Raw genomic sequence first — 97,460 nt, forward strand, 5'->3', positions numbered from 1 at the left:
CCACGGTCTTCGGCACGCCGGCCGAGGTGACGCTCTCTGAACTCGCGATCGAGACCTTCTTTCCGGCCGATGCGGAGTCGGCGGAACGGCTGCGCGCGATCGCCTAGCGCAGCAGCCAGTGCGCCCCGCGCTGCCATTACGCCGCGCGCCCGTCCCGCGCCATCTCCCAGAGCGGGCTGTGCACGGCGAGGCGCTGCCCGCCGTCGCGCTGGACGGGACGGATGTTCACCGCGGCGCGGGAGCGGGACTTGGCACCGAACAGGTCGAAGGGGATGCGGACGAAGATACCCTTGTCGAAGCTGCCCTCCCCGAAATCGCGGAAACGCACGTTGGTAAAGGTAGCGAAGCCGCCCACCTCGATGCCGCTCGAGAAGCGGCGCGACACCCTTCCGTTCCCAACCGCCCGCTGCTGTTGATCCTTCTCGCCCTGGCCGCGTCGGGGATGGTGGTACTGGTCATGGCGGCGCGCCTGTTGCTGCGCATGGGGGCCGCCACGCTGCAATATGCGGGGCGCTGAAATCGGTGCCGCCCTTCGCGGCGCTGCCGCTGGACCTGGCGCTGCCCGCCGCCGCGGCGTCGCTCGGCCTGGCCCTGCTGCTGGCGGAGGGCGGGCGCTTCACCTTGCATGCCGCGCTGGCCCTGCCGCTCGCCGCTGCGGGGCGCTGTGATCCTGGTGGGTGCTGGCCGCCGCCTGGAGTTCCTGGCCGGATGGCGCGGGCGAAGGACTGGCCGCGATGGTGCTGATGGAGCCGCCTATGCTGGCGGCGGGCCTGCTGGTGGGTGCGGTGGAGCCGGCGCGGGGCGCCCTGGCCGATGCGACGCTGGCGGCCGGCGCCCTGGTCGGCGCCGGTATCGCCTTCGGGCTGCTGACGGACAGCATCGTGTTCGGCGACGCGGTGGGCCAGGATCCGGAGCGCGCCCGCATGCCGTATCAGGTCGCGGGCCTCGCCACCGCCACCGCGGCTTCCCTGGCGGCGCTGCGCATGGTCATGACGTCCGGCGCGGCGCGGCTTGCCTGGGACGCGGCGGCGTTGCTGCTGGGCGCGGCGGTGCTGCTGCCGGGTGGGCGCGCGGCGTTCCTGGCGGCGGGGGCCGGCGCTGCCTTTGCGCCCGCGCTGTGGTTGGGCCGGCGCGAGCGGCTGGGCGCCGCGCTGCTTTGGCCGCTCGGCGTCGCGGTCGCAGGGATGCTCGCCCTGGCCGTGCTGCTGGCCGACCCGGGCCGCGCCGCTGCGCTGCTGACGCTGGAACGGCTAACGCGCCCGGAGGGAGGGCTGGACGGGACGCGGTGGGCTGCTGCTTTGGCTCGGCGCCTTTGGCGGCGGGGTGGCCGCCTTTCTCCTGCGCCTGCGCGCGACGGCGCCGCGCAGCGCCGCCGAGATCGCGGCGCTGACCCTGCCCGTCGCGGCGACGGTGATGGTTTCCACCGATCTCGGCAACCGCATGGCGTGATTCGCCCTGGGACTCATGCTCTCCGTCGCGATCACGGAGCGGCGCGATGTATAGGCGTCGCGGCAAGCGCGCGCTGGACCTGGCCGGAGCGGCGCTGCTGCTGGCCCTGCTGGCGCCCTTCCTGGCTGCCGCTGGGCTGAGCATGCTGCTGACCTCGGGGAGGCCGGTGCTGTTCCGGCAGCGCCGCGCGGGGCAGGATGGCGCGCCCTTCACCTTGCTGAAGCTGCGCACCCTGCGCGAGGGGACCGGGTCCTGACGCGGCGCGCCTGACGCGCTTCGGCCGCTTCCTGCGTGCGACAGCGCTGGACGAGATGCCGCAACTCATCAACATCCTGCGCGGCGAGATGTCCTTGGTCGGGCCGCGCCCGCTGCCGCTCGACTACCTGCCCCGCTACTCGCCGCGCGAGGCGACGCGGCTGCGCGTGCGGCCCGGCCTGTGCGGGCTGGCGCAGGCGCAGGGCCGCGACGCCGTGCCCTGGGATGCGCGGCTGGAATAGGACGCGCTACGTGGAGCGCGTGACGCTGGCGGGCGATGTCGGCATCCTCGCGCGCTGCTTGGCCGTCCTGCTGCGCGGGGAGGGGACGGGGTTCACGGAGCAGCTGCGCGAGCCGCGCTGACGGCTCATACCAAGTCCTGTTGATCAGAACCCATGGGCCCAGTCGCGGAGGCCGATGGGTTCTGATCAACAGGACTCAGTATTACATCTCTAGGACACGTTCCGCTAAAAGAGCGGAAAGCTCTCAGAGGCAGTCGGATGTCGAAGGGTTCCCATGGCTTCCCAAGCTGGGCAGCCCTCTACGCCGTGGTGCTGGACTGGGCCAAGACGCAGGAGGACTACGACACCGACTCACCGGCTGGTTGACGACGGACGGCATGCACCAGGGCCGCAACAAGGTTTACCAGCTAACCGAGCTTGGCCGAAAGACGCCCGGCTCTCCTGGTCAGATCCTTCTCGACGACCTCAAGGTGGATCTGCAAGCCGGTCAGCTTGAGGGTTCGACCGTCGAGGTACAGGAAAGGCGTCTTCTTCGCGTCAAGGCACTGGCCGAGACGTTCTACGGACGTCGAGCCGCACTGAAGCAGTTGTTCTGCGATCAATGTGACTTCGACCCCTCGGCCAAGGCGGCCGAGGCCGGGATTGAGGTCCGAAGCTTGTTCGACGTTCACCACAAGGTCCCCCTCCACCTTGGAGAGCGGCGGTCGACAGAGGACGACTTCGAACTCCTGTGTCCCACCTGCCATCGCTTCACCCACGCCAGAATGCGGGTGGCGGCGCTGCAGGTCAGAGGTGAGGGTCACAGGCGCAGGTCCAAGGCCAAGAGTGCCTCAGGTATTCATACGAACTCCCGCTGTTCCAAACCCATGTAGTGAAGCACGCCGCCAAGGGCCGGTGCGGTCGTCATCGGACAGCTCCGGCCCTTCGTGGTGGCCAACGCGGAAGTGTGCTTCGAGACAAAGGAGTAGGCCATGGCTGTCGATCCCATTCTCCGTCCCTGGAAGGCGCTCGTTGCCCTTGGTCGGCAGCGAGGCTACGTGACCCGGGCCGAGCTGCGCGAAGTCATCCCAGTCGGGACCTGGGGCGAGCAGTTCGAGGAGATCGCCGTCGGACTGCACGAGCAGGGAATCCGGATCGTCCCTGACGACGAGGCTGGGGGCGCAATGCCAGCCGCTGCGGGTCCTCCGCCGGGCCCCATTCCGGCGCCTGAGGCGCCGCTGAGCGACCGACAAAAGACGCCGCGTTAGACTTCGGAGAATTTGCTGGAAGGGGGTGACCCTCAAGCGTTGGGGAGATCCGCACCGAATGATCGTACCCTTTCATAGGTCGGGATCAGAGAGATTTGGTATCAGCCGCGCAGCCAGATCGCGTCCTTGACGGCGGAGGCCAGGAAGGCGCGATGCGCCTCCTCCTGCTCCGACGTCGGGATGATGGGCAGGGGCGTGCGCGGCTGCCGCTCCTCCTGCACCAGCGCGGCGACCATCGGCGCCTCGTCCAGCGCGAGGCCGCCCTGCCGGCCGCCGCGCAGCTCCAGATAGGCGGAGGCCAACAGGCGCACGTCGAGCAGCGCGTTGTGGGTCGTGCGCTCCGACAGGTCGATGCCGAAGCGGCGGCACAGCGCGTCCAGGCTGTTGGGCGCACCCGGGAAGCGCTCGCGCGCCAGCACCAGGCTGTCCACCATGCGCGCGGGGTCGAGCGGCGGGAGGCCGGCCCGCACCAGCTCCGCATCCAGGTGCTTGAAGTCGAAGGGCGCGTTGTGCGCGACGATAGGCGCGTCGGCCAGGAAATCCAGCATCTCCTGCGCCACGGCGGCGAAGAGCGGCTTGCCCTGCAGGTCGGCGCGGGTGAAGCCGTGCACGCGCGTGCTTTCCGGCGGCACGTCGCGCTGCGGGTCCACCAGCGTGTGGAAGTAGCGGCCCGTCGGCAGGAGGTTCACGAGCTCGATCGCCGCGATCTCGATGACGCGGTGGCCTTCCTCCGGCTCGAAGCCGGTGGTCTCGGTGTCGAGCACGATCTCGCGGGTCATGGTGCTGCCCTCAGGCGCCGGCTCCGCCGGCTTGGCTTGCGCGCCTCAGAGATGGGGCGCGGGTTGTCGGGTTGCGAGGCGCGCGGCTCGCCCCTTGGGCGCTCAGGTTCGTCACAGCCCCTCCTCCCGCAACAGGCGGCGCAGTTGGGCGACCGTGTGGAAGCGCGACAGGCCGGTGCGGACGACGTAGGTGGCGCGGCGGCGCTTCTCGGCGTCCGGCATCTGGCGGGCGCGGATCGCCTCCAGCCGCGCTGGCGTCATGCCGGGGCGGCGCAGGACGCGCTGCGCCTGCACCTCTGCCGGTGCGGAAACGACGAAGATGGCGTCGAAGGGAAGCAGGCTTTCGCGCGTCTTTCGCGTCTCGAACAGCAGCGGGATGTCCAGCACCGCCGCCTTCGCCCTCTGCGCGCGCGCGCGAGCCAGGAAGCGCGCCTCGGCCCGGCGCACCAGCGGGTGGACGATGCGCTCCAGCCGGGTCAGAGCCGCCGGGTCGGGCAGCACGGCGCGGCGCAGCGCCTCGCGGTTCACCGCGCCGTCGCGCACCGTGCCGGGAAATTCGCGTTCGATGGGCCACACCGCCGCGCCGCCCTTGGCCTGCAGCGCATGCACCGCCTCGTCCGCGTCGAAGACCGGGATGCGGTGGGAGCGGAAGACGCGGGCGGCGGTGGACTTGCCCATGCCGATGCCGCCGGTGAGGCCCCACACCTTCATCGCGGCGGAATGTCGGCGGCGACGGCCTCGCGCAGCGCGTCGTCCACCACCGGGTCGGGGCCGAACCAGGCGCGGAAGCCCGGCCGCGCCTGATGCAGCAGCATTCCCAGCCCATCCACGCCGCGCAGGCCGCGCCCGCGCGCCGCGCGCAGCAGCGCCGTTTCCAGCGGCACGTAGACGATGTCCGCCACCACCGCATGGGCGGGCAGGTGGGAGAGGTCCAGCTCCAGCGGCGGCTGCCCCGTCATGCCGAGGCTGGTCGCGTTCACGAGCAGCGCCGTTGTCTCCAACCCTGGATGCTCCGCGACCTCCACTGGCCCGCCCAGTGCCTCCGCGAGCGCCTCGGCGCGCGCGCGGGAGCGGTTGACGAGGGTGAGGCGCGGGCACCCCGCATCGAGCAGCGCCGCCGCGATGGCCCGCGCTGCGCCGCCCGCCCCCAGCACCACGGCAGGGCCGAAAGCGGGGTCGTGGCCCCCGAGCGACTGGAGGAAGCCGTAGCCATCCGTGCAGTCGCCTTCGATCCCCTCCTCGCGGAAGATCAGCGTGTTCACCGCCCCGGCGCGGCGCGCGCGGGGGGTGAGCGCATCGGCCAGGGCGAATGCCGCCTCCTTGTGCGGAATGGTGACGTTGCAGCCACGGAACCCGGCGAGGCGCAGCCCGTGCATCGCCTCGGCGAAATGCTCCGGCCGCACCGGCAGCGGCACATAGGCCGCGTCCAGCCGGTGCCGCGCGATCCAGTGCCCATGGAGACGCGGCGATCGCGAATGCGCCACCGGCCAGCCCGTCACCCCGGCCAGCATTGCCTTGCCGGTCAGCGGCACAGCCGATCCCCGCCGCACGGCCAAGGCCGTCCGGCCGCAACGCGGTCGGCGCCGACAGACCAACTGATCAGCCGGCGCAGCAGGGGCGCGGCGAAGCCCGGCGGCCGGGGGCCGCGCCCGGCGCCTGAGGGCACAATCAAATGGCGACGCTCGGAACGAGCGTCGCCTGCATGGCGGCGCAGAGCACCTCTGCCCCATCCTCGCCGCGCATCCACACCTCGGCGCGGGCCACGGTGAGGGTGCGGCCGGGCTTCAGCACCTCGGCACGGGCGATGGCGAGCATGCCGCGCGCGGGGCGCAGGAAGTTCACCTTCAGCTCGGCCGTCAGCACTTCCTGCCCCGCGGGTAACAACGACAGGGTGGCGTAGCCGCAGGCATTGTCGGCCAGCGTCGTCAACACTCCGGCATGGAGGAAGCCGTGCTGCTGCGTCATCGTCTTGCGGAACGGCGCCTCGATCACGCAGCGTCCCGGCCGCACCTCGGCGATGCGCGCCTCGATCACGCGCATCAGCCCCTGCTGCGCAAAGCTCGCCTCGATGCGGCGCTGCAGTTCCTCATGGGCCATGCGTCAAAGCTTCCAGCCGGTGTGGAGGGCGACGATGCCGCCCGACAGGTTGCGATAGGCCACCCGCTCCAGCCCCGCCTCGCGCATCATCGCAGCCAGGGTCTCCTGGTCGGGGAAGGTGCGGATGCTTTCGGCGAGGTAGCGGTAGCTCTCGGCATCGCCGGCCAGGCGCTGGCCCATGCGCGGCAGCACCTTGAAGCTCCAGGCGTCGTAGAGCGGCTCCAGTGCCGAAACCTCCAGGCGGGAGAATTCCAGCACATGCGCCCGCCCGCCGGGCTTCAGCACGCGCCGCATCTCGCGAAGCACCGCGCCCTTGTTGGTGCAGTTCCGGAGTCCGAAGGCCATGGTGATCTTGTGGACGGAGGAATCGGGCAGCGGCAGCCGCTCCGCATCGGCGCACACGAAGTCGAGCCCGGCGACGAGGCCGCGCTCCGCCGCCCGGTCGCGCCCCACCCGCAGCATCTCGTCGTTGATGTCGGAGCAGAGGACACGCCCCGCCCCGCGCTGCAGCGCCAGGAAGGAGATGTCGCCCGTCCCGCCCGCGAGGTCGAGCAGGGTCTCGTTCGGGCGCGGCGCCACGGCGTTGATCAGGATGCGCTTCCACACGCGATGGATGCCGAGCGACATGGCATCGTTCATCAGGTCGTAGCGCGGGGCCACGCTGTCGAAGACGCGGCGGACCAGCCCCGCCTTTTCCCCGGCCGGGACCTCGCGGAAGCCGAAATCGGTGGTGCGGTCGTCGGATGTCATGCCCCGCCAGCATAGGGGGGACGGGACGCCCTTGCCACCCGCGCCGCCCCGCGCCAAACCGCCCCGATGCCCGAGCTCCCGGAGGTCGAGACGGTGATGCGCGGCCTCGACGCCGTGCTGACCGGAGAGGTGATCCGCACCGCCGAGACGCGGCGCGACGGGTTGCGCTGGCCCTTCCCGAACGGCATGGCCGCGGCGCTGCAAGGCGCGCGGGTGGAGGGGTTCCGGCGGCGCGGCAAGTACATGCTGATGCGGCTGGCGGACCGGCCCACCCTGCTGATCCACCTGGGCATGTCCGGGCGCATGGTGGCCCGTCGCCTGGGCGCGCCGCCCGTCCCGTCCCTGGGCAGGCAGGGTGCCGCCTCCGACGCGCGCGGCCACAACAACCCGCCCGAGGCGCACGAGCATGTCGTGCTGGAAACGGAAGGCGGCTGGCGCGTCGGCTTCGTGGACCCGCGCCGCTTCGGGTGCATGGACTTTGCCCCGCGCGAGGCGGAGGACAGCCACCCCCTCCTCGCCGGCATGGGGCCGGAGCCGCTGGAAGAGGCGTTCGACGTCGCGGTGCTGGAAGCGGCCCTGGCCGGGCGGCGCACCCCGATCAAGGCGGCGCTGCTGGACCAGCGCATCGTGGCCGGGCTGGGCAACATCTACGTGTGCGAGGCGCTGTTCCGCGCCGAGATCGCGCCCACGCGCCTCGCCACCACCGTGCCGGGCCCGGACGCCGCGCGGCTGGTGCCCGCGATCAAGGCGGTGCTGGCGGAGGCCATCGCGGCCGGCGGCTCCTCCCTGCGGGACTACGTGCGTGCGGATGGCGAGGTCGGCTTCTTCCAGGAGCGCTTCGACGTCTACGACCGCGAGGGGCAGCCCTGCCGCCTTTGCCCGGGGCCGGATGGCTGCCCCGGCATCGCCCGGCTTGTGCAGTCTGGCCGTTCGACCTTCTACTGCCCGCAAACCCAGAGATAAGGACGCCCATGGCCTTCGAGATGATCCTGACCGAGACGCATGGCCGCACGGCCCTGATCCGCCTCAACCGCCCGCAGGCGCTGAATGCCCTGTGCGACGGGCTGATGGCCGAGATGGCCGAGGCGCTGGCCGGGTTCGACCGGGACGACAACATCGCGGCCATCGTCATCACGGGCAGCGAGAAGGCCTTCGCTGCCGGCGCCGACATCAAGGAGATGAAGGACCGCACCTTCCCTGGCGTGCTGGCCGAGGACTTCATCGGCAAGTGGGAGGCGGTGACGACGATCCGCAAGCCGGTGATCGCGGCCGTGTCCGGCTTCGCCCTGGGGGGCGGCTGCGAGCTGGCGATGATGTGCGACATGATCATCGCGTCCGACACGGCGAAGTTCGGCCAGCCGGAGATCAACCTCGGCATCATCCCCGGCGCCGGCGGCACGCAGCGCCTGACCCGCGCCGTGGGCAAGAGCAAGGCGATGGACCTGGTGCTGACCGGCCGCATGATGGACGCGCAGGAGGCGGAGCGCGCCGGCCTTGTCGCCCGCATCGTCCCGGCGGCCGACCTCCTCGCCGAGGCGCTGAAGGTCGCGGAGAAGATCGGCCAGTTGTCCGGCCCCTCCGTCGCCACGGCCAAGCAGGCGGTCAACGTCGCCTTCGAGACGACGCTGCGCGAGGGGGTGCGCTTCGAGCGCGGCGTGTTCTACGCCCTCTTCGCCACGGAGGATCAGAAGGAGGGCATGGGCGCCTTCGCCGAGAAGCGGAAGCCGGCCTTCCGCAACCGCTAGGGCGCCGCGTGCTTGACGCGGCGGGGCAGGGGTCCTAGAACCCCGGCCTCCCGCGACGGGCACGCCCGCCGCCCCCGTACACCCGAGAAGCAAGTTCACCGATCGCCCATGGCCAACACCGCTTCCGCGCGCAAGCGCATCCGCCAGACCGAGAAGCGCACCGAGCGCAACCGCATGCGCCGCTCGCGCGTGCGGACCTTCCTGCGGAAGGTTGAGCTGGCCCTGGCCGGTGGCGACAAGGAAGGCGCGCAGACCGCCTTCCAGGCGGCGGCGCCGGAGATGCAGCGCGCCGTTTCCAAGGGTGTGCTGCACCGCAACACCGTGGCCCGCAAGCTGTCCCGCCTGTCCGCCCGTATCAAGGCGGCCGCGGTCAAGACGGCCTGATTCCAACCAACTAACCATCTGCGAAGCTGCAATCACCGGTAAGCCATCTGGCTTTCCGGTGCTTTCGCTTGCCTGCGCTGTAACCTTTCTGAAACGCGTCTTGTTTGCCACAGGTGTGGCCTCTCCCCGTTATCCACAGGGGGTAGGCGTTTTTTTCCGGGGCCGGACGCGTTAGCCTGACCAGGAGGGACCCTTGGCATGTTGCCGAAGGGTGGTGCTGTCGAAAGGGGCCGATGAGCGGAATGGAGACAGCGCCGGACGATTTTTCCCGTCCTGGGACCGAAGCGGTTTCCGTCGCGGCCGGTGACCTTGCCACCGCCTGGGCGCGCATCCGCGGCCGGCTGCGGCAGGAAGTGGGGGATGTCGAGTACCGGACCTGGCTGCGCCAGATGACGCTGGGTGGCATCGAGGACGGCACCGCCCTCGTTTCCCTGCCGACCCGCTTCCTGCGCGACTGGGTGCGCGACCATTACGGCGACCGTCTGCGCCTGCTGGTCCAGGCCGAGATGCCGGGGCTGCGCGGGGTCGAGCTTCGCGTCGCCTCTGCCCGCCCTGCCACGGCCGAGGCCGCCGCCCCCGCCGCCGAGATGCCGCTGGCCGAGAGCCTCCTGGCCCCGCCCGCGCCGCCTGTTCCTGCCATGCCGGCGGCCGCCGCCGGCAATGGGGCGGGGGGGAATGAGTGGGTCGCGCCGCTCGACCCGCGCTACACCTTCGACACCTTTGTGGTGGGCAAGCCCAACGAGTTCGCCCATGCCTGCGCCCGCCGCGTCGCCGAGGCGCCGGCCGTGGCCGGGTTCAACCCCCTCTTCCTGTATGGCGGGGTGGGGCTGGGCAAGACGCACCTGATGCACGCCATCGCCTGGGCGCTGCGCGAGGGAAACCCGCAACTTCCGGTCGCCTACATGTCGGCCGAGAAGTTCATGTATCGCTTCATCGCCGCGCTGCGCTCGCACAACACGACGGAGTTCAAGACCCAGCTCCGTTCCGTGCAGGTGCTGATGGTGGACGACCTGCAGTTCCTGATCGGCAAAGACAACACGCAGGAGGAATTCTTCCACACCTTCAACGCGCTGATCGACGCCGGCAAGCAGATCATCCTGTCCGCCGACAAGGCGCCGACCGACCTGTCGGGCATCGAGGACCGCCTGCGGACCCGGCTTTCCGCCGGCATCGTGGCCGACCTGCACGCCACCACCTACGAGTTGCGCCTGTCGATCCTCCAGGCCAAGGCGCATGATGCCGGGGTGGAAATCCCGCCGCGGGTGCTGGAATTGCTGGCCCGCAAGATCGCCTCCAACGTGCGCGACCTGGAGGGGGCGCTGAACCGCATCGTCGCCCATGCCCAGCTCTTCGGGCGGCCGATCACGCTGGAAACGGCGCCGGAGGTCCTGGCGGACATCCTGCGCTCCCACGACCGCAAGCTCTCCATCGACGACATCCAGCGCAAGGTGGCCGAGCATTACAACATGCGCCTGACGGAGATGGCCTCGGCCCGCCGCTCCCGCGCCGTGGCGCGGCCGCGCCAGGTGGCGATGTTCCTGTCCAAGCAGCTGACCCAGCGCTCCCTGCCCGAGATCGGCCGGAAATTCGGCAACCGGGACCACACGACGGTGCTGCACGCGGTGAACAAGGTGACCGAGCTCATGGAGGCGGATGCCGCCTTCGCCGAGGAGGTCACGCTGATCCGCAAGATGCTCGAGACCTGAAGCGGGGGGAGGGGGGCCGCGCGCCCCTTGGGGCCGCGGGGCCTCCCTGCTAAAGGGAATCCGGAAAATCAGCACGAGAAGCCTGGGGGACAGGGCACCATGAAGTTCAGCGTCGAGCGCGCCATCCTGCTCAAGGCCCTGGCCCACACGCAGTCGGTGGTGGAGAAGCGCAACACCATCCCCATCCTCGCCAATGTCCTGCTGGATGCGCGCGAAGGCGGGCTGAAGCTGACCGCGACCGACATGGAGATCGCCATCGTCGAGGAGGTGCCCGGCGTGCAGGTCAGCCGCCCCGGCCGCACCACCGCCCCGGCCGCGACGCTGTACGAGATCGTCCGCAAGCTGCCTGACGGCGCGACGATCGAGCTGGACCACAAGGGCGGCGACGCCCCCCTGGCCCTGCGCGCGGGCCGCTTCCAGACCAGCCTGTCCGTCCTCCCTGTCGAGGATTACCCGGCCATGACCGAGGGGGCGCTGCCCCACGGCTTCCGGCTGGAGGCGGCGCGGCTGCGCGGCCTGATCGATCGGACGCGCTTCGCCATCTCGACGGAGGAGACGCGCTACTACCTGAACGGCATCTACCTCCACGCCGCCGAGGTGGAGGGCCGCAAGGTCCTGCGCGCCGCCGCGACGGACGGGCACCGCCTCGCCCGCGTCGAGGAGGACCTGCCGGAGGGCGCGGGCGGGATGCCCGGCGTCATCGTCCCCCGCAAGACCGTGGCCGAGCTGCGCAAGCTGGCCGAGGAAACGCGCGACGAGATCGAGGTCCGCCTTTCCGAAACCAAGATCTCCTTCCGGATCGGCTCCGTCGTGCTCACCTCCAAGCTGATCGACGGCACCTTCCCGGATTACGAGCGCGTCATTCCCAAGGCGAATGACAAGGTGATGGAGGTGGACACCAAGGGCTTCGCCCAGGCGGTGGACCGCGTGGCCGCCATCTCCAGCGAGCGCTCCCGCCCGGTGAAGCTTTCCCTCGGCAAGGACTACCTGGAACTGACGGCCAACAGCGCCGAGGCCGGCAATGCGCGCGAGGAGCTGGACGGGGACCTCGTCCGCTACGATGCCACGCCGCTGGAGATCGGCTTCCAGGCCCGCTACCTCGCCGACATCACGGGCCAGGTCGGCGAAACGCTGGTCTTCCGCTTCTCCGACGGCTCCGCCCCCACGGTGGTGCAGGACAAGGCGGATGACGGCGCGCTCTATGTCCTGATGCCGATGCGGGTCTGACGCCGACGGCCTTGCTGCGAAACGAAGCGGGGATCCCCATATACGGGCCTTGATCCTCGCAACGGGCGCCACCCGGCGGAGCCACGCTTCGCCGGGCCGCCAAAGGCGTCTGGTTGGACATTTCCGCTGATCTTCCCGTTCCCCGCCTCACCCGGCTGCGGCTGACCCGGTTCCGCTCCTACCTCGCGGCGGAGTTCCGGCTGGGCGGACGCCTCGTGCTGCTCACCGGGCCGAACGGCGCCGGCAAGACCAACCTCCTGGAGGCGATCAGCCTGCTCGCCCCGGGGCGGGGGCTGCGGGGCGCGCGGCTGGCCGATGTCGCGATGCGCGGCGCCCCCTCCTGGGCCGTGTCCGGCCGCTTCGAGGACGGGTCCGGCGGGTTCGAGGTCGGCACCGGCGCGCTGGACGAGGCCACGGCGGAGCGCCGTGCCTTCCGGCTGGATGGCGAGAAGCTTCCGACCCAGGCCGAGCTGGCGGAACGCCTCGCCATGGTCTGGCTGACGCCGCAGCAGGACCGGCTGTTCGGCGACCCGGCCAGCGCGCGGCGCCGCTTCCTGGACCGCCTCGTCCTGGCCTTCGAGCCGCGCCACGCGCGCGAGGTCGGTGCCTATGAGCGCGCCATGGCCCATCGCAACCGCCTCCTCGCCGAAGGCGGGGCCGACCCGGCTTGGCTGGGCGGGCTGGAGGAGGCGCTGGCCCGGCACGGCACCGCCATCGCCGCGGCGCGGCGGGCGCTGGTGGGGCGGCTGGGCCAGGCGTTGGAAGGTGGGGTGGCCGGGGCCTTCCCGGCCGCGCGCCTCGCCCTGGAATGCCCGGCGGCCACCCTGCTGGACACCATGCCCGCGCTGGAGGCCGAGGAGGCGCTGCGGGAGGGCTTGCGCGACGGGCGGCGGCGCGACGCGGCGGCGGGGGCCACCCTCACAGGCCCGCACCGCGCCGACCTGCTCTTCACCCACGCGGAGAAGGACCTGCCCGCCTCCCTGTGCTCCACGGGGGAGCAGAAGGCGCTGCTGGTTTCCACCGTCCTGGCCCATGCCGGGCTGATGGCGGCGCTGCGCGGCACCGCCCCCCTCCTGCTGCTGGACGAGGCGGGGGCACATCTGGATGCGGGGCGCCGGCGGGCCCTGGTCGGGGCGCTCGCCGCCCTGCCTGTGCAGGCCTTCCTCACGGGGACAGAGGCCTCGGCCTTCGCGGGGACGGAAATCGAGCATTTCCTTGTCGAATCGGGGGAAATCCGACGGGCCCCCCTGCCGTAACGCCCCCTGCAATGCCATATATGGATTGGTTTTTTGGCAGGTTCCCCCTTCCTCGATGAGCGACATCTCCCCCATCCCGAACGGTGACGCCTATACCGGCGAGTCCATCCAGGTCCTGCGCGGCCTGGAGGCGGTGCGGAAGCGCCCCGGCATGTATATCGGCGACACGGATGACGGCTCGGGCCTGCACCACATGGCCTTCGAGATCATCGACAACTCGGTGGACGAGGCGCAGGCCGGCTATGCCAGCCGGGTGGACGTGGTGCTGAACGGCGATGGCAGCGTCACCGTGCGCGACGACGGGCGCGGCATTCCGGTAGACATCCACCACGAGGAGGGGGTGAGCGCGGCCGAGGTGGTGCTGACGCGCCTCCATGCCGGCGGCAAGTTCAACCAAAATTCCTACAAGGTCTCGGGCGGCCTGCACGGCGTCGGCGCCGCGGTGGTGAACGCCCTGTCCGAATGGATGGAGGTCCGCATCCGCCGCGAGGGCAAGGAGCACTTCATCCGCTTCGAGCACGGCGACACGGTGGAGCCGCTGCGCGTGGTGGGCGAGCAGGGCGACCGCTCCAACGGCACGGAAGTCACCTTCAAGCCCTCCGCCGGCACCTTCACCAAGACCGAGTACGACTTCGCGGTGCTGGAGCGGCGGTTGCGCGAACTCGCCTTCCTGAACAGCGGGCTGCGGATCTCCCTGCGCGACGACCGGCACGTCCCGGCGCAGGAGGCGGAGTTCTGCTTCGAGGGCGGTCTGCGCGCCTTCGTGGAGTGGCTGGACAAGGGCAAGGAGCCGCTGTTCAAGCCGCCCATCAGCGTGACCGCCAAGGAAGGCGAGGGGATCCGCGTCGAGCTGGCGATGTGGTGGACGAGCAGCCCGCGCGAGGTGATGCTCTGCTTCACCAACAACATCCCGCAGCGCGACGGCGGCACGCACCAGGCCGGATTCCGGCAGGCGCTGACCCGCGTCGTGGCGAAATACGCCGAGGACTACGCCAAGAAGGAGAAGGTGGACCTCGTCGGCGACGACATGCGCGAGGGCCTGACCTGCGTCCTGTCGGTGAAGGTGCCGGACCCGAAGTTCAGCTCCCAGACCAAGGACAAGCTCGTCTCCTCCGAGGTGCAGCCCGTGGTGCAGATGGCCGTCGCCGACGCGCTGTCCCACTGGTTCGAGACGCATCCCAAGGAGGCGAAGCACGTCCTCGACCAGGTCGTGCTGTCCGCCGTGGCGCGCAAGGCGGCGCAGCTGGCGCGGGAGAAGGTGGGGCGCAAGAACGCGCTCGACATCTCGACCCTGCCCGGCAAGCTGGCCGACTGCCAGGAGAAGGACCCGACGAGGAGCGAGATCTTCATCGTCGAGGGCGACTCGGCCGGTGGCTCCGCGAAGCAGGGGCGCAACCGCGCCAACCAGGCCATCCTGCCGCTGAAGGGCAAGATCCTGAACGTGGAGCGGGCGCGCATCGACAAGATGCTCAGCAGCGCCGAGATCGGCACGCTGATCACGGCGCTGGGCACGGGCATCGGCCCGGGCGACCCCAACAAGGGCGGGTTCTCGGCCGACAAGCTGCGCTACCACAAGATCGTCATCATGACGGACGCGGACGTGGACGGCTCCCACATCCGCACGCTGCTGCTGACCTTCTTCTTCCGCCAGATGCCCGAGCTGATCGAGCGCGGGCACCTGTTCATCGCGCAGCCGCCGCTCTACCGCGCCAAGCGCGGGCAGGAGGAGCGCTACCTGAAGGATGACCGCGCGCTGGAGGACTACCTGCTGGAGAAGGCGGGGCATGGCGCGCGGCTGATCCTGGGCGATGGGCGCGAGGCTTCGGGCGACGACCTCGCCGCCGAGGCGGAGCGCCTGCGCCAGGTCGCTTCCCGCATCCGCCGCCTCGCCGCCGAGGTGCCGACGGAGATCGTCGAGCAGGCGGCGCTGGCCGGGGTGCTGACGCCCGACGGGCAGCGTGCCCTGGAAGGTGCGCCCGACCTTGCGGCGCGGCTGGATGCCATGGCACCCGCGGCCGAGCGAGGCTGGAAGGTGACGGTGGACGAGGCCGGCATCCACATGCACCGCGTCGTGCGCGGCGTGGCGGAGCGCCACCACCTGACCGCCGCCGCCCTGCGCTCCGCCGAGGCACGCTGGCTGGACGAGCGGCGGGACGCGCTGCGGGCCGATTACGGGGTGGGCGCGAAGCTGGCGCTGGAGGCCAGCGAGACGCCGCTGCACGGCCCGCTGGCGGCGCTGGAGCGCCTCCTGGCCCAGGGCCGCAAGGGGCTGACCATCCAGCGCTTCAAGGGCCTGGGCGAGATGAACCCCGACCAGCTCTGGAAGACCACGCTGGACCCGGCGGTGCGGACGCTGCTCCAGGTGCGCGTGGACGACGCCGAGGATGCGGAAAGCGTCTTCTCGACCCTGATGGGCGACGTGGTGGAGCCGCGGCGCGAGTTCATCGTCGGCAACGCGCTGAAAGTGGCCAACCTCGACGTGTGAGGTCCCTCAAGGCGAAAGCCCCGCCCGAGGAAAACCTCGGGCGGGGCTTTTGGGGCGATCGACGGGACTCGAACCCGCGACATCCAAGACCACAACCTGGCGCTCTACCACCTGAGCTACGACCGCCGCAGTGGGGCGCTGGATAGTCCCCGCGCCCCCGAGCGTCAACTACTCCTCCCAGCGAACCTTCGTGAAGTCGGCGGGCATCAGCAGCTTGCTTTCCTGGGTGGCGATGAAGGGCCGCACCTTCGCCAGGTAGTCCAGCCAGTTCTGCTGCTGAAACAGCTTGGCGCGGCGCTCGGCGCGCTCCTCGAAGGATTCATAGGCCCACATGTGGATCACCTGGTTCAGCGGCCCGAACTCGGTAGTGTAGTAGCCGACGAGACGGCCCAGGATGGGCTTCTGGATGGCCAGCCCCTCGGCGGCGTAGGCCTTCACGTAGTTCCCGATCGTGCCGGGGTGCATGGTGTAGATGCGCTGCTCGACGATCATCGTCCTCTCCCTCGCTGGCCGGTGCTCCCGGCGCTTCCCGTTCTGGCAGGAAGCGCCCGCGTCGCGGAGAGGGGGGCAGCGCTATTTCGTGACGAAGGCCTTCTCCACCACGAAGGTGCCCGGCTCGCTGTTGTTGCCCTCGACGAAGCCGCGGGCTTCCAGCAGCGCCTTGCAGTCGGCGTTCATCGCCTCGCTGCCGCAGATCATCACCCGGTCCTTGGAGGGGTCGAGGGGCTCGACGCCCGCCTCGCGCTCCGCAGCGCCCGTCTCCAGGCGGGCGGTGATGCGGCCCTGCACCGGGAAGGGCTCGCGCGTCACGGCGGGCAGGTAGACCAGCTTCTCGCGCACGAACTCGCCCAGCAGCTCGTCGTCGCGCAGCGCGCCGATGATGTAGTCGCGATAGGCCAGTTCCTTCACCTCGCGCACCGTGTGCGCCAGGATGACGCGGTCGTAGCGCTCGTACACCTCCGGGTCGCGGATCAGCGACATGAAGGGGGCGATGCCGGTGCCCGTCGCCAGGAACCAGAGGTTCCGGCCGGGCAGGAGGTTGTCCGGGATCAGCGTGCCCACAGGCTTGCGGCCGATCAGCACCTTCTCGCCCACCTGGATGTGCTGGAGGCGGGAGGTGAGGGGACCGTCCTGCACCTTGATGGACAGGAACTCCAGCGTTTCCTCCCAGGCCGGGGACACCATGGAATAGGCCCGCACCAGCGGCTTGCCGTTCACCACCAGCCCGATCATCGCGAACTGGCCCGAGGTGAAGCGCAGGGCCGGGTCGCGCGTGCAGGTGAATGAGAACAGGCTGCCGGTCCAGTGATGGACGGACAGCACCTCCTCGGCGAAGAAGCCGGGGGGGGCGGCGGCGATCGGGTCGTAGGCGGTGTCCATGGCAACCGGGTTTTGCGGCCCGTGACGCCGGCGCGCAAGCGGGGCAACCTACCGCCATGGAATACCAGCCCCCCGCCGACCCGGCGACCGACCCGCCCGTGGGGCCGGTGGTGGACGCGACGCCCCGTCCCATCCCGGCCCGCATCCCGCATCATGGCCGTTCCGTCCAGCTGGAACCGCTGCATGTCCGCCACGCGGCGGAACTCTGGCAGGCGGCGCAGGCGGATCGTTCGGGGGGCGGCTGGGCCTATCTGGGCTACGGGCCCTTCGCCGACGCGGCTGCGATGCGCGCCCATGTCGCCGCCTTCGCCGCCCAGCACGACCCGATGGCCTGGGCGGTGCGCCCGCACGCGACGGGCACCGTGGATGGCTGGCTGACCCTGATGGAGATCCACCCCTCCCAGGCGCATATCGAGCTGGGCCATATCTGGTTCTCGCCGCGCATGCAGCGCACCCGCGCGGCGACGGAGGCGATGTTCCTGCTGATGCGCCACGCCATGGACGATCTCGGCTACCGGCGCCTCACCTGGAAATGCAACGCGCTGAACGCCCCCTCGCGCCGGGCCGCCGCGCGGCTGGGCTTCACCTATGAAGGGACGCTGCGCGCGCATCTTCAGGTGAAGGGGCGGCGCCGCGACACCGCTTGGTTCTCCATCCTGGAGGAGGAGTGGCCGTTGCGCCGCGCGGCCATCGAGGCCTGGTTGGACGACGCGAACTGGGATTCCGACGGGCGCCCGAGGGCCTCGCTGCGGCAGGTTTGACCGCGCTGACACGGCGGCGTCACGGCGCTGCAACAGGGAGGCGATAGGCGACGCCCGGTTTTCAACGAACCGGGAGAAGTTGATGCGCCGAATCCTCCTCGCCACCGTGGCGAGCCTTGCCCTTTCGCTGCCTGTCCTGGCCGACCAGCGCTTCGAGGCGACGCTGGCCGGGCAGGCCGTCCTGCCGGGCGCGACCTTCCTGCCGCCCCCCGCCGACGCGCCAGAATATTTCCACCTGTCCGGCCGCTTCACCGGCGCGGCGCGGAACGAGGCGGCGGGCAGCGTCCCCTCCGTGAGCCTGCCGGGCTATGGCGCGCGCGCGACCGGGCTGTCGCTGCCCTTCCGGGGCCAGCCGCTCCAGGGCTTCTCCGGCATCAAGCCGGCGGGTGACGGCGCCTACTGGGTGACGGGCGACAACGGCTTCGGCAACCGTCGCAACTCCCCCGACGCGATGCTGATGATCCATCGCGTCCGCCCCGACTTCCAGGCCGGCGGCGTGGCGGTGGAGCGCACGATCTTCCTGTCCGACCCGAACCGCGTCGCGCCCTTTCCCGTAGCGACGGAGGCGACCTCCAGCCGCTACCTGACCGGCGCCGATTTCGACCCCGAGAGCCTGCAGCCCCTGCCGGACGGCACCTTCTTCGTCGGCGAGGAATTCGGCCCCTACCTGCTGCATTTCGACGGCGAGGGCCGCCTGCTGCGTGTCGTCGAGACGCGGCTGGATGGCGAGGTTCTGCGCTCGCCGGACCACCACGCCCTGTCCATCCCGGCCCAGCCCGGTGCGGCCATTCCGTTCCGCGCCCGCCGCTCGGGCGGCTACGAGGGCCTCGCCCTGACGCCCGATGGCCGCACCGCCTGGGCGATGCTTGAGCAGCCGCTCTTCGCCGCCGGGGAGAACCGTCCGGAGGGCGCCTTCCTGCGCGTGCTGGAATTCGATGTGGGCCGCATGGAGTGGACGGGCCGCACCGCACGGTTCCGCCTTGCGGAGGGCGCGACGGCGATCGGCGACTTCAACTTCATCGACGAGCGCCGGGCCCTCGTGATCGAGCGCGACAATGGCGAGGGCGACCCTTCTCTGGCCTGCGCCGCGGGCGTGGAATCCACGCATGAGCGCCCCTGCTTCGCCAACCCGGCGCGGCTGAAGCGGATCACGCTGGTGGACATGGGCAGCACGGATGCGGAGGGCTTCGTCCGCAAGATCGGCCATGTGGACCTGATGGCGATCCGCGACCCCGAGCGCATCGCGCGCCAGCGCGGCGACCGCGCCCCCAGCGCCAGCGAGACGGTGCTGGGCTTCCCCTTCTTCACCATCGAGAATGTCGCGATGGTGGATGCGGATCACATCATCGTCGGCAACGACAACAACCTGCCCTTCAGCGCCGGCCGCCACCTTTCGCGGGTGGACGACAACGAGCTGGTGCTGCTGCGCGTGCCGGAACTGCTTCGCGCCCGCTGACTTGCGCCGCCTGCGGGGGGAAGACATAGACTGACCGAGGCCCTTCTCCCCCGCAGGATTCACGCAATGCCTCCCGAGGACACCGTTCAGGCCTTCATCCCCGGGCCGCGCGCCGTCCTGGGACCCGCCGGGCTCGGCGTGCTGAACGGGCTCGACTTCGCCGCGAAGGACCTGTTCGACATCGCCGGCTGGCCCACGAGCGGCGGCAACCCGGACTGGGAGCGGACCCACCCCGGCGCCGTCGCAACCGCCCCCGTCGTGATGGCGCTGCTGGAGGCCGGCGCGCGCCTCGCCGGCAAGACCCGGACGGTGGAGCTGGCCTACGGGCTGACCGGCGAGAATGTCTGGCACGGTACGCCGCTCAATCCCGCGGCGCCCGGCCGTTTTCCCGGCGGCTCCTCCTGCGGCTCGGCCTCTGCCGTGGCGGGGGGACTCGTCGATTTTGCGCTGGGCACCGACACGGCGGGCTCGGTCCGCATCCCGGCCTCCTATTGCGGGGTCTTCGGCATCCGGCCGAGCTGGGGCGCGGTAAGCCTCGCCGGGACGATGGCGCTGGCTCCGTCCTTCGATACCTGCGGCTGGTTCGCCCGCTCCGCCTCCGTGCTGCGCCGGGTGGGGGAGGCGCTGCTGCCGGAGGACGCGCCCTCCACCCCCCGCCGGCTGGGGCCGGCGATCAAGGTCCAATCCGCCTGGATGAACGCGGAGCCGGCGACTGCCGCCGCGCTGACCCCGGCGCTGGAAGCGGTGGAGCGGGTGCTGGGCCTCGGTGAGGCGATCCGTGCCGAGACCGGGCCGAACGGGCTGCGCCGCGCCTTCGAGGCGGCACGCACCGTCCAGGCGCAGGAGGCCTGGGTCACGCATGGCGCCTGGATCGAGGAAACGCAGCCGCGCTTCGGCCCCGGGGTTGCCGAGCGCTTCGCCGCCGCCAAGGCCACCGACCCCGAAAAGGCCGCGGCCGGGCGGCTGCACCGCCGGCGCTTCGCCGCCTCCATGCGCGCCCTGCTGCAAGGCGGCGCGGTGCTGGCGTTTCCGACCTCGCCCGGCCCTGCCCCCCTGTTGGGCGTCACCCTGGCCCAGCAGGATGCGGTGCGGGAGCGGACCATGGGCGTGACCGCCTATGCGGGGCTGGCCGGGCTGTGCGAGGTGACGCTGCCCGCCGCGCAGGTGGAAGGGGCGCCGGTGGGACTGTCCCTGGCGGCGGCGCCGGGGCATGACCGGGCGCTGCTGGAACTGGCCGAGCGACTGGCGGCCGAGCTTGGGATCGGGGAATGATCATTCGTGACGCGCGGCCAGGGGACCTCCCGGCCATCACCGCCATCTATGCGCACCACGTTCAGACCGGCACCGGCACCTTCGAGGAGGAGCCGCCCGACGAGGCCGAGGTGGCAGCACGCCTCGCCAAGGTGCAGGGGGCGGGCTGGGCGTGGCTGGTGGCGGAGCAGGACGGGCAGGTCACCGGCTATGGCTACTACTCCCAGTTCCGCGACCGCAGCGCCTATCGCTTCACGGCGGAGGACAGCATCTACGTGCGCGACGACGTGCGCGGCATGGGGGTGGGCAAGGCGCTGGTGCAGGCGCTGCTGGAGCGCGCCACGGCGCAGGGCTTCCGGCAGATGCTGGCGGTGATCGGCGACAGCGGCAATGCCGGCTCCATCGGCCTCCACTCCTCGCTCGGCTTCCGGCAGGTGGGGACGATGAAAGCGGTCGGGCTGAAATTCGGCCAGTGGGTGGACGTGGTGACGATGCAGCGCGCCCTCGGCGAGGGTGAACGGACCCTGCCCGACGCCTGATCAGGCGACGCGGCGCTTTCCCTTGCCGCCCAGCCGCTCGAGGTCGGCCTCCACCATTTCGGCCACCATCTCCTCCAGCGTGATGCGCGGCGCCCAGCGCAGGGCGCGCCGCGCCTTGCTTGCGTCGCCATGCAGCACGTCCACCTCGGCGGGGCGCAGATGCGCGGCATCCACGCGCACGTGGCGCTCCCAGTCCAGCCCGGCATGGGCGAAGGCGAGGCGGCAGAATTCCCGCACGCTGGTCGAGCGCCCGGTGGCGACGACGTAATCGTCCGCATGCTCCTGCTGCAGCATCAGCCACATCGCCTCCACGTAGTCGGCGGCGTGGCCCCAGTCGCGCCGCGCATCCAGATTGCCCAGCACGACATGATCCGCGAGGCCGAGGCGGATGCGGGCCACCGCGTCGGTGATCTTGCGCGTCACGAACTCGATGCCGCGCAGCGGGCTCTCGTGGTTGAACAGGATGCCGGAGGAGGCATGCAGGCCGAAGCTTTCCCGGTAATTCACCGTCATCCAGTGCGCGAAGGCCTTGGCGGCCGCGTAGGGGGAGCGCGGATAGAAGGGCGTGCGCTCATCCTGCACGGGCGCCTGAATCTTGCCGTACATCTCGCTGCTGCTGGCCTGGTAGAATCGCGCGCGCGGCGCGGCGATCCGCACCGCCTCCAGCATGTTCGCCGCGCCCATGCCGGTGACCTGGCCGGTGAGGAGGGGCTGCGTCCAAGAGGTCTTCACGAAGCTCTGCGCCGCGAGGTTGTACACCTCGTCCGGCCGCGACATCTCGACCGCGCGCAGGATGGAGGACAGGTCCATCAGGTCGGCGTCGAGCATCACGACATCGGCCTCGATGCCGAGCCAGCGCAGCCTTTCGCCGATCGCGTCGGAGGAGGCGGAACGGCGCAGCAGCCCGTGGACGCGATAGCCCTTGCCGAGCAGCATCCGTGCCAGATAGGCCCCGTCCTGGCCGGTGATGCCGGTGATGAGCGCACTCTTCATGGTTTCACGCTACCAGAAGCCGGACCGGCCGGTTAGCCTGCCCCAAACTGGGAGGAACATGACATGCGCCGCATCCTGGCCGCCCTCGCGGCCGGCTTCCTTGCCTTGCCAGCCTGGGCGCAAGGCTTCCCGGACCGCCCGATCCGACTCGTAGTGCCCTTCGCCGCGGGCGGCGCCACTGACGTGGGCGCTCGGGTGCTGGCCGAGGCCATGTCGCCGCATTTATCCCAGCCCATCGTCGTGGAGAACCGGACGGGCGCCGCGGGGCTGGTGGCGAGCGAGGCCGTGGCCCGCGCCCCGGCGGACGGGCACACGATCCTGATCAACAACACCAGCCATTCCGTCCTGCGCCTCGTCGTGCCCAACGCGCCGATCGACGTGACCCGGGCGCTGACGCCGCTAACGGTGCTCAGCGAGATGCCGATGGTGATGCTGGTGGCGAACAACCACCCGGCGCGCGACCTGCGCGAGTTCATCGCCCTGACGCGCACGAATCCCGGACGGTGGGATTACGGCAGCACCGGAGGCGGCGGGACGCTGCAGATGGCGGCGCTTCTCTTTCTCCGTGCCGCGGGGGTGGAGATGAACGAGATCCCGTATCGCGGCGGCGCGCCGGCCACGCTGGATCTTGCGGCGGGCCGCATTGCCATGGTGTTCGACGTGGCGCTGACCGGCGTGCAGACCGCGCGGGGCGGGCAGGCGCGGGCCTTCGCCGTCACCAGCGCCGCGCGTTCCCCCGCCTTGCCGGACGCCCCGACGCTGCGCGAGGCCGGGCTCGATGCGGAAATGAATGTCTGGCAGGCGCTGTTCGTCGCCAGCGGCACGCCCGTCCCTGTCCAGACGGCGTTGCACCGCGCCGTGGCTGCCGCCCTGTCGGGCGAGGCGGTGCAGCGGCGCTTCCGCGAGCTCGGCGTGGACCGCATCCTTGCCAACTCGCCGGAAGAGGCATCGCGCTATGTCGCGGCGGAAGTGGAGCGGTGGGAGAACCTGCTGCGCGGGCGGATCGCACCCGGCGGTTGAGCGGTGCCGTACGCCTCAGCCCTTTTCGGTCCTGCGGCGGGATTCGCGCAGCCAGATGACGCTGAGGCGCTTCGCCGAAGCGGTGGCGGGCTTGGCCGGCGGCGCTTCCGCGGGGTCGGGCCGCGCTGCCGCGCGGGCAGGCTGCGCGGGAGTGCCCGTCACGTTCCTGTCCTTCTCGCCACGCTTGCTCGCCATGCGTCTATTTTGGTGCGTTCGCCAAAGCCTGACATTCGGGGGGATTACTTAAGACGCGCGGAATGGGGCAGAATTGTTGAATATGGCCGCGTCTGAAACTCAGAAAACCCGAAGCCTCCGGCAACATCTACTCGCAGTCATGCTTGTGGCGTCGCTGCCCATGCTGACGCTTGGAGGCTTCACCGTCATCGAGCTCGCGGGGCGGCTGCGCGCCAGTCAGCAGGAGCGGCTGCACGTCGCTGCGGGCGCGGCGCGTCACGTGGTCGAGCGGGAGCTGGAGGGCGCGGTGCTCGTCCTCTTGACCCTCGCAGGCTCGCCACAGCTCGACGATCCGCGCACGGACCTGCAAGACTTCCACCCCCGTGCGGCCCTGGCAGCCGAACTGCTGGGCACCTGGGTCGTGCTGCATGACGAGGAACCCGGCCGACAGCTCCTCGACACGCGGTACCCCGCCAACGCCGCGATGCCGCCCGCGCCGCCGGACGAGCCGGCGAGGCAGGCCATGGCGACGGGGCGCCCGGCCATCGCACCCCTAGGGCAAGGACGGGAGACCGTGTCGGTCGCCGTTCCGATCCTGCGAGAAGGACGGGCCATCGGGGCCCTTTCCGCGCCGCTCGACATGTTGCGCCTCGTGCAGCTTCTGGAGGAACAGCAGAAGGCCAGCCCGGGTCTCACGCTCTTCGTGCTCGACAGCGCCATGCGTCAGATCGCCGCCACCTCAGCGGAGCCGCTGCTGGATGCGGCTGCGATGGGCGTCATTGCCGCGCAGGGCGACCGGATCGCGCGCGTGCCCGGCCCTGCTGGCACCGTCGTCGTTGCCTTCAACCACACGGAGGGTGGCGGCTGGATCGTGGGGGCCGCGGAGGTGGAGGCGCGCTTCGTCGCCTCGTGGCGCGAACCCGCGCTGCGGTTGCTGGTGACGGCCGGGCTCCTCCTGCTGGTCGGGTTCCTGATCGTCAGCTGGCAGGCGCGCCGCTTGGCCCGGCCCCTCGCGCGGCTTGCAGCGGGGGAAGAGTGGGAGCGTAGCGGCGCTCGGGTGCAGGAATTCGAGGAGCTGGAGGACGCGGTGCGCTCCATGCAGGAGGCGCTACGGCGAGAGGCTGCGAACGCCGATCGTGCCGCCGCGGCTAACCTGCAATTGGCACGAGACGCGGAGGATGACCGTCGCCTCCTGTCCTCCGTGATGCACAGCATGCCCGATTCCGTCTTCGTGAAGGATCTGGCGCTGCGCTACGTGCTGATCAACGAGGCGGGCGCGGCGATGATCGGCCGGCCGATCGAGGAGGTGATCGGCAGCTCCGACGCCGACTTGTTCGCGCCTGCCGTCGCGGCCGAGATGTCGCGCGTGGACCGGCTGGTCATGGATGCCGACCTGGCGCGTGAGCAGGAGGAGCGGATCGAGCGCCTCGACGGGGTCGAGACCTGGTTCATGTCGGTGAAGGCGCCCTGGCGCGACAGCAGCGGCGAGATGGCGGGGCTGATCGGCGTCGCGCGCGACGTGACGGAGCGCAAGGCGACGGAGCGGCGGCTGGCGAATGCGGAGGCGGCGATGCGGCGCATCGCGCGCGCCGACAGCATGGCGGCGATGAGCGTCGGCCTCGCGCATGAACTGAACCAGCCCCTCACCGCGGCCAGCAACTACCTTCGCGCCGCGCGCCGCCTCGCCGACGGGAATGCGCCGGACCCGGCCCGCCTGCAGATGGCGCGCGAGGCGATGGGCGAGGCGGCCGATCAGGTGATCCGTGCCGGCGCCATCATCCAGCGCCTGCGCGACTTCATCGGGCGCGGCGAGACGGAGCGGAGAAGGGTGGACATGAGCGGGATGGCGCTGGAATCCGTCACCCTTGCCCGCGCCGCGCGTGGACCCGGCTCGGCGCCGGTGCCCGTGGTGATGGACGGGCGCAACCACACCGTCATGGGCGACCCGGTCCAGCTGCAGCAGGTGACGGTGAACCTGCTCCGCAACGCACTGGAAGCGACGGAGGGCGAGCCGGAGCCCCGCGTCATCCTTCGCCTGTCGCGCGCCGAGGGAGAGGTGCGGCTGGAGGTGGAGGATAACGGCCCCGGCATCTCGCCCGAGGTGATGGAGCGCCTCTTCGAGCCGTTCCAATCCACCAAGGCGGACGGGATGGGTATCGGCCTGTCCATTTGCCGGGCCATCGTCGAGGCGCATCACGGGCGGCTGGAAGCGCTGCCCGCGGATGGGGGCGGGACGATCATGCGCGTTTCACTGGCGGAAGTGACTTGAGCCTCGCGCCAAACGAGTGTTCATATGATCTGCCATGCAAGGTGGGGACGATGGAACCGGTTCTGCACGTTGTGGATGACGAGGAGGCGGTGCGCCGCTCCCTGGCGATGCTGCTCATGGCTGCCGACTACAATGTCGAGACCTACGCGGATGCCGCGGCGCTGCTGGGTGCCGCGTCGCGCGGCACGGGGCTCGCGCCCGGCTGCCTGATCCTTGACGTGCGGATGCCCGGGATGGATGGGCTGTCGCTGATGGAGGAGCTGAGCAAGCGCGGCATCACCCATCCCGCGATCGTCGTGACGGGCCATGCCGACGTGCCGCTCGCCGTCCGGGCGATGCGCGTGGGCGCCATCGACTTCCTGGAGAAGCCCTACACGGAGGAGCGACTGCTGGAAGCGGTGAAGGCGGCGCTTGCTGCCGGGGACGAGGCGACTCGCCGCCGCTCCGCGGAAACGCGCGCCACGGCCCAGGTCACCGCGCTGTCCCCGCGCGAGAAGGAGGTGCTGGAATGTCTCGTGCAGGGGATGGCGAACAAGGTGGTCGCGCACAAGCTCGGCATCTCGCCCCGCACGGTGGAGGTGCACCGCGCGAACCTGATGGACAAGCTCAACGCCCGCTCCCTGCCCGAACTGGTGCGGATCGGCCTCGCCGCCGGGATGTAGCGCAGCAAAAAGGGGCCGGCGCGAGCCGGCCCCTTTCCGGAAACCCTTCCGCTCAGTAGCGGCGATAGCCGCGGCCATAGCCGTAGCTGGGCGGCGGCGTCGGGGTGCTGGCCGCACCGATCGCGGCGCCGCCGAGGCCGCCCGCCACCGCGCCGATCGCGGCACCGGTGCCGCCACCCGCGAGGCCGCCGATGGCCGCCCCGCCGCCGGCGCCGATCAGGCCGCCGCCGACCGCGCGCTGGGTTGGGTCATAGGGGTTGCTGCAGGCCGTCGCGCCGAGGGCCAGGACGCCGAGGGCAGCCATGCGAAGCTTGTTGGCGATCATTTCAATACCTCCTTCTATCAAGCCCGACGCCGCAACGCGCCAACGATGGCGAGCAGCAAGACAGCGCCGATGGTGGAAATGATGAGGCTCGGGAGCCAGCCGTCGTAGGCAAGCCCGAGCATTCCTGCCAGGAAACCACCCAGCAAGGCACCGACCAGGCCAACGATCAGGTTCGTTAGCAGGCCATGGCTGCGGTTCATGATCTTCTCGGCGATCCAGCCGGCCAACAGGCCGATGATGATCGCACCGATCAGTCCAACTCCGCTCATGTGATCAGGTCTCCTTTCTCGCGGGGCTGCGGGCAACGAAGCGGCGCAGGAGCGCGAGCGCGCCAGCGGCCGCCGCCGTCTTGACGAGGCTACCGGCCTCGAGGGGTTCGGGGCGCGGGGGCGGTGGCGGCGCGTGCTCCGCCTCCTGGCGTGCGCGGGCCGCCTCGGGCCGTGCTTCCTCCTTGCCGGAATAGGCTCGCGTGAACTCCGCGCCGAGCAGGAAGATCAGTGCCGAGTAGTAGATCCAGAGCAGCACCACAACGAGCGTGCCGGCGGCGCCGTAGCCCTGCGCCGCGCCGGATGCGCCGATATACAGGCCGATCAGCGTCTTGCCGGCGGTGAAGAACACCGCGGTGACGAAGGCGCCCACCAGCACGTCGTGCCAATGCAGGGAACGGTCGGGCAGCACCTTGTAGATCGCGGCGAAGAGCCCGGTGATCACGGCGAGCGACAGGACGAGGTTCGCCACCCACAGCACCGGCTCCAGCCAGGGGATGTGCGAGCCCACCCAATCGCCGAAGGCCGAGAGCGCGGCGGAAGCGGCAAGCGAGACGAGCAGCAGGAAGGCCGTCGTGGCGACGAGGCCCATCGCCGCTGCCTTGGCGCGCACGAAGGCGGTGATCGTTTCCGTCACCGTGTCGGCATCGGGCGCCTGAGTCTTCCAGATGGCGTTCAGCGCGCCCTGCAGCGCACCGAAGGCGCCCGACGCGGTGAGCAGCAAGGTGACGACGCCGATCAGCAGCGCCCATCCGCCGCGCGCGTCGCCCAGCGCGTTGTCGGCCATCTGCTCCACCGTGCCGGCGGCGTCCTGGCCCAGCATGTCCTGCATCTGCGAGGCGAGGGCGCGCTGCACCTGCTCCTCGCCGAAGATCATTCCGGCGATGCCGGTGGCGATGTAGAGCAGGGGGCCGAGCGAGAAGAGCGTGAAATACGCGATCCCCGCCCCACGCGTGAGGCAGTCATCGGCGAGGAAGCCGGTCACCGTGTCCTTGGCGATGGTGAATGCGCGGGAAAGCATGGGTGTCCTCGTTTCACCCCTGCGAACGACGGAACGTCGCCGCGAGTTTCCGATGCGCGCAAGCATCCGACCGACGACGACGACGGCAGGCAGCGCCGTGAGCCCGCTTTCGCGTTCCACGCTGAGCCGGAAAGGCACGTGCGCGATCTGCGGAGGATCGCGTGACCCGCCTCGCCCTGCTTCTCGCCGCCGTGCTGCGCCGGCCCGGCTACCGCACGCACGGCACGAGTGGCACCGCCCTCGATCCGGTCTGCTTCTGACGCCGCGCCTCAGTGCAGGCGCGGCGCCTTCAGGTGGCGCGAGCGGTCGCCGCTGGTGACGGTGATGTCCAGCCGCTCCGTCCCCCGCGCCAGGGACAGGCGCACCTTCGCCCCCGCCGATCCGGCCTGCCGAACCGCAGTCCAGAGCGAGGCGAGATCGTTCACCTCGCGCCCCTCGACGGCGAGGATGCGGTCATCGGGCTGCACCCCCGCCTGTTCCGCCGGCCCGCCCTTGGCGAGGGAGCCGACGCCCACTTGGTCGTCCTCCTCCGTCGCGTACAGGCCGAGCCAGGGCCGCACGGGGCGTCCGGTCACGCCGGTGTGCCGCATGGTTTCCAGCACGGGCAGGAGCGGCGCGACGGGCACGACCATGTTCAGGTCCACGCGGTTGCGTCCGCCGCCCTGCTGCAGGATCAGGGAACCGACGCCGACGAGGCGCCCATCCGGCCCGAACAATCCGGCCCCGCCCCAATGCGGATGGGCGGGGGCGGTGAAGATCGCGTTCTCCAGCAGGTATTCCCACTGGCCCGCGAAGGGCTGTCGTGCCGCGACGGCGCAGGCGACCGCATGCTCCGCCCCTCCCGAGGCGGCCAGGACGCATTGCGCGCCCTGCGTAAGCGTCTCGCTGTCGCCCAGCTCGGCCACCTCCGAATCAGGAGGCAGCGGGCCGAGCGCCTGCACAACGCCAAGCCCCGACTCGAAATCCGTGGCGAGCGGCGTGCCCTGCACCACGCGCCCCTGCGAATCGGTGATCCAGATGGTTTCCGCCTCGGTGATCAGGTAGCCGATGGTCAGCAGCAATCCCGAATGGTCGATCCACACGGCCGAGCCTTCGCGCTCCGTGCCCAGCGTGGCGGCGGAGGTCGCGTCGGGCGGCATGAGGGAGCGCAGCGAAACCACGGAGCGCAGGCGCTGCTCCAGGGGCCAGGAAAACTCGCTGGGCTCGGGGCGGAAGGCCTCGGGCACTTCCCAGTCATCATCGGACATGGCCCCTATATAACGCGCGTCGTCACAGCAGGGAGTGCGCGATCCGGAATGCCTCGCGCACGGTGGCCGCACGGATGGCGGCGCGGTCGCCCGGAAACAGGCAACGGCGGTGGACCGTGTGCCCCGCCACCGCGCCCGCGAGATGGACCAAGCCGACCGGCTTCTCCGCGCTGCCGCCGCCAGGCCCCGCGACGCCCGTGCAGGACAGGGCGATGGCCGCGCCCGACCGGAGCAGGGCGCCTTCCGCCATGAGGCGCGCCACCTCCTCCGACACCGCGCCGGCGCGGGCGATGATCTCAGAGGGAACGCCGAGCAGCGCGGATTTCGCCCCGTTGGAATAGGTGACGAAGCCGGCAAGCACCGTGTGGGAGGAGCCAGGGATGGCGGTGAGGGCGGCGGCGATCAGCCCGCCCGTGCAGCTTTCCGCCGTCGCCAGCGTCCTGCCGCGCGTCTGGCAGGCGGAAAGCAGCGCCTCGGCCTCGCGCAGCATCGCGTCTTCCATCATGGCAGGATCATCCTCAGCCCAAGCACCACCAGCCCGGCCAGCAATCCAGCCAGGAGGTCGTCCCCCATCACGCCCATCGTTCCGCCGCGCCGGTCCAGCCAGCCGACGGGGCCGGGCTTGGCAATGTCGAAGGCGCGGAACAGGGAAAAGGCGATGGCGGCGGCGAGGAGCCCATCGGCAAAGGCAAGGGCGAGCGACATGCCCGCCGCCTCGTCCACCACCACCCAGCCCGGATCGGCCTCGGCTTCCGGCAGGCGCGACACCGCCCAGAGCCCCGCCATGGTGAAGAGCGTGGCGGCCAGGAGCGGAACCCAGCCCGGCGCGGCGGCCAGGGGCAGCACGGCGACGGAGCCCCAGGTGCCCGGCCCCGGGCCGAGCCGCCCGATGCCCCCCAGCGAGGCGACCGCCCGCGCTAGACCGGCCATGCCGCCATCGGGTGCGGCTGGTTCCGCGTCGCGGGATCCTTGGCGCGGTAGATCGCCACGTTCTCGATCACGCGCTGCACGTAGTTGCGCGTCTCCCCGAAGGGAATCATCTCCATCCAGTCCAGCATGGGTCGGAAGCCCGAGCGCGGGTCGCCATAGGTGCCGAGCCACTCATCCACGCGGGCCGCGCCGGCATTGTAGGCGGCGAAGGCCAGCGGCATGGCGCCGCCATAGCGGTCCAGCCGGTCGGCGATGTAGGCCGAGCCGAGGCGCATGTTGTGCGAGGGGTCGTTCAGCATGCCGGGGCTGTGCGCGACCCCGACGCGCCGCGCCACCGCGGCGGCGGTGGCGGGCAGGAGCTGCATCACGCCGCGCGCGTTGGCGGAGCTGACCACGTCGGTCTCGAAATTGCTTTCCTGGCGGGAGATGGCGAAGACCACGGCGGGTTCCGCCCCGTCGGAGGGCGCGGGGTAGGGGGACGGCCAGCCATCCTCCACCAGCATCGCGCCCTGGGCCCCGCCACGCCGCGCCACCCACACCGCATGGTCGGGCCGACCGATCCCGGTGGCGAGGCGCGCGACAAGGAGCCGATCGGCATTGTCGGCCGAAAGCTCCTCCAGCCGCAGCAGGAAGGGACGGGCGCGCCTCGCCTCGCCGAGATCGGCCATCAGCAGGACGAGGCGAACCAGTTCGCGCTGGAGGAAGGCGCGCGCCTCCGGCTCGGCGGGGCGGGGGATGGCAAGCCCGGTGATGCGGCGGGACAGCGTCGCCGGATCCTCGCCCAGGGCGAGCGCGGCCATCTGGCCATAGAAGGTGACCGGGAAGCCCGCCGCCTGCTGCCAATGGGCGCGGGCGCGCGAGGCATCGCGCTCGGCACGGCCTTGCCAGTAGAGCGAGCGCGCCTGGGTGATGGCGGAGCGGCTGCCTTCGCCCACAGTGCGGAAATGCTGCAGGGCCCGTGCCGGGTCCTCCAGGAAGCGCAGGGCGATGAAGCCGGCCAGGAATTCGGCTTCCTGGCGCGGCTCGCCGGGGATGGCCTGGCCGTGCTGCGACGCCACCTGATAGGCGTTGCGGGGATCGCCGAGGCGAAGCAGCTTGCGCGACAGCACCTGCCGCTCCGTCCAGATGGCTCGCTGCGCGACCGGCGGCAGGTCGCGCTGCGCCGGCACGGCGGCGGCCCAGAGCGCGGCGGCCTCCGTGTCGCGATCCGCGCGTCGCAGAGCCTGCGCGAGGGTGAGGGTGGCACCCGCGTCGCGCGCGGCGGCCGGGGCATGCGCCGTGTCCGTCCCCGAGGCGAGGCGAAGCTCCGCCAGCCGCGCGCGCACCGGGTCGAGCAGGGGCGCCACGCGCTGCGCGCCGCCCAGGTCGCGCGCGAAGAACAAGCGGTTGAAGCGGCGCCAATGCGCGTCGGCGTCGAGCAGGTTGCCCACGCGCGCCAGGAAATCGGGCTCGGCCATGAGGTCGGAGCCGGCATCGTCGCCCCAGGCGCGCCGCGCCACCTCGCGCGCCGCGTCCAGCCGACCCGCATTGATCAGCGCGCCGGCATGGCGTGCCGCGCCCTCCAACGTGCGCGCCGGGCGTGGCGCGTGGAAGCGCAGCACCAGCGCGTCGTCGGGGTCGAGCGCCAGCAACTCCTCCGCCCGGGTCTGCAGCGCGTTCTGCTGCGGCCAGTCGGGCGCGGATTCGATGAAGCCGACGATCTCGGCCGCGCTGGCGGCGCCGCCGCGCTGCGTCAGCCGCATCCACGCGACGAGCTTCGCGAGCAGCGGGTCGGCGCTCGCGGCAAGGGCGCTGGCCTCCGCCCATCGCCCCGACTGGGCAGCGAGAAGGGCGGCACGCCCGGCATCCCGCCCGGTCTGGGCGAAGGCGGGCAGGGCGAGGCTGGAAAGGAGGAGCGAGCGGCGGAACATCCCGCGCTTGTAGAGCAAGCGGAGGCGCCGCGGCGAATCCGCCGCTTGTTGCGGGGGCGCCGCAAGCCTAGTTAGGGAAGCACAGGATCGCCGCGCACGGACAAGATACCCATGAAGTCCTCCACCCTCGCCCTGCGGGGCTCGCTCACTGCCCTCATCACGCCCATGCGGGAGGATGGCAGCGTGGATGAGCGCGCCTATGCCGAGTTCATCGAGTGGCAGATCACCGAGGGGACAGAAGGGCTGGTGCCGGTGGGCACGACGGGCGAAAGCCCGACCCTGAGCCACGACGAGCACAAGCGCGTCGTCGAGATCTGCGTCGAGGTGGCGCGCGGCCGCGTTCCGGTGGTGGCCGGCACGGGCAGCAACAGCACGGCCGAGGCGATCGAGCTGACCGCCCATGCGCGCGAGGCGGGGGCCGATGCCGCGCTGGTGGTGACGCCCTACTACAACAAGCCGACGCAGGAAGGCCTGTACCGGCACTTCATGGCCATCGCCGACGCGGTGGACCTGCCGGTGGTGATCTACAACATCCCCGGCCGCTCCGTGATCGACATGATGCCAGAGACGATGGGACGGCTGGCGAGGCACCCGAACATCATCGGCGTGAAGGACGCGACGGCGAAGCTGGACCGGCCGCTGGCGCAGCGCCGCGAATGCGGGCGCGACTTCGTGCAGCTTTCCGGCGAGGACCACACAGTCCTCGCCTTCATGGCGTCGGGCGGGCATGGCTGCATCAGCGTCACCAGCAACGTGGCGCCGCGGCTCTGCGCCGAGATGCACCGCGCCTGGCGCGAGGGCCGCGTGGCGGAGGCGATGGAGATCCAGGACAGTCTGGCCCCGCTGCATGACGCCCTTTTTGTCGAGACCTCGCCGGGGCCGGTGAAGCATGCCGCTTCGCTGCTCGGCCATGGCACGGCGCATTGCCGCCTGCCGCTAGCGCCCGTCGCCGAGTCGACGGCGCGGGGAGTGGAAGGGGCGATGCGGGGCGCCGGCCTGCTGAACTGATGGCCGAGAAGCGCAAGAAGCCGCTGATCAGCCACGGCACGGCGGCGCAGAACCGCCGCGCCCGGTTCGACTACAAGGTCGGCGACACGATCGAGGCGGGGATGGTCCTGTTGGGGCCCGAAGTGAAAAGCCTGCGCGCCGGCCGCGCCAGCCTGGGCGAGGCCTGGGCGGGGGAGCGCGATGGCGAGATCTGGCTGTTCGGCTGCCACATCAGCGAATGGCAGGCGGGCAGCGTGGTCGCGAAGTTCGATCCCGTCCGTCCGCGCAAGCTGTTGCTGCACAAGAAGCAGGTGCGAGAGCTGACCGGTGCCGTGACCCGCGAGGGCGCGACGCTGGTGCCGCTGGAAATCCGCTTCAACGACCAGGGTCGGGCCAAGTGCATCATCGCCCTGGCCACCGGCAAGAAGCAGCACGACAAGCGCGCTGACATCGCCAAACGAGACTGGCAGCGCGACAAGGCGCGTCTTCTGCGCGACAAGAGCTAGGGCGGGCGTTCCTACCGCCTTCGCTCTTTCCCTGTATTTCCCGAGAAAATGCAACTAAAAGTTGTGAAGCGCACGCATAATTTCAACTTATGGAATTTATTCTAAAAATGTGAAGGAAACATCGCGCGACTCCAGGTCTACGCAGATCTACGTGTTGACCAAACGTTAACCACCTCCGATAACCCCAGACGGGTGCAGTGCAACAGGCGAGGGTCTGAGAGACCTCGACTGCAAGTGAGAGGGTGGTACGATGGCGGATGTGACCCTTCCGGGCGCCGGGGGTGGAACGATCTCTGTCCCCGTGAACGAACAGTTTCAGGCAGAGATTCAGAACCAACTCAGCACGCGGCCGAGCGGGCAGGTGGTGGCAGGCGGTTCGCTTCCCACCGTCAGCAGCCCTACCTCGGTCGTGTTCACGGGAAGCGTGCCGTTTGACGGCCCGCTCAACCTGACCGCCGACATCAAGACGGTCATCATCGCGAACAACCAGCCGGCCACGGTGAATGGCGGCACGGTGGGCGATGCGCTGGTCGTGTCCGGCGAGGGCGGGCTGAATGCCAGCTTCATCAACGGCAGCGCGACGGTGTTCGCGGCGGGCGGCAACAACCAGGTCAACTCCTCCTGGGACGGTTCCCGCACCGAGGTTTCCACCGGCACGGGCGACGACACGATCCGCCTGCACAGCGGGTCGGGCGCCGTGGAGAGCCTGGGCGGCAACAACAGCATCATGGCCAAGGGTGACTTCCAGGTCACCACGGGCAGCGGCAACGACCGGTTCTGGGTTGCCAGCGGCACCAACACGATCGCCTCCAGCGGCGGCGACAACCGTCTGCACCTGCAGACCGGCGCCAACAAGGTGACGCTCGGCGACGGCAACGACACGCTCATCGCGAAGGATGGCAGCAGCACCATCTTCGCCGGTGCCGGCAACGACCAGATCTGGGTCGATGGCGGCAGCCACAGCATCGACATGGGCTCGGGCAAGGACACGGTCCAGCTGCGCGGCGGCACGGGCAGTGAAGTGCGCCTCGGCGAGAGCGGCACGGTTTCCGCCCTGCAGGGCAACAACACCATCCACGCCGGCAGCGGCAGCGCCTGGATCACAGGCGGCGCGGGCAACATGACGGTCTATGGCGGCGCCGGGAACACGACGGTGCACAGCAAGACGGGCCAGCTGAACTTCATCGGCGGCGCGGGCACCGACACGGTGATTGGCGGCGCCGGCAGCGCCACCATCACCGGTGGCGAGGGCGGCGGCTACTATGTCGGCGGCGCGTCGGGCAACAACAGCCTGACCGCCGGCTTCGGCAAGACCACGCTGATCGCGGGCGGCAATGGCGACACGCTGGTCGCGGCGGGCGCCGGTGGCGATGTGCTGAAGGCGGCGGCGGGCAACGTCACCCTGCTTGGTGGCACCTCGACCGGCCAGAACTGGTATGTCGGCAAGGACGGCGACGCGACGATGAGCATCGTCGGCGGCTCCGGCAACGAGTTCTTCGTCATGGGCCGCGGCAATGCCACGGTCACCGGCGGCGAGGGCCGCGATGTCTTCCAGTTCTTCAAGAACGCGGGTGGCATCAACACCAACACCGTCACCATCACCGACTTCACCATCGGCACGGACCGCCTGTCCTTCCAGGACTTCGGCAGCGCGGCGGATGCGGTGACGAGCAACATCTCCTTCGGCGGATCGACCACCCTCACGCTGTCCGACGGCACGACCCTCGTGCTGAGCGGCGTCGAGAACAACGACCTGTCCAAGCTGACCGCCTGACGGACGCCCGGCCACCCACTTCATGGCCGAGGCGAAGGTTCACATGCCCGGTTCGGAGGGTTCCCCCCTCCGGCCGGGCATCGTGCTTCTGATCACGCACGACGAGGGCGGCGGCGTCGAACGCTTCGTCGCGCGCCATGCCACCTCCCTCGCGGCCGAGGGCGAGACCTGCTGGTTCCTCCGCCCCGATTCCTTTGGCGGCCCGGCCCGGCTCGAACGCCCGGGCGAAGTTCCCCTGACCTTTGATCCGAAGCGAGGCCATGCGGCGCTCCTTTCCCTACTGCGCGGGGCGGTCGGACGGATCGAGGTCCATCACCTCCGCAGCCACGCGCCACGCTTCAAGCGGCTGCCGCTCGAACTCGGCGTACCCTTCCGCGTGGTCATGCATGACTGGTCGCTTCTTTGCCCCCGCGCCACGCTGACCCGCCCGGATGGCGGGTTCTGCGGCGAAGCGGGCCCCGAGGCCTGCGCAAGCTGCGTTTCCGGCTATGCCATGATGCCGGTCGCAGCGCCGCGCGGCGTTGCGGCGCTGCGCCGCGACTCGGCCGCGCTGCTGCGTCGGGCGGAGCGCGTGGTGGTGGCGTCGCGCGACGGCGCCCGTCGCATCCGGCGTCACTTCCCCGGCGTCGAGCCGGTCCTGGAACCCTGGGAGGAAGCGCCACCCCCACCGGCACCGCCAGGCCAGACGCCCTGGCCCCGGATCTGCGTCGCCGGACGGCTGACGCGCCACAAGGGGTTCGAGGTTCTGCGCGACTGTGCAGCCGACGCGGCCGCGCGCAAGCTGCCCATGGATTTCGTGCTGGTCGGGCGTTCGATGGACGACGCGGCGCTGCGGGCCACCGGCCGCTGCGCGGTGACAGGGGAATACGCGGAAGGGACCGGCGAGGCCTGGGTGCGGGCGCAGCGCGCCGCGATCGGCTTCATTCCGTCCATCTGGCCGGAAACCTGGTGCTACGCCCAATCCGTTCTGGTCGCGGCCGGGCTGCCCGTCGCCGCCTTCGCCCTGGGGGCCCAGGGCGAAAGGGTGGCGGCATCCGGAGGCATCGCCTTGCCCCTGGGCTTGCCGCCCGGGCGCATCAATGACTTGTTGCTGGCGCGCATGGCAGGCTTGGCCATGCCGAGCCAAAGTGAGAGACCGCCGCTCCATGCCTGACCAGAACCAAGACCGGGTCCGCGACGTGCGCGTCGCCGCGCACACCTTGGTCCTCCCCCGTGGCAAGTTCTGCATCTCGGTGGCCGAGGTTTCGCCCGGCATCCCCGCCGCGCGGCTCCCCGGCCTCGCCATCTCCACCATTCCCGGCGAGGGGTCGGAGGTGGAGATCGCGCAGTTCCCCGGCAATCCCTGGCTGCGGCATCCGGGCGATGCGCTGCTGGTGACGGTGGGCAGCGACGAGGCGCGCCTGCTCCTTACCAGCTACAACCTGCTGGAAGGAGAGGGGGCGAAGCCGCCGCGCATGCAGGTGCAGCGCCTGGACGTGCCGGGCCAAGCCAGCCTCGGCCCCGCGCCCGAGGCGGCGGGGACGGCCGAACCGCCCCCCGCCCCGCCGGCCGCTTCCGCTTCGTCCGGACCGCAGCCGGTGCTCGTGCACGTCGCCCGGGTGGGGGACCGATCCGGCGCCCTCGGCGAATGGCTGGGCATGCGGGAGCCGGGCTGCGTCATCGAGGGGGTGCAGGTCACCCCGCCCGAAGGCGTTCCGGCCGAGGAGCTGGAGTATCAGGTCGTGCTCGGCAAGGGCTGGACCTCGCCCTGGTCGCAGGGCGGCGAGTTCTGCGGCAGCCGCGGCATGACGCTGCCGGTCCAGGGCCTGCGCGTCGCCCTGCGCGGCGCGAGCGCGGAGCGCTACACGGTGAGCGTGGAGGGCGTGACCGCGGGCGGCGAGACGCTGGGCCCCGTCGGCAATGACGAGCTGTGCGGGCTGGACGATCCGGAGCCCCTGGTCCAGCTGCGGCTGCGCTTCGAGGCGCGCCAGAACGCTCCCTCCCGTAAGCGCCGCGTGGCCAAGGCAAAGCGCTGACGGGTTGACTCAAGGGGAAAGGGTGCTTATTCGCCCGCAGACCGGGGATGGCGCAGGCCATCCCCGAACCCGTTTTTGCCGCGAGTTTCCAATGAAGATCCGCAACAGCCTGAAGTCCGCGAAGACGCGGGACAAGAACTGCGTGGTGGTGCGCCGCCGTGGCCGCCTCTACGTCCTCAACAAGAAGAACCCGCGCATGAAGGTCCGCCAGGGCTGATGCCTTCCCGGCCTGGCTGGGCCGGGCCGAAGCGGAGCGGGGCTGCAACCCCGCTGGATGCATGTCGTTTCCCCTTCACTTCTCTTGGAAGGAGATGCGACATGAAATCGATTCTGCTCGCCGGTGCGGCGGCCCTGCTCCTCTCGGGCGCGGCCTCCGCGCAGAGCTACGGTTCCTCGCAATACAGCGCGTCGGGCAATGATGCCCGCAACACCAATTCCATGACTGCCCAGGCGGATACCATGTCCGGCCAGCGCAACATGCGTTCCGACTCCATGTCGGGTCAGCGCAACATGCGCTCCGAACGCCGGGCGGAGCAGCGCCGCGCGACCAACAGCAGCCGCCGGTCCACCCGCCCGGAAGACCAGGCCTACATGGGCGGCGGCATGATCCTCGAGAATGGCCAGCCGGTTGGCATGGGCGGCTCCTCGATGGGCGGCGGTGCTGGCATGGGTGGCAGCGCCGGGATGGGCGTCGGCGGCATGTCCGCGCCGGGCGGCTACATGCCGGGCTCGGGCATGGTGGGCCAGGGCCGCGGCGGTCCCGGTGGCTTTCGGCCGGACAACAGCCCCGGCGGGCATGATGGGCAGGTGACGCCCGGCCCGCGCCCCATGGGCTCCAGCATGATGCCGGGCGGTACGGGCACCGGCCGCGCCGCCGGCACCGCGCCGGGCGGCGGCAACTAAGACACCGACGGGCCGGGCCAGCCCCGGCTTCCGGAAAAGACCGGGCCGGCCTCCTCGTGGGGCCGGCCCTTTCGCGCGTGGCGCTTGCGGATGGCGAGGCGCAGGGACATTTTGACCCCATGATCCGCCTCCCGCCCCCGAAGCCCGAGATCCTCGCACGCCGGGATGGCATCCTGGCCGATCTGGGGCGCCTCCTGCCCGAGGATGCGGTGATCGGCGAGGCGATCCGGCTGCGTCCCTACGAGACGGACGGGCTTTCCGCCTACCGGCAGATGCCGCTGGCCGTGACGCTTCCCCGCACCACGGAGGAGGTCGCCGCGGTGCTGCGTTATTGCCATGCGAACGGTATCCGCGTGGTGCCGCGCGGCGCTGGCACCTCGCTCTCCGGCGGTGCGCTGCCGCTGGAGGATGCGGTGGTGATCGGGCTGATGCGGATGAACCGCATCCTGGAGGTGAACTACGACGACCGCTTCGCGGTGGTGGAGGCGGGCGTCACCAATATCGGCATCACCAAGGCGGTGGAGGGGGACGGGTTCTTCTACGCGCCCGACCCGTCCTCGCAGCTTGCCTGCATGATCGGCGGCAACGTGATGATGAACTCGGGCGGGGCGCATTGCCTGAAATACGGCGTCACCGCCAACAACCTGCTCGGCCTCACCTTCGTGACGATCGAGGGCGAGGTGGTGCGCATCGGCGGACAGCATCTCGACGCCGCCGGCTATGACTGGCTGGGCCTCATCACCGGTTCCGAGGGACAACTCGGCATGGTGACGGAGGTGACCGTCCGCATCCTGCGCTCGCCTGAGGGGGCGCGGGCCATGCTGGCCGCTTTTTCCTCCGTGGAGGTGGCAGGGCAGGCGGTGGACGCGATCATCGGTGCGGGCGTCATCCCGGTGGCGCTGGAGTTCATGGACAAGCCCTGCATCCATGCCTGCGAGGCCTTCGCCCATGCGGGCTACCCGCTCGATGCGGAGGCGGTGCTGATCATCGAGGTGGAAGGTAGCCTGGCCGAGCAGGACATGCTGCTGAACCGCATCAAGGAGATCTGCGACCGCTTCGAGCCCATCAGCATGAAGCTGGCCGAAAGCGCGGAGCAGTCCCTCGCCATCTGGAAGGGGCGCAAGGGCGCCTTCGGCGCGGTGGGCCGCATCTCGCCCGACTATCTCTGCATGGACGGCACCATCCCGACCGGCGAACTGCCGCATGTGCTGAAGCGCATCGGCGAGATGAGCGCGCATTACGGCCTGGGCGTCGCCAACGTGTTCCATGCGGGGGACGGCAATCTCCATCCCCTCATCATGTTCGACGCCAATGACGCGGAAAGCTTCCGCAAGGCCGAGGCCTTCGGCGCCGACATCCTGCGGCTGTGCGTCGAGGTGGGTGGCTGCCTGACCGGCGAGCACGGCGTGGGCGTGGAGAAGCGCGACCTGATGGTGGCGCAGTTCACCCCGCGCGAACTGGCGCTCCAGCGCGCGGTGAAGTCAGCCTTCGATCCCGGCTGGCTGCTGAACCCGGCCAAGGTCTTTCCCCTCGAAGGGAACGAGGCGCTGGCGGCATGAGCGCTGCGCTCGACAAGGTAACCGCCCCCGACACGGAGGAGGGCGTGGCCGAGGCCGTGCGCGCCGCGCTGGCCGCGCGCGAGCCTCTGGCGGTGGAGGGCCGCGGCACCAAGCGCGCCATGCTGCGCCCGGTCCAGGCGGCGCGCACCCTGTCCACGCGCGCATTGACGGGCATCACCCTCTACCGCCCGACGGAACTCGTGATCTCGGCCCGAGCCGGCACCCCGGTCGCGGAGATCGAGGCGGCGCTGGCCGAAAAGAACCAGATGCTGATCGCCGAGCCGCCCGATCTGCGCGCCCTGTTCGGCGCGGAGGAGGGTGCGACGCTGGGCGGCGTGGTGGGCGCCAACCTGTCAGGCCCGCGCCGCATCACCGGCGGCGCGATGCGCGACCACGTGCTGGGCATCCGCGCCGTTTCGGGCGAGGGCGAGGTGTTCCGCTCGGGCGGGCGGGTGCTGAAGAACGTCACCGGCCTCGACCTCTGCAAGCTGCTGACCGGCGCCTACGGCACGCTGGGCGTGCTGACCGAGGTGACGCTGAAGGTGCAGCCGGCCGGCGAGGCGACGGGCACGCTGGCTGTGCGCGTGCCGGACCTCGCGGAAGGCATCGCCGTCCTTTCCGCTGCGCTCAGCTCGCCTTTCGGCGTTTCGGGCGCTGCGCTGCTGCCCGAAGGGCACGCACCGCTCGGCCTCGACGGGCCGGTGGCGCTGGTGCGGATCGAGGATTTCGCCGAATCCGTCACCTATCGCCTCGGGCGGCTGCGCGCCGCCCTGTCCTGCTTCGGCGAGGTGTCGATGCTGGAGGGCGCGCCCTCCCGCGCCGCCTGGCGCGCGGTGCGCGACGCAGTGCCCCTCGGCGCCGCGCCGGAGGGGGCGGTGTGGCGCATCTCCGTCGCGCCGAGCCGCGCGCCGGGGGTCTGCGCCGCGTTGCGCGAGGCCTTCCCCGCGCGGCTGCTGCTGGACTGGGGCGGCGGGCTGGTCTGGGTGTCCGGCCCGGCGACCGCCGAGGCTCATGCGGCGGTGATGGCGGCAGCCGCCGTGGCTGGCGGCACCTTCACCCTGTTCCGCGCGCCCGAGGCGCTGAGTGCCGCCGTTGCCGTGCTACCGGAGGAGCCGGCGCCACTGGCTGCCATTGGCGGGCGCGTGAAATCGGTGCTCGACCCGGCCGGAATCCTGAACCCCGGCCGCATGCGCGCCGGGGCGTGAGAAGAACGAGACATGCAGACCACCTTCACCGCCGAGCAGCTCCGGGATCCGGACACTGCGGAGGCCAACAAGATCCTCCGCACCTGCGTGCATTGCGGCATGTGCACGGCGACCTGTCCGACCTTTCTCCTGCTGGGGGATGAGCTGGATTCGCCGCGTGGGCGCATCTACCTGATCAAGGACATGCTGGAGAACGGCCGGGCCGCCACGGAGCTTGAAGCGCGGCACGTGGATCGCTGCCTGTCCTGCCTGTCCTGCATGACCACTTGCCCCTCGGGCGTGCACTACATGCATCTCGTGGACCATGCGCGGCGCCACATCGAGGAAACCTATCGCCGCCCCTGGCCCGAGCGGGCGCTGCGTTCGGTGCTGGCGCGCGTCCTGCCGCGGCCCGGCCTGTTCCGCCTGTCGCTGCGCGCCGCCGCCCTGGCGCGGCCCCTGGCGCGGCTGATTCCCGGACGCGGCACCACGGCGCAGCGCCTGCGCGCGATGCTCACCCTGGCCCCCGCCGCCCTGCCGCCGCGCTCCCCGATGCAGGAGGCGCCGCTGCACCCGGCCGAGGGCACGCGGCGCGGCCGCGTGGCGCTGCTGACGGGCTGCGCGCAGAAGGTGCTGGACCCCACGATCAACGAGGCGACGATCCGCCTCCTCACCCGCATGGGGATTGAGGTGGTGGTGCCGCGCGGCCAGGGCTGCTGCGGCGCGCTGACGCACCACATGGGCCAGCACGACCCGGCCATGGCGGCGGCGCGCGCGAACCTCCAGGCTTGGGGCGCCGAGATCGAGGGACAGGGGCTGGACGCGATCGTCATCAACGCCTCGGGCTGCGGCACCACGGTGAAGGATTACGGCTTCATGTTCCGCGATGAGCCGGAGGCCGCGCTGGCGGCAAAAATCTCCGAGCTGGCCATGGATGTGACGGAGGTGTTGGACCGCTTCGGCTACCGTCCCTCGCGCGAGGCGCCGGGGCTGACCGTGGCCTATCATTCCGCCTGCTCGCTCCAGCACGGGCAGAAGATCACCGCCCTGCCGAAGGAGTTGCTGAAGCGCGCCGGCTTCGCGGTGAAGGAGCCGGCCGAGCCGCATATCTGCTGCGGCAGCGCCGGCACCTACAACCTGCTGCAGCCCGGCATCGCCCAGGCGCTGCGGGCGCGCAAGCTGGAGAACATGGCGCGGCTCGACGCCGACCTCGTCGCCGCCGGCAATATCGGCTGCATCACGCAGCTTTCCGGCGATGCGCTGCCGGTGGTGCACACGGTCGAACTGCTGGACTGGATGGCGGGCGGGCCGAAGCCGGCGAAGCTTTCGGCATGATCTTGGTCACGGGCGGGGCCGGCTTCATCGGCTCCCATGTCGTCGCCGCGCTGAACGATGCGGGCCGCACCGACGTCGTGGTGAGCGACCGGCTGCGCGACGGCGCCAAGTGGCGCAACCTCCGCAAGGCGGTGCTCGCCGACCTCGTCCCGCCCGAGGAGCTGCCTGCCTGGCTGGAGGGGCGGGAGCTGGAGGCGGTGGTGCATCTCGGCGCCAATTCCGCCACCACGGCCACGGATGGCGACGACGTGATGCGGCGCAATTTCCGCTTCTCGCTCATGCTGCTCGACTGGTGCACGGCCCAGCGCGTGCCCCTGGTCTATGCCAGCAGCGCCGCGACCTATGGCGATGGCGAGGCGGGGTTCGACGACGCCGACGACCTCCAGTCCCTGCGCGCGCTGCGGCCGCTGAACCTCTACGGCTGGTCCAAGCACCTGTTCGACCAGGCGGTCGCGGCGCGGCGCGAGGCGGGGGGCGCCCTGCCGCCCGCCTGCTGGGGGCTGAAGTTCTTCAACGTCTATGGCGCCAACGAGCATCACAAGGGCGAGATGCGCTCCGTGGTCCACAAGGTGTTCGAGACGCTCCGGCGCGCCGAGGAGGTGAGGCTCTTCCGCTCCCACCGCCCCGACTTCCGTGACGGCGAGCAGCTGCGCGACTTCGTCTTCGTGGAGGACGTGGTCGCCGTGATCCGCTTCCTGCTGGCGAAGGGGGAGGGGGCGGGGTTGCTCAATGTCGGCGCGGGGATCGCGCGCTCCTGGCTCGACCTCGCGCGGGCCGTGGGCATGGCCATGGGGGTGGAGCCCGAGATCCACTTCATCGACATGCCCGAGGCGCTGCGCGGCAAGTACCAGTATCGCACCGAGGCGGCGCTGGTCCGGCTGCGCGCCGCCGGCTTCAATGCCCCGATGACCTCGCTGGAGGAGGGGGTGGCACGCACCGTCTCCATCCTGGCGACCGAAGACGGCCATCGCTGAGCGAGCGATGCGGACCGCCCTCGTCACCGGGGCCACAGGCTTCATCGGCCGGCACCTCGTCCGGCGCCTGCGGGAAGGGGGCTGGCGCGTCGTCGCCGCCGGCGGGCCCGAAACGCCGCCCGGCGAGGGGCTCGCGCTCGACATCCGGGACTGCGCGGCGCTGCTGGCGCTGATCCGTGCGGAGCGGCCGGAAGTGATCCACCACCTCGCCGGGCAGAGCCTGCCGGCGCTGGCCTTTGCCGATTCGGGCCCGACCCTGGCGGCGAACGTGCTGGGCACCGCGGCGCTGCTGGAGGCGGCGCGCGATTCGGGCGTGGCGCCGCTCGTCGTGGTCGCCTGCTCCGGCACCGCCTATGGGGCGAGCCTCGGGCAGGAGGCGGTGCGCGAGGACGCGCCGCTGCTGCCGCTGACGCCCTACGCGGTCAGCAAGGCGGCGCAGGACATGCTGGCCTTCGCCGCCCATCGCACCGGCCCGGTGCGGACGGTGCGGGCGCGCATCTTCAACACCACCGGCCCCGGCAAGACGGGCGACGTGCTGAACGACCTCGCTGGACGGGTGGGGGCACTGGCGCGGAGCGGCGTGCGCGAGGGCGGGCTGCGCGTCGGCAACACGGCAAGCCGCCGTGCCATCCTGGACGTGAAGGATCTGGCCGAAGCCCTGTTCCTGCTGGGCGAGGCCGGCGAGGCCGCTGCGGGCGAGGCCTTCAACATCGGCGCGCCCGAGGCGGAAACGGTGGCGTCGCTGATCCATCGCCTGCAATCGGTCAGCGGAATCGCGTTGCGGCCCGAGCCGGACCCGGCGCTGTTCCGCCCGGCGGATGAGCCGTTGTTGCTGGGCGATACGGCGCGGATTTGCGCCCTGACCGGCTGGAAGCCGCGGATTTCGCTGGATTCCACGATCCGGCGCATTTACGAGACTGTCTTGCTCAATTAACACTCCTGCCAATCGGGAGAAGGAAGGCGCGGCTTGAGCCGTCTGGCCTGGATCGCATTGGCGGGCACTGGCGCGCTGACGGCTGCCTGGATGGGTGGCTTGCTGCCGCCGGGCGTGCCGCCCTCTCCCGCACGGCCTGCCCCTCCCATGGTCGCGGCGCCCGAGCCGCCGCGCGTCGGTGTCGAAGCGCTGCGCGAAGCGGCGAACCGGACCGAGCCGCGTCCCGCCGTGCCCGCGCCGCAGCCGCCCCTGGCCGCCGCGTCCCGCCCTGAGCCCCAGGGCCGGTCTGCCCCGCGGGCTGAGCCTGCCGAGGCCGCCCGGCCCGCGCCGCCGCGCTTCGACGTGGCCCGGCTGGGCCGCAACGGCATGCTGGTGGCTGCTGGCCGCGCCCAGCCCGGCTCCGAGGTCACGCTGCTGGACAATGGCCGCGAGATCGGCCGGGGCCGCGCCGATGCGCGCGGCGAATGGGTGATCCTGCCGGACGCGCCGCTCGGCCCTGGCGCGCGGGAACTGACCCTGATGATGCGCCCGCCGGGCGGCGAGCCGGTGCCCGGCGAGGCCAGCGTGGTCCTGCTACCGCCCGACCCCGCCCCGGCTCTGGCCACCGTGGCGCCAGGCCAGGCGGAAGCGACGCGCGAAGCCGCGGTGGGCGACGCGGCCTCCGCAGAGACCCACGCTGCGCGCGAGGAACGCGTGGCCGAGGCCACGCCGCGCCGGGAACGGCCCCAGGCCGAAGCCTCCGCCTCCCAGGCCGCGCCGGGGCCGCTGGCGCTGCTGGTACCGCAGGCCCAGGCCGCGCCGGTGGTGGCGCTGCAAGCCCCGTCCCGCGCCCGCTTGGCGCTCGACCTCGTGGATTACGGCATGGACGGCGACATCCGCTTCGCCGGCTCCGCCCCGCCGGGTTCCGTGGTCCGGCTCTACGTGAATGGCCGGCACCTGGGCGATGCCACTTCGGACGCCGCCGCGCGCTGGAGCTTCGCCGCTGGCGACCGGCTGCCGCCCGGGCGCTACACGCTGCGCGTAGACCAGCTGGACGCCCAGGGCCGCGTGGCGTCGCGGGTGGAGCAGCCCTTCCTGCGCGAGCCGCCGCCGGTCATCGCCGCCGCCGCGGCAGCGGCACCGGAATCCCGTCACATCGTCCAGCCGGGCCACACTCTCTGGCGCATCGCGCGCGAGAATTACGGGCGCGGCGCCCGCTTCACCCTGATCTACGCCGCCAATCGCGCGCAGATCCGCGACCCGCACCGCATCTTCCCGGGTCAGGTCTTCGCGTTGCCCACGCCGGCGGCTTCCAGCCGCTCCAGATAAGGGTCGAGGGACAGGGCGAAGCGCACCATCTCGCTCAACAGCCCGGGGGCGGTGTCGCGCGGCTCGGCCTCCGTTTCCAGCCGCAGCCGGTGGTTCGGGGTAACGCGCAGCGCCCAGCCGGGCGGCATCTCGGGCGGCAGGCGCCGCACCTCCTCCAGCGTCCAGACCCGGTCCGCGCCCGGTTCCGCCGTCGAGGGGATGCGCCCGGCCAGGGCAGAAAGCCACAGCCGGCCCCGTTCCAGCCGCGCCTCGCAGGGGCGGCCGCGCCACGCGAAGCGCAGGGCTGGCGGCTCATGCCCCTCCTGCGGGGCCAGCGTTCCGTTGCGCGCGACGAAGAAGGTGCGGAGGGTGAGCTAGGGTTCAGCTTGCCCCAGGCAGATGAACGGACCATAAACCGCGCCCATGTCGCTCCGAAACAGCATGAGCCTCGTCCTCGCGCCGCCGCACCCGGTGGGGCGTCCCTTTCTTTGGGGTGGCGCCGCCGTCGCCGTGCTGGGAGGGCTGATCCTGGGGGCCTGGCTGTTCTGGCTGGGTGCCGCCTTCACCGCCTTCTGCCTGTATTTCTTCCGCGACCCGCGCCGCGTCCCGCCGTCACGTCCTGGCCTCATTCTCGCCCCGGCGGATGGCAAGGTGGTGCTGGTCGGCCCCGCCGTGCCGCCGGCGGAGCTGGAGATGGGCAGCGCCCCGCGCCACCGCGTCGCCATCTTCCTGTCCGTGCTGGACGTGCACGTGAACCGCTCCCCGGTGCAGGGGCGGGTGGGCCGCATCGTCTACCGCGCCGGCGCCTTCTTCGACGCCTCGCTGGACAAGGCGAGCGAGCACAATGAGCGCAATGGGCTGCGCATCGACCTGCCGGATGGCGGCAATCTCGGCTGCGTGCAGATCGCGGGCCTCATCGCCCGGCGCATCGTCTGCACGGCGCGCGAGGGCGACCAGATCCTGGCCGGGGAGCGCTTCGGCATCATCCGCTTCGGCTCGCGCACCGATGTCTACCTGCCCGAGGGGGTGAAGCCCCTGGTGACGCTAGGCCAGACCATGATCGGCGGCGAGACGGTCCTGGCCGAACTCGGGACCCGGGGCTGATGGCGGAAGGGGCGCCGAGGGCCGGGCTTCGCCGACGCCTAGGCCGGTTCGGCGGTCAGGCTGGGCGCGCGCCGAGCCTGAACCGGCTGATCCCGAACATCCTCACCATGATGGGCCTCTGCGCCGGTCTGGTGGCGATCCGCTTCGCCTTCGACGGGCGCTTCGCCCAGGCGGCGGCCTTCATCGTCGCGGCCGGCGTCATCGACGGGCTGGACGGGCGCATCGCGCGGCTGCTGAAGGGCACGTCGCGCTTCGGGGCGGAGTTCGACAGCCTCGCCGACTTCCTGTCCTTCGGCGTTGCGCCCGCGCTGATCATGTATCTCTGGACCATGAACCAGGTCGGGCCGATGGGCTTCGTGCCCTGCGTGATGTTCGCCGTCTGCTCCTCGCTGCGCCTCGCGCGGTTCAACGCCGCCTCCATCGTCGAGCCGGGATCGGTGCCCGCGCCGCGCCCGGCCTTCGCGTCGAACTTCTTCACCGGTGTCCCGGCGCCGGCCGGCGCGGGTCTGGCGCTGTTTCCGCTCTTCGCCTCGCTGGCCTTCGGCGAATGGGGCTGGACGGCCACGGCCGATGCCTTCCGCCGGCCCCTTCTTTCCGCCGTGGTGCTGCTGGTGGTGGGGGCACTGATGGTCTCCACCCTGCCATCCTGGTCGTTCAAGAAGGTGAAGATCCCGCCGCGCCTCGTCCTGCCGCTCCTGCTCGGTGTCGGCGGCTTCGTGGCGGTGCTGGTGACGGAGCCCTGGGCGGCGCTGGCGGCGGCCGCGCTGATCTATGCGGGGATGCTGATCTTCTCCGCGCGGGCCTATGGGCGCCTTGCGCGGGAGCATGAGGCGACGCACCCGCCAGGCTGAAGCGGCCTCAAGCCAGACGGGATTGCTTGGCAGCCCGGAAAATGCGTCCCGAGCCACCTCACCGCATCCCGATGCGGTGAGGCGGCTCGGGGAGCGGCACTACCTGCGCCGCGCCTCCACCAGCACGCCAGCCTCGGCGAGGCGGGCGATCTCCTCCTCGCTGAAGCCCTTGGCGGTCAGCACCTCGCGCGTGTGCTCGCCGAAGCGGGGCGGCTTGGCGGAGGTGTCGCCCGGGGTGCGGGACAGCTTGATCGGCGTGCCGAGGCCGCGGAACCCGTCCTTCTCCGTCACCATGGCGCGGTGCGCGGTGTGGGCGGCGCGCATCGCCTCGTCCACGCCCAGCACCGGGCCGGCGGGCAGGCCGGCGGCCAGCATGCGCTGGCACAGCTCGTGCCCATCCTCGCCCGCGAAGCGCTCCTCCAGGATGGCCATCAGCGCCGGGCGGTTGGTGACGCGCCCGCCATTGGTGCGGAAGCGCTCGTCGCCCGGAAGCTCCTCCAGGCCGAGGAAGGCGCAGAACTTGCGGAAGGTCGGGTCGTTGCCGACGCCCACGAAGATCTCGCAGGTCTTCGTCTGGAACTTGGCGTAGGGGGCGAGGTTCGGATGCGGGTTGCCCGTCGCCACCGGCCGCTTGTTGTTCAGGAAGAAGTTGGCCGCGTGCGGGTGCAGCAGCGCCATACCGCAATCGTGCAGCGTCATGTCGCAATACTGGCCCTGGCCCGACTTCTCGCGGTCGTGCAGCGCCATCAGGATGGCGATGGCGCTGAACAGCCCGGTGGCGATGTCCACGATCGGCGTGCCGAGACGCGTCGGGCCGCTATCCTCCGTGCCATTGATGGACATCAGCCCGACCATGGCCTGCAGGATGGCGTCGTAGCCCGGGAAGCCGCCTAGCGGCCCGGTCGCGCCGAAGCCGGAAACGCGGCAATGGATCAGGCGCGGGAAGCGCTTGGCCAGCACCGCCTCGTAGCCCAGCCCCCACTTCTCCATGGAGCCGGGCTTGAAGTTCTCGATCAGCACGTCCGCGCCTTCGAGCAGGCGCAGCAGCACCTCGCGCCCCTCGGGCTTGGCGAGGTCGAGGCCGACCGACTTCTTGTTGCGGTTCACGCCGATGAAGTAGGAGGCGTCGCCATCCTCGTTGAAGGGCGGGCCCCAGTCGCGCACCTCGTCGCCCTGGGGCGGCTCCAGCTTGATCACCTCCGCGCCGTGGTCTGACAGGATCATGGTGCAGTACGGGCCGCCGAGGACGCGGGTGAGGTCCACCACGCGCAGCCCGGCCAGGGCGCCCGGCCCGGTGCGGAGGGCCTTGCCCTCGGTCACGGTCATGCCGTCGGTCATGCGGCCGCCTTCCTTTCGAACACGCGCGAACAGAACTCGGGATAGGTTTCCATCATCTCGTCGCAGACCGGGCCGCGCAGCAGCGCCAGCTCCTCCGCCGTGGGGGCGGGGGTCTCGCCGAGGGAGGGCGCCACGTCGAAATCGAAGCCGGTCTCGGCGCGGATGTTTTCCAGCGTCTCGCCGGGGTGCAGCGTCTCCAGCGTGAAGCGGCCGCGCGCTGGGTCGAAGCCGAAGACGCAGCGCCCGGTCACCAGCGCCTGGGCGTGGCCGCGGCGGAACACGCCGGGCTCGCTGACGCCGGGGGCGGAGATATGCGCCACCCGGTCCACCAGCACGCGGGACGAATGCTCCTCGCGGAACAGGATGGTGCGGCCGGCCATGAAATACATGAAGGCCGAGCCGAAGGAGCCGGGGAAGCGCACCTCGCGCCCCGGCCATTCGCCCGTGCCGATGAGGTTGAGGTTGGCCTGCCCGTCGATCTGCCCGCCGCCCAGGAAGAACAGGTCGATGCGGCCCTGGCCCGTGAGGTCGAACAGCTCGCGCGTCCCTTCGGTGAAGGGATTGCCACTGCGCTTGTGCAGCAGCGACAGCCGCACGGGCGAGCCCCCCTTTGACACCAGCCAGCACGCGGCGGCGGGGATGGGCGAGGCCGCACCCACCGCGATGTGCCGCGTCGGCCGAGCGCGGATCAGTCGCGCGAGGGTGACGGCGAGAAGCTCCTCCGGCTTGTGGCTCATGCCGCCGCCCTCTGGGTGAAGACGTGCTCCGCCAGCCATTCGTTGAACCCCGCCTCGGTCCGCGCGGCGCGGGCATAGGCGGCGACGTGGTTGGCGTCGAAGCCGTACTCGTCCAGCAGCGCGACCGGGTGCGCTCCGCGCTCCGCCACGGCCACCGCCTCGATGTAGGTGCCGCTGATCGTGCCGGGGGCGAGGCGCTCATCCTCCAGGAAGTTGCCTTCCATCACGCGCTCCACCGTCACCAGCACGCGCCGGCTCGAATGGGCCAGGGTGGCGCATTCGCGGCGGCGGCCGACCCAGACGTTGCCCAGGCTGTCGGCCATCACGCCATGGAAGGCCGCGACGTCGGGCGACAGGGCGGGCAGGGCGACGATGCGCTCGCCATCGCCGAAGGGGCTGTCCATCACCACCCAGTCCGGGCGGTTGGCCAGGATGTCGGAGCCGATGAGGCCACGCAGCGGCATGAAGGGCACACCCTTCTCGGCGGCCTGGAGCATGGTGTGGATGGCGGGGCAGGTGGCGTCCACCACCTTCAGCGTCCCGGCCCGGACCGCGGCGGAGAAGCGCGGCGCGAATCCCGCCTCGCCCAGCGACACCGCGCTGGTCTGCACCTCCGCGACGCAGCCCGCGCCGATCAGGAGGTCGGTCGCGAAGCCGGAAACCGGCACGCCCAGCAGGCGCAGCCCCTTCGCGCCGCGACGGATCAGCGCCTTGGCGAGCGCGACGCTCGGCAGGGAGTTGTCGGGGGGCAAAGCGAGCAGCGCCCCGTCCGGTACGCTGGCCGCCATTTCCTCAAGGGTTGTCATCGCCCGCTTCCTCCTGCGCTCGCCAACCGTTTCCTTGGCTTAGGCCCGCGTCGCCCCCGGTGCAACCGCGCCCTGACCGCCCCGTTCGCGCCCCATGAAGATTCACGCGATCAACTGCGGCTGGATGCGCCCCTGGGGTGGCCTGCTGTGGGACCGTCACAGCACCGGCGTCGGTCCGGCCAGCCTCGCCTGCCGCTGCGTGGTGGTGGAAGGCCCCGAGGGGCCCATCCTGGTGGATACCGGCTTCGGCCCCACCGACGAGGCCGAGCCGGAGCGCATTCCCGCGCCGTTTCGGCTGATGAACCGACCGGACATCCAGCCGCACCGCTCCGCCCTCGCGCGCGTGCGTGCCCTGGGCTTCGCGCCGGAAGACGTGCGCCACATCGTCATGACCCACCTCGATTTCGACCATGCGGGCGGGTTGACCGACTTTCCCTGGGCCAAGGTGCACGTCACGGCGAAGGAGCTGAGCGCCGCGCAGGCAAGGGACGGCGTGAAGGCGCGGCTGCGTTGGAGCCCAGGTCAGCTCCGCGCCGACTTCGTCGGGCACGAAGCCCCGGGCGAGCCCTTCTTCGGCATGGAGACCGTGGACGGATTGCCCGCGGGGCTTCGCCTCGTCCCGCTGCCCGGCCATTCGCCGGGCCATGCCGGCGTCGCCATCCCGGCCGAGAAGGGCTGGGTGGTGCATGCCGGCGACGCGATCTTCGATGCCCGCGAACTGGAAGGGCCGGGCAAGGCACCGCCCCTGGCCCTGGCCTACGAGAGCGCGATGCAGTCCGACCCCACCGCGCGCCACGCCAGCGCCGAGGCGCTGCGCCTTCTCCGCCGGCAGGCGCCGGAGGACATCACCATCCTCTGCACCCATGACCCGGTGCTGCACCCCAGCGTGCGGATGGCGGCAGAGCCCGGGCTGAACGACTGAGCTTGGCCCGGGCTAGAAATCCTGTCCCGCATCCGGGCTGCGGGCGAAATCGGCGAGGCGCGCCGCTGCCTCGTCGTGCCGATCCGGCGGCAGGCAGGCATGGGCGAGGCGCAGGTGCCGCTCATTGCCGGGGCCGAAGAAGCAGCCAGGCAGGGTGACGAGGCCGTGGCGCGCCGCCAGGACCTCGGCCGCCGCGCGCCCGTCCAACGCCCCCTCGGGGATGCGGAGCCACGCGAAGAACCCGCCCGCCGCGTCCACCTGGAAACCGGGCACCCGGTCCAGCGCCGCCAGGAAGGATCGGCCCGCCTCGCGCATCGCCTGCGCCCGTTCCTCGCGCCATCCCCCGAGCGCGGGGATGGCCCAGGCCAACGCCGCCTGGGGCGGGCGCGGCGGGCAAAGCTGGATGTTGTCCACCGCCTTCATGAAGGCCGCGCGGACCACCGGGCCCGCCAGCACCGCGCCCATGCGGTGGCCCGGCACGCCATAGGCCTTGGAGAAGGAATAGATCTGCACCACGAAGTCGCGCCAATCCGCGCGGCCGAACAGCGCGTGCGGCGCGCCGTGCCCCTCGGGCAGGAAGTCGCGATAGGTCTCGTCCAGCACCAGCCACAGGCCGCGCTCGCGGCACAGTTCCGCGAAGCGGGCGATGTGCCCGGCAGGGATGGGGGCGCCGGTCGGGTTGCTCGGCGAGACGAGCACGATGGCACGGGTGTTGGGACCGATCAGTGCCGCCGCCGCGTCGGGGTCGGGTAGGAAATCCGGCCCCGCGGGAAGCGGGCGCGCCGACACGCCGCGCAGGGCGAGCGCCATCTGGTGGTTGAAGAACCAGGGCAGGGGAAGGATCACCTCGTCCCCCGGCGCGACGAGGGCCATCATCGCCAGGGTGAAGCCGAGATTGGCGCCGGCGGTGATCCGCACGTCGTCCGGCCGGGCGTCGCTGCCGTAGATCCGGTTGGTTTCCGCGGCCACCGCCTCGCGCAGCGCCGCCTCGCCTTCCAGCGGGCCATAGCTGCTCAGGGCCGGATCGGCGCTGGCCGCGCCGAGCCTGGCGAGGAGGTCGGGATGCGGCGGGCCGGCCGGGACGGCCTGGGTGAGGTCCAGCAGCGGGCCGTGGCGCCCGTCATAGCGTCCGGCCCAGTCCCGGCAGGCGGGGATGGGCGGCGTCCCGACACGCTCCGCCGTGGCGGCAAGGCGGGGGACGCGGTACACGAGATTGTCGAGCGGCATGGTGCCGCAACGCCTGGGGGCGCTTCGCGCTGCATCATGACCGTGCTCGGAACCCCGCGCCTCGTGCTGCGGCCGCTGGAGGCCGCGGATGACGGGGAGTTCGCCGCGCTGAACGGCGATGCCGAGGTGATGCGCCATTTCTCGGCGCCGCTCACCCGTATCGAGAGCGACACTATGCGGGCAAGGCTGCAAGCGCGCTGGCGCGAGGAGGGTTTCGCCTTCGCCGGGGCCTTTCTGCCGGAGGGCGGCCTTGCCGGGATGGTGGGGCTGATGCGCGTGCGGCCCGACATGCCCTTCGCCCCAGCAGTGGAGATCGGCTGGCGCATCGCCGTCGCGCATCAACGGCGCGGCTTCGCAGAGGAGGCGGCGCGTGCCTGGATCGCCCATGGCTTCGGCGCGCTGGGGCTCGGCGAGATCGTCGCCTTCACCGTTCCGGCGAACGAACCCTCCTGGCGGCTGATGGAGAAGCTGGGGATGCGGCGTGCCGGCGAGTTCGAGCACCCCGCCCTGCCGGAGGGCCACGCGCTGCGTCGGCACCTCCTGTATCGGCTGGCTCGCCCTGGCTAGGCGGCGACGCACCCCGCCGGGCGGCGAACATCCGCCCCCGCCGCCACCAGCCCTTCGCCGGGCAGGCTCAGCACCGCCTCGACGCATCCCGCGAGCCAGCTCGTGTCCGGCCAGTCCTGCATGCGGTGCCCGCGCGCGGCCAGCGCGTCGCGCACCGCCTGGGGGATGCGCGCTTCCGCCGCCAGCAGCCCCGGATGCGCCTCGAAGGGGGCGAAGCTGCTCGGCGCGGCGTAGGACGCCACGCGCGGCGCCTCGATCGCCTCCTGCAGCTCCATGCCGAAGGCGAAGACGTTGTAGGCGACCTGCATCATCGCCTGGATCTGCACGTCACCGCCCGGCGTCCCGAAGGGCATCACCCCGCCCTCTCGGGTGACGATCATGGCTGGGTTGGGCGTCAGGCGCGGCCGCTTGCCGGGTGCCATGCCGGATTTGTGGCGCGGGTCCGGCCGCGACTGGCAGCCGCGGTTGGAGGGGATGAGGCCCAGCCCCGGCACCACCGGCGAATCCCACGACCCGTCCGAGGGCGTGGCGGAGAAGGCATTGCCCCAGCGATCCACCACCGCGACGTAGGAGGTGTCCGCTTCCAGCTTCGGCGCCTCCTGCGCCACCGGGCCGGGCTCGACTTCGCCGGGCAGGGAAGGGTGGGCGCGGTCCATGCGGATCTCGCGCGCCCGCGCCGCCGCGTGCTCGCGCGACAGCAGGCGCTCCAGCGGCACCTCCACGAAATCCGGATCGCCGAAATGCATGTCGCGGTCGGCCAGCGCCGCCTTCACGCTTTCCGCGACGATGTGCAGGTAGTCGGCCGAGTTGTGCGCGTGCTCGGCCAGCCCCGCCGCTTCCGCGACGGTCATCGCCTCGATCAGCGCGGGGCCCTGGCACCAGGGGCCGCAGGCCAGCACCTCGTGCCCGCGCCAGGGGCGGCGCACCGCCGGCAGGACCGGCGCGCGGTGCGCCGCCATGTCCTCCATGGACAGCCAGCCGCCTTCCTCCCCGACGAAGCGCGTGATCGCCCGCGCGATGTCGCCGCGGTAAAAGGCATCGCGCGCGGCGGCGAGGCCGCGCAGCCGGTCGGTGTGGCGCGACGCCTCGTCGGCCAGGAAGCGCAGCGTGCGCGCGAGGTCGGTCTGCACGAAGCGCGAGCCCAGGCGCGGCGGCTCGCCGCCCGGCAGGAAGATGGCCGCGTTGCTCGGCCAGCGCGCATATTCGTCGCGATGCGCCTCGACGGTCTGGCGCAGGATGGCTGGGGTGGCGAAGCCCTCCTCGGCCCAGCGGATCGCGAAGGACACCGCCTCCTCGAAGCGGATCGTGCCATGGCGCTCCAGCGCGGTGATCCAGGCATCGGGCGCAGCGGGCACCACGGTGCGGCGCACGCCCGGCGGGATCTGGCCGCCATGCTCGCGAAGGAACACGTCGGGCGGCGTCGTCGCCGGCCAGCGCCCCAGCCCCGCGATCGTCTCCACCCGCCCATCGGCGAGGCGGATCATGATGGGTGCGACCCCGGCCACGTTCACGAGGTCCGGCACCAGCACGCCCAGCGCGATGCCGGCCGCCACCCCCGCATCCACCGCGTTGCCGCCGCCTTCCAGGACGGTGAGGGCTGCGGCGGCGGCGAGGTGATGCCCGGCGGAGGCGGCGTGGCGGGAGCCGTAAAGGGTCGGTCGCATGGATCGAGGCTAGCCCATCCCGCGATGATCGGCGATGTTGCGCCTCCATGGACGAGTCGCCCCTTCTGCTCGCGGTGGATCGCCGCGGCATCGCCACCGCCACGCTGAACCGCCCCGCCCTGGGCAACGCCTACAACGGCGCAATGCTGGAAGCCCTGATCGGCGGGCTGGAGACCCTGGCGAAGGACGACGCGATCCGCGCCCTGGTGATCCGCGGCGCGGGCCGGCACTTCCAGGCCGGGGCCGACATCCATTGGCTCCGCGCCGCCGCGGGCGCCCCGCCGGAGGAGGCACTGGCCGCCTCGATGCTCACCACGCGCGCGATGCAGCGGCTGAACGAGCTCCCCAAGCCCACATTCGCCGTCATTCACGGCGCCTGCTTCGGCGGCGGCACCGGCATCGCCTGCTGCGTGGACGTGGCGCTGGCGACCACGGAAGCCAGCTTCGGCATCACCGAGGTGCGCGTCGGCGTCGCGCCCACCCCCATCTCCACCCACATGGCCCACGCCATGGGGCTGCGCCACGCCCGCCGCTACGCCATCACCGGCGAGCGATTCGGGCCGGAGGAGGCGATGCGGATCGGCCTGGTGCACGAGGTGCTGCCGCCCGACCAGGTCGAGGCGCGGCTGGAGCGCATCCTGGCCGACACGCTGCTTTCTGCCCCCACGGCCATCGCCGCCACCAAGCGCTCCCTGCTGGAGTCCAACGGGCTTGCGCTGTCCGAGCGCGAGGTGGTGGTCCTTTCGCAGGAAAGCTGGATGCAGCGGAGCGGCGCGGAGGGGCGCGAGGGCCTTGCCGCCTTCCGGGAAAAGCGGCGTCCACGCTGGGCGCCGTCCGAGTGACGCAGCGCTGAACCGCGAGCGCCCGCGCGCGTTCCGCTCTCGTGAAGGCATTGGAAGCGCACGCGGCATGACGGAGTACGACACGGAGACGGGCTCCGTCGGCGGCTTGTCCCCCGTCATCGAGGACACGAGCCCCCCTGAAGGGAACAAGGCGCACAACGACATCTTCTTCGCGGCGGTCGAGACGACGCGGATGCCGATGATCGTCACAGACCCAAGCCAGCCGGACAACCCGGTCGTGTTCTGCAACCCGGCCTTCATCCAGATGACCGGCTACACGCTGGAGGAGATCCACGGACGCAACTGCCGCTTCCTCCAGGGGCCCGACACCGACCGTTCCGTGGTCGCAGAGGTGCGCCAGGCCATCGAAGCGCGGCGCGAGGTTTCGGTCGAGGTCCTGAACTACCGCAAGGACGGCTCGGCCTTCTGGAACGCGCTCTTCATCTCGCCGGTCTTCGACCCGCAGGGACAGCTGATCTACTTCTTCGCCTCCCAGCTCGACATCTCGCGGCGCCGCGACGCGGAGGAGGCGCTGCGCCAGGCGCAGAAGATGGAGGCGCTGGGCCAGCTGACCGGCGGCATCGCGCACGATTTCAACAACCTTCTCCAAGTCATCATCGGCTACGCGGACGCGCTGCGCGACGCCGGGACCCGGACGAACCCGGCGCGGGTGGACAAGGCGGTGGAGGCCATCTCCCAGGCCGCCGCGCGCGGGGCGACGCTGACGCAGCAGCTCCTCGCCTTCGCCCGCAAGCAGCGGCTGGAGGGCCGCCCGGCCAGCCTGAACACGCTGGTCGAGGGGATGGCGCCGCTGATCGAGCGCACGGTGGGCGGCACCATCCAGGTGAAGCGCAGCCTCGCGGCCGGGCTGCCGAACGTGCGGGTGGATTCCACCCAGGCGGAGTTGGCGCTGCTGAACATCCTGCTCAATTCGCGCGACGCCATGCCCGATGGCGGGCGGATCGAACTGAAAACCAGCCAGCGCCACATCGACGCCGAGGATGCCGCGCTGTTCGGCGAGCTCCAGCCCGGCGACTACGTGGTGCTTTCCGTCACCGACACCGGCACCGGCATGCCGCCCGAGATCCTGAGCCGCGTCACCGAGCCCTTCTTCACCACGAAGGACCAGGGCAAGGGCACCGGGCTCGGCCTGTCCATGGTCTATGGCTTCGCCAAGCAATCCGGGGGCACGTTGCGCCTGCATTCGGATCCGGGGATCGGCACCACGGTGCAGCTGTTCTTCCCGTCCATCAAGGCTGACGCATCGCGCAGCGCCGGGCAGGCCCGCCCGCTCGACCCGCGCCCGGGGCGCGAGACGGTGCTCCTCGTGGAGGACCAGCAGGATGTCGGCGACCTCGCCGAAACGGTGTTGGAGGATTTCGGCTACCAGGTGCTGCGCGCCGCCAATGCGCAGGAGGCGCTGGCGGTGATCGAGGGCGGGAAGCGCGTGGACCTGCTCTTCACCGACCTCATCATGCCGGGCGGCATGAATGGCGTGGTGCTGGCGCGGCTCGCGCGGCGCTCGCGCCCACGGCTCAAGGTGCTGCTCACCACCGGCTACGCGGAGATGAGCCTGGAGCGGATCGAGGCCGGAGGCTCGGAGTTCGACGTGATCCAGAAGCCCTATCGCCGCTCCGAACTGGCGGCGAAGGTGCGGCTGGTCATCGACGGTCCGACCGGCGTGGGCTGAGGCGGCGCAGCGCCTCCTCGAAGGGGGCCAGGTCGCGCCACGGATCGGCGGCTGCCATGCGCACCATCATCCCGCCGGACTCCGCGATCGCGCCTTCCAGCATCAGGTTCTCGCCGAGGCCGAAATCCTCGACGGTCAGCCCTTCCGCGTCGCGCCACGCGCCCCCGTCCTCGCGGCACGCGATGCGTTCGCGCAGCGTGGCCTCCGTCGCCATGTATCCATGCACCGGCCGGCCCAGGCCGCGCATCAGCCCCATCTCGAACACCGTGCCCGGATCGGCCCCCGCGCCACGAAAGGGCGAGAGATTGGCGAGCAGCGCGTCGCAGCCCCGCAGCATCTCCTCGCAGCGCGCGTGGATGGCGCGCCAGTCGGACGGATCGGCGAGGGGAGGATCCAGGGGGAACGCCCCCTCGATGCCATGGGCGGCGCAGAGCGCCTTCTTCGCGGCGCCGATGGCGTCCGCGTCGGGCAGGAAGACCTCGGGGCCGGCGAGGTAGAGGCGCATGGATGCCTTGTATCACGGAACCGGCCTTGCCGGCGCGCCCTCGCCGCGCAAGGCTGCGCCCATGGATGCCGAGGCGGAGTACAACAACCGCGCCCGCGTGGGGGAAAGCGGCGCGATCATCGCCGGCTGGGCCGAATCCGCCGCCCGATTCCGCGCCGCCCACCCACCCGAGACGCTGCGCTACGGACCGGGCCCGCGCGAGGCGATGGACTTGTTCCTGCCCACCGGCACGCCACGCGGCGCGGCGCTGCTGATCCATGGCGGCTACTGGCAGGCGCTGGGGCGGGAGTGGGGCAGCCACTGGGCGGCGGGCCTGCTCGCGCAGGGCGTCGCGGTGGCGCTGCCATCCTATGATTTGTGCCCCTCCGTGCCGCTTGCTCGCATCTGTGCGCAGATGGAGGCGGCATCCGCCACGCTGCATGCGCGCCTCGGGATGAAGCTGCTCGCGATAGGGCATTCGGCGGGCGGGCACCTCGCGGCTTGGCTTCTGGCACGCGCGCCGCATGTCACGGCGGCGTTGCCCATCTCCGGCCTGTTCTGGCTGGAGCCGCTGCTGCCCACCAGCCTCAACGCAGCGCTTCGGCTGGATGCGGAAACGGCGCGCGAGCTGTCGCCCGGGCTCCGGCCGGCGCCCGGCAAGCCGCTCCACCTCGTCGTCGGCGGCGCGGAAAGCGCGGAGTTCCTGCGCCAGAGCCGCGACTTCGCGCAGGGCTGGGGCGGCAGCTTCGAGGCGCCAGAGGGGCTGAACCACTTCACCGTGCTCGACCCGCTTTCCGACCCGTCACAGCCCATGACGCGCCGCGCCGCGATGCTTGCGGGGCAGGCATGCGGCTTGGTAATGGATGCTTGAACCTTGAAACATCAACGAACCGGGGAGTTCTCCATGGCGTCCCTGCCGCTTCTGACCCGCCGCGCCACGCTCGGCACGGGCGCCGCCCTCCTCGCCACGCCGGCGCTCGCCCAGGGCGGCGCGCCGATCAAGGTGGGGCTCGTCGCCGTGCAGACCGGCCCGCAGGCCGCGCTCGGCACCCAGCTTCGCGACGGCTGGACGCTGGGGCTGCGCCAGCTGAATAACCAGCTCGGTGGTCGCCCGGTCGAGACGCTGGTGATCGACGACGAGCTTCGCCCAGACGTCGCCGTCACCAAGGTGCGCGCGGCGCTGGAGCGCGACCGGGTGGATTTCGTGGTCGGCGTGGTGTTCTCCAACATCCTGCAGGCGATCATGCGGCCGGTGACGGAGGCGAATACCTTCCTCATCTCCACCAATGCCGGGCCGTCCACCTTCGCCGGGCGCGGCTGCAACCCGTATTTCTTCACCACCTCCTACAACAACGACCAGGTCCATTCCGTGATGGGACAGGCGGCGCAGGACGAGGGCTATCGCCGCGTCTTCCTCATGACGCCGAACTACCAGGCCGGGCGCGACGCCATGGCCGGCTTCAAGTCGCGCTTCCGGGGCGAGGTGGTGGACGAGATCTACGTGCCGCTCAACCAGCTCGACTTCTCGGCGGAGCTGGCGCGCATCGCCTCAGCGCGGCCGGATGCGGTCTTCACCTTCATGCCGGGCGGGCTGGGCGTGAACTTGGTGCGGCAGTACCGGCAGGCGGGGCTGGCCAACATCCCCTTCCTGTCCACCTTCACCGTGGACGAGGCGACGCTGCCCGCGCAGGGCGAGGCGGCGCTGGGCTTCTTCGCCGGCGCCAACTGGGCGCCGAACATGGACAACGAGCCGAACAAGCGCTTCGTGCGCGAGTTCGAGGCGGCGTTCAACTACGTCCCCGCCACCTATGCCGCACAGAGCTACGACGCGGCCAACCTGCTCAACAGCGCGGTGCGGCGCGTGAACGGCAACCTGTCCGACAAGAACGCGCTGCGCCAGGCCATTGAGGCGGCGGATTTCCAGTCGGTGCGTGGCCCGTTCCGCTTCGGCACGAACCACTACCCGGTGCAGGATTTCTGGCTGTGCCGCGTGGCGCGCCGTCCGGACGGCAAGTTCCAGACCGAGACGGTGCGCCGCGTGCTGGAAGCCAACGTGGACCCCTGGGCGGGCGAGTGCCGGATGCCCGCGCGGCTCTGACCGCCCGGGCATGAACACGACGCTGCTGCTGGTGCAGGCCCTCAACGGCCTGCAATTCGGCGTCCTGCTGTTCCTGGTCGCAGCGGGGCTGACCCTGGTCTTCGGCGTCATGGACTTCATCAACCTCGCCCACGGCGTGCAGTACATGGTCGGCGCCTATCTGGGCGCGGCGCTGGCCGCGATGACCGGCTCCTTCTGGCTCGGGCTGCTGCTGGCGCTGCCGGCGGCGTTAGTCTTCGGGCTCCTGCTCGAATGGCTGGTGTTCCGGCACCTCTACGCGCGCGACCACCTGTCGCAGGTGCTGGCGACCTTTGGCGTCATCCTGTTCCTGAACGAAGGGGTGAAGGCGGTGTTCGGCGCCGCTCCGCTGCAGATGCCGGTGCCGGAGGCGCTGTCCGGCGGCGTGCCGATCATGGAGGGGCTGCTCTACCCCACCTACCGCCTCGCCATCCTTGCGGCGGGGCTGCTTTCGGCCGGGCTGCTCTGGTTCCTCGTGGAGCGGACGCGCGCGGGAATGCTGGTGCGCGCGGGGGCCAGCAACGCGCCCATGCTGGGAGCGCTGGGCGTGGATGTGAACCGCCTCTTCATGCTGGTCTTCGGCTTCGGCGCCATGCTGGCCGGCTTCGCGGGCGTCATGGCCGCGCCCATCCTGTCGGTGGAGCCGGGGATGGGCGACAACCTCCTCATCCTCGCTTTCGTGGTAATCGTGATCGGTGGCATCGGCTCCGTGCGCGGCGCATTCATCGCCGCGCTGCTGGTCGGGCTGGTGGAAACGATCGGTCGCGCCATGCTGCCGGACCTCATGCGCCTTATGCTTGACCCCTCGGCGGCGCGGCAGACCGGCGCGGCCCTCGCCTCCATGCTGGTCTATGTGGTGATGGCGGTGATCCTGGCCGTGCGCCCCGCCGGCCTGTTCCCGGTTCGCCGATGAGGTGGCGCAACGCGGCGCTCCCGCTGCTGATCTTCGCCGCGCTGGCCCTGGCGCCCTTCGTGGGCTTCGGCCAAGGCCATTCGCTGACGCTGCTGGCGCGGGCGATGATCTTCGGCATGGCTGCGATCTCGCTTTCGCTGCTGGTGGGGGGCGCAGGGCTGGTCAGCCTGGGCCATGCCGCGCTGCTGGGCGTCGGCGCCTATGCCGTGGTGGTGCTGGACCATGCGCGCGTGACGGAGGCGCTGGTCGTCATGCCCGTCGCCATCGGGGTCGCCGCGCTCTTCGCCCTGCTCACCGGGGCGGTGGCGATCCGCACCTCCGGCGTGCATTTCATCATGATCACCCTGGCCTTCGGGCAGATGGCCTTCTTTACCGCCTCGTCCCTCGCGATCTTTGGCGGCGACGACGGCTACACCCTCTATGGCCGCCTGGAATTGGGCGGGTCGCGGCTGCTGGAGAACCGCCTCTTCTTCCACTTCGCCTGCCTCGCCCTGCTGGCCGGGACCTGGCTGCTGGTGGAGGCGCTGCTGCGCAGCCGGTTCGGCCGCGTGCTGCGCGCCGCGCGGGAGAACGAGACGCGCGCCCGTGCCGTCGGCTTCGCGCCCTATCCCTTCCGCCTCGCCGCCTATGTCATAGCCGGCGCCATCGCCGGGCTGGCTGGCGTGATGCTGGCCAACTCGGCAGAGTTCGTGGCGCCCGCCTATCTCACCTGGCAGCGCTCGGGCGACCTCCTGTTCATGGTGATCCTGGGCGGGCTGGCCGGGCCGCATGGCGCGCTGATGGGCGCGCTCGCCTTTGTCCTGATCGAGGAGTGGCTGTCCCACCTGACGGAGCATTGGCGTCTGATCTTCGGCCCGCTCCTCATCCTGTGCGTGTTCTTCATGCGCGACGGCATCGCAGGGCTGCTGCGCCGTGGCTGAATCGCTGCTGGAGCTTCGGTCGCTGCGCAAATCCTTCGGCGGGCTCGCGGTCACGCGCGACGTGTCGCTTTCCCTCTCGACCGGGGAGATCCACGCGCTGATCGGCCCCAACGGAGCCGGCAAGACCACGCTGGTCCACCAGGTCAGCGGCACGCTGCGCCCCGATTCCGGGCAGGTCCGCTTCGAGGGCGAGGACGTGACGCGGCTGGGCCTTGCCGCCCGGGCGCGGCGTGGCCTCGCGCGCTCCTTCCAGATCACCTGCATCATCCCCGGCTTTTCCGCGCTGGAGAACGTGGCCCTGGCGGTGCAGGCGCGCGCCGGTTCCTCCTTCCGCTTCTTCCGGCCCGCCGGGCGCGAGGCGGCACTGAACGGCGAGGCGATGGAGGCGCTGCGCGAGGTCGGGCTGCATGGCCGCGCCGATCTGCCGGCCGGCGCCCTGTCGCATGGCGAGAAGCGGCAGCTGGAACTGGCCATCGCCCTCGCCATGCGCCCGCGCGCCCTGTTGCTCGACGAACCCCTGGCCGGAACCGGGCCAGAGGAGGCGGAGCGGCTGATCCGCATCCTGTCCGCGCTGAAGCCGCGCTACGGCATCCTGCTGATCGAGCACGACATGCCGGCTGTCTTCGCCCTGGCCGACCGCATCTCCGTCCTCGCCGAGGGGCGCGTGATCGCCAGCGGCATTCCGGCCGAGATTCGTGCCGACGCGGCGGTGCGCGCCGCCTATCTGGGCGAGGAGGAGGGCTGATGCTGGAGGTGGAGGGCCTCGCCGCCAGCTACGGCCCCGCGCGCATCCTGCACGACGTGGCCTTCACCGTGGGCGCGGGCGAGGTGGTGACGCTGCTGGGCCGCAACGGCATGGGCAAGACCAGTACGGTGCGCGCCGTCATGGGGCTGCTGCCCGCCCTGGGCGGACGTGCGACGGAGGGGCGCATCCGCTTCGACGGGGCAGATCTGCTCGGCCTGCCGGCGCACGCGGTGGCGCGCAAGGGGCTGGGGCTGGTGCCCGAGGGGCGGCAGGTCTTCCCCACCCTGACCGTGCGCGAGAACCTGGTGGCGACCGCGCGGCCGGGACGCTGGGACCTCGCCTCCGTCCACGCGCTGTTTCCCCGCCTGCGCGAGCGCGAGGCCAATATGGGCCGCGACCTGTCAGGCGGCGAGCAGCAGATGCTCGCCATCGGCCGCGCGCTGATGACCAACCCGCGCCTCCTCGTCCTCGACGAGGCGACGGAGGGTCTGGCGCCGCTGATCCGTGCGGAGATCTGGGCGGTGCTGGCGCGGCTGAAAGGGGAAGGGCAGTCCATCCTCCTGATCGACAAGAACCTCGTCCAGGTGCTGCGTCTCGCCGACCGGCATGTCATCATCGAGCGCGGGCGCACGGTCTGGAGCGGCGACAGCGCGGCGTTGGAAGCGGCGCCCGGGCTGCGCGAGCAGTATCTGCACGTCTGAGAAAAGGGAGAGAAAATCATGATGATGACACCGGGAATCACCCCCGCGGGTGAGGGTGACGGGGGCGTGGTCTGGAACATCCTGGGACAGACCTACAAGCCGAAGCAGCTTTCCGAGGCCTGCTTCACCTTCGAGACGCTGTTTCCCGACGGCACCTTCGTGCCCCCGCACATCCACACCACGCAGGACGAGTTCATCTACCTGCTGGAGGGGAAGTTCGAGTTCCTGCTGGACGGGCAGACCGTGCACGCGAAGCCGGGCGACCTGATCCGCCTGCCGATGGGCATGCCGCACGGCATCTTCAACAAGAGCGGCGCCGACGTGAAGGCGCTGTTCTATGTCAGCCCCTCGCGCAAGCTCTACGAGCTGTTCTCGCGCATCCACAACCTGTCCGACCCGAACGAGGTGGTCCGCATCTCCGCCGAGTGCGAGGTGGAGTTCCTGCCGCCGCCGGGCTGAGCGCGCACGCATGGCGCCACCCTGCCATGCGCGCGGGCGGCGTCCTTCCGGGGCGGGGCAGGGGTATCACGGGGCATGGCGCGCTTTGCTCTCCTCCTCGGCCTACTGGCGGCGTTCGGGCCGCTTTCCATCGACATGTACCTGCCGGCCCTGCCCGCCATCGGCGTGGAGCTGGGCGGGGGCATAGCCGGGGCGCAGCTCACCCTTGCGGCTTTCTTCGCCGGTATGGCGGCGGGGCAGCTCCTGCACGGGCCGCTGGCCGACCGGTTCGGCCGGCGGCCGCCGCTCTTCGCCGGGCTTGTCGGCTTCATCCTGGCTTCGCTGGGCTGCGCGCTAGCGCCGGACAACGGCGCGCTGACCGCGGCGCGCTTCCTCCAGGCCTTCGCGGGCTGCGCCGGCATGGTGATCTCCCGCGCCGTGGTGCGCGACCTGTCGGACCGCATGGACCCGGTGCGGATGATGGGCCGGCTGATGCTGGTGATGGGCGTCGCGCCCATCCTGGCACCGCTGCTCGGCGGCTGGGTGCAGGCGGCGCTGGGCTGGCGCGCCATCTTCTTCTTTCTCGCCGGCGTGGGTGCGCTGGCGCTGGTTCTCTGCGCGCTCTTTCTGCCGGAGACGCTGCCAGGGGCGCAGCGGCGCGCGGAGGGCGTGGCGGGGGCGCTGCGCAGCTACGGGCGTCTCCTGCGCGACAGGCGCTTCCAGGCGGCCGCGCTTCCGGGCGCCCTCGCGATCATGGGGATGTTCGCCTACATCGCCGGCTCACCCTTCGTGTTCATCGAACTGCACGGCGTGCCCGCCGAGCGTTATGGCCTGCTGTTTGGCGGCGCGGCGGCCGGGATCATCGGCGCCTCGCAGCTTGCTGGGCGCCTGGCCGCGCTGTGGGGCAGGGAGGCGCTGATGACGCGCGCGCTCGGCGTGCTCGCGGTCGTGGCGCTGCTGCTGCTGGCAGCGACGGCGCTGGGGGGCGCGCTGCCGCTGATCTACGCGCCGGTCTGGCTCTATGTCGCGCTGATGGGGCTGGTGCTCCCCATGGCCGGGGTGCTGTCCATCCAGCCCTTCCCGCAGATGGCCGGCACCGCCTCGGCCCTCATGGGCACGATGCAATTCGCTCTGGGGGCGGTGGCTGGCACCGCCATCTCCGCCCTGCATGACGGGACGGGCTTTCCCATGGCTGGGATGATCGCGCTGGCCGCTGTTCTGGCCTTGCTCGCGCGCCTTGCCTTGCGGCCGCGCGAGGCATGAGGGCGGGTTGCGCTGTTTGGGAGATGCGGCTAAACGGCGCTCTCCCGGGCGCGTAGCTCAGCGGGAGAGCACTACCTTGACACGGTAGGGGTCACAGGTTCAATCCCTGTCGCGCCCACCATGAATTCCTTGAAAATCAGGCGCTTCTGGCCACCGCGGAGTTCGCGCAGGTTCGCTTTGGCCTGCGAAAGTTCGCGGAATCGCGGAGATATCCGTGCAGTAAACGTGCAGAATGTTTTTTGTTTGTTCTAGTTTGGGCTTCGTTCGCTGCCACGGCAGCCCAGAGCCAGACCGCGAGTTCTACGCCGACGGCCAAGCTCTGGAGTGGTTGCGCGACGCAGCACTCTATGTCTCGCTCCTTGAGCGCTCTAAAAAAAGAGAGGACTGCTAGGATACTTGTTCTACCCGTCGCCTCAGCGTCGTATAGCCGAGGCGAGAAAAGGTCACACAGTACTCCAAGTTGCCGCCTCTTGGAAGGTATTTTGGATACTTGCGGTCTTCACCGCGTTCTTGCAGCTAGTTTACTTGGAAAATTCATTGTCCGATTTTGAAGGGCTTTACATAACTGCCTCTTCCGCCGTTGCTGCAACATTTTTCTTAATGGAAGTATTTCGTGCGCCCTTGCTGAAGGCTTCGCCTAACTCCTTTGTGATAAGATCTACTAATCTTTTAGTTTCCGGGCGTGCGCTGAAAGTTCTTTTCCTCCTTGCCGGACTGATGTGTGTTCTTTACTTAAGTATTGAATGGGCGGGAGAATGGTCGATTGTGATTTCTGCAATGGGGAGTGCCGTCGTTTATTTTGCGTTTCGTGCTATTTGGCCGGCGCCCGCAATTGAGTATCAGAAGATTACAGTAGAGCCAGCCACAGCGCTCGCAGATATCCCAGCGGTGGCAGTACCAGATCTGAAATTACATCCTGCCCCAAGAAACTCAGATCCTGAGCGCGGCACCAACACCGCGTCGTTGGATCTGTCGCGCGGTGCTAAAAATCAACATCAGGCATCATCTGATCCAATAAACATGACCGTATCTGCCCAGCCGCCACAAAGGCCCAGCGTATTTCGGAAGGCTTTCAAATCGACGTTAATTGCGGCCGTCGTTTGCTTTGTTTGGAGCCTGTTTAATCCCGATCCTTATCTTGACCCACTGGGGCAAAAAATTGTGCCTCTCATTTCAACACTTGTGACGGCATTTATATTTTTCTTTATTGCTTTGGTGTTTCACGGTGTAATCCAATCTAAAGCCCGCTAGAGCTTAAAACCCGGACTGTTTGATCTTGTGCCAAGCTTTGACTCGGAGTCCAGAGAAGTCCCCGGGCGGAGGGCGAACTCTGGTTCGGGTTCTACAAGTGTCCTTGGGCTGGTTGAGCTTGTTTGGCGAAGGCTGCCGAGGTCAAGTTTCCTTACACCGATTGCGGTTGCTCCTCGTTCTGGTGCCGCCTCCATTCCGCAATGCGCTGCTGGGTGTCGGCGAACCATGAGAACCACAAGGCGTCCAGGGACTCGGCCGACAGTCGAACATTGAGCGCCTCAATAATCGCTTTTTTCCTTGGCTTTCCAAGGCCAGAGAAGTCGATTGAGACACCGTACCCAATGGCAGCCTGGATGCTGTCACCTGCTCCTTTGGCCTCATGCACATGGAACGACCCGAACGGGTGCTGGCCGAGATCGCGCGCGTGCTCCGGCCCGGCACCGGCCGCTTCGCCATGACGGCCTGGGCCCCCGAGGGCGATCTCTTCACGCTGGTCGGACAGGCGGTCCAGGCCCATGCCAACATGGCGGTGCCGCTGCCAGCTGCCCCATCCTTCTTCCGCTCGCTGACAAGGACACGTGCCGGTCCTCCCTCCGCGCAGCTGGCTTCGCGGAGGTCGACTTCCAAAGCATCCCGCTGATCTGGACCGGCAGCGGGCCGGAGTCGGTGCTGGACCTCCTCTACCGGGGCACCGTGCGCACGCCCATGCTGATCGAGGCGCAAGCGCCCGCGGCGGGGGCCGCCATCGAGCAGGCCATCATCCGAGGTGCCGAGCGCTACATGGGCGGTAGCGGGGTCGTGCTGCAATGGCTGGTCCTGCTCACCGTGGCCCGCCGGGATTGAGGAAGCGAGGAGGATCGATCATGACTGAATCCCGGGCCGAGGAGCTTCGCCACCTCGCGCGCAGGGTCCTGGGCCGCGACCTTTCGGCCGAAGAGGCGCTGCAGGCGGAACCCCGCCTGATGATCCTGGCGCAAACCATCGAGCGGCTGGAGGCCTGGCAGGCCGAACTCGGCGACACGCCGCCCGCCACCACCTTCCACCTGCCGGGGGAGCCGTCCGATGGATAACGAAACGCTGGCCTACCTCCCCATCTCCTCGCTCGCATCCCGGATGGCGCGCGGGGAGCTTTGCCCGGTCGCGGTGACCGAGGCCCTCCTCGCCCGCATCGGCGAGCGGGATGGCGTGCTCAACAGCTACATCACCATCATGGCCGAGCCCGCGCTTGCCGCATCCCGCGCCGCCGCCGACGCCCTGCGCTCGGACCGCCCGCGCGGCCCGCTGCACGGCGTGCCCATCGCGCTGAAGGACCTCCTCGCAACCAGGGGCGTGCGCACGACATCCGCCTGCGCCGCCTTTGCCGACTGGGCTCCCGACCATGACGCGATCGTCGTGGAACGCCTCGCCGCAGCCGGAGCGGTCATCATCGGCAAGAACAACATGCACGAGGCGGCGGCAGGCTCCAGCGGGCTCGTGTCCCATTCCGGCCCCATGCGGAACCCGTGGGACACGCGCTTCGTCACCGGCGGCTCCAGCGGCGGCTCGGCGGCGGCCGTCGCAGCGGGGCTCGCCTTCGGCGCCGTGGGCAGCGACACCGCAATGTCCATCCGGCACCCGGCTGCCTATTGCGGCGTGGTCGGCCTCAAGCCGAGCTTTGGCCGGGTCAGCAAGCACGGCGCCTTGCCCCTTGCCTGGTCGCTCGACCACGTCGGCCCGATCACGCGCACGGTGCGCGATGCCGCGCTGATGCTCGGCGTGCTCGCAGGCTTTGACCCGCGCGACCCTGCATCGCTGGACCGGCCGGTTCCCGATTACGCCGCCGCCCTGGATGGCGACATTCGCGGCCTGCGGGTCGGCGTGCCCCGGCGGCATTTCTTTGAGGGCTGCGAGGTCTCGACCCTCGCGGCGGTGGAGGCGGCGATCGGCACGCTGCGCGATCTCGGAGCGACACTGGAGGAGTGCGAGCTGCCGCATGCCGCCGATGCGCCGCTCCTCGTGCGGACCATCCTGCTGGCTGAGGCCGCCACTTATCACGCCGAGCGGCTCCGCCAGACCCCCGAACTCCTCAGCCCCAGCCTCAAGGGCGCGCTCGGAACGGGCTCGCTGGTGAGCGCGGTGCATTACGTGCAGGCGCAGCGTGCGCGCCGGGTCGTGGGGGAGGGCTTCGCCCGGGTGATGGCCAAGTTCGACGTGCTGGTGATGCCGACCACGCCGCTGCCAGCCTGCCGGGCGGAAGCGGACGAGGCGGCGCTGACGGGGCCGCGGATGCGCAACACGGCCCCCTTCAACTTAACCGGGCTGCCCGCCCTTTCCCTGCCCTGCGGCTTCACGGGGGAGGGAATGCCGGTCGGCCTGCAGATCGTGGGCCGCGCCTGGGACGAGGCCACCGTCCTGCGCGTCGCCGATGTCTTCGAGCGCGCGACGGAGTGGCACAAGAGGCGCCCTGGGGGTCCGGCCCTCGCCATGGGGGAGCCTCCATTATCTGGTGGACAAGCCTGAGAGCAGCGACGATCTTGTCGGTACCGCGCAACGGCCATCGCGGCGACAGACACCGTGCGCTTCATGATGCTGAGTGCGTCACGTGACCCCGGGAGCACGAGTTTCTGTTGGCTCGGCAAATCCGAACTCCCAGGAGGGCGGCCCGAAATCACTAGTCTTCGGGCGGGATTCGCCACTGCTAGTTTTCCGGGATGTCTCGCCACCTGAAAGCTTCTGCCCGAAAAGCGTCCGCCCAAACCGTCTGCGCGGAGACGGTCACCCCCGTTCTCTTCGACGACCTGCCCGAGGGGCCGCGTCTCATTGGCTACGCCCGCGTGTCCACGCCGAGCAGACGGTCGAGCCGCAGCGTCAAGCGCTGGCCGCTGCCGGCGCGGCGGTGGTCCATGTGGATGACAGCATCGGCCGCTCGGTCACACGGCAACCCGGCCTGGAGGCAGCGATGAGCGCGCTCCGGCCTGGCGACACGCGCCGGCACGTCGGCCTGCCGCACATCTATGGCGAGGCGCCGGCCGCAGTCGACGCAGCGAAGAGCTACTTCCTGCGGCAGGCGCAGGTCGTGTCCGACCTCCTGGACGACGGCCGGCCCTGGCTGATGGGCGAAGCCTTCACCGGCGCCGACATCCTGCTGACCTCGTGCTTCGGGATGGCCTTGCCCTACGGGTTGCAGCTCACCGAGACCCTCACCGCCTACCGTGCGCGCCATCGCGCGTCCGGCCTACGTCGCGGCGATGCAGGCTAACCAACCGCCGTAACGGTAGTGTCCTTTGTTGCTAGAGGTGAGGGTTGCCCGGTGGTGTGCCACCGGGAGCAGGTTCTCCTGGCCGGCGTAGTTGAGCGCTTTGGCCTCGGCGGGCGGGATGTGACCGATGAGGTTCAGCTGACGCCGAGGGTGAACCAGTCGACCTATTCGAGGGTGGCGAATTTCACGGCATCGCGCGACCGCTAGGGGCTGCGCCGGTGAATGACCTTGGCTTGTTGATGCCGTTGATACACTCAGCCAAGACGTTGTCGTAGCTGTCGCCGAACTCCACCGACGGAGGGTTCGGCGCCAGCCTCGGCCATGCGCTCGGTGTTAAGCCCCATCGTATCGGGTCTAGCGCGCGGCGGGCAGACTTGCTTCCTCGGCGCCCTCTTCCACGGCCCCGACCAGTTCCGCATAGGCATGCCAGGTGGCATGGCCGATCACGGGCACGACCAGGACCAGCCCGAACAGCCCGGCACCAATCCCGATCAGCGTCAGGATCGCGATGAGCGAGGCCCACAGTGCCATGGTGAGGGGACTGGCGAGGCAGGCGCGAAGGCTCGTCATGGCGGCGGTCATCGCGTCCACCCGCCGGTCCACCAGCATCGGCAGGCTGACGGCGCTGAGCGCGAAGACGAGCGCGGACAGCACGGCACCAATCCCGAACGAGGCGACGACAAAGCCGTAATCCGCCAGGGCCGTGGCGAGGAAGGTGTCGATCGGCGGCAGGTCGAGCCCGAAGAACAGGAACCAGATCATGGTCGCCACGCGCATCCAGCCATAGAAGAACAGCATGAGCAGCGCGCTCATCAGGCCAATGCCCCAGCGGTTGCGCGAAAAGCCGGCGAAAAGCGCTCCGCCGCCCGGCGACTGGCCGCGCATCTGGCGCCGGCTGGCCTCGTAGAGCGGCACGGCCAGGACCGGCGCCGCCAGCATGAAGCCGGTGATCAGCGGCAGGATCAGCACCGCGCTCTGGGCATTCCACATCGCGGCGACGATGGCCCAGCCGACCAGCGCGCAGAACAGTCCGACGGCGAGGCCGATCGCGGGCTTCCGCTGGAAATCGCGCCAGCCGGCACCCATCCATCGCGCCACGGCCTCGGGCGGCGCGCGCCGCACCGGGATGCCCGCCGCCACCAGCTCGCCGCTAGCGCTGACGGGATCGACCGCGGCGCCGACGGGCGGGTCCTCGAAGCGGCCGGGAACGGGGGCGTTCATGGCAGCGACCGGTGCAGCAGCCGGTAGCCGAGGAACATCCCGAACCCCGCGAAAAGCAGGCCGCTCGCCGCCATGTAGTCATCCCCCGCGCGGGCCGACAGCAGGAGCCCGCCGAACACCAGCAGGGCGACAAGGAGCGCCCATCCGCCGGTGGCTAGCCCGTAACCGCTTGCGCCCGGGGAACCACGCCGCTCCGAGTTCTCGTCCATCGCGAAATCCTTCCACATCCGCCACGCGATTGGAAAGCGCAAAACTTGCAGTTGCATGCAAGCCCGGCTTGCACTTCACTGCAAGCGTGAGGTTTCATCCTATGACTATTGTGCGGAGGAACCGCGAATGAGCGAGGCTGTGGCAGTCGTGGCCAAGCGCGCGGCGGTGGATGAGGTTCCCGATTACGACGACCACGTCGTTCGCCTCTTCATCATCGCCTCCGTCTTCTGGGCCCTTGTCGGCATGACAATGGGCGTGCTCATCGCCGCGCAGATGGTCTGGCCGCAGCTGAACGTCGAACCCTGGTTCACCTTCGGCCGCCTGCGCCCCGTCCATACGAGCGGCGTGGTCTTCGCCTTTGGCGGCAATGCCGTGATCGGCACCAGCCTCTATTGCGTGCAGCGGACCTGCCGCGCCCGGCTTCCTGGGCGCTTCGCGGCGGAATTCGTCTTCTGGGGCTACCAGCTCTTCATCGTGCTCGCCGCGCTCGGCTACGTCATGGGCGTGACGCAAAGCCGCGAATACGCGGAGCCGGAGTGGCTCACCGACCTTTGGCTCGCGATCGTGTGGCTGACCTATCTCGGCCTGTTCATCGGGACGCTGCTGAAGCGGCGCGAGGCCCATATCTACGTGGCGAACTGGTACTACCTGGCCTTCATCGTCGCGGTGACCGTGCTCCACGTGGTCAACAACCTCGCTGTGCCGGTGGCGTGGAACGAGGCAGACAGCGTGTCCCTGTTCAGCGGCGTGCAGGATGCGATGACGCAGTGGTGGTACGGCCACAACGCGGTGGGATTCTTTCTGACCGCGGGCTTCCTCGGCATCATGTACTACTACCTTCCCAAGCAAGCCGACGCGCCGATCTGGTCCTACCGGCTTTCCATCATCTCCTTCTGGTCGCTGGTCTTCATGTACATGTGGGCCGGGCCGCACCACCTGCACTACACCAGCCTGCCCGACTGGGTGCAGACGCTGGGCATGACCTTCACCATCATGCTTTGGATGCCCTCCTGGGCCTCGGCGCTGAACGGCTTCATGACCGCCTCCGGCCGGTGGGACAGGCTGCGCACCGACCCGGTGTTGCGCTTCATGATCGTAGCCGTCGTGTTCTACGCGGTCGCGACCTTCGAGGGGCCGTTCATGGGCGTGCGCACGGTGAACGGCCTGTCGCACTACACCGAATGGACCATCAGCCACGTGCATTCCGGCGCGCTCGGCTGGAACGGCTTCATCGTCTTCGGCGCCATCTACTACCTCGTCCCGCGCATCTGGGGCCGCGAGGCCATGCACTCCCGCGCCGCGCTGGAATGGCATTTCTGGCTCGGGCTGACGGGCATCATGCTTTACGTCACCGCCATGTGGGGCGCGGGGGTCATGCAGGGGCTGATGTGGCGCGCCTACACCTCGCTCGGCTTCCTGCAATACTCCTTCCTCGACACCGTGATCGCCGCGAAGCCCTACTACGCCATGCGGCTGCTGGGCGGCGTGCTCTACCTCGCCGGGGCGGGCGTCATGGCGTGGAACGTGTGGCGCACCATCCAGGAGCCGCGTCCGGCACCGGCGCCGGCGCCGGTGCCGGCGGAGTAACGCGGCCATGGCCACGGACGAGAAATCCCCCCGTTTCGCGCGGTTGCACGGTCGCTTCGAGCGACGCGCGGTGCGCTTCGCCCTCGCTATTCTGGTCGTGCTCTCGGTGGGCGGCATCGTCGAGGTCGCGCCCCTCTTCGCCCTGGAGAACACGGTGGAGAAGGTGGAGGGGATACGGCCCTACACACCGCTCGAATTGGCCGGCCGCGCCGTCTACATCCGGGAGGGCTGCTATGTCTGCCACAGCCAGCAGATCCGCCCCTTCCGCGACGAGGTGGAGCGCTACGGCCCCTATTCGCTGGCCGCCGAGAGCATGTACGACCATCCCTTCCAATGGGGCTCGAAGCGGACCGGACCGGATCTCGCCCGGGTTGGCAACAAGTACTCCGATGACTGGCATGTGCGGCACCTGATCAACCCGCGCGAGGTCGTGCCGGCCTCCATCATGCCGTCATACGCCTTCCTCGCGACGACACCGCTGCGGGTGGAGCGCATCGACCGCCTGATGCGCGCACACCTGCGCGTCGGCGTCCCCTACAGCGAGGAGCAACTTGCGAATGCGCGAGCCGACCTTCTCGCCCAGGCAGGCGCGGCGGACGATGCGACGGAGATGCTTGGGCGCTACCCCAAGTCGCAGGCGCGCAACTTCGACGGCCAGCCCGGCGTGACGGAGATGGACGCGCTCGTCGCCTATCTTCAGATGCTCGGCACGCTGGTGGAGTTCGACTGGCGCAGGCCGCGTCCGGACATGATCCGATGACTGCGCTGGCCGCGCCTCGCCCGGCCTGGTCCGACGCGGAGCTTCGCGCATGAGCCTGCCGCCCGACCGTGAGGAACGCAGGGGCGACTGGGTGCCGCCGAGGCCGCAGGTGGCCCCTGGCGCGCCGGACCCGGAGCGGGACCCGAACTCGCCGCTGCGCCACACCCTGCCGACCTTCGACGGCATCCGCGAGCTGGACAGCAGCCCGCCCAAGGTGTGGACCTACATCTACCTCCTCACCTTCTTCGCCGCGATCTGGATCTGGGTCGCCTACCCGGCCTGGCCCTGGTTCGGGGGCGCCACGCCGGGCATCCTGGGCTGGAACTCGCGCGGCGACCTGCCGCGCGCTGCCGCCATCGCCGAGGCCAATGCACCTCCCGTCGCCCGCCACTTCGCCGCCGCAAGCTGGGAGGAAATCGAGGCCAGCCCTGAGCTGCGTGCCTATGGCGCCGCCGCGGGGCGCGGCTTGTTCGGCGAGAATTGCGCGCCGTGCCACGGCGGCAACGGACGCGGGGCCCGCGGCTTCCCCAACCTCGCCGACGGCGACTGGCTTTGGGGCGGCGACGTGGAGGCGATCGAGCAGACGCTGCGCGTCGGCATACGCTGGCACAGCTCCGACGAGACCCGCACAAGCCAGATGCCGGGTTTTGGCGCGCAGGGCATGATGGACCGGCGGCAGGTGCTCGACATGGTCGAGTGGCTGCGCGGCTCGGGCGGGCTCGAGCACGACGCGGCGGCGGCGCAGCGCGCCGGGCCGGTCTTTGCGGAGAATTGCGCCTCCTGCCACGGCGAAGATGCGAAGGGGAACCAAGACCTCGGCGCGCCGAATCTGACCGACGCGATCTCGCTCTACGGCAATGAGCGGGCCTCCCTGTTCCAGACACTCTGGCATGGGCGTGGAGGCGTCATGCCCGCCTTTGGCGGCCGGCTTTCGGACGACATGATCCGCAAGCTGGTCTTGCATGTCCGGGGTCTCGGTGAATAGGCGCGCCGCCCCGCGTTGGATCCCGCTGCTCGCGCTGCTGCCGCTGCTGGCCCTCATGGCGGCCGACGCGGTCATGGCGGTGCTGGCCGCGCGGACCGATCCGGGAATGGTGGCCGATGCGCCGCGGCGCTTGGGCATGGCGCGGCTCAGCCCGACGGCGGAACTCCGGCTGGATGCGTCCGTGGCGCAGGGGCGTGGGGATGGCTACGAACTGGTTCTGCGGCTGCGGGATGCGACAGGTGCCCCGGTGCCCGCTTCCCTCGTCGAGGCGCGGCTCGAGCGCACGACTCATGCCGCATCCGACCTCCCCCTCCAAGCCGTCCCGCGTGCCGATGGAAGCTGGTCGGCCCAGGTCGCGCTGCCGGATGCGGGCAACTGGCAGGTGACGGCGGTGGCACGGGACGTGGAGGGCCGCTCAGCCCTCGTGGTGGTCCGCCTCGCGCCGTGAGGGGCGAGGCTTCTCATCATCCTGCAGGATACGCCATGCTGCCCCCTCGAGGTCCTCGAACTGGCCCGAGCGCGTGCACCACAGGAAGAGCGCCAACCCGCCCCCGGCCATGGCAAGAGTAATCGGCAGAAGCCACACCAAAGCGTACATTGCAGGTTCCAACCGCCCTTTGTCGCGGCAGGATTGTGCGCCCTCCCGCCGAGGGGGCCAAGGACCGGGGGTCCCCTCGCGGAGAGGCGGGAATGTCGCCGCTGCATTAGCCCGAGGCTCAGCTGGAGAGCACCTGCGCGGGGGCCAGCTCACTCCAGCGCGGCGAAGGCGCATCTTCAGTTGCGCCGGTGAGACCTTGTGCCGCGCCATGTATATTTCCGGGGCACTATCGGACGGACTGCCTGTCTCTCGATTTCCCCGAAAGGGGTTGCCTGGGCCTCATCCCGTCGCTTCCGAGGCGGCAGGGTGGGGCCTTCAACATGAAAGACATCTCGTTCTAAAGCCGGTGCGACTGACGCACGCTTGGCCGGCTCTCGCAAGCGCAAAGCGAGGAGACGACGGGGCGACGCAGACCCCCTGCGCGTCAGGCCGAGGCCGGCGCCACCATCGCCGCCACCCTCGCGAGGAGGACGTCAAGGGAAAAGGGTTTGGCGAGGACGGCCATGCCGGATGGCAGCGCGTCGTCGAGTGCCGTGCCCGCGTAGCCGGTGATGAAGAGCACCGGCAGCGCCAGCCTCCGCTCCCGCGCGGCGTCGGCGAGTTGGCGACCGTTCAATCCAGGAAGTCCGACATCCGTGACGAGGAGGTCCACGCGACCGGCGCCTGCGAGGGTGGCAAGCGCAGAAGGTCCGTCCTTCGCCTCGAGCACCACGTAGCCGCGCTCGCGCAGAGCCTCCGCGGCCAGGGTCCGCACCGTATGCTCGTCCTCGGCCAGGAGGACAATGCGACCGACCGTTTCCCCCGCGGTCGTCTCGAGGCTGGGTGAGGCCGGTGCAACGGCCTCCGCCGCGGTGACGCGCGGGAAGTAGAGATGGACAGTGGTGCCCCGGCCAACCTCGCTGGCCATGCGGACGAAGCCGCCGGACTGCCGCACGAAGCCGTAGATCTGTGACAGGCCGAGACCGGTTCCCTGGCCGATGGGCTTCGTCGTGAAGAACGGCTCAAAGGCGCGGCCGAGGACATCCGGCGGCATCCCCTCTCCCGTGTCCGTGACCGAGACGAGGACGAAATCGCCTGGCCCGACCGTCGCCGCGTCAGCTCCTAGGTCCGCCGCCCCGAGGCTGGCCTCGCGCGTCGAGAAAGCGAGCTGGCCTCCCTCCGGCATTGCGTCGCGGGCGTTGATCGCGAGGTTCAGGAGCGCGCTTTCAAGCCTGTTCTGATCAAGGCACACGGTCCAATTGCCGTCGGCCAGACACAGCTGCATCTCAATGGCCGGACCGACGGTGCGGCGCACGAGGTCGGCCATGCCGTGCACCACGTCGTCGACCACAATCGGCTTCGCATCCAGGTGGCCACGGCGCGCAAAGGCCAGCAGCCCTTGGGTGAGGGCAGCCGCGCGCTCGACGCCGTCACGTCCAGCCTTGAGCAGCAATGGGACATCGGCAAGCCGCCCGTCTTCGACCCGCTTCCCTACCATCTCCAGGGCTCCGCCGATGCCCTGAAGCATGTTGTTCACATCGTGCGCCAGCCCGCCCGTGAGCTGGCCGATGGCTTCCATCTTCTGTGCCTGCTGGAGCTGCGCCTCCCGCTCACGAAGTTCGGCCGTGCGTTCCTCGATGCGGCGTTCCCGGCTGGCCTCGCGGCCGAGGCGCTGTCGCACGACGGAAAGGAACCGTGCGAGGGTGGCGAAGAGGTTCAGCTCCTCCGCCGTGAAGGCCGGGCGGGCAGCGGCGCCAAAGGCGATCACCGCGGCGACGCGGCCGTCAGCGAGAACAGGATAGCCGGCATAGGTGTCCAGGCCGGCATCCCTGCCAGGGGCGTAGCGCGGCTCCGTGGTCGCGAGGAGGTGCGAAAGGATCAGCGGTCGGCCAGTCTCCGCCACGACGCCGCAGAGAGGGCCGGAGAAGGGAACAGAGGCGAGGGCTGCGCGCGCATCCTCATCCACGCCGACGGAGTGCGTCAGGGAGAGGCACGCGCCGTCGGAGGCTTCGCCGGGAGTGATGGAATAGACGTAGGCTTGGTCGTAGCCGAGAAGGTCAGCGCCCTCCTCCAGCAGCGGGCCGAGGACTGTGTCCGGGTCGGGTGCCTCCAGCAGGCCCGCCGAGGCGCGGGCCAGGAGGGCGAGGCGCCCCTCCCGTCGCCGCTCCTCCGTGCGATCCTGGAGCACCTTCACGAAGCCGACAGGCTTGCCTTCGTCGTTGCGAAGCAGGGTGAGGGCGCAGCTCGCCGGGAAGCGCGCCCCCGAGCGGCGCAGCTGGAGCATTTCGGCCGCAACCCGCCCCGTGGTGAGCGCGTCACGCATCTCAGCGTCGACCCGGCGGGCCGTCACGTCTTCGGGCGTGAAGATGCGGTGAAGGGTCGCGCCCAGCATCTCTTTCTCGTCCCAGCCGAGGATGCGGCGGGCCCCTTCATTCCAGCGCGTCACCCGGCCGCCGAGGTCCGTCGAGATGATTGCGTAGTCTGTGGCGCTGTCGAGGGTCTGGCGGCCACGAGCCTCGCTTTCCCGAAGCGCGGCCATGGCGCGCACCCCTTCCGTCACATCGGCACCCTCGACGAAGATCCCGATGACCGCACCCTCCGCGTCGCGGATGGGCTGGAAGACGAAGTCGAGGCGGCGCTCCTCGGCTGGCACGTCGGGGTTTGCTTGCAGAAGGACGCGGCCTCCCTCGGCGGCATAGGGCTCGCCCGTTTGGTAGACGCGATCAAGGATCCCAACAAAGCCCTGCTCCACGACCTCGGGCAGTGCCTCCGCGACTGTCAGGCCCAGGACAGGACGCCCGCCCACGAGGCGCAGATAGCCAGGGTTGGCGCGAAGGAAGCGGTGCTCAGGCCCGTGGAGAAGGGCGAGAAAGGTCGGAGCCTGCTCGAACATGCCGGAGAGCCATGCTTCGCTCTCGCGAAGTGCGCGCTCGGCGCGGGCACGCTCGACGGCAATCCAGGCGCGGGCCGCGACCGCCTCGGCGAGTTCGATATCCTCTGCCAGCCAGGACCTCGGCGCGGCAGTGTGAACGTAGAGGGCCGCTGCCGTCCGGCCGCCCCGCACCACCGGGGCTACGAGGAGCGAGGCGATCCCGAGCGCTTGGTAGGCTGGAGCCCCTGGAGCCGTGCGGGGGTCGACGCGGATGTCGGCCACCGCGCATGTTCGTCCCGCCGCGAGGTGGGCCGCGAAGCCGCCTCCAAACCGGGTGAGGGCATGCTCGCCTGCCGTTCCCGCAGCTCCAGGTGCCAGCCACTCCCCCGCGTTCCGCGCGACGGCGCCGTCAGGAGAAAGGTCCGCGAAGCCGACGCGCGTGGCACGGAGGTGCTCGCCGAGAAGACGCGTGGCTTCCGCCATGATGGTCTCCGCATCGACGAGGTCGACGAGGCGTTCGCCCAGCTCAAGGAGAAGCGCGTTGCGCCGCTCAGCCAAGACACGGTCTGTAATTTCGGCGCAGCCGCAATAGACACCGGCGACTGCCCCGCCCTCATCACGGAGCGGGGCGTAGAAGAAGGAAAAGTGAGCTTCTTCCGGATAGCCGTGCCGGACCATGACGAGCGCGATGTCATCCATCGCTGTCGGCTCGCCCGCGTAAGCCCGCTCCACGATGGGTCCCACGCTCTCGCGCAGCTCGTGCCAGACTTCGAAGAAGGGACGTCCGAGGGCCGCAGGGTGTTTGGCACCGAGAATTTCCGCATAGGGGTCGTTGTAGAGCACTGCCCGCTCCGGACCCCACGCCGCGAACATGGGCTGGCTTGCCGCAAGCATCACGCCGACGATCGTAAGAAGCGGCGTGGGCCACGTCTCGGGTGGCCCGAGTGGGGAGAGCGACCAATCGTGTGCGCGGATGTGGGCACCCATCTCGCCTCCTCCGGCGAGGAAGGCTCGAAAGGGCATCAGCGTTCTGTTCGGCGACGGAGGGGCGAGGCTTCTGGCGGCGATGACGAGGCGTCCTGCTGTTCAGTTCGCTGCAGCAGGCGCAGCCCGGCGCGGGCAACCTCGCTCGCGGTGCAATAGCGGCCCGAAATGACGCGGTCGTCCACGAAGCGGGCAAGGTCTGGGGTGAGGGAGATATTGCGGGACTGGCGCTGTATGGGCATCGCGGTTCGGAACCTACGCCCTGTGTCCGTGTGCCACAATGCGGCCACGACGATTATGGCCGTTAGCCTTCGAGCCTGGAACTGGCGTTTGATCCTCCCCCTCTGAAGTGGTCTGCCTTGAGGTATGGGTTTGAACTGGAGGAGGACCGAGATGGCGAGGGTGAAGCACTGGCCTGATGATGCGCTGGCCAAGCTAAGGCAGGTGGATGTCCTAATCTCGCAGGGGCAGTCCTTGGCGGAGGCGATCCGGGCGATTGGGGTGACGGAGGTCAAGTACTACCGCTGGCGGCGCGAGTTCGGCGGGCTGAAGTCGGACCAGGTGAGGCGGCTGAAGGAGCTGGAGGCGGAGAATGGCCGGCTGCGCAAGTCGGTCGCCGACCTGACGCTCGACAAGCAGATCCTGGCGGAGGCGGCACGGGGAAACTACTGAGCCCCGCGCGCCGGCGCGCCTGTGTCGAGCATGTTTGCCGTGTGCTGTCCGCTTCCGAGCGCTGCACCTGTGCGGTGCTTGGTCAGCATCGCTCGACTCAGCGCAAGGTGCCGCGGGGCTGTGACGACGAGGAGCGGCTGACCGCCGACATCATCGAGTTGGCCCGGCAGTATGGCCGCTACGGCTACCGCAAGGTCACGGTCCTTCTGCGGGACGCCGGTTGGTGGGTGAATGCCAAGCGGGTGGAGCGGCTCTGGCGGCGGGAGGGGCTGAAGGTGCCGCGGCGGCGGCAGAAGCACGGGTGGCCGTGGCTGGCGGATGGCTCGTGCATTCGGCGGCGGCCGGAGCGGCCGAACTACGTTTGGAGCTACGACTTCGTGGAGAACCGCACTTATGACGGGCGCCGGTTCAGGCTGCTGAACGTCATCGACGAGTTCACCCACGAATGCTTGGCCATCCGGGTGGAGCACAAGCTCAAGGCGGCCGACGTGATCGACGTGCTGTCCGACCTGTTCATTCTGCACGGCGTGCCGGCTCACATCCGCTCCGACAGCGGTCCTGAGTTCGTCGCCAAGGCGGTGCGGGGCTGGACCGCAGCGGTCGGCGAAGACGGCCTACATCACGCCTGGCAGTCCGCGGGAGAATGGGTGCGCGGAGTCGTTCAATGCCCGTCTGCGCGACGAACTGCTGGACAGGGAGATCTTCTATAGCCTGCGCGAGGCCGAGGTGGTGACCGAGAGCTGGCGGCGTCACTACAACACCATACGCCCGCACGCGTCCCTCGGCTTCCGGCCGCCCGCGCCAGAGGTGGTGCTGCCGGGCTTCACCGCGTGGCCTGCGGCGCTACGCCGACCGGCCCCGCCCACCACACAAGTCGTGGCGCCAAGGCCAATGCTGAACTAACATTCGCAGCAGACCACCCAATGGGGGCCGATCAATGGGTGTGAGCGGATTATTCTCGCTCGTCACCGCCGCGCAGCTGATGTGGTATATCCACCTCGCGGGGCGCGACGAGGCACATTGCGGTGTCCGGCGCCCGGGGCCTCTGCGCTTCGCGGCCATCGTGGCGTATGCCCTCAATCTTGGGCTGTTCCTGGGCCACTTCGTTGGCTGGCCCCTGGTCCCTGCCTAAAGGCTCCTATTCGGCACTCACTCGTCTGCGCCGCATCCGCAAATACCCTCTGCCCGAAAACTTATGGTTTCGGGCACTGCAAGCAGACGGACCCGCCAAGTTGGGTGGAAACCGGACGTCATCGTTCGCGCCGGATGCCCGCGATGCGGATGATGTCGGCGTATCGCGCGGTCTCAGCGGCAACGAACCTGCGAGACTCGGCCGCGGATCCGGGCATCGCCGCTGCACCGAGCCCGGCGAGCCGACCCTGGATTGCATCCTCCGCCAGCGCCTCGTTCACCGCAGTGTTGAGCCGGGCGGCAAGCTCGCCCGGGATGCCGCGTGGCGAGCAGATCCCGAACCCGGCTCCGCCCTCAAGGCCCGGGAGGGCCTCGGTCGCGGCTGGCACCTCCGGCAGCGCCTCCGACCGGGTCGGGCCTGTTGTCGCGAGCGCCACCAGCCGCCCAGCCCGGACATGGGGCATGGAGGAAGGCGCGGGGTCGAACATCACGTCCGCCTCCCCGCGCAGCAGGCTGGCCACCGCCTGTGCCGAGCCTGGATAGGCAACCAGGGTAAACCGAACGCCCGCCATATGCTGGAACAACTCAATGGCCAGGTGCTGCGGCGTGCCGGTGCCGGCATAGGCCACTCGCAGGCGCCCCGCGCGCCTCATCAGCCCGAAGCCACGCCGAGGGAATGATGCCGCATAGACAGGAAGAACGTGCGTGCCAACGCAAAAGGCCCCGGCGCGCCCATAAGGGTGGCCGGGGAGTTTGCATTCTGGGAGGAAACGCCATGACAAGACGAAGTCACGACATCCGGCACTAGTGCGGCGCCGGCCGCATCGTCAGCCCGGGTCAAGCGATCCGGGCTGAGGAACTTCTTACAAGCGTTCATGGGCCGCGCGCCATTCGTATGACCCCGGTTCGTATGACCACGGATGGGCCCGTGCGCGGTCGATGGCGCGTTGGCTGGCAGATCGCTCGGCAGCCACGCTCCGCGCCCCCGCTCGCGTGGCCACAACGGAGGGCCGCAGCGAACCATGCGCGGCTACTTGGATGAAGAAGCAGGGCGGGGAAGTTGGTTTCAACAAAGGTCACCCACTTCCGTAAGGGCCGCTTTCTTTTAAGTAATACTACTTATTTCCTGTGGACCGCTTGTCGAGGCCCGCGGTATGGACCGCCGAGGAACGCCGAGATTTCTCAATGACCCTGAACAGGACCACCTCCAGCCCCAAGGTGCTGGCGGTTGAGGACGACTACACGCTCGCCAGTGCCCTCGCGCGATCGCTCGAAGCGGCTGGGGCGAGGGTCGCGGGTCCCGTGGGGACTCTCTCCGCTGCTCTGCGGATGCTGGAGCGCGAGGGTGGCATTGCGGCCGCGATCTTGGATGTGGATCTCCACGGCGAGTTGGTGTTTCCGTTGGCCTCCGTCCTTTGGAAGCGTGACATTCCCTTTGTTTTTGCCGGCGCCTTCCCGCGCGGCGGCATCCCTCTGGCCTTCCGGCCAGTGCCATGGCTGCAGAAGCCAGTGCCTGTGGATCAGGCCCTGCGCCTTCTGAAGCTGAGCGAACACCTTGCCGTGCCGGCACAGGCCGTGGTCGAGGAAGAGCTTCTCGCAGCCTGAACGGCGACGCTCTTTGCAGCGGTAGACGGATCGCGACCTGTCTTTCTTGGACGCAACGCCGTCGAGAAGGGAGGCCGTGTGCTCGATTCCATGACTTCCCTGGCGCAGGTGCTGCAGGAGGCCTCCGGCTGGCTCCCCGGATTGGAGCGCAGCATCGAGCACTTCAATTCGGGAAAGATGGTGCTCCGGGCCACTTTGATCTGCGGCCTCGCCCTGCTGCTGATCCGCATCGCCAGCAAGCACTTTCCCAGCGAGGCGACGGATTTCGACATGATCTTCGCCATCATGCTGGGCTCGACCCTTAGTCGCGGCATCAACGGATCGGCTCCGTTCCTGCCAGCGGTCCGGGCCACCGCGGCGACCGTGCCGGCCCCTTTCGCGCACAGCGCCCCGCCGCCGTGGCATTCGGGTGCGGTACGGCGCTCCGGCAACAGGACGTTCGGCGGCGTCCTCCTCGGGGACTGAGCGCGGTTCGCCGCCGCAAGGCGTTGGTGATCGGAGGTCCGTGGGCCGAAGACATCCACTCCGGCCCGGCAAGAAGGAACGGGAGGATACGGAGATGTCGGAGCAGTTGCGTCAGCAGGGTGAATACGAGGAGTACACCGAGGCTGCGGCGCCCGGCGGGCGTTCAGCCACGCTGATCTGGAGCCTGCGTGCTTTCGGGCTCGCCGCGGCACTCCTGGTTTGGCTCGCGATGGGCAGCGCGGAGGGTCTTTCGTCCGACGCGCGGTGGGTCGCGGCGGTCGCGACGCTGATGGCGGTGTGGTGGATGACCGAGGCCGTTCCGCTTTCTGCGACCTCACTCCTGCCGATCGTCTTGCTCCCGATGCTGACGCAGCGGACCGTCGCCCAGGCCACCGCGCCTTACGCCAGCTCCATCGTGTTTCTCTTCCTTGGCGGTTTCCTGATCGCCATCGCGATGGAAAAATGGAACCTGCACCGGCGTATCGCACTCCTCACCCTGCGCCGTGTCGGGGTCGAGCCGAAGCGGATCGTGCTCGGGCTGATGCTGTCGACCGGCTTCCTTTCCATGTGGGTTTCCAACACGGCGACGACTCTGATGATGCTGCCGATCGGCCTATCCGTTCTTGCCCTGGTCACCGAGCGCAGCAGCGAAACAACGGATGTCGCTGGCCACGAACCTCACCGGCCTGGCCACGTCGACTTCATCGCCGACAAGAACATCAGGCGCTTCGGCACCTGCCTCCTCCTGGCGATTGCCTGGTCGGCGACCATGGGTGGTCTCGGCACCCTGCTCGGCAGCCCACCCATGCCATCGTCGCTGGCTATGCTGCCACCGAACTCGGCCGCAGGATCGGTTTTTTCGACTGAATGATGGTTGGCCTGCCGCTCGCCTTCACGTTCATCCTGATTGGCTGGGTGCTGATGACCCGTGTGCTCTACAGGTTCGACGTGGCCGAGATTCCCGGCGGGCGCCAGATGATCGAGCACGAGATCCGAAAGCTCGGCCCGCTCAGCCAGGGTGAGAAGATGGTGCTGGCCGTCTTCGGCTCGGCGGCGTTCCTGTGGGTCGTGCCCGGGGTCGTCGCCAACATCCCAGGCATGGGCGGGCAGTTGGGGCCGTTTGGTCAGCTCAACGACACCGCCATCGCCGTCGCCGCCGGCATAGCGCTGTTCATTCTGCCAGGGCGCGGACGTACCGAGATGGTCCTCACCTGGAAGGATGCCGAGGACGGGCTGCCCTGGGGCGTGCTGCTGCTCTTTGGCGGCGGCCTCAGCCTTGCTGGCGCCGTTGCCGCGTCAGGCCTCGACAACTGGTTCGGCCAGCAGGTCACCGGCCTCGGGACGTTGCCGATCGTGCTCCTGGTCGCTGCCGTCTGCGCGATCGTACTCTTCCTCACCGAGGTGACGAGTAATACCGCGACCGCTGCGACGTTCATCCCCGTGCTCGGCGGTGTAGCTGTCGGCATTGGCGCTGATCCTATGACGCTGCTCATTCCGGCAGCTTTCGCGGCAACCTGCGCCTTCATGCTGCCGGTCGGCACACCGCCGAACGCCATCGTCTTTGGAACGGGTGCGGTCAGCATCGCGCAGATGGCGCGTGGCGGCTTCGTGCTGAACCTCATCGGCATCGTGCTGATCACCGGGGCCTGCTACCTCCTCGGGGGTCTCGCGCTGGGGTTGCAGTTCTGAGGACGGCGCAGCAGTTCCGTATGTTCTGGTCGACGGAAATGCCCGAAATTCCGGGAAAACGATGTTGGTCCTGCCTCGGACTCCGGCCCGGGGCCGATGCAAGCCCTCGGGCGGTGTAAGCCTCGTTGGCGAAGGCTGCCGGGGCCAATTTGCTCAGCGCTGAGCGCCGTCGTTTCTCGTTGGGGTGGTACCTCCACTCCTCGATGGGCTGCCTGGCATCGGCCAGGGACAGGAACCAGGAGGCGTTCAGGCGCGTGGCGGATGAGGTCCTCGTCCACCGCGCATCCCGAGCAGAGGCCGTGGTGGACTGGTCAGCCCACTTCAGTGTGGCGGCCTCGACTTTCCCGGTGACGATCAACGCAACGAGGAACAACCGATGGATGCTCGGACCGCTTGGCAGTGCGGCTCATCGCGTCGATCCGGTGCGGTCACTGCCAGCCAAAGATGTCGCGGGCCATGCTGGCGTACCAGCCATCGGCATGCCGGGCCTCCAGCCGCCGCTGCTCTGGTAGGTCGCCGCGAGGGGAGGTGCCGCCCGAGCCCGGAACCTCCTTGAAGCTGCCGCTTCCCGCGTCCGCGCGGAAGACGTTCGCCACCGAGATCGCGTAGTCCGGCCCGACATGCGAGTAGCAGGTGTTGACGAAGATCGGCTCCGGCGGAGCCTCTCCGCGGAGCAGGGCAGCGGCCGCAGCCACCGCGGCCTTGCCTTCGGAGTTGGCCAGGAAGCCGGACTTCGGCATGGGGCCGGGGAACATCGCATCCCCCACCACATGGATGCCGGGCGCGATGCGTGACTCCAGCGTCTGCGGGTTCACGGGCACCCAGCCCGTGCGGTCGGCCAGCCCGGCGTCGGCCGCGACCGAAGCGGCCGACTGCGGAGGGATGACGTTTGCCACGTCTACCCGGTGGCGGGTGCCGAACTCGGTTTCCAGCACCATGGCTCCGGGATCCACGCGGACCACGCGCCCGTCATCCGTGGCGGAGACCCACTCGATCATGCCGGGATAGAGGGCCCGCCAGGCGTCCTGGAACAGCGCCTGCTTGGAAAAGGCATCCTTCGCGTCGAGGGCAAGGATCTTGGAACGCGGCTTGTGCCTGGAGAGATAGCTGGCGATCAGGCTGATCCGCTCATAGGGCCCGGGCGGGCAACGGTAAGGGTTCGCGGGAATGACGAGGCCGACGACGCCGCCATCGGGCATGGCTTCCAGCTGCCGCCGCAGCAGCGCGATCTGCGCGCCGTCGGCGGCGATCCAGGCGTGGGGCATCCGCTCCTCCGCAGCCTCGTCATAGCCCTCGATCGCGTCGTGACGCAGGGCGATGCCGGGGGAAAGGATCAGGCGGTCATAGGAGAGGATCTCCCCGCCGCGGAGGCGCACGCTGCGCGCCACGGGGTCATGGAGAATGGCGCGATCGTGGATCGCCCGCACGCCACGCGCGCGCAATCCCTCGTATCCATGGGTGATGTCGGCAAGGCCGAGATCACCGGCCAGGACGCGGTTGGAGTAGGGACAGGTGATGTAGCGCGTCCGCTGCTCCACCAGCGTCACGTCGAGCCATGGGTATTCGCGTCGCGCGTAGGAGGCCGCCGTCGCGCCACCGAAGCCGCCGCCGACCACCAGCAAGCGGGCCCCGCCCTGGGCGCGAGACAGCGCCGGCGCAGCCAAGGTGGCCCCGAGGAAGGCGCGGCGGGGCAGGGGGATGGTCATCGCAGCCCCGCGAAATAGGCAATGGCGGCAGCGATCTCCGCCTCGGTGTAGCCCCGTGCGATCCGGTTCATGATGGTCGCGGGCCGCTCATCCGCGCGAAAGGCGGCCATGGCGGCGGCAAGCTCCGCCGCGTCCCGGCCGGCGAGGGGCGGCACGGATCCGGACCCCGCGCCGCGTGGGCCGTGGCAGGCGACGCAGCCCTCGGCCACGCGGCTTACAGGCTGCGCCGCAGCGGCGGTGGCGAGGAGAAGAAGAGGCAGGGCCGCGCGGATCATCGCCGCAGTCCCGGCGCCTCGACGGGGAGCCCGTTCGCGCGGCTGGCGAGGAAAAGTTCCAGCGCAAGATACTCCCGCGAGCCCAGGGGGAGCTGTTCCGCTCGCACCCCGAGCGAGCACGCCCTGAGGCGGCGGTGCAGCGAGCCCATCGTGTTCCACTCCAGCCGATAGGCCGGGTAGCCGGTGCCGAGGCCGTTGGAGATCACATCGCCCCGCAGTCGTCGGCCCGCATTGTCGTCGTGGCACTGGCCGCAGGAAAGGTTCAACTGCCCTTGCCGCGTCTCGTAGAAGCGGCGCCCTTCCTCCAGGAAGGAGGCAGCCGGCCCATCGGTCGCCACGGCGACGGGCATTCCGCGGGATTGCAGCGCGACCGCCGCCGTCAGGGCCAGCAATGCGTCGCTTTCCCGGCCAAAGGCAGGCTCCCCCTGGTGCTGCGTGCGGCATCGCTCGATCCGCCCCTCGAGGTCCAGCAGCGTGCCATCCGCCGCGACCATCGGATAGCGCGCGGCCACCCCCGCCATGCCGGCGATGTTGCCGTGGCAGGTGGCGCAAGATGGCTCTCCCCTGCGCCACAATGCCTCGCCCTCCTCCACCCAGAGCCAGCCGGGGTGGCGCGAGGGGTCCTCCTGCGCCGCGCGGATCTCGGGCGAGAGATACTCCGAGGTCGGACGGATCTCCGCGGCCCCGAGGAGAAGGGCGAGGAGCGGCAGCAGTGCCCACCCGCCGCGGGTCATGTCACCACCAGCCGCGCCTCGCGCCGGTAGATCGTCCCGCCATCCTCCTCCCAGGTGAAGACGAGATCGCCCGTTTCCACGGCGATCGTCGTGAACTCCAGATAGGGGTTCGCGGCGATGCCGGGAGAAAGCGCCATTCGGAACACCTCCTCCCCGGAATAGGTGACGCGCAGCGTGTGGAGGATCCTCCGCGGGACCGGCGTCAGCCCCGGTGCGTCCACCGCGCGCTCCATCGGGTGGCGGACCAGGACGCGCACCGTCACCACCTCTCCTCGCCGTGCGGAGGGCGGAAGCGTGATCCGCGCGGTGATGGGAAGCGCCCGCATGTTCATCCCGTCTCCACGCAGGCGCCGAGCACGACGATCACCTCGCGCGCGGTTCGGTGGACCGCGCCCTGGCTCGTTTCGGCAATTGCGACGATCGTCTGGGTGGTGGCCAGGCGGATGCGGGTGGCGACCTCCGCCCGCCCCGCCCGCGGCGTGAGCGAGAAGGTAGCGACAAGGGGAAAAGGATTCTTCTCGGCCAGGATGTGGATGGCGGTCACGTGGTCCTCGGCCGTCATGGGGCTGTCCACCCGGACCGAAAGGTCCACCGAGTTCCCGTTCTCCGACAGGGGCGGAATCTCGAGGGCGATCCCCTCCGCAGCCGGAACGCGGCCGCGGAGGATGGCGCCGGTCGCCGCGGCGAAGTCATCCGCCGCCGCGCCAGGGCCGGCGGCGGCCGCGAGGGGAACCGCCAGCACCACGCGGCGGGACAGCATCATCATCGCCTCGGCGCCTCCAGCGCGCTCAGATAGGCCACCACGTCTTCCACCTCCTGGGCTGAGAGGACCGGGTGGTCGCGGTATCGCGGGTCCACCCGCACCAGTCCCTCCGTGCGGTGATAGGCCGGCATGATCGCCTGCGGATTCCACAAGGTCGGGTCCACCACCCGAAGCCGGATCTGCCCCGGGCTCAGGCGCGAACCCACGCCCGCGAGCGGGGGGCCGATCTCCCCCATGAAGCGTTCGGCCGTGTCGGGGATGGCATGGCAGATCAGGCAATTCGCGGTCTCCCGGTTCCGAACCACCGCCTCGCCCCGCACCGGGTCGCCCTGCAGCCCATCCAGCGGCGCCTCGATGGCGTCCCCTGTCACCGTGAAGGACGCCACTTGTCCCGCCACCGGAGCAGCGAGAAGGGTCAGGGCCAGCACGTGCGCGGCCCCCCGCACCCTAGCCCCGCTGTCGAAGCTGATCCCCCAGCGGCATGTCGCGGATGCGCCGGCCGGTCGCGGCGAAGATCGCGTTCAGCACCGCCGGCGCCGCCACCATGATCGTCGGCTCGCCCACACCGCCCCAGAAACCTCCGGACGGCAGGATGGTGGTCTCGACCTTCGGCATCTCGCTCATGCGCATCACGTTGTAGGTGTCGAAGTTCGTCTGCTCGATCGCGCCGTCCTTCACCGTGCAGGCGCCATGCAGCATGGCGGAAAGGCCGTAGACGAAGGATCCCTCCACCTGCATCTCGATCTGCCGTGGGTTGACCGCATGGCCGCAATCCGTTGCCGCGACGATGCGATGCATCTTCAACTCTCCGCGCTCGACCGAAACTTCGGCTGCTGCGGCGACAAAGCTGCCGAAGCCCATCTGCTGCGCGATGCCGCGATGGACCCCGGCCGGTGCCGGCGTCCCCCAGCCGATCCGCTCCGCCACCGCGTTCAGAACGGCCAGGTGCTTCGGGTGGTTCGCCATCAGCGAACGGCGCAGCGCCAGCGGGTCCTGGTTGGTCGCATGCGCCACCTCGTCGAGGAAGCATTCGAGGTAGATGGCGTTCTGGTTGTGGTTCACGCCCCGCCAGAATTGGGCGGGCACATGCGGGTTCCGCATCGCGTGGTCGATCAGTAGGTTGGGAAAGGTGTAGCCGAGGGCGCTTTCCGTTCCAGTGGCGTTCAGCCCCTGGAACTGCACCGGGTCGCGCCCGTTCTGCAGGCCGCCCGGGAAGGCGGTGGCCAGGATGGACTGACCGGAAATGCGCATGTGCAGCCCGACGATCCGGTTCTCCGCATCGAGACCCGCCACGAGTCGGCACTTGGTGACGGGGTGGTAGCGCCCCTGCACCATGTCCTCCTCGCGCGTCCACATGGTCTTGATCGGGATGCCTGGCACTTGCCGCGCGATCAGGACCGCGTCCACCAGCCAGTCATGCACCGCGCGCCGGCCGAAGCCGCCGCCGAGGTCCACGCGATGGATGTCGCAAGCGGTCTGCGGCAGGCCCGCAGCCTGGGCGGCGGTGGCCAGCGCCGCCTCGCCGTTCTGGGTTGGGCACCAAACGTCGCAGCGCGAGGGCGTCCACACCACCGTCGCGTTCATCGTCTCCATCGGAGCGTGATTCTGGTAGGGGTAGGAGTAGGTCGCCTCGATCTGACGGGCCGCGCCGGCGATGGCCGCGCGCGCGTCGCCCTGCTGGTTGCCGATGAAGGCCTCGCGCGCCGTCAACCCCTCGTCCAGCATGGTGGAGATCGCTTCGGAGGAGACGCGGCCATTCTCGCCAGTGTCCCACTCCACCGGCAGGGCATCGAGCGCCGTCTTGGCTTGCCAGAAGGTGTCGGCGACCACCGCGACGGCGGACTCGCCCACCTTCAGGACGTGACGCACGCCGTGCCGGCCAGACACTGCCGCAACGTCGAACGACCTCACCGTGCCGCCGAAGACGGGGCAGCGCCGTGGCACCGCGACGAGCATGCCGGGCATCCGCAAATCCTGGCCATAGACCAGCTTGCCCGTGGTCTTGTCCGCAGTGTCCAGGCGCGCGGTCGGCTTGCCGATCACCGTCCACTGCGCAGGATCCTTCAGCGGCACGTCGGAAGGCGGCGTGAGCCGCGCGGCCTCCGTCACCACCTCGGCGTAGCGCAGCGTGCGCCCGCTGCCCGCATGGGTGATCACGCTGTCCCTTGCCGAGCACTCGGCGGCGGGCACGTCCCAGCGCGCGGCGGCGGCCTGGATCAGCATCATCCGCGCCGCGGCGCCGCCCTTGCGGACGATCTCCTGGCTCGAGCGGATGCCCTGGCTGCCCGCGGTCAGGAAGTTGCCCCAGACCCGGCTCCGGACAAGGCTCTGTCCCGGCGTGACGTATTCGGTGGAGAGCTTCGACCAGTCGCAGTGCATCTCCTCCGCGAACATCTGCGCGAGGCCCGTCCGGACGCCCTGGCCCATCTCGGTCTTGGCCATGCGAAGGACCACGCGGTCATCCGGGTGAACCACCACCCAGGCATTCAGCTCGGGCGGGGATGCGGTGGATGCGCCCTGGGCCACGGCCTGCCGCGACGGCAGGTGGAACCCAAGCAGCACCGCGCTCACGGCGCCCTTCAGAATCCCCCGGCGGGAGGGGCGCAAGGCGTTCAGCGTCGTCATGGCGTGCCGCTCCCTCAGCCTGAGATGCCGCGTTCCGCGGCCTGGTGGATGCCGGCGCGCACCTGGTTGTAGGTGCCGCAGCGGCAGATGTTGGTGATGGCGTCGTTGATCTCCTCATCCGTCGGACGCGGCTTCTCGGCCAGCAGCGCGGCGGCGGCCATGAGCATGCCCGACTGGCAGAACCCGCACTGTGGTACGTCCAGCGCGCGCCAGGCGACCTGGAGCGGATGGTTGCCGTCGGGCGAAAGCCCCTCGATCGTCACGATCCTCTGACTTTCCTGAACCGCGGAAAGCGGGAGGGCACAGGACCGGACGGCTTGACCGTCCAGATGGACGGTACAGGCGCCGCACTGCGCAATGCCGCAGCCATACTTCGTGCCGGTCAGTCCAACATGGTCCCGGATGGCCCAGAGCAGGGGGGTGTCCGGATCGGCATCCACCTGCACGCTTCGCCCGTTGACGTTCAGCGTCACCATCGTGAATTCCTTTCTCGTGCAGGCCCAAGCCGCGCCGTGGCCGCAGTATCGCCAGGGCCCAGCCCAGATCGCAACGACGAAGTGCTCCCTCGCCGCGTACCACTGGGAAGGAGATCGCCAGACAAGGCACACTGTCGGCCGCACCACGGAGCGATATGACATTCCGGACTGCGGAACGCGGCCCCGCATCGTCCGCGTCGGCTGGCGCGCCTGCGGGCAAGTGTCCGGTCTGCTGGTCGCCCCGCTCGCCGCGTCCGCCGAATCGTCAGCCTATCCGCAGGCCCGTGGCTGCAATGATCCGCCGCACCGTTTCCCTTTCGCGCCGGACCAACTCGGCGAAAGAGGCCGGATCGGACTCGACCGGATCGGACCCGCTCGCCTCGAGGCGGCGCCTCAGCTCCGGGTCCGCCAGCGCGCCCCGCATGGCCTGGGTGAAGCGCTCCATCGCCGTCCGCGGCGTCCCTGCGGGCGCGAAGATGCCGATCCAGGAGGTCATGTCGTAGCCGGGCAGGGTCTCGGCGACCGAAGGGATGTCGGGGAGCGATGCTTGGCGCCGCCCGCCCGTGCTGCCGACGAGCATCGCGCCGCGCTCCACGGCCGGGCGCAGGCTGGAGAAGGAAATGAGCCCGGCGTCGATCCTCCCCGCGGCCAATTCCCGCGCCACGTCGGCGCCACCGCGGAAGGGCACATGCTCCAGCTTGATGCCGGCCATCATCTGCAGCTGCTCGCCCATGAGGTGGCCGGTGTGCGCGATGCCGGGCGTGCCGTAGGTGACCTCCCCCGGGCGGCGCTTCGCCTCCGCCACGAAGCCGGCTAGGTCCCGGGCCGGGAAGCCCGGGCGGAGGCCAAGGATGTAGGGCATCTCCGTCACCTGCACGACCGGCACGAAGGCAGTCGTGTAATCCAGCGGCAGGTCGCGCCGCACCTCCGGCAGTACCGCGAAGGTCGGCCCTTCGAAGAGGAGGGTGTACCCGTCCGCGGGGGACTGCGCGACGGCCTGCGCCGCGATCGCGCCCGAGGCGCCGGTCCGGTTCTCGATGATGAAAGCCTGGCCGAGTTGCTCCGCGACGTTCGCCTGCAGGATGCGCGCGACGGTGTCCGCCACGCCACCGGCGCTGTAGGGCACCACGAGGCGCACCGGACGCGCCGGCCAGGCGGGCTGTGCGTGGACATGGGGGGCCGCGCCGGCCGCGAGGGCCGAGGCGAGAGCGGTGCGGCGGCTGATGATCGTCATGGCGCGTCTCCCGGCTTCGTCAGGGGGGTTGGGGATGCCGCATGGCGGAACAGCCAGGGCCGTCTCGCACGGTCCTTCCCTGCGGCCGCCCTGATCGCAGCGTCATGACGGAGCGTCAGGCCGATGTCGTCCAAGCCGAGGAGCAGGCGGCGCTTGCGTGCAGGCTCGATCTCGAATGGCAGGATCGTCCCGTCGGGCGCCACGACCTCCTGTCGCTCCAGATCCACGGACATGGTCGCGCCCGGCCGGGCATGAAGCTGGCTTCGCCACGCTGCGGCCGCCGCCTCGTCCACCCGGATGAGCAGCAGGCCGCTGCCGGTCGCGTTCTCCCAGAAGATGTCGCCGAAGCTGACGGCGATCACGCAGCGTATGCCGTAATCGACGAGTGACCAGACGGCTGCCTCGCGGCTGGAGCCGCCGGCGAAGTTCCGGTCCGCGACCAGGATGCGCGCGCCGCGGAACGGCGGCCGGTTCAGGACGAAACCTGGGTCCTCCTGCTCAGGCGCCACGAAGCGCAGGTCGTGGAACAGGATCCCGGCATAGCCCTCGTCCTTTGGACGGCGAAGGAAGCGGGCGGGTACGATCTGGTCGGTGTCGAGGTTGGGACGGTCAATCGGCGCCGCGACCGCGGTGAGGGTCGTGAAGGGCTCCATCTCAGGCTCCCCCCGCCACCAGCTCGCGCACATCCGTGATGCGTCCGTGCAATGCAGCCGCCGCCGCCATCGCCGGGCTCATCAGGTGGGTGCGGCTGCCACGGCCCTGGCGCCCGCGGAAATTGCGGTTGGAGGTGGAGGCGCAGCGCTTGCCGGCATCCACTAGGTCGCCATTCATGCCGACGCACATGGAGCAACCGGATTCCCGCCACTCGAAGCCGGCCTCGCGGAACACGCGGTCGAGCCCCTCGGCTTCCGCCTGGTGCTTCACGAGGGTGGAGCCGGGCGAAACCATTGCTGGCACCCGGGCGCGTCCAAGCCGCGCAACCGCGGCCGCCTCGCGGAGGTCGGACAGGCGGGCATTGGTGCAGGAGCCGATGAAGACCTGGTCCACCGCGATGTCCGTCACGGCCTGGCCCGGCACCAATCCCATGTAGGCGAGGGTCTCGGCGACGGCGTCGCGTTGGGCTCCGCTGGTGGAATGGCCCGGGTCTGGGACGCGGCCCGTGACCGGCAGCGCATCTTCGGGACTGTTGCCCCAGGTGACCATGGGCGCCAGCAGGGCGGCGTCCAGGGTGATCTCCGCGTCGAAGCGTGCCCCGGGGTCGCTCGGCAGGCCGCGCCAATGGGCGACCGCGGCCTCCCAGTCGCGCTCCAGGGGTGCGAAGGGCCTGCCCTTGAGATAGGCGAAGGCCGTCTCGTCCGGCGCGACCATGCCGGCTCGGGCGCCGGCCTCGATCGACATGTTGCAGACCGTCAGCCGCTCCTCGACCGACATGGCGCGGATGGTCGAGCCCGCGTACTCGATGACGTGCTGCGCGGCACCGTTGGCCCCGATCCGGGCGATGATGGCGAGGATCACGTCCTTGGCGGTGACGCCCGCCGGCCTCTCGCCCTCGACGATGACGCGCATGGATTTCGGGCGCCTTCGCCAGATGGTCTGCGTGGCAAGGACGTGGGCGACCTCGGATGTGCCGATCCCGAAGGCCAATGCGCCGAGGGCCCCGTGCGTCGAGGTGTGGCTGTCGCCGCAGACCATCAGCAGGCCAGGCTGCGTGATGCCCTGCTCGGGCCCCACCACGTGGATGATGCCCTGCCGGTCATCCTCCAGGCCGAAGACCGTGAAGCCGTGCCGCTCCGCATTCCGGTGCAGCGCATCCACCACCCGCCGCTGCTGGGCATCCTCGATGTCGTCCAGGCGATGGCTGAGCGTCGGCACGCCGTGGTCGGGCGTGGCGAAGGTCCGGTACGGGCAGCGGAGCGTCAGGCCACGCTTCTCCAGCATCCCGAAGGCCTGGAATGACCCGTCATGGGCGAGGTGGCGGGCGACGAGCAGCAGGCTCCTTCCGTCTTCCTCAAGGACAAGATGGTCATCCCAGATCTTCTGGAGCATCGTCCGGGGTTCGGTCATGACGGCTGGTCGCCCCGCTACTCGGCGGCCGCCGAGGTGGGGGGCACGCTGAAGCGCTCACGCAGCGCTTCCCATTCCTTTCGCCCGAGGCGGTCGAACAGCTCCGGCGTGGTGAAGTCCCGAACCGTCAGCGGATGGCGGTTCGTTTCCTTCAGCTCCGCCAGCATCTGGTCGCAGATCGCGACTACGGAGCGGAGCAGCACGCCCGGGACGATGGCGAGTTTGTAACCAACGCCTTCGGCCCATTTCAGGTCCAGGCTCGGTGTCTTGCCGCCGCGGTGGAAATTCAGGAGGCAGGGGCCACGGACTAGGCTGGGGATGGCTGCGGCTTCGTCCTGCGACTGCGGGGCTTCCACGAAGGCCATGTCGGCACCCGCCTCCAGCGCCGCGTTGGCGCGATGGATCGCCTCGTCCATGCCGGCGACGGCGCGCGCGTCGGTGCGCGCGATGATCAGGAAGTCGGGCGAGATCCGCGCCGCCACCGCCGCGCGGATCTTCGCCAGGAACTCCTCGCGCGGCACGATTGCCTTGCCGTCGAGATGGCCGCAGCGTTTGGGGAAGACTTGGTCCTCGACATGGAGGCCGGCGACGCCGCGTCGCTCGTACTCGCGGACGGTGCGGTACGCATGCAGCTCAGTCCCGAAGCCGGTGTCGGCGTCGGCGATCACGGGGACGGGCACCGCTGCCGCGATCCGCCCGGCATTCTCGGCCATCTCGGTCATGGTCGTCAGGCCAAGGTCGGGGAATCCGGCGGCAGCGGCCGTTCCGGCGCCGGTCATGTAGACGGCGGGGAAGCCGGCCTGGTGGATGAGGCGGGCGGTGATGCAGTCATAGGCGCCGGGCGCCACGATCATCCCGTCTTCGCGCATCTTAGCGCGGAGCTGGCTGGCCTGGGTCATCGTGTTTCCTCCCATCCCTGGACCGCGCCGCATGACTTGCCGCAGCGTTCAAGGAGCACGGTGTGGCGCTTGCCGCCGCCCGTCAACGGATGTTAGACAAGATTGTCAAACAATCGTGCCGGATGATGTCGAGCAGCAAATCGCCGGCGCGCCCGCGTGCCCCACGATCCCCTGCCTCGGCGCCCTCAGCCGCCGTGGCAGAGCGACGGAGCGGCGGGACCGTGAGCTACATCGTGAAGGACGTGGAGGAGGCGATCCGGTCCGGCCGCCTCGTCCTCGGCCAGAGATTGGTCGAGGCCGACTTGGCCCGCGAGCTTCGTGTGAGCCGCGGTTCGCTTCGCGAGGCGCTGAACCGGCTGGCAACTGCGGGCCTCGTCGAGATCGTGCCGAACCGCGGCGCCGTCGTGCGGCGCCTCACCCGCAAGGAGGTCGCGGACCGATACCAGATCCGCGCGCAGCTCGAGGGCCTGGCCGCTTCCCTCGCGGCACAGCGCCTTCACGAAGCGGACCACCGAGAGCGGCTGCTGTCTGTTGCGCCCCCGGATGCGGCCCAGATTTCATCGGTCGAGGAATACCGGCGCGAGAATTACCGCCTGCACGAGATGATCGCCGATCTGTCGGGCAACCCGCAACTCGCCGCTCTGATCCGCCAGCTCTGGTTGCCTGCGCACATGGTGGAGTTGCGCGGATCGCTCGATGCCACGTTCCACCGGGATTCAGCCGAGGACCACCGTCGCATCGTCGATGCGATCCTGTCGCAGGATGCCGCCGCTGCAGAGGCAGCGATGCAAGCTCACCTGGAGGCGCGCTGCCGGGTCATCCTCTCGCTCCCGTCGCGGGTCTTTGGCGAGTGAGCATCAGGGCCGGCTGGCAGTGCTGGTCGTGCGAGGCATGATGATCGAGCCTTGGGGCCGGGATTGAGATCGGTGGCTGCTGGCCGTGGTGCGTGACCGGGAAGGTGACGGCTTTCCTCCTGTGCCACCTGTTTCCTGCTCGGGCTGTTGTGATGCAGCGCCCCAGTTGCTCGGGGACGTTTACCCATGTCCACTGACCCAACGGTGACGGAATTCTTTACATATCTGGAAATGTCAAGCTTGGCTCGCCGGCAAGGTGCTGTTTTTGCTCAAGATGTGATTATGGCGCGAAATTTGCTGAGCGCTGGGCATCAGGGCAGCTCAGGGAATCTCAGCACGGTGAACATCGGTGAAGCCGCCCGGCGCAGCGGAGTGAACGCCAAGCTGATCCGACACTACGAGTTGATCGGCTTGGTGCGATCCGAGCGACGCGCCAACAACTACCGGGCCTACACGGAGCAGACGGTGGCCATGCTGCGCTTCATCCATCACGCCCGCGAACTTGCGCTGCCGCTCGAGGAGGTAAAGGCGCTGCTCGGCCTCTGGAGCAGCGGCACGCCCTTGGAAGTGGTGCAGGCCCGGGCGGAGGCCGAGGTGAAGCGGCTCGAGAGCAAGGCGGCGTCGGTCGCGGCCTTGGCGGCGTCGCTTCGCGATCTCGCCAGGACGACGGAAAAGGATCGGCCCCGCGCGCCTCGCTTTGACGACGTGCAGCCTCCTCGTATCGACTAGCGGCGCTGCGAGAGGTTCACGCGCGGTGTTTCAGAGATGGAGCGAAGGGGCGACTCCAGCGGCGGAATCCTGAGGCTCCGCCCCGGCACGCTGTCCGCCGACTCAATAGGGCGGTGGCCGACCACGCAGGAGACTTGACCCAGGACAAAAGAAATGCGCTCCGGCCTTGGGGGAGGCCGGAGCGCGAGCACCTGAACCCCTACAGGGGGGAAAAGAGGGTTCAGGCGGTCTTGCGACGCACGAGGCCAAGACCCAGCAGGCCGGCGCCGAGCAGGGCGAGACCCGCGGGGGCGGGCACCGGAACCGGCGGCACCGTCGGAGACGTCAGGGAAAGCGCGAAGAAGGCCTCTGCGCCGGAGGCGGCATTGCTCAGCGAAGCGGAAAGGCCGATGCGGTTGCTGCCGTTGGCGAAGAAGGGCTGGGCGGCGAGGGCCTGCGCCGCGTCGAGCTTGTAGGCGTAGCCGAAGGCGCTGCCTTCCTGCGTGTGCTCGCTGAAGGTTTGCTGCGCGAAGGCGCCGGTGGAGTTCCACAGCAGGTTGCCGGCGGCGCTGTAGATGCTCAGCACCAGGTTGGTCAGGGTGATGCTGCGGCCGGCAGCGCTTTGCGGCTCATTGGGCGTGAAGATGACGCGCAGATCGGCGGCGGTGACCGGCGCGAGGCTGCTGATGGCGGCGGTGTGGGACTGGTTCGTGGCGTGGCCGGTGCGAATGTCGGTGGCGCCGTTCCAGCTCACCGAGCCGGTCTCGGTGCCGTTGTTCTGCACGGCCAGGATGGTCGGTGTGGCGCCATGGCCAGTGCCGCTCACCGGAACGATGCTGTCGTAGATGAGTGCGGCCTGGGCGGGCAGGGCCGCGGAGCAGGCGAGAAGGGCAGCGCAGGCGGCGGACTTCAGGACATTCATGACAAGTCTCCCAAGGATCTCTAGCAGGCCCTGAAAGCCGGGCTGCAAGGCGTGGACCGATCCACACCCAGGGAGAAGCAACGAACGTGCCAGTTCTAAGAATGTAAGACAACCAGTGACTTACCAAGACTTGTAGGCTTTAGGCGGCCGAATTGTAAAGAAAACTTACACATATCTTAGAATGTAAGTTGGCAGCGAGCGCTTCCGTGAAGGGTGCGCCTGCACTAGAGCACGTTCCGCCCGAGCTGATTCGCGAAAGCGCTTCCCCGACGCGGGGGTGATCTGATTCACCCTTCCTGCTGAGTGGAGACAGAAAGGCATGGCGAAAACCTTGTCGGAGG

109 protein-coding genes, 2 tRNA genes and 2 pseudogenes (1 of these 113 cut by a window edge) are annotated in these 97,460 nt (G+C 70.0%); 67 read left to right on the forward strand and 46 right to left on the reverse strand.

Annotation, left to right across the window (positions count from 1 at the left end; translation table 11 throughout):
- A protein-coding gene (locus OF850_RS12695) for a helix-turn-helix transcriptional regulator (protein WP_301590558.1) crosses the window boundary here: on the forward strand, positions 1 to 107 show its 3' portion. 694 nt of this gene lie to the left of the window's left edge; 107 of the gene's 801 nt are visible here — the last part of the coding sequence; its start codon lies off the left edge, out of view; it ends in the stop codon at positions 105 to 107.
- Positions 108 to 136: 29 nt separating this feature from the next.
- Here OF850_RS12695 and OF850_RS12700 read toward each other — a convergent pair whose 3' ends face one another.
- Positions 137 to 385 carry a YjbH domain-containing protein gene (locus tag OF850_RS12700; protein ID WP_301590560.1) on the reverse strand — a complete coding sequence of 83 codons (249 nt, stop codon included), beginning with the start codon at positions 383 to 385 and terminating at the stop codon, positions 137 to 139.
- Positions 386 to 522: 137 nt separating this feature from the next.
- Here OF850_RS12700 and OF850_RS12705 point away from each other — a divergent pair, with 137 nt between their 5' ends.
- The 6 genes from OF850_RS12705 to OF850_RS12730 all read left to right on the forward strand — a co-directional run bounded on the left by OF850_RS12705 (position 523) and on the right by OF850_RS12730 (position 3,193).
- Positions 523 to 744 carry a hypothetical protein gene (locus OF850_RS12705; protein WP_301590561.1) on the forward strand — a complete coding sequence of 74 codons (222 nt, stop codon included), beginning with the start codon at positions 523 to 525 and terminating at the stop codon, positions 742 to 744.
- Positions 678 to 1,589: a hypothetical protein gene (locus OF850_RS12710; protein WP_301590562.1), complete on the forward strand. Its 912-nt coding sequence runs from the start codon at positions 678 to 680 to the stop codon at positions 1,587 to 1,589. Before OF850_RS12705 ends, OF850_RS12710 begins: the two co-directional genes overlap by 67 nt.
- Positions 1,496 to 1,705, forward strand: coding sequence for a sugar transferase (locus tag OF850_RS12715; RefSeq protein ID WP_301590564.1), 210 nt, complete (start codon positions 1,496 to 1,498; stop codon positions 1,703 to 1,705). The genes OF850_RS12710 and OF850_RS12715 overlap by 94 nt, the downstream gene beginning before the upstream one ends.
- Before the next feature lie 55 nt (positions 1,706 to 1,760).
- Positions 1,761 to 1,946, forward strand: coding sequence for a sugar transferase (locus OF850_RS12720; protein ID WP_301590566.1), 186 nt, complete (start codon positions 1,761 to 1,763; stop codon positions 1,944 to 1,946).
- 377 nt (positions 1,947 to 2,323) lie between these two features.
- Complete coding sequence (locus OF850_RS23690; RefSeq protein WP_368044689.1) at positions 2,324 to 2,818, forward strand: HNH endonuclease; 495 nt, start codon at positions 2,324 to 2,326, stop codon at positions 2,816 to 2,818.
- A 99-nt stretch (positions 2,819 to 2,917) separates the two neighbouring features.
- On the forward strand, positions 2,918 to 3,193 hold the full coding sequence (locus tag OF850_RS12730; RefSeq protein ID WP_301590568.1) for an RNA polymerase sigma factor region1.1 domain-containing protein: 276 nt from the start codon (positions 2,918 to 2,920) through the stop codon (positions 3,191 to 3,193).
- A gap of 101 nt (positions 3,194 to 3,294) precedes the next feature.
- Here OF850_RS12730 and dnaQ read toward each other — a convergent pair whose 3' ends face one another.
- The 5 genes from dnaQ to OF850_RS12755 form a co-directional block, all read right to left on the reverse strand.
- Positions 3,295 to 3,972, reverse strand: coding sequence for a DNA polymerase III subunit epsilon (gene dnaQ / locus OF850_RS12735; RefSeq protein ID WP_301590569.1), 678 nt, complete (start codon positions 3,970 to 3,972; stop codon positions 3,295 to 3,297).
- A 111-nt stretch (positions 3,973 to 4,083) separates the two neighbouring features.
- On the reverse strand, positions 4,084 to 4,683 hold the full coding sequence (gene coaE / locus OF850_RS12740) for a dephospho-CoA kinase (RefSeq protein ID WP_301590570.1): 600 nt from the start codon (positions 4,681 to 4,683) through the stop codon (positions 4,084 to 4,086).
- Positions 4,680 to 5,483: a shikimate dehydrogenase gene (locus tag OF850_RS12745; protein WP_301590680.1), complete on the reverse strand. Its 804-nt coding sequence runs from the start codon at positions 5,481 to 5,483 to the stop codon at positions 4,680 to 4,682. The genes coaE and OF850_RS12745 overlap by 4 nt, the downstream gene beginning before the upstream one ends.
- A 157-nt stretch (positions 5,484 to 5,640) precedes the next feature.
- A complete protein-coding gene (locus OF850_RS12750) occupies positions 5,641 to 6,069 on the reverse strand; it encodes a PaaI family thioesterase (protein WP_301590572.1) in 429 nt (142 codons plus the stop codon).
- Positions 6,070 to 6,072: 3 nt separating this feature from the next.
- Positions 6,073 to 6,819, reverse strand: a complete 747-nt coding sequence (locus OF850_RS12755) for a class I SAM-dependent methyltransferase (RefSeq protein ID WP_301590573.1) — start codon at positions 6,817 to 6,819, stop codon at positions 6,073 to 6,075.
- 66 nt (positions 6,820 to 6,885) lie between these two features.
- Here OF850_RS12755 and mutM point away from each other — a divergent pair, with 66 nt between their 5' ends.
- The 7 genes from mutM to gyrB all read left to right on the forward strand — a co-directional run bounded on the left by mutM (position 6,886) and on the right by gyrB (position 15,622).
- Positions 6,886 to 7,782, forward strand: coding sequence for a bifunctional DNA-formamidopyrimidine glycosylase/DNA-(apurinic or apyrimidinic site) lyase (gene mutM / locus OF850_RS12760; RefSeq protein ID WP_301590574.1), 897 nt, complete (start codon positions 6,886 to 6,888; stop codon positions 7,780 to 7,782).
- An 8-nt stretch (positions 7,783 to 7,790) separates the two neighbouring features.
- On the forward strand, positions 7,791 to 8,564 hold the full coding sequence (locus OF850_RS12765) for an enoyl-CoA hydratase (RefSeq protein WP_301590575.1): 774 nt from the start codon (positions 7,791 to 7,793) through the stop codon (positions 8,562 to 8,564).
- A 108-nt stretch (positions 8,565 to 8,672) separates the two neighbouring features.
- Positions 8,673 to 8,948: a 30S ribosomal protein S20 gene (gene rpsT, locus OF850_RS12770; protein WP_301590576.1), complete on the forward strand. Its 276-nt coding sequence runs from the start codon at positions 8,673 to 8,675 to the stop codon at positions 8,946 to 8,948.
- A 242-nt stretch (positions 8,949 to 9,190) separates the two neighbouring features.
- On the forward strand, positions 9,191 to 10,654 hold the full coding sequence (dnaA, locus tag OF850_RS12775) for a chromosomal replication initiator protein DnaA (protein ID WP_301590681.1): 1,464 nt from the start codon (positions 9,191 to 9,193) through the stop codon (positions 10,652 to 10,654).
- Positions 10,655 to 10,753: 99 nt separating this feature from the next.
- Positions 10,754 to 11,881, forward strand: a complete 1,128-nt coding sequence (gene dnaN / locus OF850_RS12780; protein WP_301590577.1) for a DNA polymerase III subunit beta — start codon at positions 10,754 to 10,756, stop codon at positions 11,879 to 11,881.
- Between the two features lie 113 nt (positions 11,882 to 11,994).
- Positions 11,995 to 13,137: a DNA replication/repair protein RecF gene (recF, locus tag OF850_RS12785; RefSeq protein ID WP_301590578.1), complete on the forward strand. Its 1,143-nt coding sequence runs from the start codon at positions 11,995 to 11,997 to the stop codon at positions 13,135 to 13,137.
- A 55-nt stretch (positions 13,138 to 13,192) separates the two neighbouring features.
- Positions 13,193 to 15,622: a DNA topoisomerase (ATP-hydrolyzing) subunit B gene (gene gyrB / locus OF850_RS12790; protein ID WP_301590579.1), complete on the forward strand. Its 2,430-nt coding sequence runs from the start codon at positions 13,193 to 13,195 to the stop codon at positions 15,620 to 15,622.
- 50 nt (positions 15,623 to 15,672) lie between these two features.
- Here the strand turns inward: gyrB and OF850_RS12795 are convergent.
- From OF850_RS12795 to OF850_RS12805, 3 genes are all read right to left on the reverse strand, one after another.
- A tRNA-His gene (locus OF850_RS12795) sits at positions 15,673 to 15,748 on the reverse strand.
- A 42-nt stretch (positions 15,749 to 15,790) separates the two neighbouring features.
- Positions 15,791 to 16,114 carry an NIPSNAP family protein gene (locus tag OF850_RS12800; protein WP_301590580.1) on the reverse strand — a complete coding sequence of 108 codons (324 nt, stop codon included), beginning with the start codon at positions 16,112 to 16,114 and terminating at the stop codon, positions 15,791 to 15,793.
- Between the two features lie 81 nt (positions 16,115 to 16,195).
- Positions 16,196 to 17,002, reverse strand: coding sequence for a ferredoxin--NADP reductase (locus OF850_RS12805; protein ID WP_301590581.1), 807 nt, complete (start codon positions 17,000 to 17,002; stop codon positions 16,196 to 16,198).
- Between the two features lie 56 nt (positions 17,003 to 17,058).
- On the opposite strand from OF850_RS12805, the gene OF850_RS12810 reads away from it, so the two are divergent.
- From OF850_RS12810 to OF850_RS12825, 4 genes are all read left to right on the forward strand, one after another.
- The gene (locus tag OF850_RS12810) at positions 17,059 to 17,763 is read left to right on the forward strand and encodes a GNAT family N-acetyltransferase (protein WP_301590582.1); all 705 of its coding nucleotides are present in this window, start codon (positions 17,059 to 17,061) and stop codon (positions 17,761 to 17,763) included.
- Between the two features lie 82 nt (positions 17,764 to 17,845).
- A complete protein-coding gene (locus tag OF850_RS12815) occupies positions 17,846 to 19,219 on the forward strand; it encodes an esterase-like activity of phytase family protein (RefSeq protein ID WP_301590583.1) in 1,374 nt (457 codons plus the stop codon).
- 66 nt (positions 19,220 to 19,285) lie between these two features.
- Complete coding sequence (locus OF850_RS12820; RefSeq protein WP_301590584.1) at positions 19,286 to 20,491, forward strand: amidase; 1,206 nt, start codon at positions 19,286 to 19,288, stop codon at positions 20,489 to 20,491.
- Complete coding sequence (locus OF850_RS12825; protein ID WP_301590585.1) at positions 20,488 to 21,009, forward strand: GNAT family N-acetyltransferase; 522 nt, start codon at positions 20,488 to 20,490, stop codon at positions 21,007 to 21,009. Before OF850_RS12820 ends, OF850_RS12825 begins: the two co-directional genes overlap by 4 nt.
- On the opposite strand, the gene OF850_RS12830 is transcribed toward OF850_RS12825, so the two are convergent.
- Complete coding sequence (locus tag OF850_RS12830; RefSeq protein ID WP_301590586.1) at positions 21,010 to 22,002, reverse strand: GDP-mannose 4,6-dehydratase; 993 nt, start codon at positions 22,000 to 22,002, stop codon at positions 21,010 to 21,012.
- A gap of 63 nt (positions 22,003 to 22,065) precedes the next feature.
- Between OF850_RS12830 and OF850_RS12835 the strand changes: the two genes are divergently transcribed.
- Positions 22,066 to 23,022, forward strand: a complete 957-nt coding sequence (locus OF850_RS12835) for a Bug family tripartite tricarboxylate transporter substrate binding protein (RefSeq protein ID WP_301590587.1) — start codon at positions 22,066 to 22,068, stop codon at positions 23,020 to 23,022.
- Between the two features lie 15 nt (positions 23,023 to 23,037).
- Here OF850_RS12835 and OF850_RS12840 read toward each other — a convergent pair whose 3' ends face one another.
- Positions 23,038 to 23,217, reverse strand: coding sequence for a hypothetical protein (locus tag OF850_RS12840; protein ID WP_301590588.1), 180 nt, complete (start codon positions 23,215 to 23,217; stop codon positions 23,038 to 23,040).
- A gap of 160 nt (positions 23,218 to 23,377) precedes the next feature.
- Between OF850_RS12840 and OF850_RS12845 the strand changes: the two genes are divergently transcribed.
- Complete coding sequence (locus OF850_RS12845) at positions 23,378 to 25,465, forward strand: PAS domain-containing sensor histidine kinase (protein WP_301590589.1); 2,088 nt, start codon at positions 23,378 to 23,380, stop codon at positions 25,463 to 25,465.
- A gap of 50 nt (positions 25,466 to 25,515) precedes the next feature.
- A complete protein-coding gene (locus tag OF850_RS12850; protein WP_301590590.1) occupies positions 25,516 to 26,127 on the forward strand; it encodes a response regulator transcription factor in 612 nt (203 codons plus the stop codon).
- A gap of 52 nt (positions 26,128 to 26,179) precedes the next feature.
- Here OF850_RS12850 and OF850_RS12855 read toward each other — a convergent pair whose 3' ends face one another.
- The 7 genes from OF850_RS12855 to OF850_RS12885 all read right to left on the reverse strand — a co-directional run bounded on the left by OF850_RS12855 (position 26,180) and on the right by OF850_RS12885 (position 31,844).
- Positions 26,180 to 26,452 carry a YMGG-like glycine zipper-containing protein gene (locus OF850_RS12855; RefSeq protein WP_301590591.1) on the reverse strand — a complete coding sequence of 91 codons (273 nt, stop codon included), beginning with the start codon at positions 26,450 to 26,452 and terminating at the stop codon, positions 26,180 to 26,182.
- Between the two features lie 17 nt (positions 26,453 to 26,469).
- On the reverse strand, positions 26,470 to 26,721 hold the full coding sequence (locus OF850_RS12860) for a GlsB/YeaQ/YmgE family stress response membrane protein (protein WP_301590592.1): 252 nt from the start codon (positions 26,719 to 26,721) through the stop codon (positions 26,470 to 26,472).
- 4 nt (positions 26,722 to 26,725) lie between these two features.
- Positions 26,726 to 27,739, reverse strand: a complete 1,014-nt coding sequence (locus OF850_RS12865; protein WP_301590593.1) for a YihY/virulence factor BrkB family protein — start codon at positions 27,737 to 27,739, stop codon at positions 26,726 to 26,728.
- Positions 27,740 to 28,008: 269 nt separating this feature from the next.
- Entirely contained in the window at positions 28,009 to 28,986 is a 978-nt protein-coding gene (locus OF850_RS12870) for a S1C family serine protease (RefSeq protein WP_301590594.1), read from the reverse strand.
- Between the two features lie 22 nt (positions 28,987 to 29,008).
- Positions 29,009 to 29,491: a CinA family protein gene (locus OF850_RS12875; protein ID WP_301590595.1), complete on the reverse strand. Its 483-nt coding sequence runs from the start codon at positions 29,489 to 29,491 to the stop codon at positions 29,009 to 29,011.
- A complete protein-coding gene (locus OF850_RS12880; RefSeq protein ID WP_301590596.1) occupies positions 29,488 to 29,916 on the reverse strand; it encodes a phosphatidylglycerophosphatase A family protein in 429 nt (142 codons plus the stop codon). Before OF850_RS12880 ends, OF850_RS12875 begins: the two co-directional genes overlap by 4 nt.
- Positions 29,904 to 31,844: a lytic transglycosylase domain-containing protein gene (locus OF850_RS12885; protein WP_301590597.1), complete on the reverse strand. Its 1,941-nt coding sequence runs from the start codon at positions 31,842 to 31,844 to the stop codon at positions 29,904 to 29,906. The genes OF850_RS12880 and OF850_RS12885 overlap by 13 nt, the downstream gene beginning before the upstream one ends.
- Positions 31,845 to 31,937: 93 nt before the next feature.
- Between OF850_RS12885 and dapA the strand changes: the two genes are divergently transcribed.
- The 13 genes from dapA (at position 31,938) to OF850_RS12950 (ending at position 45,305) form a co-directional block, all read left to right on the forward strand.
- On the forward strand, positions 31,938 to 32,834 hold the full coding sequence (gene dapA, locus OF850_RS12890) for a 4-hydroxy-tetrahydrodipicolinate synthase (protein ID WP_301590598.1): 897 nt from the start codon (positions 31,938 to 31,940) through the stop codon (positions 32,832 to 32,834).
- Positions 32,834 to 33,319, forward strand: a complete 486-nt coding sequence (smpB, locus tag OF850_RS12895; RefSeq protein ID WP_301590599.1) for an SsrA-binding protein SmpB — start codon at positions 32,834 to 32,836, stop codon at positions 33,317 to 33,319. The genes dapA and smpB overlap by 1 nt, the downstream gene beginning before the upstream one ends.
- Before the next feature lie 301 nt (positions 33,320 to 33,620).
- The gene (locus OF850_RS12900; RefSeq protein WP_301590600.1) at positions 33,621 to 35,093 is read left to right on the forward strand and encodes a calcium-binding protein; all 1,473 of its coding nucleotides are present in this window, start codon (positions 33,621 to 33,623) and stop codon (positions 35,091 to 35,093) included.
- A gap of 43 nt (positions 35,094 to 35,136) precedes the next feature.
- Positions 35,137 to 36,246 (forward strand): glycosyltransferase family protein, encoded by a 1,110-nt coding sequence (locus OF850_RS12905; RefSeq protein ID WP_301590601.1) that lies wholly within the window; start codon positions 35,137 to 35,139, stop codon positions 36,244 to 36,246.
- The gene (locus tag OF850_RS12910) at positions 36,239 to 37,108 is read left to right on the forward strand and encodes a hypothetical protein (protein WP_301590602.1); all 870 of its coding nucleotides are present in this window, start codon (positions 36,239 to 36,241) and stop codon (positions 37,106 to 37,108) included. Before OF850_RS12905 ends, OF850_RS12910 begins: the two co-directional genes overlap by 8 nt.
- Before the next feature lie 91 nt (positions 37,109 to 37,199).
- Positions 37,200 to 37,325, forward strand: a complete 126-nt coding sequence (gene ykgO, locus OF850_RS12915; RefSeq protein WP_120639961.1) for a type B 50S ribosomal protein L36 — start codon at positions 37,200 to 37,202, stop codon at positions 37,323 to 37,325.
- Positions 37,326 to 37,426: 101 nt separating this feature from the next.
- On the forward strand, positions 37,427 to 38,011 hold the full coding sequence (locus OF850_RS12920) for a hypothetical protein (protein WP_301590603.1): 585 nt from the start codon (positions 37,427 to 37,429) through the stop codon (positions 38,009 to 38,011).
- A gap of 119 nt (positions 38,012 to 38,130) precedes the next feature.
- Complete coding sequence (locus OF850_RS12925; RefSeq protein WP_301590604.1) at positions 38,131 to 39,570, forward strand: FAD-linked oxidase C-terminal domain-containing protein; 1,440 nt, start codon at positions 38,131 to 38,133, stop codon at positions 39,568 to 39,570.
- Positions 39,567 to 40,775, forward strand: a complete 1,209-nt coding sequence (locus OF850_RS12930; protein WP_301590605.1) for an FAD-binding protein — start codon at positions 39,567 to 39,569, stop codon at positions 40,773 to 40,775. The genes OF850_RS12925 and OF850_RS12930 overlap by 4 nt, the downstream gene beginning before the upstream one ends.
- A 12-nt stretch (positions 40,776 to 40,787) precedes the next feature.
- Complete coding sequence (glcF, locus tag OF850_RS12935) at positions 40,788 to 42,089, forward strand: glycolate oxidase subunit GlcF (RefSeq protein ID WP_301590606.1); 1,302 nt, start codon at positions 40,788 to 40,790, stop codon at positions 42,087 to 42,089.
- Positions 42,086 to 43,063: an ADP-glyceromanno-heptose 6-epimerase gene (rfaD, locus tag OF850_RS12940; RefSeq protein WP_301590607.1), complete on the forward strand. Its 978-nt coding sequence runs from the start codon at positions 42,086 to 42,088 to the stop codon at positions 43,061 to 43,063. Before glcF ends, rfaD begins: the two co-directional genes overlap by 4 nt.
- 7 nt (positions 43,064 to 43,070) lie before the next feature.
- Positions 43,071 to 43,997, forward strand: a complete 927-nt coding sequence (locus OF850_RS12945) for a GDP-mannose 4,6-dehydratase (protein WP_301590608.1) — start codon at positions 43,071 to 43,073, stop codon at positions 43,995 to 43,997.
- Between the two features lie 33 nt (positions 43,998 to 44,030).
- A complete protein-coding gene (locus tag OF850_RS12950; RefSeq protein ID WP_301590609.1) occupies positions 44,031 to 45,305 on the forward strand; it encodes a LysM peptidoglycan-binding domain-containing protein in 1,275 nt (424 codons plus the stop codon).
- Here the strand turns inward: OF850_RS12950 and OF850_RS12955 are convergent.
- A complete protein-coding gene (locus tag OF850_RS12955) occupies positions 45,257 to 45,454 on the reverse strand; it encodes a hypothetical protein (protein ID WP_301590610.1) in 198 nt (65 codons plus the stop codon). The two genes, OF850_RS12950 and OF850_RS12955, sit on opposite strands and share 49 nt — an antisense overlap.
- 253 nt (positions 45,455 to 45,707) lie before the next feature.
- On the opposite strand from OF850_RS12955, the gene OF850_RS12960 reads away from it, so the two are divergent.
- Together OF850_RS12960 and OF850_RS12965 are read left to right on the forward strand one after the other, a co-directional pair.
- Positions 45,708 to 46,388 carry a phosphatidylserine decarboxylase gene (locus tag OF850_RS12960; protein ID WP_301590611.1) on the forward strand — a complete coding sequence of 227 codons (681 nt, stop codon included), beginning with the start codon at positions 45,708 to 45,710 and terminating at the stop codon, positions 46,386 to 46,388.
- The gene (locus tag OF850_RS12965) at positions 46,388 to 47,239 is read left to right on the forward strand and encodes a CDP-alcohol phosphatidyltransferase family protein (RefSeq protein ID WP_301590612.1); all 852 of its coding nucleotides are present in this window, start codon (positions 46,388 to 46,390) and stop codon (positions 47,237 to 47,239) included. The genes OF850_RS12960 and OF850_RS12965 overlap by 1 nt, the downstream gene beginning before the upstream one ends.
- A gap of 99 nt (positions 47,240 to 47,338) precedes the next feature.
- On the opposite strand, the gene OF850_RS12970 is transcribed toward OF850_RS12965, so the two are convergent.
- The 3 genes from OF850_RS12970 to OF850_RS12980 are packed head-to-tail and all read right to left on the reverse strand — an operon-like array spanning position 47,339 to position 50,120.
- The gene (locus OF850_RS12970) at positions 47,339 to 48,577 is read right to left on the reverse strand and encodes a CaiB/BaiF CoA transferase family protein (protein WP_301590613.1); all 1,239 of its coding nucleotides are present in this window, start codon (positions 48,575 to 48,577) and stop codon (positions 47,339 to 47,341) included.
- Positions 48,574 to 49,314: a CoA-transferase gene (locus OF850_RS12975; protein ID WP_301590614.1), complete on the reverse strand. Its 741-nt coding sequence runs from the start codon at positions 49,312 to 49,314 to the stop codon at positions 48,574 to 48,576. The genes OF850_RS12970 and OF850_RS12975 overlap by 4 nt, the downstream gene beginning before the upstream one ends.
- Positions 49,311 to 50,120, reverse strand: coding sequence for a CoA transferase subunit A (locus OF850_RS12980; protein WP_301590615.1), 810 nt, complete (start codon positions 50,118 to 50,120; stop codon positions 49,311 to 49,313). The genes OF850_RS12975 and OF850_RS12980 overlap by 4 nt, the downstream gene beginning before the upstream one ends.
- A gap of 94 nt (positions 50,121 to 50,214) precedes the next feature.
- On the opposite strand from OF850_RS12980, the gene OF850_RS12985 reads away from it, so the two are divergent.
- The gene (locus OF850_RS12985; protein ID WP_301590616.1) at positions 50,215 to 51,042 is read left to right on the forward strand and encodes an MBL fold metallo-hydrolase; all 828 of its coding nucleotides are present in this window, start codon (positions 50,215 to 50,217) and stop codon (positions 51,040 to 51,042) included.
- A gap of 12 nt (positions 51,043 to 51,054) precedes the next feature.
- On the opposite strand, the gene OF850_RS12990 is transcribed toward OF850_RS12985, so the two are convergent.
- The gene (locus tag OF850_RS12990) at positions 51,055 to 52,269 is read right to left on the reverse strand and encodes an aminotransferase (RefSeq protein ID WP_301590617.1); all 1,215 of its coding nucleotides are present in this window, start codon (positions 52,267 to 52,269) and stop codon (positions 51,055 to 51,057) included.
- Between the two features lie 36 nt (positions 52,270 to 52,305).
- On the opposite strand from OF850_RS12990, the gene OF850_RS12995 reads away from it, so the two are divergent.
- Positions 52,306 to 52,836, forward strand: coding sequence for a GNAT family N-acetyltransferase (locus tag OF850_RS12995; RefSeq protein WP_301590618.1), 531 nt, complete (start codon positions 52,306 to 52,308; stop codon positions 52,834 to 52,836).
- Here OF850_RS12995 and OF850_RS13000 read toward each other — a convergent pair.
- Positions 52,833 to 54,500, reverse strand: a complete 1,668-nt coding sequence (locus tag OF850_RS13000) for a gamma-glutamyltransferase family protein (RefSeq protein WP_301590619.1) — start codon at positions 54,498 to 54,500, stop codon at positions 52,833 to 52,835. The genes OF850_RS12995 and OF850_RS13000 overlap by 4 nt on opposite strands.
- Positions 54,501 to 54,547: 47 nt before the next feature.
- On the opposite strand from OF850_RS13000, the gene OF850_RS13005 reads away from it, so the two are divergent.
- Positions 54,548 to 55,342 (forward strand): enoyl-CoA hydratase-related protein, encoded by a 795-nt coding sequence (locus OF850_RS13005; protein WP_301590620.1) that lies wholly within the window; start codon positions 54,548 to 54,550, stop codon positions 55,340 to 55,342.
- A 67-nt stretch (positions 55,343 to 55,409) separates the two neighbouring features.
- Positions 55,410 to 57,032 (forward strand): histidine kinase famiy protein, encoded by a 1,623-nt coding sequence (locus tag OF850_RS13010; protein WP_301590621.1) that lies wholly within the window; start codon positions 55,410 to 55,412, stop codon positions 57,030 to 57,032.
- Here the strand turns inward: OF850_RS13010 and OF850_RS13015 are convergent.
- Positions 57,004 to 57,537, reverse strand: a complete 534-nt coding sequence (locus OF850_RS13015; protein WP_301590623.1) for a nucleoside 2-deoxyribosyltransferase — start codon at positions 57,535 to 57,537, stop codon at positions 57,004 to 57,006. The two genes, OF850_RS13010 and OF850_RS13015, sit on opposite strands and share 29 nt — an antisense overlap.
- On the opposite strand from OF850_RS13015, the gene OF850_RS13020 reads away from it, so the two are divergent.
- From OF850_RS13020 to OF850_RS13065, 10 genes are all read left to right on the forward strand, one after another.
- Entirely contained in the window at positions 57,536 to 58,387 is an 852-nt protein-coding gene (locus OF850_RS13020; protein ID WP_301590624.1) for an alpha/beta hydrolase, read from the forward strand. The two genes, OF850_RS13015 and OF850_RS13020, sit on opposite strands and share 2 nt — an antisense overlap.
- A 33-nt stretch (positions 58,388 to 58,420) precedes the next feature.
- Entirely contained in the window at positions 58,421 to 59,614 is a 1,194-nt protein-coding gene (locus OF850_RS13025; RefSeq protein ID WP_301590625.1) for an ABC transporter substrate-binding protein, read from the forward strand.
- A 10-nt stretch (positions 59,615 to 59,624) separates the two neighbouring features.
- Positions 59,625 to 60,545 carry a branched-chain amino acid ABC transporter permease gene (locus tag OF850_RS13030; protein WP_301590626.1) on the forward strand — a complete coding sequence of 307 codons (921 nt, stop codon included), beginning with the start codon at positions 59,625 to 59,627 and terminating at the stop codon, positions 60,543 to 60,545.
- Positions 60,542 to 61,465: a branched-chain amino acid ABC transporter permease gene (locus OF850_RS13035; RefSeq protein WP_301590627.1), complete on the forward strand. Its 924-nt coding sequence runs from the start codon at positions 60,542 to 60,544 to the stop codon at positions 61,463 to 61,465. The genes OF850_RS13030 and OF850_RS13035 overlap by 4 nt, the downstream gene beginning before the upstream one ends.
- Positions 61,458 to 62,210, forward strand: a complete 753-nt coding sequence (locus tag OF850_RS13040) for an ABC transporter ATP-binding protein (RefSeq protein WP_301590628.1) — start codon at positions 61,458 to 61,460, stop codon at positions 62,208 to 62,210. The genes OF850_RS13035 and OF850_RS13040 overlap by 8 nt, the downstream gene beginning before the upstream one ends.
- Positions 62,210 to 62,911 (forward strand): ABC transporter ATP-binding protein, encoded by a 702-nt coding sequence (locus OF850_RS13045; RefSeq protein ID WP_301590629.1) that lies wholly within the window; start codon positions 62,210 to 62,212, stop codon positions 62,909 to 62,911. Before OF850_RS13040 ends, OF850_RS13045 begins: the two co-directional genes overlap by 1 nt.
- Positions 62,912 to 62,929: 18 nt before the next feature.
- On the forward strand, positions 62,930 to 63,370 hold the full coding sequence (locus OF850_RS13050) for a cupin domain-containing protein (RefSeq protein ID WP_301590630.1): 441 nt from the start codon (positions 62,930 to 62,932) through the stop codon (positions 63,368 to 63,370).
- A gap of 75 nt (positions 63,371 to 63,445) precedes the next feature.
- Complete coding sequence (locus tag OF850_RS13055) at positions 63,446 to 64,612, forward strand: multidrug effflux MFS transporter (RefSeq protein ID WP_301590632.1); 1,167 nt, start codon at positions 63,446 to 63,448, stop codon at positions 64,610 to 64,612.
- 46 nt (positions 64,613 to 64,658) lie between these two features.
- A tRNA-Val gene (locus tag OF850_RS13060) sits at positions 64,659 to 64,733 on the forward strand.
- A gap of 416 nt (positions 64,734 to 65,149) precedes the next feature.
- Positions 65,150 to 65,863 (forward strand): hypothetical protein, encoded by a 714-nt coding sequence (locus tag OF850_RS13065; RefSeq protein WP_301590633.1) that lies wholly within the window; start codon positions 65,150 to 65,152, stop codon positions 65,861 to 65,863.
- Positions 65,864 to 66,014: 151 nt separating this feature from the next.
- Here the strand turns inward: OF850_RS13065 and OF850_RS13070 are convergent, their stop codons facing one another.
- Entirely contained in the window at positions 66,015 to 66,248 is a 234-nt protein-coding gene (locus OF850_RS13070) for an integrase core domain-containing protein (protein WP_301590635.1), read from the reverse strand.
- Here OF850_RS13070 and OF850_RS13075 point away from each other — a divergent pair.
- From OF850_RS13075 to OF850_RS13095, 5 genes are all read left to right on the forward strand, one after another.
- Complete coding sequence (locus OF850_RS13075) at positions 66,243 to 66,503, forward strand: class I SAM-dependent methyltransferase (protein ID WP_368044690.1); 261 nt, start codon at positions 66,243 to 66,245, stop codon at positions 66,501 to 66,503. The two genes, OF850_RS13070 and OF850_RS13075, sit on opposite strands and share 6 nt — an antisense overlap.
- A gap of 26 nt (positions 66,504 to 66,529) precedes the next feature.
- Positions 66,530 to 66,706, forward strand: coding sequence for a hypothetical protein (locus OF850_RS13080; protein WP_301590638.1), 177 nt, complete (start codon positions 66,530 to 66,532; stop codon positions 66,704 to 66,706).
- Positions 66,707 to 66,726: 20 nt separating this feature from the next.
- Positions 66,727 to 66,933 (forward strand): hypothetical protein, encoded by a 207-nt coding sequence (locus OF850_RS13085; RefSeq protein ID WP_301590639.1) that lies wholly within the window; start codon positions 66,727 to 66,729, stop codon positions 66,931 to 66,933.
- Entirely contained in the window at positions 66,926 to 68,362 is a 1,437-nt protein-coding gene (locus tag OF850_RS13090) for an amidase (RefSeq protein ID WP_301590641.1), read from the forward strand. The genes OF850_RS13085 and OF850_RS13090 overlap by 8 nt, the downstream gene beginning before the upstream one ends.
- 385 nt (positions 68,363 to 68,747) lie before the next feature.
- A complete protein-coding gene (locus OF850_RS13095; protein ID WP_301590642.1) occupies positions 68,748 to 69,101 on the forward strand; it encodes a glutathione S-transferase family protein in 354 nt (117 codons plus the stop codon).
- 354 nt (positions 69,102 to 69,455) lie between these two features.
- Here OF850_RS13095 and OF850_RS13100 read toward each other — a convergent pair whose 3' ends face one another.
- Both OF850_RS13100 and OF850_RS13105 read right to left on the reverse strand, forming a co-directional pair.
- The gene (locus OF850_RS13100; protein ID WP_301590643.1) at positions 69,456 to 70,322 is read right to left on the reverse strand and encodes a DUF2189 domain-containing protein; all 867 of its coding nucleotides are present in this window, start codon (positions 70,320 to 70,322) and stop codon (positions 69,456 to 69,458) included.
- Positions 70,319 to 70,531, reverse strand: a complete 213-nt coding sequence (locus OF850_RS13105) for a hypothetical protein (protein WP_301590644.1) — start codon at positions 70,529 to 70,531, stop codon at positions 70,319 to 70,321. The genes OF850_RS13100 and OF850_RS13105 overlap by 4 nt, the downstream gene beginning before the upstream one ends.
- 127 nt (positions 70,532 to 70,658) lie before the next feature.
- Between OF850_RS13105 and ccoN the strand changes: the two genes are divergently transcribed.
- Genes ccoN through OF850_RS13125 form a run of 4 tightly spaced genes read left to right on the forward strand, consistent with a single transcriptional unit; the run spans position 70,659 to position 74,312 of the window.
- Positions 70,659 to 72,119 (forward strand): cytochrome-c oxidase, cbb3-type subunit I, encoded by a 1,461-nt coding sequence (gene ccoN / locus OF850_RS13110; protein ID WP_301590645.1) that lies wholly within the window; start codon positions 70,659 to 70,661, stop codon positions 72,117 to 72,119.
- Between the two features lie 7 nt (positions 72,120 to 72,126).
- Positions 72,127 to 72,879, forward strand: coding sequence for a cytochrome-c oxidase, cbb3-type subunit II (ccoO, locus tag OF850_RS13115; RefSeq protein ID WP_301590646.1), 753 nt, complete (start codon positions 72,127 to 72,129; stop codon positions 72,877 to 72,879).
- Between the two features lie 49 nt (positions 72,880 to 72,928).
- Positions 72,929 to 73,864, forward strand: coding sequence for a cytochrome-c oxidase, cbb3-type subunit III (gene ccoP / locus OF850_RS13120; RefSeq protein WP_301590647.1), 936 nt, complete (start codon positions 72,929 to 72,931; stop codon positions 73,862 to 73,864).
- The gene (locus tag OF850_RS13125; RefSeq protein WP_301590648.1) at positions 73,842 to 74,312 is read left to right on the forward strand and encodes a FixH family protein; all 471 of its coding nucleotides are present in this window, start codon (positions 73,842 to 73,844) and stop codon (positions 74,310 to 74,312) included. The genes ccoP and OF850_RS13125 overlap by 23 nt, the downstream gene beginning before the upstream one ends.
- Here OF850_RS13125 and ccoS read toward each other — a convergent pair.
- The 3 genes from ccoS to OF850_RS13140 all read right to left on the reverse strand — a co-directional run bounded on the left by ccoS (position 74,280) and on the right by OF850_RS13140 (position 78,539).
- Positions 74,280 to 74,672, reverse strand: coding sequence for a cbb3-type cytochrome oxidase assembly protein CcoS (gene ccoS / locus OF850_RS23695; protein ID WP_368044691.1), 393 nt, complete (start codon positions 74,670 to 74,672; stop codon positions 74,280 to 74,282). The genes OF850_RS13125 and ccoS overlap by 33 nt on opposite strands.
- A gap of 214 nt (positions 74,673 to 74,886) precedes the next feature.
- Entirely contained in the window at positions 74,887 to 78,300 is a 3,414-nt protein-coding gene (locus tag OF850_RS13135; RefSeq protein WP_301590650.1) for a PAS domain-containing protein, read from the reverse strand.
- Positions 78,301 to 78,335: 35 nt separating this feature from the next.
- Positions 78,336 to 78,539 (reverse strand): type II toxin-antitoxin system ParD family antitoxin, encoded by a 204-nt coding sequence (locus OF850_RS13140; RefSeq protein ID WP_301590651.1) that lies wholly within the window; start codon positions 78,537 to 78,539, stop codon positions 78,336 to 78,338.
- 151 nt (positions 78,540 to 78,690) lie between these two features.
- Here OF850_RS13140 and OF850_RS13145 point away from each other — a divergent pair.
- Positions 78,691 to 79,872: pseudogene (locus OF850_RS13145) on the forward strand (IS3 family transposase).
- 40 nt (positions 79,873 to 79,912) lie between these two features.
- Entirely contained in the window at positions 79,913 to 80,101 is a 189-nt protein-coding gene (locus tag OF850_RS13150) for a hypothetical protein (RefSeq protein WP_301590652.1), read from the forward strand.
- Positions 80,102 to 80,219: 118 nt separating this feature from the next.
- Here the strand turns inward: OF850_RS13150 and OF850_RS13155 are convergent, their stop codons facing one another.
- Entirely contained in the window at positions 80,220 to 80,753 is a 534-nt protein-coding gene (locus OF850_RS13155; protein WP_301590653.1) for a Bug family tripartite tricarboxylate transporter substrate binding protein, read from the reverse strand.
- 484 nt (positions 80,754 to 81,237) lie between these two features.
- On the opposite strand from OF850_RS13155, the gene OF850_RS13160 reads away from it, so the two are divergent.
- The 4 genes from OF850_RS13160 (at position 81,238) to OF850_RS13175 (ending at position 83,859) form a co-directional block, all read left to right on the forward strand.
- Complete coding sequence (locus OF850_RS13160; protein ID WP_301590654.1) at positions 81,238 to 81,705, forward strand: response regulator; 468 nt, start codon at positions 81,238 to 81,240, stop codon at positions 81,703 to 81,705.
- A gap of 90 nt (positions 81,706 to 81,795) precedes the next feature.
- Complete coding sequence (locus tag OF850_RS13165; protein ID WP_301590655.1) at positions 81,796 to 82,170, forward strand: DUF421 domain-containing protein; 375 nt, start codon at positions 81,796 to 81,798, stop codon at positions 82,168 to 82,170.
- Between the two features lie 94 nt (positions 82,171 to 82,264).
- Entirely contained in the window at positions 82,265 to 83,041 is a 777-nt protein-coding gene (locus tag OF850_RS13170; protein WP_301590656.1) for an SLC13 family permease, read from the forward strand.
- Entirely contained in the window at positions 83,038 to 83,859 is an 822-nt protein-coding gene (locus OF850_RS13175; RefSeq protein ID WP_301590657.1) for an SLC13 family permease, read from the forward strand. The genes OF850_RS13170 and OF850_RS13175 overlap by 4 nt, the downstream gene beginning before the upstream one ends.
- A 97-nt stretch (positions 83,860 to 83,956) precedes the next feature.
- Here the strand turns inward: OF850_RS13175 and OF850_RS23865 are convergent.
- The 13 genes and pseudogenes from OF850_RS23865 to OF850_RS13235 form a co-directional block, all read right to left on the reverse strand.
- Positions 83,957 to 84,109 (reverse strand): annotated as a pseudogene (locus OF850_RS23865) (integrase core domain-containing protein); the annotation flags it as partial.
- A 178-nt stretch (positions 84,110 to 84,287) separates the two neighbouring features.
- Complete coding sequence (locus tag OF850_RS13180) at positions 84,288 to 85,565, reverse strand: NAD(P)/FAD-dependent oxidoreductase (RefSeq protein WP_301590658.1); 1,278 nt, start codon at positions 85,563 to 85,565, stop codon at positions 84,288 to 84,290.
- A complete protein-coding gene (locus OF850_RS13185) occupies positions 85,562 to 85,840 on the reverse strand; it encodes a c-type cytochrome (protein WP_301590659.1) in 279 nt (92 codons plus the stop codon). The genes OF850_RS13180 and OF850_RS13185 overlap by 4 nt, the downstream gene beginning before the upstream one ends.
- Positions 85,837 to 86,574 (reverse strand): sulfur oxidation c-type cytochrome SoxA, encoded by a 738-nt coding sequence (gene soxA / locus OF850_RS13190; protein WP_301590661.1) that lies wholly within the window; start codon positions 86,572 to 86,574, stop codon positions 85,837 to 85,839. The genes OF850_RS13185 and soxA overlap by 4 nt, the downstream gene beginning before the upstream one ends.
- Positions 86,571 to 86,900, reverse strand: a complete 330-nt coding sequence (locus OF850_RS13195) for a thiosulfate oxidation carrier complex protein SoxZ (protein ID WP_301590663.1) — start codon at positions 86,898 to 86,900, stop codon at positions 86,571 to 86,573. The genes soxA and OF850_RS13195 overlap by 4 nt, the downstream gene beginning before the upstream one ends.
- Positions 86,901 to 86,902: 2 nt before the next feature.
- Positions 86,903 to 87,340 (reverse strand): thiosulfate oxidation carrier protein SoxY, encoded by a 438-nt coding sequence (locus OF850_RS13200; protein ID WP_301590664.1) that lies wholly within the window; start codon positions 87,338 to 87,340, stop codon positions 86,903 to 86,905.
- Positions 87,337 to 87,765, reverse strand: a complete 429-nt coding sequence (gene soxX / locus OF850_RS13205) for a sulfur oxidation c-type cytochrome SoxX (protein WP_301590665.1) — start codon at positions 87,763 to 87,765, stop codon at positions 87,337 to 87,339. Before soxX ends, OF850_RS13200 begins: the two co-directional genes overlap by 4 nt.
- 19 nt (positions 87,766 to 87,784) lie before the next feature.
- Positions 87,785 to 89,962, reverse strand: a complete 2,178-nt coding sequence (locus OF850_RS13210) for a xanthine dehydrogenase family protein molybdopterin-binding subunit (protein ID WP_301590666.1) — start codon at positions 89,960 to 89,962, stop codon at positions 87,785 to 87,787.
- Positions 89,963 to 89,976: 14 nt separating this feature from the next.
- Positions 89,977 to 90,438, reverse strand: coding sequence for a (2Fe-2S)-binding protein (locus OF850_RS13215; RefSeq protein WP_301590667.1), 462 nt, complete (start codon positions 90,436 to 90,438; stop codon positions 89,977 to 89,979).
- A gap of 265 nt (positions 90,439 to 90,703) precedes the next feature.
- The gene (locus OF850_RS13220; RefSeq protein ID WP_301590668.1) at positions 90,704 to 91,672 is read right to left on the reverse strand and encodes a Bug family tripartite tricarboxylate transporter substrate binding protein; all 969 of its coding nucleotides are present in this window, start codon (positions 91,670 to 91,672) and stop codon (positions 90,704 to 90,706) included.
- Entirely contained in the window at positions 91,669 to 92,325 is a 657-nt protein-coding gene (gene leuD / locus OF850_RS13225) for a 3-isopropylmalate dehydratase small subunit (protein WP_301590669.1), read from the reverse strand. Before leuD ends, OF850_RS13220 begins: the two co-directional genes overlap by 4 nt.
- 1 nt (position 92,326) lies before the next feature.
- Positions 92,327 to 93,736 (reverse strand): 3-isopropylmalate dehydratase large subunit, encoded by a 1,410-nt coding sequence (gene leuC, locus OF850_RS13230; protein ID WP_301590670.1) that lies wholly within the window; start codon positions 93,734 to 93,736, stop codon positions 92,327 to 92,329.
- A gap of 17 nt (positions 93,737 to 93,753) precedes the next feature.
- The gene (locus OF850_RS13235; protein WP_301590671.1) at positions 93,754 to 94,635 is read right to left on the reverse strand and encodes an isocitrate lyase/PEP mutase family protein; all 882 of its coding nucleotides are present in this window, start codon (positions 94,633 to 94,635) and stop codon (positions 93,754 to 93,756) included.
- Between the two features lie 62 nt (positions 94,636 to 94,697).
- Here OF850_RS13235 and OF850_RS13240 point away from each other — a divergent pair, with 62 nt between their 5' ends.
- Positions 94,698 to 95,489, forward strand: coding sequence for a GntR family transcriptional regulator (locus tag OF850_RS13240; protein WP_301590672.1), 792 nt, complete (start codon positions 94,698 to 94,700; stop codon positions 95,487 to 95,489).
- A gap of 186 nt (positions 95,490 to 95,675) precedes the next feature.
- Positions 95,676 to 96,218, forward strand: coding sequence for a MerR family transcriptional regulator (locus OF850_RS13245; protein ID WP_301590673.1), 543 nt, complete (start codon positions 95,676 to 95,678; stop codon positions 96,216 to 96,218).
- 220 nt (positions 96,219 to 96,438) lie between these two features.
- Here OF850_RS13245 and OF850_RS13250 read toward each other — a convergent pair whose 3' ends face one another.
- Positions 96,439 to 97,119 (reverse strand): PEP-CTERM sorting domain-containing protein, encoded by a 681-nt coding sequence (locus tag OF850_RS13250; RefSeq protein ID WP_301590674.1) that lies wholly within the window; start codon positions 97,117 to 97,119, stop codon positions 96,439 to 96,441.
- Positions 97,120 to 97,460 lie beyond the last annotated feature (341 nt).

Origin of the sequence: Sabulicella glaciei (assembly GCF_026183895.1) — a bacterium.
Classification (GTDB): domain Bacteria; phylum Pseudomonadota; class Alphaproteobacteria; order Acetobacterales; family Acetobacteraceae; genus Roseococcus; species Roseococcus glaciei.

Coding starts and splice junctions, on each gene's coding strand:
- OF850_RS12835 (WP_301590587.1), top strand. CDS start 22,066: ATGCGCCGCATCCTGGCCGCCCTCGCGGCCGGCTTCCTTGCCTTGCCA.
- OF850_RS13020 (WP_301590624.1), top strand. CDS start 57,536: ATGGATGCCTTGTATCACGGAACCGGCCTTGCCGGCGCGCCCTCGCCG.
- OF850_RS13175 (WP_301590657.1), top strand. CDS start 83,038: ATGATGGTTGGCCTGCCGCTCGCCTTCACGTTCATCCTGATTGGCTGG.
- OF850_RS13170 (WP_301590656.1), top strand. CDS start 82,265: ATGTCGGAGCAGTTGCGTCAGCAGGGTGAATACGAGGAGTACACCGAG.
- leuD (WP_301590669.1), bottom strand. CDS start 92,325: ATGGAGCCCTTCACGACCCTCACCGCGGTCGCGGCGCCGATTGACCGT.
- OF850_RS12755 (WP_301590573.1), bottom strand. CDS start 6,819: ATGACATCCGACGACCGCACCACCGATTTCGGCTTCCGCGAGGTCCCG.
- OF850_RS12930 (WP_301590605.1), top strand. CDS start 39,567: ATGAGCGCTGCGCTCGACAAGGTAACCGCCCCCGACACGGAGGAGGGC.
- OF850_RS12975 (WP_301590614.1), bottom strand. CDS start 49,314: ATGAGCCACAAGCCGGAGGAGCTTCTCGCCGTCACCCTCGCGCGACTG.
- OF850_RS13245 (WP_301590673.1), top strand. CDS start 95,676: ATGTCCACTGACCCAACGGTGACGGAATTCTTTACATATCTGGAAATG.
- OF850_RS13085 (WP_301590639.1), top strand. CDS start 66,727: ATGACTGAATCCCGGGCCGAGGAGCTTCGCCACCTCGCGCGCAGGGTC.
- OF850_RS13165 (WP_301590655.1), top strand. CDS start 81,796: ATGACTTCCCTGGCGCAGGTGCTGCAGGAGGCCTCCGGCTGGCTCCCC.
- OF850_RS12860 (WP_301590592.1), bottom strand. CDS start 26,721: ATGAGCGGAGTTGGACTGATCGGTGCGATCATCATCGGCCTGTTGGCC.
- OF850_RS13155 (WP_301590653.1), bottom strand. CDS start 80,753: ATGAGGCGCGCGGGGCGCCTGCGAGTGGCCTATGCCGGCACCGGCACG.
- OF850_RS13000 (WP_301590619.1), bottom strand. CDS start 54,500: ATGCGACCGACCCTTTACGGCTCCCGCCACGCCGCCTCCGCCGGGCAT.
- OF850_RS12805 (WP_301590581.1), bottom strand. CDS start 17,002: ATGGACACCGCCTACGACCCGATCGCCGCCGCCCCCCCCGGCTTCTTC.
- leuC (WP_301590670.1), bottom strand. CDS start 93,736: ATGACCGAACCCCGGACGATGCTCCAGAAGATCTGGGATGACCATCTT.
- OF850_RS12865 (WP_301590593.1), bottom strand. CDS start 27,739: ATGCTTTCCCGCGCATTCACCATCGCCAAGGACACGGTGACCGGCTTC.
- OF850_RS12825 (WP_301590585.1), top strand. CDS start 20,488: ATGATCATTCGTGACGCGCGGCCAGGGGACCTCCCGGCCATCACCGCC.
- glcF (WP_301590606.1), top strand. CDS start 40,788: ATGCAGACCACCTTCACCGCCGAGCAGCTCCGGGATCCGGACACTGCG.
- OF850_RS13105 (WP_301590644.1), bottom strand. CDS start 70,531: ATGGACGAGAACTCGGAGCGGCGTGGTTCCCCGGGCGCAAGCGGTTAC.
- OF850_RS12745 (WP_301590680.1), bottom strand. CDS start 5,483: ATGCTGGCCGGGGTGACGGGCTGGCCGGTGGCGCATTCGCGATCGCCG.
- mutM (WP_301590574.1), top strand. CDS start 6,886: ATGCCCGAGCTCCCGGAGGTCGAGACGGTGATGCGCGGCCTCGACGCC.
- ccoP (WP_301590647.1), top strand. CDS start 72,929: ATGAGCCTGCCGCCCGACCGTGAGGAACGCAGGGGCGACTGGGTGCCG.
- OF850_RS13180 (WP_301590658.1), bottom strand. CDS start 85,565: ATGACCATCCCCCTGCCCCGCCGCGCCTTCCTCGGGGCCACCTTGGCT.
- ccoO (WP_301590646.1), top strand. CDS start 72,127: ATGGCCACGGACGAGAAATCCCCCCGTTTCGCGCGGTTGCACGGTCGC.
- OF850_RS12880 (WP_301590596.1), bottom strand. CDS start 29,916: ATGGCCGGTCTAGCGCGGGCGGTCGCCTCGCTGGGGGGCATCGGGCGG.
- OF850_RS13140 (WP_301590651.1), bottom strand. CDS start 78,539: ATGCCCATACAGCGCCAGTCCCGCAATATCTCCCTCACCCCAGACCTT.
- ccoS (WP_368044691.1), bottom strand. CDS start 74,672: ATGGCGCGGCACAAGGTCTCACCGGCGCAACTGAAGATGCGCCTTCGC.
- OF850_RS12800 (WP_301590580.1), bottom strand. CDS start 16,114: ATGATCGTCGAGCAGCGCATCTACACCATGCACCCCGGCACGATCGGG.
- OF850_RS12945 (WP_301590608.1), top strand. CDS start 43,071: ATGCGGACCGCCCTCGTCACCGGGGCCACAGGCTTCATCGGCCGGCAC.
- OF850_RS13125 (WP_301590648.1), top strand. CDS start 73,842: ATGTCCGGGGTCTCGGTGAATAGGCGCGCCGCCCCGCGTTGGATCCCG.
- OF850_RS12870 (WP_301590594.1), bottom strand. CDS start 28,986: ATGTCCGATGATGACTGGGAAGTGCCCGAGGCCTTCCGCCCCGAGCCC.
- OF850_RS12960 (WP_301590611.1), top strand. CDS start 45,708: ATGTCGCTCCGAAACAGCATGAGCCTCGTCCTCGCGCCGCCGCACCCG.
- OF850_RS13195 (WP_301590663.1), bottom strand. CDS start 86,900: ATGCGGGCGCTTCCCATCACCGCGCGGATCACGCTTCCGCCCTCCGCA.
- OF850_RS12730 (WP_301590568.1), top strand. CDS start 2,918: ATGGCTGTCGATCCCATTCTCCGTCCCTGGAAGGCGCTCGTTGCCCTT.
- dapA (WP_301590598.1), top strand. CDS start 31,938: ATGAAGTCCTCCACCCTCGCCCTGCGGGGCTCGCTCACTGCCCTCATC.
- coaE (WP_301590570.1), bottom strand. CDS start 4,683: ATGAAGGTGTGGGGCCTCACCGGCGGCATCGGCATGGGCAAGTCCACC.
- OF850_RS12840 (WP_301590588.1), bottom strand. CDS start 23,217: ATGGCGAGCAAGCGTGGCGAGAAGGACAGGAACGTGACGGGCACTCCC.
- OF850_RS12910 (WP_301590602.1), top strand. CDS start 36,239: ATGCCTGACCAGAACCAAGACCGGGTCCGCGACGTGCGCGTCGCCGCG.
- OF850_RS12715 (WP_301590564.1), top strand. CDS start 1,496: ATGTATAGGCGTCGCGGCAAGCGCGCGCTGGACCTGGCCGGAGCGGCG.
- OF850_RS13235 (WP_301590671.1), bottom strand. CDS start 94,635: ATGACCCAGGCCAGCCAGCTCCGCGCTAAGATGCGCGAAGACGGGATG.
- OF850_RS12815 (WP_301590583.1), top strand. CDS start 17,846: ATGCGCCGAATCCTCCTCGCCACCGTGGCGAGCCTTGCCCTTTCGCTG.
- OF850_RS13035 (WP_301590627.1), top strand. CDS start 60,542: ATGAGGTGGCGCAACGCGGCGCTCCCGCTGCTGATCTTCGCCGCGCTG.
- OF850_RS12750 (WP_301590572.1), bottom strand. CDS start 6,069: ATGGCCCATGAGGAACTGCAGCGCCGCATCGAGGCGAGCTTTGCGCAG.
- OF850_RS12810 (WP_301590582.1), top strand. CDS start 17,059: ATGGAATACCAGCCCCCCGCCGACCCGGCGACCGACCCGCCCGTGGGG.
- OF850_RS13200 (WP_301590664.1), bottom strand. CDS start 87,340: ATGATGATGCTGTCCCGCCGCGTGGTGCTGGCGGTTCCCCTCGCGGCC.
- OF850_RS13010 (WP_301590621.1), top strand. CDS start 55,410: ATGACGGAGTACGACACGGAGACGGGCTCCGTCGGCGGCTTGTCCCCC.
- OF850_RS13135 (WP_301590650.1), bottom strand. CDS start 78,300: ATGGGTGCCCACATCCGCGCACACGATTGGTCGCTCTCCCCACTCGGG.
- OF850_RS12765 (WP_301590575.1), top strand. CDS start 7,791: ATGGCCTTCGAGATGATCCTGACCGAGACGCATGGCCGCACGGCCCTG.
- OF850_RS13045 (WP_301590629.1), top strand. CDS start 62,210: ATGCTGGAGGTGGAGGGCCTCGCCGCCAGCTACGGCCCCGCGCGCATC.
- smpB (WP_301590599.1), top strand. CDS start 32,834: ATGGCCGAGAAGCGCAAGAAGCCGCTGATCAGCCACGGCACGGCGGCG.
- OF850_RS13005 (WP_301590620.1), top strand. CDS start 54,548: ATGGACGAGTCGCCCCTTCTGCTCGCGGTGGATCGCCGCGGCATCGCC.
- soxA (WP_301590661.1), bottom strand. CDS start 86,574: ATGACCCGCGGCGGGTGGGCACTGCTGCCGCTCCTCGCCCTTCTCCTC.
- OF850_RS13075 (WP_368044690.1), top strand. CDS start 66,243: ATGCACATGGAACGACCCGAACGGGTGCTGGCCGAGATCGCGCGCGTG.
- OF850_RS12845 (WP_301590589.1), top strand. CDS start 23,378: ATGCTGACGCTTGGAGGCTTCACCGTCATCGAGCTCGCGGGGCGGCTG.
- OF850_RS12855 (WP_301590591.1), bottom strand. CDS start 26,452: ATGATCGCCAACAAGCTTCGCATGGCTGCCCTCGGCGTCCTGGCCCTC.
- OF850_RS13090 (WP_301590641.1), top strand. CDS start 66,926: ATGGATAACGAAACGCTGGCCTACCTCCCCATCTCCTCGCTCGCATCC.
- dnaQ (WP_301590569.1), bottom strand. CDS start 3,972: ATGACCCGCGAGATCGTGCTCGACACCGAGACCACCGGCTTCGAGCCG.
- rpsT (WP_301590576.1), top strand. CDS start 8,673: ATGGCCAACACCGCTTCCGCGCGCAAGCGCATCCGCCAGACCGAGAAG.
- OF850_RS12990 (WP_301590617.1), bottom strand. CDS start 52,269: ATGCCGCTCGACAATCTCGTGTACCGCGTCCCCCGCCTTGCCGCCACG.
- OF850_RS13030 (WP_301590626.1), top strand. CDS start 59,625: ATGAACACGACGCTGCTGCTGGTGCAGGCCCTCAACGGCCTGCAATTC.
- dnaA (WP_301590681.1), top strand. CDS start 9,191: ATGGAGACAGCGCCGGACGATTTTTCCCGTCCTGGGACCGAAGCGGTT.
- OF850_RS13050 (WP_301590630.1), top strand. CDS start 62,930: ATGATGATGACACCGGGAATCACCCCCGCGGGTGAGGGTGACGGGGGC.
- OF850_RS13220 (WP_301590668.1), bottom strand. CDS start 91,672: ATGACGATCATCAGCCGCCGCACCGCTCTCGCCTCGGCCCTCGCGGCC.
- rfaD (WP_301590607.1), top strand. CDS start 42,086: ATGATCTTGGTCACGGGCGGGGCCGGCTTCATCGGCTCCCATGTCGTC.
- OF850_RS12830 (WP_301590586.1), bottom strand. CDS start 22,002: ATGAAGAGTGCGCTCATCACCGGCATCACCGGCCAGGACGGGGCCTAT.
- OF850_RS12850 (WP_301590590.1), top strand. CDS start 25,516: ATGGAACCGGTTCTGCACGTTGTGGATGACGAGGAGGCGGTGCGCCGC.
- OF850_RS13100 (WP_301590643.1), bottom strand. CDS start 70,322: ATGAACGCCCCCGTTCCCGGCCGCTTCGAGGACCCGCCCGTCGGCGCC.
- OF850_RS12720 (WP_301590566.1), top strand. CDS start 1,761: ATGCCGCAACTCATCAACATCCTGCGCGGCGAGATGTCCTTGGTCGGG.
- OF850_RS12925 (WP_301590604.1), top strand. CDS start 38,131: ATGATCCGCCTCCCGCCCCCGAAGCCCGAGATCCTCGCACGCCGGGAT.
- OF850_RS12965 (WP_301590612.1), top strand. CDS start 46,388: ATGGCGGAAGGGGCGCCGAGGGCCGGGCTTCGCCGACGCCTAGGCCGG.
- OF850_RS12820 (WP_301590584.1), top strand. CDS start 19,286: ATGCCTCCCGAGGACACCGTTCAGGCCTTCATCCCCGGGCCGCGCGCC.
- OF850_RS12875 (WP_301590595.1), bottom strand. CDS start 29,491: ATGATGGAAGACGCGATGCTGCGCGAGGCCGAGGCGCTGCTTTCCGCC.
- OF850_RS23690 (WP_368044689.1), top strand. CDS start 2,324: ATGCACCAGGGCCGCAACAAGGTTTACCAGCTAACCGAGCTTGGCCGA.
- OF850_RS13210 (WP_301590666.1), bottom strand. CDS start 89,962: ATGACGACGCTGAACGCCTTGCGCCCCTCCCGCCGGGGGATTCTGAAG.
- OF850_RS13025 (WP_301590625.1), top strand. CDS start 58,421: ATGGCGTCCCTGCCGCTTCTGACCCGCCGCGCCACGCTCGGCACGGGC.
- ccoN (WP_301590645.1), top strand. CDS start 70,659: ATGAGCGAGGCTGTGGCAGTCGTGGCCAAGCGCGCGGCGGTGGATGAG.
- ykgO (WP_120639961.1), top strand. CDS start 37,200: ATGAAGATCCGCAACAGCCTGAAGTCCGCGAAGACGCGGGACAAGAAC.
- gyrB (WP_301590579.1), top strand. CDS start 13,193: ATGAGCGACATCTCCCCCATCCCGAACGGTGACGCCTATACCGGCGAG.
- dnaN (WP_301590577.1), top strand. CDS start 10,754: ATGAAGTTCAGCGTCGAGCGCGCCATCCTGCTCAAGGCCCTGGCCCAC.
- OF850_RS12980 (WP_301590615.1), bottom strand. CDS start 50,120: ATGACAACCCTTGAGGAAATGGCGGCCAGCGTACCGGACGGGGCGCTG.
- OF850_RS12920 (WP_301590603.1), top strand. CDS start 37,427: ATGAAATCGATTCTGCTCGCCGGTGCGGCGGCCCTGCTCCTCTCGGGC.
- OF850_RS12905 (WP_301590601.1), top strand. CDS start 35,137: ATGCCCGGTTCGGAGGGTTCCCCCCTCCGGCCGGGCATCGTGCTTCTG.
- OF850_RS13015 (WP_301590623.1), bottom strand. CDS start 57,537: ATGCGCCTCTACCTCGCCGGCCCCGAGGTCTTCCTGCCCGACGCGGAC.
- OF850_RS13250 (WP_301590674.1), bottom strand. CDS start 97,119: ATGAATGTCCTGAAGTCCGCCGCCTGCGCTGCCCTTCTCGCCTGCTCC.
- OF850_RS12970 (WP_301590613.1), bottom strand. CDS start 48,577: ATGACCGACGGCATGACCGTGACCGAGGGCAAGGCCCTCCGCACCGGG.
- OF850_RS12985 (WP_301590616.1), top strand. CDS start 50,215: ATGAAGATTCACGCGATCAACTGCGGCTGGATGCGCCCCTGGGGTGGC.
- OF850_RS12995 (WP_301590618.1), top strand. CDS start 52,306: ATGACCGTGCTCGGAACCCCGCGCCTCGTGCTGCGGCCGCTGGAGGCC.
- OF850_RS13185 (WP_301590659.1), bottom strand. CDS start 85,840: ATGATCCGCGCGGCCCTGCCTCTTCTTCTCCTCGCCACCGCCGCTGCG.
- OF850_RS13215 (WP_301590667.1), bottom strand. CDS start 90,438: ATGGTGACGCTGAACGTCAACGGGCGAAGCGTGCAGGTGGATGCCGAT.
- OF850_RS13055 (WP_301590632.1), top strand. CDS start 63,446: ATGGCGCGCTTTGCTCTCCTCCTCGGCCTACTGGCGGCGTTCGGGCCG.